Raw genomic sequence first — 97,956 nt, 5'->3', positions numbered from 1 at the left:
AAATGGCAAAAGAAAAGTTTGAACGTACGAAACCCCATGTAAACGTGGGTACAATCGGCCACGTTGACCACGGTAAAACTACCCTAACTGCAGCTATCACTACAGTTCTTTCTAAAACTTACGGCGGTTCTGCTCAGGCTTTCGATCAAATCGATAACGCGCCTGAAGAGAAAGCTCGTGGTATCACCATTTCTACTTCACACGTAGAATATGACACTCCTACTCGTCACTACGCACACGTAGACTGCCCAGGACACGCTGATTACGTTAAAAACATGATCACTGGTGCTGCTCAGATGGACGGTGGTATCCTAGTAGTAGCTGCGACTGATGGCCCTATGCCACAGACTCGTGAGCACATCCTACTTGGTCGTCAGGTTGGTATTCCTTACATCATCGTATTCATGAACAAGTGTGACATGGTTGATGATGAAGAGCTTCTAGAGCTAGTAGAAATGGAAGTTCGTGAACTTCTTAAGAATACGAATTCCCAGGTGATGACCTACCAGTTATCCAAGGTTCAGCTCTTAAAGCGCTTGAAGGCGACGCAGAGTGGGAAAAGAAAATCATCGAGCTTGGTGAAGCGCTTGATTCATACATCCCAGAGCCAGAGCGTGCAATCGACAAGCCGTTCATCCTTCCAATCGAAGACGTATTCTCAATCTCAGGCCGTGGTACTGTTGTAACTGGTCGTGTAGAGCAAGGTATCGTAAAAGTTGGTGAAGAAGTAGAAATCGTAGGTATCAAAGACACTACTAAGACTACTTGTACTGGTGTTGAGATGTTCCGTAAGCTTCTTGACGAAGGCCGTGCAGGTGAGAACGTTGGTGTTCTTCTACGTGGTACTAAGCGTGACGAAGTTGAACGTGGTCAAGTACTAGCTAAGCCTGGTTCAATCACTCCACACGTTAACTTCGAAGCAGAAGTATACGTACTGTCTAAAGATGAAGGTGGCCGTCATACTCCATTCTTCAAAGGCTACCGTCCACAGTTCTACTTCCGTACAACTGACGTAACTGGTGCTGTAGAGCTTCCAGAAGGCGTAGAAATGGTAATGCCTGGTGACAACCTTAAATTTAAAGTTGAGCTAATTGCTCCGATTGCGATGGAAGAAGGTCTTCGTTTCGCAATCCGTGAAGGTGGTCGTACAGTAGGTGCTGGTGTTGTATCTAAGATCCTAGACTAATCTAGACTTAGCAACACAAGCCAAAAAAAGCGCACTTAGGTGCGCTTTTTTTATGCCTTTTAGAAAGTACGTGAGTGTATGCCCTCTGAAACACGCCGTGAACCCATCCATGGGGGCTCCGACACCGCATCCATGCGGTGTAGGGTTTCAGAGGGCATACACTCACTCCCTCGTTAATCGGCATAACAAGAGCTTTGAAGAGGAGAGGAGTAACACGCCGTAAAGCCATCCATGGCGGCTTCGCAGCAGCGTCCCTGCTGCTGAGAGTTTTTGATGGGGCTTCACTCCCTCCTTGATCGGAATAGCAAAAGGTTTGAAGAGGAGGGGAGCTATACGCCGTAAACCCATCCCAGCTTTTATGTAAGAGCTTCGAGATCAACCCGCATTCTCCCCATTAACCGCTTTCCCCAAGCTGTTTGCCTATAAAATGCGAATGTCACTTGCCAATAATTTCTTATGGTGTTGTTATACTGTAACAATTAATGGCTATCATGCCCGGCTTTATTGTTTAACGAGATTTTCATGATTACACGACGCCAGTTTTTAGTAGGCTCTTTGGCATTTGGTGGTCTAGCGACCAGTGCTTTTGGTAAGAAAATGAACTTGGCGTCTATGCCAATTAGCGAAGGCTATGGGGCGCTTGTAGCTGACCCTCAAAAGCTCCTCGATTTACCTAAAGGCTTTAGCTATAAAGTTATCTCAAGTCTTGGTAATGCAATGTCAGACGGTATGCACGTACCTGATAGAGCGGATGGGATGGGTTGCCTGCCTATAGATGGTAGTAGCGACAAAGTGGCGCTAATACGCAATCATGAACTACACCCTAAACATTTAAGTGCTCAGCCTGAGTCTATTCAAGCGCATGCTAGCGACTTAGCTTATGACAGTTACGCTAATGGCATTGCTTTACCCGGCGGTACTACAACCATGGTGTATAACCTTAGCACTCAAAAGGTTGAAAAAGAGTTTATTAGCCTGGCTGGCACCGTAAGAAATTGTTCAGGCGGCATTACGCCTTGGGGCACGTGGCTAACGTGTGAAGAGTCGGTAGACCGTCCTCACGGCCCTAACGGCGATGTGGTAAACACAGATCACGGCTATATCTTTGAGGTGCCTGCCAATGCGAGCTCATTAATAGAAGCGAAGCCGCTTAAAGACATGGGGCGTTTTAACCACGAAGCGGCTTGTGTCGACCCCAAAACCGGTATTGTTTATCTAACCGAAGACAGAGTCGATAGCTTGCTTTATCGCTTTGTACCAAATGAATACGGTAACTTAGCTTCTGGCGGTCAGTTAGAAGCGTTGGTGGTAAAAGACAAGCCTCAGTTAGATACACGTAACTGGAGTGCCAATACTATGCATGTAGCCACATGGTTCGACGTTGAGTGGGTAGCATTAGATAACCCAGAAAGTCCTAATGATGATTTACGCGTGCAAGGGTACGAGAAAGGCGCTGCGCTATTTGTTCGCGGTGAAGGCATACACTGGGGCGAAGAAGAGCTTTATTTCTGCTGTACCAACGGTGGGCAAAAGCAGCTAGGTCAGGTGATGAAGGTTGTTCCATCTGCTGATGGGACGCAAGACAAGCTTCAGCTGTTTTTAGAAAGTGAAGACAAGAATCTGTACAACTTTGGCGATAATCTAACTGTGTGCCCGAACGGGCATTTATTAGTGTGCGAAGATCAATACACCGACATAGTGGATAACCATTTGCGCGGTGTTACGCCAAGCGGAGAAGTATACAACTTTGCTAAATTACATGCGCAAACAGAACTAGCAGGCGCGTGTTTCTCGCCTGATGGTAATACGCTTTTCGTCAATATTTACTCACCAACGAAAACGTTAGCAATTACCGGCCCCTGGCTTAAAGCCTAAGTTTTTTCGAATGATTTTATGCGGCAACGTTTTGACAAAAACGCCGCCGCATTTTTTCTCAAACACTTATCCTTACTATACTTGCTAGCCTTTAAAAGACAGATAATTTTCACTTTCCCACGGCAGTAGCAATCACTTTCCCACGGCAGTAGCAATCACTTTCCCACGGCAGTAGCAATCACTTTCCCACAGCAATAGCTATCACTCTCGTTCATAAAAAAATGCGATTAGCCACCATATTTACAATCGTTTTGCTTGATTAATTGAATCAAATTATCTCATTTTAATAGTTTTAACCAATTAATGATAATGCTCTCAACTTAACAAGGAGAGCGAAATGAACGCACTATTAAAAAAGCTAACAACGGCACATAGCCATCGTGTTTCCTCCGCCACGAATCAACCCATTCGAACGCAATGTAATTACGCTGATAACTATTACGGCGACTAGAAGTAAAAGCCCCTAAACCTCGTACCAACCTTCATGTAGGAGTACAGCTGTGAGAACCTCGATGAAATCAACTTTAACTAAATTCGTACTAGGCGGCGTTGCTGCCAGCATGCTTACTTTAGGCGTAAGCGCAGATACGCTAACTCGCCAAAATGGCGCACCTGTCGGTAATAACCAAAACTCGCAAACCGCAGGTCCATGGGGACCAGTATTACTACAAGACTCTCATCTTATTGAAAAACTAGCGGCATTCGACCGTGAGCGTATTCCAGAGCGCGTTGTTCACGCTCGTGGTGTTGGTATCCACGGCTACTATGAAAACTATGTCGACTTATCTGACGAAACAGTTGCCGCACCATTTCAAGGCGAAGGCAAAAAAACAGAAGTATTTGTTCGTTTTTCATCAGTAGTTCACGGACATTTGTCGCCAGAGACGTTGCGCGACCCACGTGGTTTTGCGGTGAAGTTTTACACCGAACAAGGAAACTGGGATCTAGTAGGTAACAACTTTCCGGTATTCTTTATTCGCGATGCAATTAAATTCCCTGATATGGTACACGCATTTAAACCATCACCAGTGACGAACAAGCAAGACGCGAAGCGTATTTTTGATTTCTTCTCGCACGTGCCAGAGTCAACGCATACGTTAACCATGCTTTTCTCTGATTACGGCACACCAGCAAGCTATTTAAATATGGACGGCTCAGGTGTTCACGCATTTAAATTTGTTGATGACGAAGGTAATTACAAGTACGTGAAGTTTACTTGGAAAGCGAACCAACCTATTAAGAACTTCTCTGCTGAAGAAGCAATGAAAGTTCAAGGTATGGACTTCCAGCCGCACACCACTGATGTGTATACCCGTATCGGTGAAAAAGGTGAAACAGCATCTTGGGATCTGTATCTTCAAGAGTTAGAGCCAGAACAGTTAGATGACTTCGAGTTTAACCCACTTGATACAACTAAAGTTTGGCCTGAATCTTTGGTTCCTGCTAAGAAAATTGGTCGTTTAGTGCTTAACCGTGTGCCAGACAACTTCTTTGAAGAAACTGAGCAAGCGGCATTTGCGCCAAGCAATTTAATTCCAGGTATTGAGCCATCAGAAGACAGAATGCTTCAAGGTCGTTTGTTCTCGTATGCTGACACGCAGCGCTATCGTTTAGGTGTGAACGCGTATCGTATTCCGATTAATGCGCCGAAAAATGCGGTTATCAATAATCACGAGCAACACGGTCAGCTTCGCACAACTAGCTCTAATCGCGATGTGAACTATCAGCCAAGCCGTCGCCTAGACCTAAACGAAGACCCAGCGTTTCGTTATTCAAGTAAGCCACTTGCCGGTATGACACAACAAATTCCGTTCTACAAAGAACAGAACTTTAAGCAAGCGGGTGAGTTTTTCAGAAACCTGACTAAAGAAGGTCAAGCGCACCTGATTAGTAACTTAGGCGGAGCGTTAGCATCGGTACCTGAAGAAGAGATTCGCGTAGTCATTAGTGCTTATATGTACAACGCAGATAAGAACTACGGTAAGGGCGTAGCCAAACTAGCTAAAGCGCCAATGTCGAAAGTTCGCCAAACTGCAAAAGACTTGATGGAGCAACAGGCAGCACGCGCTGCAAAAGCAAAGCAAGTTGCAGAAAGCCTAACGGCACTTATGCAATAAGCTAAGTAGCACTTGGGTTGGGAGTTACATCACAGTGTTGAGTAACTCCCATTTTTCTCAAACAATTTTTCTTTAACAATCTTTCTGCAACAGCTTTGCTGAAAACAGTTTTGTAGTAACCAAATTTAGATTTACCAGTAAGGGGGCACGATGTCTTTTTTAAAGCAAACACTTACGGCAGCACTGTTCGTTGTTGTCACCTTCACCAGTTTTTATACTAGTGCGGCAGCTGAAACAACCACTCAAGCTAATACTCAACAAAGTGCGACTAGGCCTAATATGGAGGCCTTAAAAGCACGCTATTTTGATGCAGCGCGAGAAGGTGATAGCGCCATGCTAGGTGCATTTTATCAGGCCGGTCTAGATGTTAATGTAGCCGACGAAAAAGGCTATACCGCCCTTATACTTGCGGCGTACCATGGGCACACCGACACCATAAATTTTCTAATCGGTGAAGCTAATGCCAACCCATGTCAAGAAGACAACCGCGGAAACACCGCACTCATGGGGGCCATATTTAAAGGTCACGTTAGTGTGGCTAAGCAACTGGTTTTTGCCGACTGCGACATAGACGAAGAAAACGCACAGGGGCAAACCGCGTTAATGTTTGCGAGCCTTTTTGACAGACAAGAAATTATCAATACGCTTATCGACAAAGGGGCAAACCCAGCTCACATGGATAAAGCAGGCAATTCGGTAGCGGATATCGCTCTTTCGCAAGGTAATTACGAACTAGCAAAAGTACTACGCGAGCAAAACGCTAATTAAAAACACGCCACATTAAAGAGCATCGAATACAACTAGGGGGAACTCCCTATTTGTATTCTATGCACTAAGTTCAATACTAAGCCCATAAAAATATAGAAGTGGGTTCACTATGAGATCGTTACTAGCTGCATTTTTACTTTTTTCTGCATCATCTTCTTTCGCCGGTGTAATCACCTATGATTTCACACGCCTAGTGTTAGGTGATGAATCGGAGCAAACCAGTTTGCTCGGGCAAATCACCTTTGATGAAAATGAAACCCAGTTCAATATGAACACATGGCTGTCGTTTTTCTTTCAGCTAGAGTTTGATGGCGTAACTTACGACATAATGGAAGAGGACATTGCTGAATTTGCGATATCTGACCTGGACGATGGCGTTTTTGGTGACGACAGCAGTGAAGGCTTTGAGTTTTTCATTGAGGATTCAAGTGTGCCTTACGAGTTTACTATTAGTTCAGGTTTAGCTGGGCTAGGGCAAACAGATACCTGTGTTTTTTTTGAAAATGGTGATCGCTGCGCGGGTGGTCTATTCCAGTTGGTTAAAACAGGTGGGGCTAACAAGGGTTCAACCCAAGTGAGTGAACCTGCTTCCTTTACCGCTGCTATGCTAATTCTGTTCGCTTTTATTTCGGTAAAAAAACGCAAACAGTAGTCTTTTTCCTTTCAAGTAAGCCCCTAATTAGGATTCCACGTTCGTTCCCTCCAACTTATCTGTGTTTCTCGATAGTTGGTGTTTGTAGCCCTCACTTAGTGAGGGCTTTTTTCTTTTTAAGATTCTGTTTTAAAGTGCTTTTATAAAAAAATCTGAATAGGGGGAACTCCCCATAGTTTTGCATCTTGGGTTGTTAAATACTCAAGGGGTACTCAAAGAGAGGTGTATTATGAAGTTCCTTAATAAAAAAACAGTATTATCAGTAGCAATTGCTTGTGCCCTACCAGCGAGCATGGTTAACGCAAAAACATTCGATAAAACACTGGCTGATGCGCTTGCTGCTTCGCCGCTAGAACTGCAACAAGTTATTGTTACATTTGAAGGTAAGGGACCTGCCACAACAGAGCAAGTGACGGCACTTGAATCGTTAGGAATTACCGGTGGTGTTAGCCTGCGTAACGTACCTATTGTTGGCGTGTTAGCCAATAAACAGCAAGTTGAAGCACTCTATCAACGCGATGACGTGGTTTCAGTTTGGAACAACGACCCACTAGAACTAGAAAACCATGAATCTACCCAAATTACAGGTGTTCAGGCATTACAAGCTGACCGTGACATTCGCATTAACGGCATGCCGGTATCAGGTAAAGGCATTGGTGTAGTGGTAAACGACTCGGGCGTTGACGGCACGCACGGTGATTTAGCATTTCCTGATCACGTCGTTCAAAACGTACTAGCGCAGGTGAACTTAAACAGCTATAGCGGCATTTTACCGATTACTTACCAAGAAAACGTATCTAATACCGATATTCTAGGCGGTCACGGAACGCACGTGGCAGGCACTGTAGGCGGCAACGGCGCTAAGAGCGGAGGTTTGCACGCCGGTGTAGCACCGGGGGCCGATATTATAGGTTATGGCTCGGGTGCCGCTTTATTTATATTAGATACTATTGGCGGCTTTGACTACGCGCTAACACACCAATTCGACTACAACATACGCGTAATCTCTAACTCGTTCGGTAACACGGGGGATGTAGGTACAGACTTTAACCCAGACGACCCAACCAACGTTATAACTAAAGCATTAGCTGACAGCGGTATTATCACAGTGTTTTCAGCGGGTAACTCAGGACCTGGTGAGTCGACAATTACCGGTAACTTTAAAAAAGCGCCTTGGGTAATTACTGTTGCTGCGGGTAACAAGCAGGGCGAGTTGGCTGATTTCAGTTCACGTGGTGTAGATGGAAAAGGCGGGCAAGCCGTGGTAGACGGCGAAGTATTCACGTGGGAAGACCGTCCTACCGTAACTGCGCCTGGTGTAGATGTTATCTCTGCACGCGCATCGCTGTCTAGCTTAGGCGGCTTAAGTGCTGCTGACGACGCTGAAATGATTGAACCACAACACTTGCCGTTTTATACCGTATCTAGCGGTACTTCAATGGCAGCGCCTCACATATCAGGTATTGTTGCACTGATGCTAGAAGCGAATCCAAACCTTCAATGGGAAGATGTTAAACGCATTCTTCAAGAAACGGCCACACCAATGGCAGGCATGGATGAGTGGGAAGTGGGCGCAGGTTACGTTAACGCTTATGCTGCGGTAACCGCTGTGCTTGAAGGCGAAGAAGTATTCGGCGATACAGTGAAGATGAATCGCGAGTTTAACGCCTTTGCGAATGTGGCGGAAGGTGACAGCTTTACGCTGCCCACAACTTATCTTCCCGTTGGTGAATCACCAGTAGAAGAGTTTGAGGTAACACCTGATGTATCTATGGTTGTTGCGAGCGCATCAATTGAAACGGCAACAGCCTTTGTACTAGAAGACCCAGCAGGAAATACCTACGGTTCTGGCATCGGCTTACCAGTTTTAGGTTCTTCTGTAGGTACAGCAGCGCCAGGTATGCCTGGTACATGGAAGTTATACAGCCGTGGTATTGGTAGCATTAGCGGTGTATCGGTTGACCCACTAGGTGTTACAAACGGTGTGGGCATTCCCGGTACTAACGATGTGAATATCCGCTTGTTAGTAACCTCAGGTTATACCGGAATTGATGATGCAGTAGGTCACCCAGCTAAACCATTCATTGAATATGTAGTAGCAAATGAACTAATGGATGCGAAGGAAAGCGGTTTTGCACCAGATGCACCATTAACGCGTGTAGAGCTTGCAGATACGCTAGCGCTTAGTGCTAACCTTCGTCAAACCAACGGTGGCAACACAGTTAACTTCACCGATGTGAGTGCAGAAAATGCTGCCGCGGTTAATTCAGCAACAGCGACAGGCGCGGTATTAGGTGATTTGGAGATGAATACGCAACCAGTAATGCAATTTAACGGTGACTTCTTCGGTGGCAACATGCAGGTAAGCAAGGAAGAAATGGCGTATTCAATGGTTCAAGCTTTAGGTCTTGAAGATGCCGCGAATAGCTTTGACTCTGAAAAGGTTATCGCTATCGTGCTCGGCGAAGCGGTGGAAGTTGAAGATACTGATGCGATTGCGCCTGAATATCGCGGCCATGTCCAACAAGCTTTAGCTGCAGGGTTAATGCAGGTTGAAGTTAAAGTAGAGCAAGGTTCATTTGACCTGCAACCTACACTTAAAGCCTTCTTTAACCCACAAGATGGTGTATCACGAGGCGAAGCCGCGTTTATCCTAACGCAATACGCAGAACTTTAATTTGTAATGTAAGAGGGGCTTTGCTCCATCTGAAACACGGCGTAAACCCATCCATGGGGCCTTCGCCACAGCATCCATGCTGTGGAGAGTTTCAGATGGAGCAAAGCCCCTCTTCTTTGTTGTTTCGTATAAGAGGTTCTTTTGAATAGAGTTTAGTGTAATGGAATTCGCTTTTGGAGAACCCACTGCAGCAAGTTTACAGCTGAGGGTCTTGGTCGCATCAACCAGCATTCGATGAATATGATAAGAGGGGAAAAGAGTTGAGTTCTTCGCTGAGAATAAATCCCAACTATTCTAACAAGCCGGCTTTTCCTGCCATTCTGATAAGTTCTGCAGAGCTGCTTAAATTAAGCTTTTTATAAATATTGCTGCGGTGGTTTTCTGCGGTTTTAAGGCTCATATCCAACAGTTCGGCAATCTTTTTACTGGTGTTGCCTGCAGCAACTAAGAAGAAGACTTCCCGCTCTCTACGCGTTAAAACACTTAGCGGAGATATGTGCTTTTGGCATTGCTCACTAGATACTTGGGTTAATTCGTCAGAGAAACAGGTTTTGTTGGCTGCTACTCTTTTTATTGCATCGACCAAAGTCTCACCAGATGACTCTTTTAAAATGTAGCCCTTTGCACCCGCGTCGCGCATGGCTTCTATATATTCCACTTCGTTGTGCATAGACAGCACCAGTATCTTTGCGTCACTGCGCTGAGATAGAATTTTATCGATGGCTACTAGTCCGCTCATGCGGGGCATAGAAATATCCATTAGAATAACGTCGGGGGAGAGTTTTAGCACCGCTGCAATAAGCTCAACACCGTCATCACATTCTCCTACCACGTCAATGTCTGGGTTTGCATTTAGCATTTGAGATACGCCTTGACGCATGAGTACATGATCATCGGCTAGCACTACTCGAATTGTCATACAGGTACCGTTACTGTTGTTCTTGTGCCTTGCCCTACAGCTGAATCTATTTCTAGCGTAGCGTTGAACGCTTCGGCTCTATCGCGAATACTTGAAAGACCAATACCAGGCTCTATTGTTCTACTATCAAACCCTACACCATTATCAAGAATATCTAAACGAATAACGTTATGGTGGTAAGAAACCGTCAGGGTAAGGTGTGTTGCTTCACTGTGTTTTATAGCATTCACCAATGTCTCTTGCGCAATTCTGAATAACAAGGTGCTTATGTCTTTCGAGAGGTCTGTGGGTAGATTTATGTTCGTGTTATAAGTCATATCTTCACCACTAAGCAGGTTCCGGCACAGCCAGTTTAGTGCGGGTTTAAGGCCAAGGTCATCTAAAATAGTGGGGCTCATAAGTCGCGATAGCTGCCTCACGTCATTTAGCGCCATTTCAGCGATACCGTGTAGGGCTTCTATTTCAGGCGATGAAGATGAAAGCGCCTGCAGTCGTCTGGTAAGCCCGGTAAGTAACTGCCCTATACCGTCGTGCAGCTCTCTAGAAAGTTTAGCTTTTTCCGACTCTTGCTGAGCCCATAAGCGCTTTGCAAGCTGTTGAAGTACTTCTTGGTCGGCATCTAGTCGTGCTTGAAGCGTGGTCTGTAGTGACTTAATACTCTCTATTTCTTTGGCTAAATCATTCAATATAGGCATTCCTGTAGTCACCAGCTTGTTTTTCAGCTAGTTGAGACAGCCACTGTGTTGTTAACTTATCAACGGTTTCTTCCTTGCCGGGAACAGCGCGATAGTAAAGATGGTTACGCCAGTATAAAGGATATAGCGCGAGCTTTTGCTTAAGCTTTTCAACTGATGCTTCATTACCAAACGACGCTTTTATATATAACCACTGTAAGTATTGCTGATAATAAGTAGGCTTTATCAGTGAATTAAGCTTTTCCATGGTGCTGCTAGTAGCGTCAAGAGAAAGGCGTTGCTGCATATCAAGCAAAATTTTTATTTCAGTAATAACAGGTACATTACTGTTGTTTAGAAGGGTTTTGTAGATGTGGTCACTTTCATCGTTAAGGTTACCTTGATGATGCTTTAACCCCAAGGTTAACCATTGATAAACGGCATACTGCTCGTGGCGTTCTGTGCTAATGGTGGACGATACGGACTCAATACGCTTCTCTAAGCACGACCAGTTTGCGGTAAGTAAGCATATTTCGCCTTCCCAGAGCAATACTTCTGTTTTTGCGCGGCTATCTTCAGATTCCTGAGCTAAGCGTTTTGCATTTGCTGCGTGCTGTGTGGCTTCCTGTAAATTTCCATTTGCAAAGTTTAAGTAGCTGAAAAGCAAGCTATTTATCATTTTTTCTTGGTTATGCTGAGTATCAAGCTTTTTATCGATAGTCGTTAAAAGCCGCGTAGCTAAATTCTTATCACCTTTTACTAAACTCAATTGCGCAAGATTTTGAAGGGTGCGAAGCAGGTGAGAGTCATCACTATTTCTTTCAAATAGCATTTTGGCCTGCTGCCAGTAAATCTCGGCAAGTGAGATGTCACCAATTAAAAAGTGCATATAGGCAACGTTACTCATACTTTGAGGCTGAAGCACTTTGTCATCATTCTGTACACGAATATCAAGCCCTCGTTTATAGTAATCTAGCGCTCTTGCAAACTGTCCTTGTTCTTCAAACATAAAGCCTAAGGTATCGTTTACGTGGGCTTCTTGAGCCAAGTCACCTAAATCGTGAAGTAACTTCACTGCTTCTTCTAACGACACCTCAGCAGTGGCGTAGTCGCCAGTAAGTGAGGTGGCAATAGCGTAGTTTGCTAAGGTTTTGGCTCGTTGAGAAGGTTGCGTTTTCGCATCTCTCAGTGCTAGCGCATCTTTAAAATACTGCGCTGCCGCTACATTGTCGGCTGTGCGAAGGTAAGCAATACCAAAAGCGTTAAGCGCTAAACTTTCACCAATGGTATCCTTGGCCTGTCGAAACGCCACAAGTGCACGAGTTAGCGAGTCACTGGTGGCTGTATCTATATCTCCGTTAATAATTTGCAAACGGGCTAACTCAAACCATAGCTGTCCGTTATTAGGTCGAAGCGCTAATGCAGCTTTATAGTCAGACATTGCTTTGGCATCTTCGCCCGCCCACTGATATATGTCTGCCCGCATTGACAGTAGTTCTGGTCGGTTTGGGAATTGGGAAACCAGTGCATCTATCGATTGTTGAGCCAGGGCTAAATCTTCATTGAGATCCGCTCTTAGAAGCTCGCTCTGTAGCCGCCAATATGGTGCTAAGTTTGAAATGCTGGTTAAGGTTTCCAGTGCCTGTCTCGCACCGTCATAGTCGCTGGCATTTATCTTATTGCGAGCTTGGGCTACCCAGCCACCTGGGTAATCGGGGGTTGTCGCGACAATGGCGTCGATGGCATCTACACTGTTAAGTGTTTCTCCTTTTTGCCACGCGCTATCTAACGCATCAAGGTAACGTAGATCAGGCAGAGGCTGTGGGGATTGAGTTTCAATAGCATCAAATAGTGACTGGATTAATTTTTTGGAAAACTCTCCTAAATCATCAGAAAGCGTGTTTGCATCCACATTGTACGACACTGTAAAAATAGGCGTATTAGCAGGCATGCTAAGTACGCTTGCGTGAAGCAAATAGGTACTACTGCTGGTAGGTGTCGCGTCTAGGAGCAATACGCTATTAGCCGCAAGTATCGCGGCCAAATCAGTGCGATCATTTTCACTTGTAAAGGGTGATAACACTAAATTGCTTACCAACGCTTGAGTCTGTTCTTTGTTATCTAGCACTATATTGGGGTGGGTAGACAAAGGGTAGCGAAGTAGGGTGTTAATGGTATCTAAAAGCGGGAACTGAGGGTCGTTCAATATCAAAAGCTGAATAGGGCTGCCTGTTGCTAATTTTAGTTGCCCTTTTTGGTACCAACCGTAAGAAAAAATACTCGCGCTCACAATTAATACCAGTAAGGCAACAACGGAAAAACCAACAAGGGTTTTGTTAGGCGCTGTAGCACTACTATTATCGTTTAAGGCACTGATACTAAGTGCTTGTTCCAACGAGAGTCTTTTTGCAGGTAAATGATGAGTTAATTGAGCAATACAGGCTTTTCGCTTTTTTAACCAAAAGTAATGAGAGAGACCAAACCCGTCTTTTTTAACACAGTTCAACACGTCTTCTAGCACTTTGCCTAGGCTATAAGTGTCAGAATGCTCACTTGCTTTTCCTGTTTGAATAACTTCTGGAGCTGTGTAGCGCTGATGCCCACTAGTTTGAGCGCCAGAAGCCGCGCTTTGCCCAATGCCAAAGTCGATAAGCTTAATATCTGCGTTGTGATCAATAAGGATATTGTCTGGTTTTACGTCGCCATGCTTAATGCCAACGCTTTTACATGCTAGTAAGGATTCGACGAGCTGTTGTTGCCACTTATCGAATTCTGCCTTGCTGATAGGTTCTTGAATGCGCGCATAAAGAGGCTCTCCCTCTATAAAAGCCATGGTAAAAAACGCATCATCTCCGTCAGAGAAAACATCATGTACCCGAATGATATTGGGGTGCTGAAGTTGTCTGGCAATATTGACTTCATTGCGGATGGTTTGCATTTTAACCGGATCGCAGGCACCACCCTCTATAACTTTAAGCGCCACTTTCACATCAAGTAGCTCGTCAATAGCACTATAAACACTAGCCTGAGCGCCCGAGCCCAACTGTTCTATAATGCGAAATCGGTTGGCCAAACGAGAATTTGGCGCAATAGATGACCCTAAAGCTAAGGCTTCAGTTTTAAGGGAATTGTTTTGCGACGAGAATACATCTGGCCTGTTCAAAGCCTTCTCCACACTTCACTAATTAATGCGATCACACAACCACGATACCAGTTATGTCACGCTTGCCTGTTTACCTATGGTGTAAAAGTGGCTCACAGACTTTAAAGTTATTGTTTTTATCCTAGCTTATAAGTGAAAGTTTATGCTCTATTGTGTGGAATAACAAACGCATGGAAATCATATTTGCTAAAGAGGTGGTAAATTCAATATCTGTTTGGGTGAAATAACGGCGCCCTAGAGTAGAATCAGCATATAAAACACCAACAGGCTTTTCGTCCAAACACACAGGCACGCAAATGGCTGCCTGAATACCGTGGTTAATTATACTATGCTGCTTATTAAGGGAATTGTCGCTAACAATATTGCCAATAGCACGAACCGCATTAGCTTGCATACATTGATTAATGATGGTGCGACTGCCTGTAAAGTCCTCTCCTTGCATCCAGTCTTCATAACCTACACCAAGTTGGTAGTTATTTATTTTATCAAATAAAATCAGCGAAGCACGTTCGCACCCCAGCGACTGTGTTAAACACTCTCTGGCAAGGTTAATAAGCGCAGTACTGTTGTTACAGTACTGTAGTTGGTTTTGATATTGTTTTAGCTGCTGTTTACGCCATTCACGCTGGCTATCAAGTTTAACTACATTATTGAATGCAACAGGCGTGAATTCACAAGGAATTGGACCAAGTTGCAAAACGTGAGGTTTGTCTAGCGTTAAATGTTTTACGGGAATGCCCGCGCTACTGAAGCACCCTGTGGAACTGGTGTCATTTAAATGCCAAACATGGTCATTGTCAGCAAGTTTGGTTGCGCGTAAAACGATATGCGAGCGTGAAATTTGAGGGTGGGAAATAACAACATCGGCACTATCGGCGCGACCGATTTGATATTCACGCCCCTCAAAAAGTAAGTGTTCACTTATGCTTCCGTTGCCTTCAGTAAAGGCAAATTGTAATGGCATAGCATCACCCTCATTATGTAACTGCCGCTGAGTTTTTATTGTTCTTGCAACCTACACCATACCCGGATAGGCACGAAGCCAAGTTGACCATTGACCCGTGAAGCTGTTTAAAAAACAGTGTGGGGTTTACGGCCAACAGAGCTATCTACAGCGTTCTTAAACTAAAACGTAGTGTTTGCAGTTGAGTAAGAAGTAAACCTTTCACATTAACTACGTCGCCACTTGAACGCCATACGTCGGCAATTTGGTTTCCAGATGCGTTATCGACAAGTGTGATAAGGCTATCAACCGCGGTTAATGCTGCATCGTCATCGTTTATCGCCAGCGCTGACTGAATGTCATTTATTCCGCTATCAATGGCAGCTTCTAGCAGTAGCGTAATTTTGTCGCGATTATCATTAACAGTCGTACTTAAAGAGGCAACTTTGTCATTAATAACAGTAGTTGAAGGGCGATTGTCGAGCAAAATAATAAAATCGGAAAATTGCCCTGTGCTACCGCGCGCGCGAATACTTCCCGAGGACATCAGTACTGTTATGTCTTCAAACTGTCCGCCGTCATGCGACGTAAACAAACGCCATGGAATAGTTGGGGTGTAGTGAATGGCTTTGGTGTAAAGCTCAACCGTCGCTAAACCTTCGAAGCCAAACCCAGCGTCTGTTCTCGGAGAAATAGAAACAAGAACAGGAAAACCCGAAACGGCGCTTGTTAAAACGGAAGGGAGGCGCTCTGTAATAGTTAAATCTGCTGGATCAAGTAGTTCGGCAGTAATATCAAAGTTGTTAGCGTTAAGTCCAATACTGTTTTCGAACTCAACGGTCAAATCAACTTCAATTAAGCTGGTAAGCGTTAGTTTCGCCTGAATCTTATTGTTATCGACAGTTAGGCTTGCAGGGGCAACAACTTGTGCTTGTGCGGTTGAAAGCAATAGTAATGCTGTGGTGGCAACAACAGTAGTAAGTTGTCTGAATTTCATCGCAGTAAACATCATAGGATGACCTCTTTCAGTGTTGGTTAAAACTTAACCTAAAATAGCGCCATTATCAATTAGTATAATGGCACCGTTTTTATTGGTTTGCGATTTTATTCGAAATACTGGGTGAAAAAGCGCGAAGCAAGCACCGCATAATGGGCTCTAGTTATTACCGTATCTGGCGTGAAGTTCGCAGTAATAGTTGGCGTAACGCTAAACGGACTTTGCTCTACACCAAATTCAGCGTTAATCAGTGATAATGTAAGCGCTAACTGTACATAACCCTTCATGTCAGCTGGAATACTGTCTTGGTCTTCTAGTACGATTTGTTCACCATTATAGTCAACAACGATGTCGGCGTTAGGGTCGAAGCTAAGCGCTGCTTCTTCAAGGCCCAACATTTGTACTAGTGAATAAGCAATGTCTAATTTGGTAACACTTGCAAATGGGTCTGCACTTCCGTCTACGCTTCTTAGCACAGGTGCTTGTACACGAAGCTTATCTTTAAGCGCACCCCCTTTAACCATTACCGACTCAACAAATGCTTTGTCAAAACCTGGCACCGAGCCAATGTTAGGGCGCTCATCATTTAGCAGGTCACGGTATTGTCTTACTGCACCACCCATTACCGCATAACGAGCAAAGTCTTTACGCTTAAGGCGAGCATTTGGTGAGAACCCACGGTTGTTAATGGCGTCCATTAAGCGCTCACTCACCGCAAATTCAATAGCATTTTGCTGAGGGTGGCCTTCAACATCATCCATCCCTTCAAAGCCACCGCTATTTTCAAACGATACAGTCACATTAAATGTTTCTGGTAAAGCAGGGCCGTTGGTTAAACCTAATGGATCGGCCTCAATACCAGATAGTGACGTCAAACCATATACATATACGCCCCACGTACCTGGCATTGCTGGAGCAGCAACACGCATGGTTGTTGTTAGTACCGGCGTAGTAAGGTTGCCCCGGTACTCAGTGCCATCAGGGGCAACCAGTACAAGCTTGGTCAAGTTCGCAAGAGTATCGACAGACGCTTTAATAAGCACTTCTTCTGTACCTACTTCAAACTCCATTACTTCAGGGGTACCTACTGGAGAATAAAAGACATCGAGGTATTCTACACGGTCGCTGGTGGTGACCAGCGCACTTGCCTTAAAGCTCTTGCTATCAAGGTTATTAACCGTAACTTTATGATCCATGTCTTCAAGTAGCGCAGCGGCTACCGCAGAGCGTGCATTAACATAACCTGCACCTACTTCCCAACGCTCATAACCAGGCATATTTGTAGCAGTTTCTTGAAGCAAACGTTTTATGGTTAGGTTATCAAGGTTCGGGTTTGCTTCTAACATTAACGCAATAATTCCTGAAACATGTGGCGTTGCCATAGAGGTACCAGAAATCATGGTGTAAAAAGGAATGTTTTGCGGCTCAATGGCATCAATATCTGCATCACCACCATTCGCTGCTACGTTAAGTACAGCGCGAGTAGAGATAATATCTACACCAGGGGCAACAATGGTTACGTCGTTAGTGTACGTCCAGTCTGTGCCGTCAGGCATTGTGAAATCGCCAGACTCGCCTTTGAGACCACGCGATGAGAAGTCTGCAAGTTTGCCGAACTTATCACCCGCACCTACAGAAATGCCCCATGGAATTTGCGCGTATGGGTTGTGTGAGTCTTCACCAGGGCCACTATTTCCGGCCGCGAAGACGCTGATCATTCCCATTGTGTGCGCTTTATAACTAGCAAGCGATACGGGGCCAAGTGGCTCATATTTTCCGCTAGAACCCCATGAATTACTGATGACTTTGATAGGATTGTCGAAGGTGTATTGCTTGCTAATGGCATAGTCAAAACCGCCTATGGTATCGAGAAGCAGTACCGCTGCACCCGAACCATAACCAATAATATCAGCATCTGGTGCTGCGCCGCGGTGCTTGCCGTCAGACATTACGCCAGTGCCTGCGATAGTACCTGTTACGTGGGTACCGTGACCTGAGTTTAAATCAGTATTAACTTGATTTGATATTATAGGTCCTGTTATGCCAACAATAGACAATGCGCCCGGGTTCAAAATTGCTTGCACATTATCAACCACGGTATCGCCAAAGAAATGGTCTTGGTGAGAAGCATCTATACCAGAATCAATGACTAAAACCGTTGAACCGTTACCTGTAAATTCCGCGTTGTTGCGCGATGCAAACGCTTCGCCCTGTAAATCGGCTACACCCGTGATTTCACGTGCATCAGCGTTATATAAGCTCATCTCACGGTTTGCAAATACTGAGCGTACCCCGTCAAATTGTGCAATAGCTTCAATTTGATCCTTGGTGGCTACTACACCAATAATTGGCAGGTTTTTAAACTGGATACCTTCTGTAATGCCTAAATTTAATAGCTGGGTAACTTGTGATTCAGCAAGCGGTGACATTTGCTCATACGTAACAACGGCCACTAGTGATTCTGTAGGCGATAGTGACAAAAGCTTATCGGTCATTTGAGAACCAATGTAAGCATCAGCTAGTGTGTGTCCCGACGGGCTTGCCAGCATTGCAGCCGCTAAGGTAGATAGGGCGAACTTCTTCATATTCTTCTCCAAATTCTAAAGGCTGCGGTTTGCTTTGGTATCGGGTTACGTCATCGCAGCAAGGTACGCCTTAATAGTGACTTTTTGAGAAGGGCCGGAACATAGGGGTTTCACCCTAATTATAAGTTTTTTTCAAATAGCAGAACGTTTAAAAATGCTACAAAGGTTTAATAATAAAACGCGCCTTAAACATCTATATTGATGACGTATGTTAATGTCTTTTCAGTATTTATTAGCTTTTTGTTATGTAGTTAATGTTCGCTTTTCTCCCCAGAGGAGTTTGTAATGAAATTCGATTCTATTAAATCTCGGCTAGTATTAATGACCCTTGTTTGCGTTGTAGGTATGGGCGTATTAGTGGTTAGCCAGCATTACTTCACCCAGCGCCTCATTGGGTTACACCAGCAGCGTGATATGTTGTTAAGGATGGGGCAAGATCTGCTACAAATGCGACGACACGAAAAGGACTTCCTTCTTCGGCTTGAAACCCACTACTACAACAAATTTCTTGAACAAAGCTATGAATTCAAGGGGCGCTTAACAACGCTTGTTCCCATGTTCAATGAGTATCAATTGCCCGTCGCTGATGTGGAAAGCTTGTCTTCATCAATGGAAGCTTATAGCGATACGTTTCGGCAAGTAGTTTCATTGCAAGAAAGGGTTGGTTTGACGCAAAGTAATGGCTTAAGAGTGCGTATATCTGAATTCGAAAATATGCTGAATAAAGGTCAACTAGCACAAAACCCGCAAGCAAATGCACTCCTAACCGATGTTCAATTGGCGACGAGAAACTTCCAGATAAGCCATGAGGGGGAATTTGCTAAGGAAATGAACGCGAAGAGTGAGCGTCTCATTGTAGAATACGGGAGTATGCCTTTACTAGAAGGGACCCTGGTCCAGTATAGAGAGGCACTTTTACAGCTTGTCGATGCTTACACAACCTATGGTCTAACCCACAACGAAGGACTACGTGGAGAGTTCAGGCAAAGCGCCCATAACGTTGAGGCTCAGCTGAAGGGCGTTGATGCTGCACTGCAGCCAATGATTGAACAACAAGAGGCGCAAGTGCGTATTTATAGTCTAAGTATTGCAGCGCTTACATCTATCGTGTTAATTCTGGTACTGATCAAGAGTTTTGCGACATTTCATCGTGCATTTGTTAACTTTCTTACTTTCTTTTATCGCTGCAAGCGCCAGTATCAAATTATTGATACCAGAAAGTTGGGGTTTGCAGAGTTAAAATCACTCGCAGAGCTAGCCAATGAAATGGTCGAATCAAAAAGAGATATTGAGACACGGCTAGCCAGTGTAGAAGCCGAGTTGGCCAGTAAGAAAGCCTCGTAGCCCCTAATCGGCTGGAAAAGGTGTTGTTAAGTGGTCAATTCATTATTGCGTTAACAATGTATAAGCCAAGGTAGAAGCAAATATGAAGTTTAACCGCTTAGGCAATAGCGATTTACAGGTGTCGGATGTTTGTTTGGGCACAATGACATGGGGTATTCAAAACACCCAGCAAGATGCAGATGAACAAATTGCATACGCCCTTGATAAAGGGGTGAACTTTTTAGATACCGCCGAAATGTATCCCGTCCCACCCAATGCAGATACGTACGGTGATACTGAGCGCATTATAGGTAATTGGATTTCGCGAAACGAAGCCAAGCGTTCAGACATTATTTTAATGACCAAAGTTGCCGGTAGTGGCTTGAAGTATATCCGCAACGCCGGACCCATTACGTCTGATGCTATTGCCAACGCACTTAATTATTCACTTGAGCGCCTGAAAACTGATTATATCGACGTTTATCAGCTACACTGGCCGAACAGAGTAACACCACATTTCGGAAAACATTGGCCAGATGGCGCTGACCCTACTAAAACTAACCGGGAAAAAGAATTGGATGGTATGCGCGATATCCTTACGGGGATAAAGCGTGCTTTAGACGAAGGGAAAATTAGGCACTGGGGCTTGTCAGACGATACTCCTTGGGGAATTCACGCTTTCCTGACCCTTTGTAAAGAGCTTGATATGCCGCTGCCAGTTTCTATTCAAAACGAATTCAGTTTACTTCACGCAAAAGACTGGCCTTATTTAATTGAAATGTGTGAGCTAGAAAATATTGCCTACTTACCGTGGTCACCACTTGCGACGGGCATGCTAAGCGGCAAGTATCAAGATGGCGCGCGACCGGAAGGCAGTAGGTGGACACTAGCGCAGCGAATGGGGTTATTTAGAGACAAAGCACCAGCACAGGCTGCTACGGCAGAGTATGTGAAGATAGCTGAGAAAGCTGGTATTACCCCGTCACAATTAGCGTTGGCGTGGTGTAAGCAAGTCCCTGGTGTTACTTCCACCATTATAGGGGCAACAACAATGTCTCAGCTAAAGGAAAACATTGAGGCGTTTGATATGTCGCTATCAAGCGATACGTTGGATGATATTCACGAAGTATTCAGAAGATACCCTCTTGGCTTCTAAAAATTAGTTTTTTACTGATGAAAAATGACGGGTATATCCCGTCATTTTTGTGTCACACGGTCGTAATAGTATGGTTTTTTTCGTATTAACTCGTACTGATTCAATGATTGACCCTCACATTATTTCTGCCGCTACCGTAGAGAAAAATAATAACTGGCAAAGATGGCTGCTTCTCGCATTGCTTGTTTACGTTATGTTGCTAGCCGTTAGTATGATTGGCGGTGGTTTCAAATATGCTGCTGGTGATCACGCTAGAGAGCTTTTCAATTTTGCATCAAACCCTATTATGGGGTTGATTATTGGCATGGTTTCGACTGCATTGATTCAGTCTTCAAGCACGGTTACCTCAATTATTGTTGGTATGGTTGCGGGTGGTTTGCCTATTACTATCGCGGTGCCCATGATGATGGGGGCGAATATCGGGACTAGTATTACCAATACCTTGGTCAGTTTAGGGCATGTTGCTAAAAAAGAAGAGTTTCAGCGCGCCTTTAACGCTGCCACCATCCATGATTTTTTTAACGTTCTTTCCGTCGTTATATTTCTTCCATTGGAGATGGCCTTTGGCATTTTAGAGTATCTAAGTGGCCAAATAGTAGCGCTTATTCATACCGGAGAAGCGCTCGGAGTGAGTGGGTTTAACCCGATAAAGGCTGCCACACAGCCAGTCACAAACTTAGTTTCTCAGTCGCTAGATTTTTTGCCTTCTGTTTATCCCGGCATTGCTAAAATTCTAATAGGTATTGCGCTTATCATGGTCTCTATTACTTATATGGGGAAAATCATGAAATCGCTTATGGTTGGGAAAGCGAAAGATCTTTTACAAAAGAGCATAGGGCAAGGGCCCATATCTGGAATCACATCAGGCGCTTTAATGACGGTATTGGTACAGTCATCATCAACGACCACTTCGCTAATGGTGCCCTTAGTGGGTGCTGGCGTATTAAAAGCCCGTGAAATTTACCCATTCACCCTTGGCGCTAATATTGGAACCTGCATTACCGCCCTTATTGCTGCGTTAGGCGTGGCTGGAGTGAACAGCGGTTTTGCTTTACAGATAGCACTCGTGCACCTTATCTACAATGTGCTCGGTGTCACGCTCATCTATGGAGTGCCCGTATTACGTAGCATTCCTATCAATTTGTCGTATCAGCTATCTGTACTTGCTGCAGAAAGAAAAATGTACGGCGCGGCGTATGTCGGCGGGTTGTTCTTTGTCGTGCCACTTGGCATTATTTTTACGACTATTTAGCTAATATCCAATGGCCTTATTGTGGTTTCATAAATTGAAGCAAAATAGATATTAAAGCGGATGTAATTTCGATGATATAAAAAATGGCGTTTCTGAATTCAGAAACGCCATTTTAGTTTTAATACCTTATGTACTTGTTAAAAAGCGTATTTAGCTGAAACCTGGAAACGGTTCATGTCGCCCTCAAGACCGGCTTCAATTTCCCGTTTTGCAAACGCGTATTCAGCGCCAACAGTTAGCGCTTTCGTTGGCGAGTAAAGGTAGTTAACACGGGTGCTGTAGGTGCTTTCAGTGGTATTCAAGCCGGTAAGCGATACATCGTTGTCTGCTTCAAAAGCCGAGAACATAATACTGCTGCGCGCTTTCTCGCTCCACTTGTGACGATACGCGATGCCGTAACCTGTTGAGTCGATGGCTTCAAGGTCACCGCTTTCAGTGAGAACCGCACCATTCACAGCGTTAAGTGCAGAGTATCTGCCCAATCCCTTACCTGTGTTAAAGGTGAAGCGAATGTCATCGCCATTTGATAAGTTGTATTTACCTGTTACCGACACGCCAAAACTGGTCTCATCGGCATCTATACCTGCAGCGTTGTCATAAGATAGCTGTCTAACTAGACCGGCTACCTTAACGTAACCCCAATCTTGCTTAGTGGTGTAGGCTGCAACTAAATCAGGAACACTGCTGTCATCACTTGTAACACGGCCGCCCCCACCAAACGGAGTAATCGTTGACTCTGGATTTTCCAGCGCAATCTGTAGACCGCCGTTTGTATATCTCACCATGACTTGGCGACCAAAGGTTATGCCGTCAGTTGTACCAATAAAATCAAGTGATTCTGGCAATGAACCTACGTCCATAAAGGTAGTCCATGTTTGACCCACCAACCAGTTTTTATAGGTTATATAAGCGTGGCGTACTCGGGGCGTATAGGAGTTACTGATACGCTCATCACCACCGCTAGTTACAACAAAATCCAGTTCGAATACGCCATTAATGGTATCGCCTTCAGCAGTAGGCGTTGAAGTAGCAAAGCGGAAACGGGATGTTCTGATATGTGCATCAAATTGTGGATCTTCGTCAACGCCACCAACAGGAGTTAGTGAAGGAATATAAAAATCGCGACCCACACTACCCGATGCAATAGTGCCATCTGAATAGTCGCTTACCATGGCGTCAACTTTAATATAGCCCGTGAATTTCACACTAGTGTCGCCGATTGTTGCTGCTTGTGCTGCGCCACCAGTTGCAGCCAGGCATAGCGCTACTGCGGTAGCGGTATTTTTTATTTTAGCTTTCATCGTGTCTGTTCCAAAAAAGTGGTTAAATAAATGTAAATTCAACGTTAACATCGTTGATTGTGTACTTATTATCGCAAATTTAAATAAGCCGATGGTCGCATAAGACTATAGTCGCAATACTTTTAGGCTAACTTTCTTATTAGAACCTTAGTTGTATGCTGCTAAGACCAAAGTCTCATTTTTCTTTGCGGGTGAATAGCTAGAGTGTTTCACCATACAACAAGAATTTTACATTATTGATAATGGAGGCAATCTTTATGACCGCCAGCAAAACTTATCCTGTGCCTGAAAGCATTCTTCAGTCTACTCATTTGACTGCATCACAGTATGACGAGATGTATAAGCAGTCAGTGGAGCAACCCGAAGTATTCTGGGCCGAACACGCGTCTATGCTTGAGTGGTACCAAAAGCCAACCAAAATTAAAAACACCGTATTTGGTGAAAATGATGTGTCTATCAAATGGTTCGAAGACGGTGAATTGAACGCCAGCTACAACTGTATTGACCGCCATCTGGCAAACAACGCCACAAAAGTTGCTTTTCATTGGGAAGGTGATTCACCAGAAGATAGCCAAGATGTGACATATCAACAAGTGCACTATGAAGTGTGTAAGTTAGCGAATGCACTTAAAGAGATGGGAGTCACGAAAGGTGATCGCGTCGCCATATACATGCCTATGGTACCTGAAGCTGCTTACGCCATGCTGGCTTGTGCACGTATCGGTGCGGTTCACTCGGTAATTTTTGGTGGTTTCTCTCCAAATGCTATTGCAGACCGTATTAATGACAGCAGTGCAAAGGTTGTTATTACTGCCGATGAAGGGCGCCGTGCAGGAAGAAGTATTCCGCTCAAAGCCAATGTAGACAAAGCACTCGCAAATGATGCCTGCCCGTCTATTACCCATGTTTTAGTGCATAAGCTTACAGGTGGCGACGTAGACTGGAACCAGAAGCACGATGTGTGGTGGCATGAGGCTGTGGATGGTATGTCAGCACAGTGTGAGCCTGAAGTAATGAACGCGGAAGACCCGTTATTTATACTGTATACATCGGGTTCTACAGGCACGCCAAAAGGTGTGGTTCACACCACAGGCGGTTATCTACTTTATTCTGCTATGACCTTTAAATACGCTTTCGATTATAAAGACGATGATGTTTATTGGTGTACTGCTGATGTGGGCTGGATCACAGGTCACAGTTATATGGTTTACGGCCCTATGGTAAATGCAGCATCTCAAGTATTCTTCGAGGGTGTACCCACATATCCAGACGTTAAACGCATTGCGCAGGTTGTAGAAAAATATAAAGTAAATAGCCTTTATACTGCGCCTACAGCTATCCGTGCGTTAATGGCGCACGGTGACGCGCCGGCTGAAGGATGCGATTTATCTTCGCTGCGCTTACTTGGAACAGTAGGTGAGCCCATTAATCCAGAAGCTTGGGAATGGTATCACCGTGTTATTGGTGAAGGTCGTTGCCCTATCATTGATACATGGTGGCAGACTGAAACGGGCGGCCATATGATTTTACCTTTACCTGGTGCTACAGAATTAAAGCCGGGCTCGGCAACTCGACCATTTTTCGGTATACAGCCAGCGCTATTTGACGCCGACGGTAATGAGCTTGAAGGTGCAGCAGAAGGTAACCTAGTTATTAAAGACAGCTGGCCAAGCCAGGCTCGAACGGTTTACGGTGATCACCAGCGATTTATCAATACCTATTTCAGTGCCTATAAAGGCGTATATTTTACGGGCGATGGCGCACGTTGTGACGAAGATGGATTTTACTGGATCACAGGTCGTGTAGATGACGTATTAAACGTATCAGGCCACCGCTTAGGAACTGCCGAAATTGAAAGTGCACTTGTGGCGCATCCTAAAGTGGCTGAAGCAGCCGTTGTTGGTTTCCCTCACGATATTAAGGGGCAGGGGATCTACGTTTATGTAACACCAAACGAAGGGGTTGAAGCAGACGACGCGCTTACTAAAGAGCTTAAGGCTTGGGTACGCCAAGAGTTAAGCCCGATTGCCACACCTGATATGATTCAATGGTCTAACGGACTACCCAAAACACGCTCAGGTAAAATTATGCGACGTATCTTGCGTAAAATTGCTGCCAATGAGCATGAGCAATTAGGTGACACATCTACATTGGCGGATCCGTCGGTTGTTGATACACTGATAGAGGAACGTCTAAATAAGTAGAACAAAGGATATAGACAATGATAACCCTTCTAATCGCTGATGATCATCCGCTGTATCGCGATGCACTAAGAGGCGCGTTGTCGTTGTCATTACCAGCTTTGACCCTAAAAGAGGCTGGCGACTTATCTACGACTGTCGATATTCTCAATAGTGAGGATATCGACCTACTGTTGCTTGATTTGCATATGCCGGGAAGCAATGATTTATTTGGCCTTCTGCATATTCGAAAACTCTTTCCTGAACTTCCCGTTGCCGTAGTTTCTGGTACGGAAGACTCAACCCTTATTTCAAAGATTATTACTGTTGGTGCGCTTGGTTTTATTCCTAAAACAGCCAGTGCTCAGGATATTGCCAACGCGGTAGAAGCTATTTTAGATGGCGACGTATGGTTACCTGAAAACTTAAGTGAAGATGTTGATGAGGTGGATGAAGCGTTCTCTGAACTTGCAGACAAGGTTGCGTCGCTGACGCCTTCGCAGTACAAAGTGCTTTGCTACATGCGTGACGGCCTATTGAACAAACAAATTGGCTATAATTTAGACATAGCCGAAGCAACGGTAAAAGCGCATGTAACGGCTATCTTCAAGAAGCTAGGTATAAATAACCGCACCCAAGCGGTGCTTATTGCTTCGCAGCTTGAGCTGGAGCCACCGGTTCAGTAGTGTCCAGCTGCAACATAGCTTTTGATGACGCAAACTCAGGTAAAAACTTTTCTAACGCTAAGCGACTTTGTTCACTAAGCAAAGGATTGTCGATTTCAATAACCGTTCGTCCTTCAGTAAGTGCCATAGCTTCTCTAAAGTTACCGTGATTTAACAATAGCTTTTGAAACTCACCCGTTTCGAAGAGTCTCAACAGACCTTCAGCGATCCGTCCTGCCAATGCTTGATTATCACTGCCCACAAAGAAGAAGATGGGGCTGGGGTAGGAAATAATGAGATGTTCGTCGATAGCTAACCCTTTTGACAAGGTTTTGTCTGCCAGCTCCTCTTGAATTTCCATTACGCTTCTAGGAAACATATCGGCGAACTCTTCAGAGACAATGCGAAATGAAGCCCGGTAAGTCGTTTCTAATACTGGGATGTCGTTTGCGCGAAAAATTTTTGTATCGGGCCAGTCATACCCTAAAACAGCGCGAAACTTTTGAAGGTCTGCAAGGCTTTCTATCTCTTTAAGTCGAACATCACCTTCTTTAACAAATAACGCGCGTTTGCCGAAGAGTCCAGCCATGATAGGAATTCGAATAGGAAGAAACTGACGCTCTCGCTCGGTTGACGTTACGCTCCATGTCACGTCTAACATATTGTGCTCTAAGCTTCGTAATTGGCGCTCTTGTGCTGTTTCTTGGTCGCTCACTATGAGTTCGAAGGTGCCGTACTGTGGCTCAGTGATACGTAAAGATTCAGTAAGCAGTGACTTTGCGTAAGAGTAAACGCTATCCCTTCCAGGATGAACGTTGGGTAACCGTAAAACCGTATGAGGTAAGTTGGTACTTACCTCAGTAGACGTGTGTTGTTGTCCGTAAACACCAATGTGTGTCAATAGACTCATCAATAGAACTATAATGCTCAGCGATATAGCTTTAACATCCATATTTTTAATTCATGTACTTGGCGGTTGCCTTGATACATGCCTTGCTAAAAATTGTCGAAGGTATAAAAGCTTTTTATACCAGCTAATTTGACTTACTAATCTTTTCCCGTAAGCAAATAATCGTGTTCGGGGTCTACAATAAATTGCCCACTCATCGCCTCTCTACCAAGTAGCATCAAGTAAGTCATTTCAGAGCGGTCTGTAAGAGTCAACTGTATATCCCACTGGTATCCGTCCATAACTATAGACGTAATTATAACGTAGCGCTTCTCACGAGTAGCCGTTGAGCTCTTTACGCGTTTTTTGCCTTCAACTCTTGCTTCTCTGCGAACCACTCGCTCAACATTATGAATATCTGGATGAATATCAAATTTTATCCAGAGTTCACCGTTGTGATCAAACTCTTCGATGTTGTCTACATGAAGTGACGACGTTGCCGCACCTGTATCAACGCGCACATTTAAGTCAGAAATGGCTAGTTTGGGCAAATCGCACAGTTCTACCGCTCCAACAATTTTTTTATTGTTCATCAGTCTTCTACCAATTTATAAAACAGGGTCCTGTTCTGGAGGCAATAAATTGTCTTGTAGCAATTCCACGTGTTCAGCTACAGTATCAGGCTCTGAGAAGTACGCAATGTGGTAAACGGCTTCACCTTCTTGTGTAAGCGGAATATTTTGTTTACCAATTACAACGCCTTCAGCAGGGCTTTCGAGGCTGTCTAAATAATTGCCAAATGGATCAGCAATAATAGCCAGTTTATCGCCCTTTTCAACATGGTCACCTAACTGAGCAAGGTGATTTACAAAGCCACTTTCAGGCGCGCGTACCCAACCACTTTGTCTAGCTATGAAACGTTCAATGCTATGACCCTTACTACGGCTTTTGTTGAGCATTCCCAAATGACGCATAGTATTAATAACACCTCTTACGCCTGCTCGAATAGAAAATTCGTCATAGCGCAATGCTTGACCTGCTTCGTAAAGCAGAATTTTAACGCCGCTTTCACTGGCCGATTCGCGCAATGAACCGTCGCGTAATTCTGCATTTAGTAGAACTGGAACGCCAAACGCTTTAGCCATTTCTAACACTTCAGGGTCGTCTAAGTCAGCGCGAATCTGAGGCAAATTACTACGGTGAATAGCACCGGTATGAAGGTCAATGCCTACGTCACACTTACTTACCACTTCTTTAAAAAATAAATTCGCTAGCCGACCGGCAAGCGAGCCTTTTTTACTGCCAGGAAAACTGCGGTTTAAATCGCGTCTGTCGGGTAAATAACGAGACTGGTTTAGTACGCCGTATACGTTAACCATAGGCACCGCAATCAAAGTGCCTCTGATACGCTCAATAGCTTTAGAGCGTATAAGGCGGCCTACAATTTCAATACCATTTAACTCATCGCCGTGAATAGCTGCGCTAACGAACATGATGGGGCCTGGCCGCTTTCCTCGTTTTACGTATACGGGAATGCTCATATTAGTAGCCGTATATAAGGGCGGCATCTCTAGCTCAATCTTCTTGGTTTCGCCAGGAGCAATATTTTCACCCCCAATTGTTAAAACATCATTTACCACTAACGTTTTCCTATATTTACGTTATTGCGTAGGTTAAAGGAGTTAGCCCTTTCCTCGAGTTTTTGTTTTGTGCGGCTCTGCGCTTTTTTCAATAAATTCTATAATCATGCTGGCGACGTCTTTGTTGGTTGCTTTCTCAATCCCCTCTAAGCCAGGAGAAGAGTTAACTTCCATGACTACAGGGCCATTATTCGAGCGAAGAATATCTACGCCGCAGCAGTTAAGCCCCATTGTTTTCGCAGCATCTACGGCAGTTTTGCGTTCCGCTGGGCTTAGGCGAACTAAACTTGCCTGACCGCCTCGGTGAAGGTTGGAGCGAAATTCACCTGGTGCAGCCTGACGCTTCATAGCAGCCACAACCTTTCCACCTACAACGAAGCAGCGTATGTCGGAACCCCCAGCCTCTTTGATAAACTCCTGTACTAAGATACTGGCATTAAGCCCCATAAACGCTTCAATAATCGACTCTGCGGCTTTTTGTGTATCTGCCAGCACCACGCCTATACCTTGCGTACCTTCGAGTAGTTTTATAACTACTGGCGCGCCACCAACAGTTTTAATCACATCGTCAATTTTATCAGGATGGTGGGCAAAGCCGGTTCTAGGCATACCTATGCCTTTACGCGATAAAAGCTGTAGCGAGCGCAATTTATCCCGCGAACGGCTAATCGCCACTGATTCGTTAAGGCTGTAAGTTCCCATCATTTCAAACTGGCGAACGACCGATGTGCCATAAAAGCTAACCGATGCGCCAATACGCGGGATCACTGCGTCGTAGTATGGAAGCTTTTTACCGTTGTAGCGAACCGACGGTCGCGCACTCGTGATATCCATGTAGCAGTGCATAGTGTCGATAACGTCGACCTCATGTCCGCGAGCCTGCCCAGCTTCCACTAAGCGTGAAGTAGAGTAAAGGCGAGGATTTCTAGAAAGAATTGCAATGCGCATTATAAAAAGGCCTGTAGTTTGTGAATGTTTTCTCGGTGAATCGACTTGTTATCTATCATGTTAGAACGTGACTATACCAATTGGTATTATTATTTAGACAAGTCATTTTTGCGCGCATACTAATGTAAGTATCCGGGGGTGTCTTACGAATAATTCTTGTTGTGTCGATTGCTTTTAATGCATGAACTTGTCTGTTATTCACGTTAGCATTAGAGCGCATTAGCTTTTTTCAAAGAAAACAGCGACAAAGGTCCATATGCTTAATAAAAACAGAAAGGAAAGCGTTAATGAATGAGTGGTGGCATGGGTTTTTGGCGTGGTTAACTCAGTACCAGTCAAATGTCGTGTTCAGCGGTTTGGTGTTGCTCATCTATTTGGCAATGTCTCGAAAGTTACTGCCGAAACTAGAAGCCAATATCGTAGAGTCAAAACTAAAGTCGTCCAGTGCTCTTAAAGGGCTTTTTGCGGCACGTGTTATTGTCGCAACGGTCTCGCTTTCACTGCTGTTACTCGCATGGGGCATCGATTTCTCGGGCTTACTGGTTCTTTCTACCTCAATTATTACGGTGACCGGGGTAGCGCTTTTCGCAAGTTGGTCGTTGATTAGTAACATCACCGCGTATTTTATTTTGCTAACAAACGTTGCCTACCGTAGAGGTAACTATGTACGCATTCTAGATGGTGATAACTATATTGAGGGTGTAATTGCTGACGTCGGGCCGTTTAGTACTCGTTTGCTCACCGCCGACCGCGAAACCTTGATGTACCCCAATAATCTAATTTTAACTCGGCCTGTATTGCTTAATCCTAAGGAAAAGTGGGGCGCAATGGGAAAGGTTGTCGCTAAGTCGAGCGTAGAAACGCCTGTGGTAAAGACCGAAGAATCTAAACCCCACGACGAATTACTTTAAGTACTCTTTATTTTGTAATTTAACCAGTATAAAAAAGGCGAAAAAGGTGGTGTCGGCTATACAAAAGCCACACATTAATTAAACGTTTTTCGCTTCTCTGATGTAGCGTGTCATGCTTTGAAGTAGGGCGCGTAACTTCGCTGGTTTTAGCGGCTTCGCCAAAAAGTTCACGCCTTGGGCTTTGCATTGCGTAACTAGGCTCTCATCTGGTGTGGCGGTTATAAGCGCCGCCGGCACAACAATGTTAAGTCGATGTCTTATTTCTTCAATCAGTGCGAGCCCATTTTTATCATTGTCATGGCTTAACTGGTAATCCATAAGTAAAATTTGAGGCTGAATAACGTCGCAGACTTTCAGGGCATCATCCCAGTTATTCGCTAAGAAAACATTCACTCCCCATTTTTGTAAAAGGGTTTGCATGGCATCTAAATTTTCCCTTTGGTCGTCAACGCAAAGCACATCCATTCCTGTAAATGTTGTACTTCGAGGCTTTGCCGGAATATTAGAGACTTGTTTAGGGGCAGCTTTAGCAAGCGAAAACGCAAAGCAACTTCCTTTTCCTATTTTTGACACAACACTTATGTCGCTGTCTAACTGCAGGCTTAAACGGCGTACAACGCCTAATCCTAAACCTAATCCATGCTCCTTACTGTCATTTGCACGGAAAAAATCTCCGAATATGCTGTCTTTTTTATCTGAAGAGATACCTATACCTGTGTCAATAACCTTAAAATAAACGGTTTCTTTAACAGGCTTTACAATAAAAAGAACGCGCCCTTTTTCGGTGTACTTCACTGCATTTGACAACAAGTTTTGGGTAATTCGATATAAATACGTTTTGTCAGCTTTAACCCAGCAAGGGCGAATAATAACTTTGAATCCAAGTCCTTTTTCACGTGCTCGCATAGCGATTTCGTCAACAAGTGGTGAGAGTAGAGCGCTAACATCGATAGATTCAATATCAGGTTTCATTTCCCCTTGATCTAAACGAGCAATGTCTAACAATGTGCCAATGAGTGTCTCACTAGATGTAACGCTATGACTGAGCTTATTGATAATAGTCAGTGCTTGTTCAGATAATTCTTGCTCCTCTAACGCACTCACATAGAGCTTGGCTGCATTCAGCGGTTGCAATACGTCGTGACTGGCCAGCGCTAGGAAGCGAGTTTTACTGGCGTTGGCATCTTCCGCTGCTTTTCTAGCCCTTATAAGCTCTTTTTCCGCCTCTGAACGCCGCTCTATTTCTAGGCGAAGTTCTGCGTTAATGGAGTGCACTTCTTCGGTACGCTTTTTAATACGGGCCTCAAGATCAATGTTCGACTCTTCAAGTGCTTGCTGAATTTCAACATGCCCAGTGATGTCGTTGAAGCTGGTTACGAAACCGCCCCCGGGTAGTGGATTGCCTACCATCTCAATGACTCGCCCGTCTTTACGTTGGCGAGTAAAGCGGTGAGGCATGCCTGAGCGCAGATGAGCCAAACGTTTTTCTACTTCAGCGTCGACATTGTGAGTGCCAAACTCTCCTTGAGATGCGTTGTACCGAATGAGCTTTTCAATGGGAGAGCCAACAGCAAGTAAGTTGTCAGGGTAGGGATAGAGGTTGGCGTAGCGTTTGTTCCAAGCAACTAAGTTTAAATGTTTATCTACCACGCTAATGCCTTGATCCATATTTTCAAGCGAGGTTAATAGCGCCGTCATATTAAACTGCATTGCTTGCGTGGTGTCGTCGAAAAAGTTAATGACCTCAGTGAAGTCCATTTTCTTGCCACGTAGCGCACTGTCTAAAAGCACTTTCGCACTAGAGGCGCCAATAACGCCTCCAAGGGCGCGTTCACAGAAAGATAAAAACGATTCATTCGGTGTGTCTGTGTGACTTAACTGGCAATTATTTAGTTGTTGATACTGCTCGAGAAGCTGTTCGCAACGTCCTGTGCCCATAAAGGTTGAAAGTAGTGTAATGAGGTCTGATACGGTGACATTAGTCGCTTGTGCTTTAACCGTATTGTTACTGGATATGGCGGGAGAAACAAACGCTTCTGCCTGCATTCTGTCGATAAGGCGCTGGGGAGCAAAATGTGAAAAGAGTATGTAAACAATACTGTTTGCTGCCAGGCTAATCATGGCTCCTTGGCTAATGAGCTCGTTCTGCTCCATTTGAGAAACTTGCTCGCTTACAATGGGAAGTACTAACCACAGTACCCAAATAACGAGCCCCACCATAAGTCCAGCATAAACGCCGTGTGCGTGAGCACGCTTCCAGTAAAGCCCGCCAACAATGGCAGGCATCAACTGAATAACCAGTGAAAAAGCGATAAGACCAATAGAGTGAAGAGAGCGACTGCTGGTCATTTGCTGGTGGTACAAAAAGGCCATTAACAAAATAAAGGCGATGACGATTCGTCGGATAAGGCGGATTTTTTCGACACGTCTTTTTTGTCATCGGTGTTGCCGGTAAAGGCTAAAATGCGTGGCAATATAACGTCGTTAGTAAGCATAGTGCTAAGCGTTAGTGTGGCCACAATGATCATAGCCGTTGCCGCAGATAAGCCGCCTACAAAGACAATGACCTGTAGAAGTGCCGATTCCGAAAACATGGCGAGTGACAGAACGTAAGAATCAGGCTCTATGCCCTGGCCCGCAAAAATAGCTTTTCCTGCTATCGCAATAACGGGAATAACCGAGGAAATAATGGTTAGGTAAAGCGGAAATAGCCAACGAGCTGTGCGTATGTGCCCTAAGCTTAAGTTATCGATAATGGCGACATGAAACTGACGAGGTAAGCAAACGATAGCTGCCGCAGCCATAATGGTTTGTGCAATGAAGCTAAACGAACTGAACTGGGCAAGCGCAATCTCGTTTGTAAAGCTCTCGAAGAAAGGACCGGACTGTGTACGCTTCCACGCGCTGTACCCAACAATGGCGACCAACACTAGAGCGAGTAATTTAATAGTCGACTCGAACGCTATGGCCAGCATCAGACCCCGCCTGTATTCCGTGACGTCAGTTTGGCGTGTACCAAAATAAATAGCAAAAGCAGCAATGAACCCCGTGGCTGCGATGATAATACCGTTGCTGTTTGGCTGCTGTGTTAATAGCTGAAAGGTCGCGCCAACGGCTTTCAACTGAAGTGCGATATAAGGAATGGTAGCGAGTAGCGCAATGAGTGTAACCACTAAGGCTACGGTTTGACGTTTACCATAGCGTGATGCAATAAAATCTGAAATGGTCGTAATATGTTGCTTTTTACTTACTAAGGTTAGCTTGTAAATAAATTTATAGCCCAGCACGTAAACCAAAATGGGCCCGAGCATAATTGGAAGATAAATCCATGTATCCCTACTGGCCTGGCCTACCATGCCAAAGAACGTCCAAGCAGTGCAATAAATAGCAAGGGCCAGCGAATAAATAGCTGGGTGAGAGGTCAGAGCTCTTGCGGTAGGCGAGTTTTTTTCTCCCCAACTTGCTAATGAAAACAGCAAAAAAAGGTACAAGACTGCAAGCGTTACCCAACCAAAAACCATAATCTTCCTTTAACTTAGTTTTAACAAGTGTGCTGATATTATAATCATTTCGACCATGGTCTACCTACGACCATGGTCTCATTTTGAATTTTACACCTCAGGTCTAGAGTAATAGGCGACCTCCTGGATGCTTGACTTATGCTGCTTTTACCTTGCCTGGGGCAAGATTTTTAAATGCAGCAATAACGTTAACAAAGCCGAGCGTTAGGGAATTGTAAAATCATAACAACTAGTTAACCTGACATGAGGGTGAAACAATGGCATTTAGAAACGAAGAGGACAAAAAAGCCTACTGGAGTGAGAACCTATCACTTCTTGCTAAGCTTTTAGTCGTTTGGTTTATCGTATCATTTGGTGCCGGCATATTGTTTGTCGATATCTTAAATGAAATTCAGTTCTTTGGCTTTAAATTAGGCTTCTGGTTTGCACAACAGGGCTCAATTTACGTATTTGTTGCATTGATCTTTGTCTATATGGCGAAGATGAGCGCCATGGATAAACGCTACGGCGTAGATGAGGAGTAAATCATGGACGTTCAAACTTTAACATTTATTATCGTTGGTGCTACGTTCGCGCTTTACATAGCCATTGCGATTTGGGCTCGTGCGGGGTCTACCAATGACTTTTACGTAGCGGGTGGTGGTGTGCCTCCTGTTATGAATGGTATGGCGACCGCGGCAGATTGGATGTCGGCAGCATCTTTCATATCAATGGCTGGCCTTATCTCGTTTATGGGTTACGACGGTGCGGTATACCTTATGGGCTGGACGGGTGGCTATGTTCTGCTTGCGCTTTGTTTAGCGCCTTACTTACGTAAGTTCGGTAAATTTACGGTACCTGACTTTATTGGTGATCGTTACTACTCACAAACTGCGCGTACGGTTGCCGTATTTTGTGCCATCTTTGTTTGCTTTACCTATGTTGCAGGTCAAATGCGTGGCGTAGGGGTAGTATTTAGTCGCTTCTTAGAAGTCGATATTGTGACAGGTGTTGTCATTGGCATGGTTATTGTGTTTTTCTACACGGTACTTGGCGGCATGAAAGGGATTACTTATACCCAGGTTGCACAGTTCTGTGTAATGATTTTTGCGTATATCGTACCTGCTGTGTTTATTTCAATTATGGTGACAGGCCATATTCTTCCTCAAACCGGGTTTGGCGCCACGTTGTCCGACGGTTCCGGAATACATATGCTGCAGAAACTCGACAACTTATCTGTCGAACTCGGGTTTAACGAATACACCTCAGGGACCAAGAGTACTATTGATGTATTCTTTATCACTTTTGCGTTGATGGTGGGTACTGCGGGCCTTCCACACGTAATTGTTCGCTTCTTTACTGTGCCTAAAGTTCATGATGCGCGTAAATCAGCAGGTTATGCCTTAGCATTTATCGCAATTCTTTATACTACAGCACCGTCGCTAGCAGCATTCGCTCGTGTGAATATGATTGAAACTATTAACGGTCCAGAGATGACGGGCACTAGTTATGCAGAAGCTCCGTCCTGGATTAAAAATTGGGAACAGACAGGGCTTATCGCATTTGAAGATAAAAATGGCGACGGCAAAATGTTCTATTCGGGTGATGAGCGCAACGAAATGAAAGTTGACCGCGACATCATGGTATTGGCTAACCCTGAAATTGCGAACTTACCTGCATGGGTTATAGCGCTTGTTGCGGCAGGTGGTGTGGCAGCCGCCCTTTCTACCTCAGCGGGCTTATTGTTAGTGATTTCCACCTCTGTATCCCACGACTTACTGAAACGAAACTTTATGCCAAATATTACGGATAAAGCCGAGCTAATGTACGCGCGACTTGCTGCTGGGGTAGCCATTGTCATAGCGGGTTACTTTGGTATTAATCCGCCTGGATTTGTGGCGCAGGTGGTCGCCTTTGCTTTCGGCTTAGCGGCGTCCAGCTTCTTCCCAGTAATAATTATGGGTATTTTCAGCAAGCGTATGAATGACAAAGGTGCTATCGCAGGGATGATCTCAGGTATAGCCTTCACGGCAGCCTACATTATTTACTTTAAGTTTGTAAATCCGGCTGCTAATACGCCTGACAATTGGTGGTTTGGCATCTCTCCTGAAGGTATTGGTACTTTGGGTATGATGGTGAACTTCATTGTGGCTTTCCTGGTGTTCAAGGCAACAGATGAAGCGCCTGAAGAAATTCAAGAGCTGGTTGAGAGCATTCGCTATCCTAAGGGAGCGGGCGAAGCATCAGCGCACTAAGTTAGTATTGCCTTAATATAGGCTTTAGCAAAATAAAACCAATCTACTGGCGAAAGTGAGTAGGTTGGTTTTTTCTTTTTGTGAACTGGACAATTTCTATGACTGCAATGGCTAAACAAGTTGAAGACTTTCTTGATACATCTGCGCCTTTTGATTCGCTAGATAGCGAGCAGAAGCTTAAGCTAGTAAAACATACTGAACTAGTATATTTAACAGCGGATAATGTGAAGGAACTGCAAAAAGGTAAAGCGTCACTTTTCCTTATCCAAAGCGGGCAGTTTTCTGTGAAAGACTCAGATGCGCCCTTGCGCCATTTAAGTGAAGGTGACTATTTCGGTTACGCAAATATTATAGAAAAGCGAAATTTTCCACTAAGTATAACGGTAGATAGTCCAGGGCTGGTTTACTGTTTTGATGCGTTAGCAGTAGAGCCTTTACTAGAAATATCTACAATACGGCATTTTTTTGATGGCCTTAGCAATAACGCACTGCAAAGCCATGCTATTGCAGATAGTAATTCAATGTGGCTTTACAAAGGGCTTTTAGATGCTATCGAAAAAGGACCAGTTTCCGTCGATGCTCAAACCCCAATTACGGATGCAGCTCAGTTAATGACATCGCAAAAAGTCTCTTCTTTGCTAGTAACTGAACAAGAAAAGCTAATTGGTATTATTACTGATCGGGATTTAAGGTCGAGAGTGGTGGCTGCCTCTTTAGACACTCATCTTCCTGTTAGCCAGATAATGACAGCTAATCCGGCTCAAATTATGGGCAACAGGACCTTGTTTGACGCTTTAGCGCTAATGACGGAAAAAAACATTCATCACTTACCTGTTATTGATCATCAAACCTTGGTGCCTCTTGGTATGGTAACCGCCAGCGATATCATTCGTCATCAGCGAGGAAACGTACTTTTTATCATTGGCGAGTTAAGTAAAGCCGAGAACTTATATGAGCTAACCCGCTTGTCGTGGCAACTGCCTCATTATTTTTCAGCCCATGCAAAAAAAGCGGGTGATTACGACATTGCTGGGAAAATATTGTCACAAGCAACAGACATTATGACCAGAAAGCTGATTGGCTTTTTCCAACAGGCTAATGGTAAAGCACCCATGATGTTTGCGTGGTTAGTGTATGGTTCACAAGCCAGAGAAGACCAAACTATGGGCTCCGATCAAGACAATGGGCTATTACTAGCCAAACAACCTAACGAAGCGCAAGCAAAGTATTTCTCTGATATGGCAGATTACGTTTGTAATGGATTAGCAAAATGCGGCATTAAGCTATGCGATGGCAATATTATGGCAAGTAACTCAAAGCTTAGACTGTCACTCGATGAGGCGCTCGAAGAAGCAAAACAGTGGGTAAAAGCGCCCACTAAAGATGCAATTATGCACTTTAACATCTTTCTGGATGTGCGATGTGCTGCAGGTGATGTAGGTTTGTTTAAGCAGCTTCAAAAACAACGCGCTCCTTTGATGCAACAAAACATGTTTCTAGCAGCGCTAACCAGAAACAGTAATGAAATATCGGTGCCGCTTTCCATGTTTCAGAAGTTTGTTTATGAGAAGGGCAGAAAAGAAAAAGACGTTATTGATCTCAAAGTCCGTGCTGTCGCTTTAATTAACAATATAGCCAGAATTTACGCACTAGCCGATGGCGTTACCTTACCTAATACGCTCGCACGTCTAGATGCATTGTCTAGTCGCTCACAGCTGTCAAAGCGCGATGCAGCTAACCTTCGTGATATCTGGCTGTTCCTTAATAGATTACGATGGCGTCATCAGCTTGAAAACAAAGTTACCGACAATCGCGTGTCAGTATCCAGTCTATCTTCAATTGAAAAACACCAGCTTAAAGCGGCATTTAAAGCTATAGAGAGAACTAATCAAGCTATGATTATGAAGTTCTCAGGCGGTGTAAGTTAACCAGTATGATTAGAAGGTGGATAAAGGCATGCTTTCAGGCGTTTACTAGTAAATCTAAGCTGAAACAGCGCCTTCGAGAGCACGACGTTTACAGTACATCGTTTGCTGCGGTCGATTTAGAGCTTACATCATTAAACCCATTAACAACGCAAATTACCTCTGTTGGTTACGTGAGTGGAAAAGGTGGCCGTATTGATTTGTCCTCTAGCGGTTATCATGTGATCAACACGACCGCAGATTTGGGCCAAAGCCCTGTCATTCACGGATTAACTCTTGATATTTTAAAAAATGGTGAAAATCTAGCGGAGACGCTTTGCGTTCTTGCACCGTTACTTAAGCGACACATACTTATTTTTCACAACGCGAAATTAGACTTAGTGGCGCTCAATAGTGCCTTTAAATGTTGTAATGTGCCGCCTGTTGAAGTGGTTTATATTGATACGTTGAAGCTTGCGCTTTATCAATTAAATAAGCAGCACCAAGTTTTACCAAGTAATAGCGCAACACTAAGCGTGTGTCGTCAACGTTTAGACCTGCCAGCTTTTATCGAACACAACGCGTTGGATGATGCTTTAGCTACACTACAGCTTTTCTACGCTCAGTTGACGGAGTTAGGTATAACAAAAGATGATGCACTGGATTGTTTACTTCATACGGGAGCCGTAGGTCGCTTCAAACTGGGCTCTACCTAGGAGCTATTGCATATTGGTTGTTAAGTGCTAGCTGAATACTTTGGGTTTTCTCCCGCTGAGGGGAGAAGGAAGTTCTTCAGTTTGTACTGTCGTAGGTATTACCACTTGATTTCGCCCGGACGTTTTGGCTGCATATAAATTTTTATCTGCTTCTAACATAACATATTCGATAGTTTTATCGTCTTCTGCATACTTAACTGATAACCCTGCGCTTAATGTTATGCGTTCAAACTCTGATGCAGCATGAGGAATGTTTAAGTCATACACTGTCTTCAGCAATCGTTTAGTTACTGACTCGGCGCCTCCTACATCAGTATTAGGCAAAATAACCAAAAACTCCTCACCACCAATTCTTACTAATTTATCCATTGGACGAAGGAGGGCATCATTTATTGATTTACTCACTTTCCATAGGCAACTATCACCATCTAAATGACCGTACATATCATTAAATAGTTTAAAGTGATCAACATCAAAAATTACCAGTGAAAGCGGGGTAACGTTGCGTAGCCCATCTTTGACTAATCGAGGTAAATAGTCATCTAAGTAATGGCGATTGTAGGCTCCGGTTAATTTATCGACGTAAATGAGCTTTTCGAGTAAGTCATTTCTCAGTTTATGATTTACATGTGACTTTACACGGTTGCGCAAGGTACACGCATTTACAGGTTTAACCACAAAGTCAACACAACCCGACTCCCAGCATTTAGACTCTTCGTCATCACTAGACGAAGAGGTTACAAAGATAATAGGAATATGGGCGCACGAGGGCCTCTTTCTTAATAATGCCGTCGTTTGATGCCCATCTAAGTCAGGCATAGACAGATCCATAAGGATTAGGTCGGGAGTACGAGACTTACAGTAGTCGATTGCCTCTTTGCCAGAGCTCACCGATTTACACGTTACGGTGTCTTCAAGTAACGTTTCCAAAACAAGTCTGCTCGTGGCTTGGTCGTCGACAATCAGCACTAAACAGTCTGCTAAAGTACGATCGTCAACCTGTTCTATATACACAAAAACTCCGAAACGGATTGTGGTTTAAAGGTTAAGAGTAGGTCTAAATGCGCAAAATGTGGATTAACCAATAGTTTAATATTTAGGTACTCGGCTTAACTTTAATGTTATGTGCGTTCAGTGTAGTAAGCTTGGTTGGTAAGATAACTCTGTATTCATCACAATTCTTCCTTTATGCATCAATGAGTTTCAAGTGAAATTCACCATCCTTCAACACGCCCTAAGTAACACCCCCCCGAAAGCCATTGAATTGAAAATTATTACATCGCGGCCTAACAATTCGATGAGTAACTTTGTGTAATGCCAATAAAGAAGCGGTTTCTAATGAGAGGGCGGGAGTGACAGAACGGGTAAGTAAGTCGAGGTTTTACTATATTTTTGCGATAAAAGTGCGTCAATATAGGTTGTAAATAAAATGTAAAATATAGGTTAAGGTGCTATAATTTTAAACTATCGAGTAACTAAAAAGGTGCCTGATATGAATACTCGACTCGTTTTACTTTTTCTATTTTATAGTATGATTACTGCGTGTCAGTCTACTGACGATAAACGCGTAGAGTCAAAGCCCTCGCTATTAAATGACAGTCTATTCTCTTCCCACCATTTGTTTCCCGTTGAGTCTGTTGATGAGATTTTTCTTTTAGGTGAAGACGCTCAGCTTTTTGCCGAAAAGGCAGTTTATGACAAGAGTATTTCGCAGAAAAATGTTAAAGGATTGGTAAAAGCCATTTTTGATCACTCTGATTACGGCATGCTGTATCGAAATAACGCAAATACCACAGCAGACACAACATTTAACAACCGAGCCGCAAACTGTTTATCTCTCTCAATTATGACCTATGCACTGGCTGAACATGTAGGTTTAAACGCGACTTTCTACGAAGTAGATATTCCGGAGTATTGGACGCGAAGAGAGGGATATAGCTTACTGAATGGGCATATAAATATGCGAGTCTCAATGCCTAACGATAGTCAGGTCACATCAGTTGGAGGTTTATGGGCAGATGTAGACTTTGACCCTCAGATGCTACGTAATTACTTTCCAAGAAAGCCAGTGTCAAAGAACAAAATAGTGTCTATGTATTATAATAACAAAGGCGCTGACGCACTCGTCGCTAATAGCTACACAAGGGCTTACAGCTACTTCCGAGCAGCTGCAACTTTGTCTCCAGATTTGCAGCAAAGCTGGGTAAATTTAGGCGTTCTATACAGGATGGTAGACGCTTATGAGCAGGCTGAAATGACCTACAAGCACGCACTATCGCTTGATGATGAAAATCTCACCGCATGGGAAAATTTATCCATTCTTTATACCCATCAAGATAGAGATGAAGAAGCAATGCAGATTACGCAAAAGGTTGAAGCAAAGCGTAAAAGTAATCCCTTCTATCACTATATATTAGGAGAGCAAGCTTTCGAAGCTGGCGATATTGCGGCTGCAATAACGCATTATAGAAAAGGATTAAAGCTTGATAACGTTCGGCACGAGATTTTGTTCGGCATGGCCAAAGCTTATCACGAGTTAGGCGATGTTAGTGAAGCGCAACGGTACCTGGAACGGGCAGTAAGGCATTCGCCGAACGAGCAAGATAAACAGCGCTATTCTTCTAAACTAGCTACTTTGGCAAGCAACTAAAAAAAAAGCCGCAGACTAGCTGCGGCAAAAGAATAACACTACAAAAGGAACTTAATTTATATAACGCCCAGCTCACGAAGGCGCTCTTGCAGGTATGACCCTGCGGTATGACGTTCTGAAAGAACAACATCTGGTCTAGGGTGTAAGAATAATGGCAATGAAATACGAGATTTCGTCATATCAGTGCCGTCTGGGTTCACAACCCTATGAGTAGTTGATGGGAAATATCCGCCTGATGCTTCTTGAAGCATATCGCCAATATTTACAATCAAGTTCCCGAAATCACAAGGAACGTCAATCCAACTACCGTCTTTAGCTTGTACTTGTAATCCAGGCTCATTGGCTGCCGGTAGGATAGTAATCAAGTTAATATCTTCATGAGCAGCAGCGCGAATTGCGTCTACTTCTTCATCACCTTTTAGTGGTGGGTAGTGCAGTATACGTAGCAAGGTCTGATCAGAATCTTTGATCATATTGCCTAGCGGTTGACTGTACTTATCACTCACTTCAGAAGGAGAATGCTTTTCTATCCAACCCAATAGCTCTTTCGCTAGTGTGTTTGCTTCCCCATAATACTGAGAAATCTGCGGGTGTAGAGCCTCTGGGCACTGACCCCACGGATAGAAGTGGTAATATTCTTTAATATCTTTTTTCGTAAAGCCTTTAGCTACCTCAGATACGCTCTGAGGGAAAAATCCGTCTTGTTTACCCTTGTTGTACAGGTAGTCGTTTTTCTCTTCGCTATCGAAGAAGCCCTGCCAATTGTCGTAAATACCTTGAACTAATGACTGTTGGATAGGGTGATTCTTTAAAACACCGAACCCTGTCTCACGAAGTGACTTCACGAATTCTTCTTGAGCGTTTTCCGCTTGGTAATCAACAGCAACTAATTGCATAACTTTATCCCGTATATTTTGACTGCGGCATTATAAAGGTAGACGGACTACAGAAAAAAGTCGCAGAGATTGACATAAATCAACCTCGCGAGGAATTTGCGCGTAATTTACAGAAACCTGACCAGATAGTCTAGTTTTTATTGACCATTTGGTCTAATTTAATGATGTTTAACCTAAAGAGAGGAAAAAACCCGCTAGTGCGGCACTCATCAAATTAGATAGTGTAGCTGCGATAACTGCTTTTAATCCTAATCGCGCAATTTCATTTCTGCGTGTTGGTGCCATTACACCAATTCCACCCATCAAGATTGCGATAGAAGAGAAGTTTGCAAAACCACAAAGAGCAAAGGTGATAATGGCCTGAGACGCTTCAGATAGCTGTGCTTGGTTTTCTAGAAAATTGAGGTACGCAACGAATTCGTTCACTACCATTTTCTGACCAATAAAGCTGCCTGCAAGTTGTGCTTCCTCCCATGGTACGCCGATTGCCCATGCGAGAGGTTGGAGCACATAACCCAGGATCCCTTCAAACGTTACGTTTTCATAGCCAAATAGTCCTGCACTCCAACCTATAAGGCCGTTGACCATGGCTATTAGTGCTATGAAAGCGAGTAGCATTGCGCCCACATTTAGCGCAAGCTGCATACCTGACGATGCGCCACTGGCGGCAGCGTCAAATACATTAGCGTAAGCGGTATCTTCCGCTTCCACGTTTTTAGATTCTATGCTCGCTGTGTTTGTCTCTGGCAAAATTATCTTTGCCATAAGCAAGCCCCCAGGAGCAGCCATAAAGCTGGCGGCAAGTAGATACTTTAACTCTACTCCCATACCCGCATATCCGGCCATTACAGAGCCGGCAATAGAGGCCAATCCACCCACCATAACCGCAAATAGCTCAGATGTAGTCATATTAGGAATGAAAGGGCGAACGACTAAAGGAGCTTCTGTCTGACCGACAAAAATGTTAGCGGCCGAAGACATTGATTCCGATTTGCTTGTTCCTAATAACTTTTGTAGAGCGCCACCTATGACTTTTATAACGATATTCATCACTTTTAAATGATAAAGGACTGCAATCAAGGAGGAGAAAAACACGATAACGGGAAGTACATTAAACGCAAATATGAAGGCTATAGATTTGTCGCCAATAGGACCAAATAAAAAGTTAATTCCATCTTGGCTGTAAGCAATAATGTTGGCAACAAATTCTGTTGAAGCTAACAGGACTTCTTTTCCAGGTTCAGAGTACAGGACAAATGCGCCAACGGATGCTTGAATAGCAAATGCGCCACCCACGGTGCGCAAATTTATACTGCGTTTCGCTGATGATAACGCGAAAGCAATACCCAGAAGGACTGCAATGCCCAGTAAACTTACCATAGTAATGTTCCCTTAAAGAAGCGCTTGCTGAATGTGTGATTTGATCACATCTAATGCAATTTGGTTTTTGCCACCTTGCGTCACTACTACGTCGGCAGTGAAGCGGCTAGGTTCGATAAATTGATGATACATAGGCTTAACAGTTTCTTCGTACTGTTTTGCTACCGATTCTATACTACGACCACGTTCTTTAAGGTCGCGCATCATTCGTCGCATCAAACAAATATCAAGAGGGGTATCGATAAAGATTTTCACGTCGTATAAAGGTAATAAATCTGTACGCGCCAACAACATAATACCTTCAAGAATGATCACTGGTGCGGGGTTAAGGCGCTCAGTTTCGGGTAAACGAGTGTGCGTTTTATAGCAATAGTGCGGATAGTCGATAGGCTGACCATCGCGCAATGCTTGTAAGTGCGCTTTCAATAACTCGTGTTCGAATGCATTCGGATGATCGTAGTTGTTCTTCTCACGCTGTTCCATAGGAAGGTGATCTTGAGCGCGATAGTAGTGATCTTCGCGCAGCACTTGAACAGGGCGACCTTGAGCACTGAAGCCGTTAAACAAATTTTTTGTAAAAAGAGACTTTCCAGAGCCAGAAGCTCCAGAAATGGCAATAATAAGTGGCGATTGCATAGTACTATAAAGCTGATTTTGTTGGTGCAAAGATACGCGTTTAGGCCTCGCGAATCAATGTTATATTCACAAGTTATCGGTTTTTGGATCGGTCTTTGCTTGATCTTTATTGTAATTTCAAGGCATTGCGAGGAGTTTCTCAAACTGGCAAAAAATACAAAAAAGTTCTCCAAGTGGTCAGTTTTAGGTTAGTTGCCTATGATTTCGATGTCCTCACCTTTTATTAATGGCAATGCGTAAGAGTGTTGCTTTGAGCGCGAACCTTCACCCTGAGCACGAGGTGGGTAATAGTTCTCTTTTTCTTCGTTGTAAGACGAAAACACTTCATCAAGTGCCGCTCTGATCTCACTTAACGTTTTGTCTAAATTTGCATTAAAGTCTGGGCGTTTACGTTTGGTATGCCCAAGTTCGATGAGTCGACCAAAGCTTTTGTTGGCTAAAATTAGCAATTCAGGCGGCACATCCTTGTGAGGGGGAAGTGGATTATCAGGATATTCAATGCAATATTTAACTAAGGCAGTGTAAAAACACAACGGCTTGTTTTGAAGCGTAACCATTTTGTCATCAACGCCGTTAGAGATAGTCTTGTTCTCTAAGTTAATAATTAATTTGGGCGTTGGGGGCATAACTTCTTCAATCGCTTTGCGGTTTTTTCTTGTCTTATTAGAAATGAAAAATAATGGTGAAACGAAAAGGGAGGCTAAAAAAGCACTCCAACTGAAGGTTAAAGCGCTTGAAGCTGTTTTGCTGCGCAAATCGACAATAAATTCTTGTTCAGCGTTAATGAAGGTAACCGGAATTGTATTGGGATATAAGGCAAAGTCGTCTGACTCGGTTTTTATTCCCTGAATGCTCGATACTCGAACCGGATAGTCACTTTGTCTAAGGGTTCCATTCAATCTTCTTAAATAACGATAAATAGCAATTTGATCGACAGGCGTATTAAGTGTTTTATTGCCAACGTCTAAAAATGCACTATCTAAGCTGATTCTTTGCTGGACGTTATCAAGTGCTTGGTGCACAGAAGACTGATAAGAAAAATATTGAGCTGTTAAAGCTACACATTGCATTACCAGTAACAATGCCAAAGCGTTCAAGGCAATAATGTGCTTTGGTTTAAAATGAATTTTATTATTACCCATTAGTTACACCCTTCTTCCAGTGTAATAGTTTTGTAATAGGGCCTTGGGTGAGACATAGCTATTTCATGAACAACTGATTGCATGGCGCAAAACAGATCGGTATTTTGGGTTTGCATCTTCAAATACCATTGCATACCGCTTACGCTTTCTTGAAGGGGCGTGGCGTAGTTTCTCGAAAATTTGTCATTATCTTCTTCTGCCCAATACGATGAAATAATATCAACATCACCAGCAAGTAGAGCGCGTCTCAGCTCTTGGTGAGAACTGTAATAAACGATATCTACATTATTATCGCTCAAACCTAAGTTTTGCATAACGGTTTTAGGGAGAATGTTACCGGAGCGGCTGCTTGGGTAATCTAGTAGACCAATGCGTCTTCCTAGAAGGTACTCTTTGGAGAGTTCTGGCCTTTCTCGTAAAGCAATAAAAAATGCCGAATAATCAGGATGCGACGCTATTTTAGTTAGACCGTAAATCTGGTCGGCACCAAAGGCATCTACAACATTACTTTTCACCAACGCTAAGTCGACAACGCCATAGTTTACATATCGGAATGTATCGTAATCGCTCTGACCGATGGTTATTTTTACCTCACCATACTGGCGCTTTATTATTGGGTCACTACATAACTTTTCTTTTGCCATTTCAGCAATTCTGCCGTCTGTTACATAAACTGAGAAAACGTCGGAATTTCCCACCAGTTCTGTTTTGCAGTTTAAATATTGACCAGTTTGAGGGGCAATGTCAGTATAGGAATGAGAATTTAGAGAATAGTTCATCAAGCCGCAAGCTACGGCAGCTAAGATGAAAATTAACCATTTTCCGGAAGCAACAATTCTGAAATTCGTCAAGAAAACGACCAAATGAATTAACGATTTATATAGTGATTTCATCAGTTAAGGTTATTTATTGCAATAGGTAAATTTATTTTAAGGTGTTATGTTGTTGATTTATAGGTAATTATTATAGGTAAACCTGATTTTTATTAAACGCTGTTTATTAGTCGTATATGTGTCAAGAATAGGTCAAGCTATCGTCAAGAATTGAGAATAATAATAATAAGTAAATTAACTTGACCACTTGGTCAAGAAAAAAGTTACAAACTCAAGAGCCTCGGGCGATTGCTGTTAAATAAAAATGTAAAGTTGTAATAAAACTGACACGAACCTTTACGACAATTCGTCAGGTTCTGATTAAGTCACCGGTTATATGTGGTATTTTTGCATTACACTAAACCGAGTAAAAAAGAATTTTAAACAAAAAGGGAAACACACACATGAGCTCATCAGCTAAATTCAGTCGCATTGCGGCTGCGGTTGCGCTGTCAATCGGTTTGTCTACCACTGCAATGGCGCAAGAAACGTCATCTGCAATGGAAGGCCGCATCCTTACCCCTACAGGTGCACCTGCTGCGGGAACATCTGTTACTGTTATTCATGAACCTACTGGCACTGCACGTGAAGTAGTAGTAGGTGAAAATGGCGCTTTCAACCTTCGCGGCCTTCGCGTTGGCGGTCCTTATAGAATCGTTATCGATTCTGATGAGTACCAAGACACCACTATCGATAGCGTATTCCTAGAACTAGGTAACCCATTCGGCGTTAACCTTACTCTAGAAGACGCTAGCGACATCGAAGTTATTTCTGTTAGCGGTAGCGCATTAACAGCTACAGCGTTTGGTGCAACTGGTCCGCAAACAGTATTTAACTTGGAAGCGCTTGAAAATACGCCTGCTATTAACCGTAGCATCGGTGATATCGTGCGTGTTGACCCTCGTGTTTTCGTTGACGAAAGCTTCAACGATGCTATCAGCTGTGGTGGTGCAAGCCCGCGCAACAACAGCTTGACCCTAGATGGTATTCGCATGAATGACAACTTCGGTCTAAACAGTAATGGCTTCCCGACCGAGCGTATGCCTTTCTCTTACGACGCAATCCAACAGGTAGCGGTTGAGCTTGCTCCTTTCGACGTTGAATACGGCGGCTTTACTGCCTGTAACATCAATGCCGTAACTAAATCAGGTTCGAACGAAGTACACGGCGGTGTTTTCTACGATTTCACATCTGATTCATACCGTGGTGATGAAGTTGATAGTGAAAAACGTGACAACGGTAACTACACTGAGAAGCGTTACGGTTTTAACGTTGGTCTTCCACTAATTAAAGATAGCCTTTTCCTTTTTGCTTCATACGAAAAGCTTGAAGGTGTTCAGCTTTATGATTATAACGCGCTAGGTAGTCGTGTTACTCAAGATGATATCGATCAAGTAACTGAGATTGCACAACGCGTATACGGTTATGATGCTGGCGGCACGCCTGGTTCAGCGCCGGTTGAAGATGAAAAAATCCTTATTAAATTAGACTGGAACATTAATGCTGACCACCGTGCGTCACTAATGTACAACTGGAACGATGGTTTCAGTGTAAGTCAGTCTGACACCGGTTCTACCAACTTGTCTCTTAGCAACCACTTCTATGAGCGTGGTGCTGAATTAACTAACGTTGTTGGTTCATTATTTTCAAACTGGTCTGACGATTTCTCGACAGAGCTTCGTATCGGTCACACTGACTTAGATAACCGTCAGCAGTCACTTGATGCAGCGTCTGGTTTTGCAGAAGCGCAAATTTCTACTGAAGATGGTGGCCGTATTTACATTGGTCCAGATGACTCTCGTCAATCAAACCAACTAAACTACGAAGTATTTAACTTCAAATTAGCGGGTACTTACTTCTACGGTGACCACCAAATCACAGCTGGTGTTGAGTACGAAGAAACCGACGTATTTAACTTGTTTATGCAGCACACTGTAGGTGAATACCGTTTCGACAGCATTGCTGATTTTGAAGCTGGCCTAGTTGACCGTATTTATTACAACAACTCAGCCGGTACTAACAACCCAGCTGATGCAGGTGCATCATTCGCTTACGACGTAACGACTTTCTATATCCAAGACGAGTTCTATCTAACTGATGACCTGAAAATTATGGCTGGTCTTCGTTACGATACTTATAGCTCTGACGACACGCCTCGTTTGAACGAAAACTTCACTGAGCGTTATGGCTTCGCTAACACGGCTAACGTAGATGGCATCGACCTTCTTCAGCCGCGTTTCGGTTTCACATACACAGTAAATGAAGATCTAGAATTGCGTGGTGGTTTAGGCCTTTACTCAGGTGGTAACCCGAACGTTTGGATTTCAAACGCCTACTCTAACGATGGTGTAACTAACATCGGTGTTCGTGAAAGTGTAATTGATGGCTGGACTTCAGGTTCTTCGTCAATTTTTGATGTACCGCTTACTGGCGAAGGTCGTCCAATTTTCGATATTCCTCAAGCTATGTTTGATGAAGTTGCCAATACCAGCATCACTGATGGTGACGGTAATACTAACGCGACTGCTCCTGATTTCGAAATTCCGTCAGAGTGGAAGTATGCGTTGGGCTTTACTTACATCGCTCCAGGTGATTACCTAGTTAACGCCGACATGATTTACACAGATCGTCAAGATTCTGCGATTGTTCGCGATGCTTTACTTGTCGATTCAGGTCAGAACCGTTTCGACGGCCGCACAATTTATACTGCGCTTGATTCAAGTCGTTGGACTGGTTCAGACTTCATTCTTGATAACGTAGATAGCGGTGACGGTAGTTCACTAGTGTTGTCTGTTGGCGTAAGTAAAGAGTGGGATAACGGCTTTGACATGGCTGCGTCGTATGCATATGTTGATGCAGAAGATGCTAACCCAATGACAAGCTCTGTAGCTTTCTCTAACTACACAAACTTTGCAACTAGTGATCCGAATAACCCATCTACAGCAACGTCTGACTACGCTGTTGGCAACCGCTTTAACTTCTCACTAGGTTACACCGCTGAGTTCTTCGACGGTTATTCGACGCGTTTCAACCTATTCGCGACGGCTAACGAAGGTAAGCCTTACTCATACGTTTATAGCAACAACGATGCGTTTGGATGGGATGCCGCTGACGCTCGTCAACTTATCTACATTCCAGAGCTAAACGATGCGAACGTAGTGTTTGTTGACCAACTTAACGGTGACGGAGAAGTACTTCAATCAGCAGAAGAAGCTGAAAGACTGTTTAACCGTTGGGTAGACAACAATGGCTTCGAGCGTGGTGAAATTCTAGAGCGTAACAGCGAAAGCGCTGACTGGTGGTTTAAGGCTGACTTACGTATTTCTCAAGAATTACCAGGTTTCTATGAAGGCCATAGTGCTAACGCGTTCTTCATCATTGAGAATGTAACTAACCTAATCAATGACCAATGGGGTGTTTTCCGTCAGGGAACATTCGGTGGCGACGAAGTGTTAGCTGCAGATATCAACGATGCTGGTCAATACGAGTACAGCGCGTTCTCAACGCCTGAACAAAGCGTATCTCGCAGTCCTTCTCTTTGGGAAATACGCGTAGGTGTTAACTACCGCTTCTAAGAAGTAGTAAACGCTAACTACAAGTTGTAGTGTTAGGTGCCACTTTCCTTAACAGGAAGTGGCACTTTTTTATGCCTGTGATTTATCTCTCACACTTGCCACTAATCGATCCTTCCCTTTATTTATGATCTAAGTCCCTCCACAACACGAATTAAATGACGAGAAAACTTTTAGATGCTCGCAAGGAGGGCTTATGACAAAACGTATGCTTATGGTAATGACGTCTCACGAAATTATGGGTGATACGGGTAAAAAAACTGGCATGTGGTTAGAAGAGTTCGCAGCGCCATATTACGCATTTAAAGACCAAGGCTATACGATTACGCTGGCATCGCCAATGGGGGGCCAAGTACCTATTGACCCTAATAGTCTTGCTGATGATGCCATGACAGACGACGCTATGCGTTATACAAAAGATGAACTGGCACGCAGTGCAATTGCGTCGACTATACCGCTTGAAGATGTGCGAGCAGATGAGTTCGACGCCGTGTTTTACCCCGGTGGTCATGGACCTTTGTGGGACTTGTCAGATAACGCCCATTCAATCAAATTAATTGAAGATACAATTGCAGCGAATAAACCTGTCGGCGCAGTATGTCATGCCCCAATAGTGCTTAAGGATGTTAAAACTCCTGATGGCAAATACCTAGTTGATGGCAAGCAAGTAACGGGTTTTTCAAACAGCGAAGAAGCGGCGATGGAGCTTACTGATGTTGTTCCCTATCTGGTAGAAGATGAGCTAGTTAAAAAGGGTGGTAAATACGAAAGTGCGGATGATTTCGCTGTAAAAGTCTTTACTGACGGTCTACTAGTAACAGGCCAAAATCCACCGTCATCGCGCCCCGCAGCAGATGCACTAATAAAGCTTCTATCTTAGGAAAGTCTTAGTTTATAACCTAGTTGGAAACCGCATCTTGTATGCGGTTTCTTGTTTTTTAATTGTCAGCTTTTAGTTGTCCTAGCTAAACATTTTCAAATAAATCTTCAACGCGTTGTCTTAATTCTTCAATTCTTGTCACGTCAGCAGGGGCAATAAAAATAGTATCATCACCAGCAATCGTCCCTAATACACCATCTTTTTTACTCAATGAATCAAGTAGGCGAGCAATAAGTTGTGCTGCTCCTGGGCTGGTTCTAATAATAACCATGACATTGTTGTGAACTATATCAAGTACCAACTGTTTAAGCGGACTTTTGGCGGTAGGCATACCTAATTCAGGAGGCAAGCAGTAAACCATGTCTCCTCTGGCATTTCGGGTTCGTACCGCGCCAAACTTACTTAGCATTCTAGAGATTTTGGACTGGCTGATGTTGTCAAAACCTTGTGCTTTTAAAGCATCAACAATCTCGCCTTGCGAACCATAACTTTCCGCTTTAAGAATTTCTTTAAAAGCTTTGATGAGTTGCTCTTGTTTTGCGTTTGCCATTAGCGCTCTTTTCTTTTTAAAAGGTTATCGTTAGGAATTATATTTAGTATGCGCATATTGTGCCGTACAGGTAGACTTTGCGCAATTTCTTTGCATAATCATTCATGATAATGAATATCGAGACAAAATTGCCATAAATAACGTTAATAAGACGATCCGGTGATTGAGTTTTCCCCCGCGTTGCATTAGTGTGACGTTCCGTTTAAATACGTGAAGTAATCCCATAGGAGAAATGGTATGAAAGTAGCCGTGTTAGGTGCTGCCGGTGGTATTGGTCAGGCGCTGTCTTTGTTGTTGAAAACACAATTGCCAGCAGGTTCAGATTTAGCGCTTTACGATGTCGCGCCAGTTGTTCCTGGTGTTGCCGTTGATTTGAGCCACATCCCAACTGCAGTAAAAGTAACCGGTCACGGTAAAGATGACCTTGCTGATGCACTTACTGGAGCAGACGTAGTTCTTATTCCAGCGGGTATGCCTCGTAAGCCAGGTATGGATCGTTCTGATCTGTTCAACATCAACGCCGGCATTGTTAAAAACCTCGTTGAAGGTGTAGCTGATAACTGCCCAAACGCGTGTGTTGGTATCATCACTAACCCTGTAAACACTACCGTTGCTATTGCTGCTGAAACGCTAAAAGCAAAAGGCGTTTACGACAAGAACAAGCTATTCGGTGTAACTACGCTAGATGTAATCCGTGCAGAAACTTTTGTTGCTGAACTTAAAGATCTAGACGTATCTTCAGTGCACGTACCGGTAATCGGTGGTCACTCTGGTACAACTATCCTTCCTCTTCTTTCACAAGTTGAGGGTGTTGAGTTCACAGACGAAGAAGTGTCTAGTCTAACGACTCGTATCCAGAATGCGGGTACTGAAGTTGTTGAAGCAAAAGCCGGCGGTGGCTCTGCAACCCTTTCAATGGGTCAAGCAGCAGCACGTTTCTGTCTGTCTCTTGTTGCAGCAATGCAAGGCGAGAACGTTGTTGAGTACACTTACGTACAAACTGACGACAGCGACGACGCAGCATTCTTTGCACACCCAGTACGCCTTGGCGCAAACGGTGTTGAAGAAATCTTGCCATACGGCGAGCTAAGCGCATTTGAAGAAAAAGCGAAAAACGACATGCTTGAAGGCCTACGTGGAGACATCAAGCTAGGCGTTGACTTCGTAAACGGCTAATAGTGCTTAAAGCGGATGCATTAGCATCCGCTAGAAAAGGCTGGATACGTAAGGCCTACACAGACACGCCGAGCTTCCATCCATGGAGGCTTGGCTGCAGAATCCCTGCTGCAGACAGTCTGTTACGACCTTACGTATCCAGCCTTTTTTGTTGCGTGCTCGTAGGCCTCGCCACTGCACATTTAGAATAGGAGAGCCATGTAAAGCGAAGCTTATTTAGAGCATTACCCAGCAGCTTTTCATTAATTTACTATCTAAGAAAATTACTGTGCTTGGGCTGGCTCTATGCGGTACAGCTTTATTGCGCCCATGGCTGCTGGCTAGCTCTTATGAATTGCGTAGGTGTAGCCAGAAATCATGTTGTCTGCTTGCACAAACAGGATAATGTTTGATGCAAAAGTTGTGTGTGACGCTTCAATTTCAATCACTTTGCCATCAATACTTATATTGTTAGCAGAAAAGCTTGATTGCACTTCATTGAAGGTTTTAGAACCCTTTCTATAAACCCGTAATGAACCTTGCTCGTCTTCATTTAACTGTAGTAATGCTAATTCTGGTCTGTCTAAATACTGCATTACGCCAATCCAAGTGCCGAAAGGGTGTTCGGTCGTATTTTGTTCAGCATTAGCAATTAGCTGCCCACGTTTTTCAAGGAACTTTCTAGGCGTCGATTTTGCTTCTTGTTTTATCAACTGATACGTACGAGACATATAACTCTCTTTACCTTTAAAACTCGACTCAAGTACTTTTAAATCGGTATCTAGATAAGGAGATAACGTAATCGTGCGCGTAACATCGCTCTCAATTATTGTTTTGATAGTACATCTATTTTCTATACAAACAATGTCGTCATTAGTGAAAGGTGTGCGACGCGCTTTCTTTAAACCACCTAGAATGGCTACTTCAAAAAACTGTGCTCGCCACTTTCATTTATTTGAAGCAATCGAAACGTAAGGCCATCTTCACTTATGCCTTCCCATAATCCAGTAGGTAGTTCCAATGTACTGGCGATGGAGTGGCTATTGAGCGAGAACAGCGCAACAAAGAATAATAGTAGGGATATACGCATTTTTAATCCTTTAAAATATGAGAAAAGCCGCGTGGCCGATAATATGCGTATTTAGCTAATTCTCCAATATCTTTATATCGCCGCCCTACATTCGGGCGTGCGCCAGCTTGCTAGGCCGCACGAAACGGGCTTTCATGTCCTCATAAAGCTAGCTATTTAGCTGTTGTTACCTATTTCAGTAGCGATACCTGCGATGGTTACCACCAATACGCACTTAAGGTAGTCGCTGTAAGCACTGGTCTTTTATGGGCAAGTGCTCGTGTTGCAAACTAATGCTTTCTATTATGGAAAAGCGTAAAACTTTGACTATGCTTGAATCACGCTTTTTTGATGTCGAAGGTGATGTCGCAGCGTAACTCCATAGGTTAATCCTATAACTTAACTAATATGTGAGTTGTATAACGCAAACGAACAGGCAAAGAGGATGTAATATGAGCAATGCAAAGTTAGGTGATGTGAATGATTCGGCAAAAAAATGTCCGGTCATGCATGGTGGTTTAACAGCCACGGGTACAACAGTAATGGACTGGTGGCCTGAAGCCCTAAACTTAGACATTCTTCATCAGCACGATACGAAGACAAACCCAATGGGAGAAGACTTTGATTACCGTGAAGAGGTTAAAAAACTAGACTTTCAAGCCCTCAAAAAAGATTTGACTGATTTAATGACAGATTCTCAGCCATGGTGGCCAGCAGATTGGGGACACTATGGTGGCCTCATGATCCGTATGTCATGGCATGCTGCAGGCTCCTACCGAATTGCTGACGGCCGCGGTGGCGCCTCAACAGGCAACCAACGTTTTGCACCGCTTAACTCCTGGCCTGATAACGTTAACTTAGATAAAGCTCGCCGCCTGCTTTGGCCAATTAAAAAGAAGTATGGCAACAAGTTAAGCTGGGCTGATTTGTTTGTTCTTGCCGGAACCATTGCGTATGACAGCATGGGTCTTAAAACCTATGGGTTTGCCTTTGGCAGGGGAGATATTTGGCACCCTGAGAAAGATGTCTATTGGGGAGCAGAAAAAGAATGGTTAGCGCCTAGTGATGAACGCTATGACGATGTTGATAGCCCTGAAACTATGGAAAACCCTTTGGCTGCTGTGCAAATGGGCCTTATTTACGTAAACCCTGAAGGTGTTAACGGTAAGCCAGACCCACTTAAAACGGCAGCTCATGTCCGTGAAACCTTTGCGCGTATGGCAATGAACGACGAAGAAACCGTTGCATTAGCAGCCGGTGGTCACACGGTGGGTAAATGTCACGGTAACGGCAGTGCAGAAGCGCTAGGACCAGACCCCGAAGCCGCTGGTATTGAAGAAGCTGGCCTTGGCTGGATGAACCATGAAAGCCGCAGTATTGGTCGCGATACCGTATCTAGTGGCATTGAGGGCGCGTGGACAACGAACCCTACGCAATGGGATAACGGATATTTCCACTTATTGCTTAATTACGATTGGGAACTGAAAAAGTCTCCAGCGGGTGCTGAGCAGTGGGAGCCAATTAATATCAAAGAAGAAGACAAGCCTGTTGATGTTGAAGACCCATCGAAACGCTATAACCCAATTATGACCGACGCCGATATGGCGATGAAGTTGGACCCAGAATACAGAAAAATTTCTGAAAAATTCTATAACGACCATGAATATTTCAGCGAAGTATTCGCCCGCGCATGGTTTAAGCTTACTCACCGCGACCTAGGACCAAAAGTTCGTTACATAGGGCCTGATGTACCAGAAGAAACGTTAATTTGGCAGGATCCAGTTCCAGAAGGCAGCACGTCATATGACGTTGAAGCGTTGAAGAGTAAAATTGCAGAGTCAGGGCTATCTGTTGGCGATATGGTGGCAACGGCGTGGGATAGCGCACGTACTTTCAGAGGATCGGATTTACGTGGCGGCGCTAATGGAGCACGTATTCGCTTAGCCCCACAAAAAGATTGGGAAGGCAATGAGCCTGAGCGACTATATAAGGTGCTAGAGGTCCTTGCTCCACTTGCTGATGCGGCGGGCGCAAGCCTTGCTGACACTATCGTCTTAGCAGGTAACGTGGGCATAGAAAAAGGTATTGAAGCGGCAGGGTTCAACGTGCCTGTTCCTTTCTCACCAGGACGCGGCGATGCCACTGACGACATGACCGATGCTGAATCGTTTGACCCGCTAGAGCCAATTGCAGACGGCTACAGAAACTATCTTCAAAAAGACTTTGTTGTTAAACCTGAAGAGCTGATGCTAGATAAAACCCAGTTACTTGGGCTAACGGCGAAGGAAATGACGGTACTAGTAGGCGGCATGCGTATGCTTGGCACTAACTATGGCGGAAGTAAGCACGGTGTATTCACCGATAACGTGGGCGCTCTGAGCACGGATTTCTTCGTAAATCTTACCGACATGAAATACACGTGGAAGCCGACAGGGAAAAACAGCTACGCTATTGTCGACAGGGCATCAGGTGACGAAGTGTTTACCGCTACACGCTTTGACTTAGTGTTCGGTTCAAATTCAGTATTGCGAGCGTATGCTGAGTTATACGCGCAAGATGATAGCAAAGAGAAGTTTGTTAAAGACTTTGTTGCAGCGTGGACGAAGGTGATGAACGCAGATCGCTTCGACCTTACTTGTTAGTACTTATCTTGATGTAAGTAAAAACATCTAAGCAATAAAAAGCCCGCTTCATAATGATGAAGCGGGCTTTTTTGTGATTGTCAGCTAAGCGAAGCTTTTGTAGAACAAGTAATGCGGTTATGCATTGTGATACAGAAGCCTCGCTTGTCAAGTTGTTATCCTGTGTTGCGCATTCCGATAGCGATACCGGCGATAGTTACCATCATAGCGCGCTCTAAGCTGGTGTTTTGTGCATCGTCACCGGCTTTACGGATACGATCTAGAAGTTCAATTTGCAGGTAATGAAGCGGTTGAAGATACGCTGCACGGATCTCCATCGACTCTTTACCTTGCGGGTCGTTCTTCATAATGTCGTCATCACCTGTGATAGCCAACAGTGACGAGATGCTTTCTTTAAGCTCGCTACGCAGGGCTTCACCAAAGTGTTTAAGCTCTTTAGGTACTAAACGCTCATCATAAGCTTCACTAATGCGTGGGTCCGCTTTGTGGAACACCATGTCTAGCATGGAAAGACGCGAACGATAGAACGGCCATTCGCTGAACATTTCGTTAACCACTTTCTCGTTCTCAGGGGTCTTCACGCTATCAATAGCACGCATAACGCCAAGCCAGCTTGGCAGTACCAAACGAGTTTGCGCCCAAGCGAAAATCCATGGGATAGCACGCAAGCTCTCAATACCGCCTTGTGGCTTACGCTTGGCAGGACGGCTGCCTAACGGTAGTTTACCTAACTCTTGCTCTGGTGTAGCCACGCGGAAGTAAGGTACAAACTCTTCATCGTGACGTACAGTTGCACGGTAGTTATCACGACCTTGCGCTGCCATTGCAGTAATAAGCTCACGCCACTCTTCTTTTGGTGCCGGAGGTGGGAACAACATGGCTTCAATAATAGCGCTGGCGTAAATACCTAGGCTGCGTTTAGCCAGTTTAGGCATACCGAACTTATAGCGAATAGTTTCGCCTTGTTCTGTCACGCGGAAACCACCATCTAGTGAGCCAGGAGGCTGTGAGTAAATAGCAGCATGTGCTGGCAATCCACCACGACCAATTGTACCGCCACGTCCGTGGAATAGGGTTAGGCTTACGTCAAATTCTTCTGCAATGGCAACCAAAGCTTCTTGCGATTGATACTGTGCCCAACCCGCAGCCAATGCGCCTGCATCTTTTGCTGAGTCAGAGTAACCAATCATGACAAACTGACGGCCTTTCACATAACCGCGATACCAGTCGATAGACAGGAGTTTGCGCATTACATCTGGTGAGTTGTTCAAATCGTCAAGCGTTTCAAATAGTGGTGCTACCGGCATTGGCCAGTCTACACCGCTTTCTTGAAGAAGCAGCTGGACCGCCATAACATCCGATGGCTCACTCGCCATAGAGATAATGTAAATACCAAAGCCATGCTTGCTGTGTTTCGCAATTACTTTACAGGTATCAAGCACTTCTTTTACGTCATCAGATGCATCCCATTGTGCTGGGAATAGCGGACGTTTTGAACCAAGCTCGCGCAATAAGAATGCTTGTTTGTCGGCTTCGCTCCACTGTGCGTAGTCGCCTAAACCTAGGTAGCGAGTGAGTTCGCTAAATACGTCGGCGTGGCGCTCTGAATCTTGGCGCACGTCAAGGCGTAGCAGGTGAATACCAAATACGCGAGCACGGCGGATGGTATCTAGTAGAAGGCCATTTGCCACTACTTGCATACCGCAGTCTAGTAAAGACTGATAGCAAAGCATTAAAGGCTCGATAAGCTCATCGTCGCTTTCTATCCAGTTAGACGTGTCTGGGTTTTTACCCGCTAAATAGTCGGCAATGCCGTCGCGAGTAGCAATAAATTTGTTTACTAACGGACGAAGTAGTGCGCGGTAGGGTTCGTTTGCATCGCCTACTTTTTCACGTAATTCTTCGTTGCAATCGTACATTGAAAGTTCTACTTGCAAACGATCAAGGTCGATAGCGAAAAGCTTAGCCGCGCGTTTTCTTGCCAGCAGCAATACTTGCTTGGTTACTTTTGAAGTAACAAATGGGTTACCGTCTCTGTCACCGCCCATCCAAGAGCTAAATTGTACTGGTGATGAGTCTAGCGGTAGCGATACATCGTAGTCTTCGTTCAAGCGACCATCAAGTTCGCGCATGAAGTCAGGTACCGCTTCCCACAATGAGTTTTCGATAACGGAAAAACCCCATCGCGCTTCATCAACAGGCGTTGGGCGAACTGAACGAATTTCTTCAGTGTGCCAAGCTTGAGCAATAAGGTCAGCAATGCGGGTTTCAATCTTCTTACGCTCAACATCGCTTAACGATTCTTGATGTACAGCCTGAAGACAGTCTGCTAGCTCTTTATGTTTGTGAATAAGTGTGCGACGCGTAACTTCAGTAGGGTGCGCAGTCAGTACAAGATCGATGTTTAGTTTTGCAACGGCGTCTTGTACTTTGTCAGCAGTAAGTTCTGCTTTATCTAGGTGTTTAAACAGAGCATCAATCGATGCATCGACATTCATTGCCGCGTTGTATTCTTGCTCGGCAATATTACCCAAGTTTAAGAATTGTGCGAAGGCACGACCAACAGTAAGCAAATCGCTGTCAGACATTGTTTTGAAAGTTTCTTTCAGTTCTTCGCTGCACGCAGCGTCTCCCTGATAAGAAGCTCGGCCGCCTTTTCGAATCGTTTCAATACGGTCCAGCCACTCTTGACCCAATTGATTTTTGATTGTTTCACCAAGGGTTTTGCCAAGGTATCGAACGGTATCTTTCAGTTCAGCATCGTAGTGTGTTTGCATGCTATCCTCCTAAATATATGGGCCTAACCATACTGTGTCCTTTGCGACTTGTCTAACCACTTTCGGTTATAATTTACAACATTTTGATACTTTTTCACCCTAGTTAACATTGCTCAAAGCAAGATATTTTGTGGTGTGATACACTCCTGCACCGGAAAATGCAGAAACATTCTCGCGCTATGCGTTTTGTTTGAAATTTGTACTGCATTTGTAATTTAATTTCAGGAGTTCTTGTGACTGATACATTCAATACAGTAGAAACCCAAGCAAGTTACGGCATTGGTTTTCAAATGGGTCAACAATTACAATCAAATCCGTTCGACGGACTAGCGATTGATGCTGTTGTAGCTGGCCTAAAAGACGCCTTCGCAGGTCAAGCACCTCAGGTTGATAACGACACACTACGTGATGCGTTTGGCGAAATTCACAAGCGTATGCAAGCAGTTAAAGAAGAAGCGAGCAAAGCGGTTATTGAAGAAGGCACAAAATACCTTGAAGAAAACGCGAAGCGTGATGAAGTAACCGTAACTGAATCTGGTCTTCAATACGAAGTTGTTACTGAAGGTGACGGTGAGACGCCTAATGCGTCTAGCACAGTACGTGTTCACTACCACGGCACGCTTATTGATGGAACAACGTTTGATAGCTCTTACGAGCGTGGTCAGCCAGCTGAGTTCCCAGTAGGTGGCGTAATCAAAGGTTGGACTGAAGCGCTTCAACTTATGAAAGCAGGTTCAAAGTATCGTCTATACGTACCACACGACCTAGCTTACGGTGAGCAGGGTGCGGGTGCAGCTATTGCCCCTTACAGCACGCTTATCTTTGACGTAGAACTTCTTGACGTTCTAGGTTAAAGACATCTTTACAGGGGGGTCTTCTGGCGCTCCTGTAAATTTTAACATTCTTCAACGATTCATCTTTTATTCCCTTTTATCTTCTAGTCTAACCCTTTCACTTTTTAATTCATGGTTTGTAGGCGAATAACGCACTAGCAATCCAAGTGAGTTTGCGTGATGCTTTTTCAAATCTAAATATGTGATGCTACTATGTTTTGTTGGTGAGAATGCGTGTATGCGATATGCTGACAAAAGCGTATTATACCAATCCGCATAGATAATTACCTACTCAGCAATTATCTATGCGAATTGGTATGAAAGCTCAGTAGGACTCCATCTGCTCCGAGTTGTTATCAGTGGCTTCGGTATTACAATAGCCCCACGCTCAAATAAGGAAAATTATTATGGTTATCAAGCCTAAAGTGAGAGGCTTCATTTGTACAAACGCGCACCCTGTTGGCTGTGCAACATCGGTTGAAGAACAAATTGCTTATGTAGAAGCAAAAGGCGACCTAGGTGAAGGCCCTAAAAATGTACTGGTTATTGGCAGCTCTACAGGCTATGGATTAGCGTCACGCATTACTTCTGCGTTTGGCTATGGTGCAAAAACACTAGGTGTGTGCTTTGAAAAAGCACCGACGGAACGCAAAACAGGAACCGCTGGTTGGTACAACACGGCAGCATTCCACGAAAAAGCCAGAGCGAAAGGCCTCTTTGCAGATACTATCAACGGCGATGCCTTTTCTGATGAGATAAAAAACGAAGCTATTGAAAAGATCAAAGCCGAAATGGGCAAGGTTGACTTGGTTATTTATAGTCTTGCGTCTCCTCGCAGAACCGACCCAGAAACTGGAGTGACTTACAAGTCAACGCTTAAGCCAGTAGGCGAGGCATACACAACAAAAACTTACGATACAGATAAAGATAAAGTGCATGAAGTGGCGCTCGAGCCTGCCAATGACGATGAGATCCTCAATACCATTAAAGTGATGGGTGGCGAAGATTGGGAACGTTGGATGGACTTCCTACGCGATGCTGATGTGCTATCAGAAGGCTGTAAAACCACTGCCTATACCTACATTGGTAAAGAGCTTACATGGCCTATCTACGGTCAAGCAACTATCGGCAAAGCAAAAGAAGACTTAGACCGCGCTGCAGCTGCTATTATTGGTAAAAACAGTGACTTGCTTGTACAAGCAAACGTGAGTTCGTTAAAAGCGCTAGTTACCCAGGCCAGTTCAGCTATTCCAGTCATGCCGCTTTATATTTCACTTATTTACAAAGTAATGAAAGAAGAAGGTACTCACGAAGGCTGTATTGAACAAATTCATGGCTTATTCACACAGTGTCTGTTTGGAAATACGCCTACGTTAGATGAAGCAAATCGCTATCGCATGGACGGCAAAGAAACCAACGATGCTACCCAAGCGAAAATTAAGGCGCTATGGGATCAAGTGACACAAGAGAACTTTCATGACTTAAGTGACTACAAAGGTTACCACCATGAGTTCCTCAAGCTGTTCGGTTTTGACATTAAAAATGTGGATTACGACAGTGAAGTTGACCCATTGGTTAAGTGGTAAAACCTAAACTTACCATTAATTAACTTAATGCAATTTGTGCAAAAGCCGTCTGATTTGACGGCTTTTTTGTACCTAAATACAGTTTGATATAGGGCGTGGTTGCGCAAAATGTAAATGAATAAGACCAAAGGTTTACATTAAATTGTAGAAAAATTTGCCTTTATCTTGAAATAGCGTGGCACAAACGTATGGGTTAATGCTAAAATCCCGAAATTAAGTAGAGGTCTTTTCTGCCTCTACCAAAACAGCAGTGGCGATTGCAGCTACACAACAACAATAATAAGTGTAAATTTCTGCTGGTGGTCTATAAAGAAAGGGCGAACAAAGCGTCCGCTAAAGGAATTATGCGTTACGGCTTCATAACAGGCTGACCGTAGCAATTGCAGCAAGTTCCATCAATCAACAAAAAAGGTGTCTAACACCTGTTAATAGTGCGTTTTTGCATGCTGACAGGCAGGTTTTCTGCGGTCATGCAAAAGGGTATTTCTATTAGAGTAGTGCAATTACATATGATAAAAATCAAGAAAGGTCTCGACCTCCCAATTGAGGGAGCGCCAAAGCAGGAGATTGCTGATGCATCTGCTGCAACGCGCGTTGCCATTCTGGGAGAAGAATATGTGGGTATGCGCCCTACCATGCACGTCCAAGTTGGCGATGTAGTGAAGAAAGGTCAGGTTCTTTTTGAAGACAAAAAGAACCCCGGCGTTAAATTCACTGCTCCAGCTGCGGGTGAAGTGGTAGAGGTTAACCGTGGTGCAAAACGTGTTCTTCAGTCTGTAGTTATCAAAATGAACGGCAGCGATGCTGTGTCATTTGATAAAGTTGCAGCTGACCAGATCGCGAGCGCAACACGTGAGCAGCTTCAGTCAATCCTTGTAGAGTCAGGCATGTGGACAGCGTTACGCACACGTCCATTTAGCAAATCGCCTCAGCTAGACTCTGTACCAAACTCAATTTTCGTTACAGCAATGGATACTAATCCACTTGCAGCAGATCCTGCTGTAATTATTGCTGAGCGCCAAGACGATTTCGTAAATGGTCTTAAAGCGCTAACGCAATTGAGTGGTGGCAAAACTTACGTTTGTAAAGCAGCAGGTGCTTCTGTTGCTACTGGCGATGCGGCAGTTGATGTTGAAGAGTTTGGCGGTCCTCACCCTGCGGGCCTACCGGGTACTCATATCCACTTCCTTGATTCAGCCGGCATGAACAAAACGGTTTGGCACATCAACTACCAAGACGTAATGGCTATTGGTGCATTGCTAACTACAGGTGAATTAGATAACCGTCGTGTCATCTCACTTGCAGGTCCTGCTGCAACAAACCCACGCCTAGTGCGCACTGTAATTGGCGCAGACGTAACCGAGCTAACTGCGAACGAGCAAGTAGACGGTGAAGTACGTGTTGTTTCTGGTTCTGTACTTAACGGTACCACTGCCATGGGCGTACACGGTTTCTTAGGTCGTTTCCACACCCAAGTTTCACTATTAAAAGAAGGTCACGAAAAGAAATTGTTCGGTTGGATCCTACCTGGTTCAAACCAACACTCAGTGACACGCGCTTACTTAGGTCACCTAAGTGGTAGCAAGAAATTTGATATGACAACAACTACCAATGGTTCAGAACGTTCTATGGTTCCAATTGGTAATTACGAACGCGTTATGCCCCTAGATATCATTCCTACGCTTCTGCTTAGGGACCTGATTTCTGGTGATACTGACGGTGCTCAGACGTTGGGTTGCTTAGAGTTGGACGAAGAAGATTTGGCATTGTGTACTTATGTATGCCCTGGCAAATACAACTACGCTCCTATCTTACGCGACTGTTTGACCACGATAGAGAAAGAGGGTTAAGTCATGGGTTTAAAAGCGTATTTAGAAAAAATTGAGCCGGATTTTGAGCCGGGTGGTAAGCATGAAAAATGGTACGCGCTTTACGAAGCTGCAGCGACCATCTTTTATACGCCAGGTAAAGTAAACAAAGCTAACACGCACGTGCGCGACAGCATTGACCTTAAGCGCATCATGATCATGGTATGGATGGCAACATTCCCAGCTATGTTCTTCGGTATGTACAACATTGGTTTCCAAGCGCAAGAAGCTATTGCAGCTGGCGCGGGAACGCTACCTGACACATGGCAGGCGGGTCTTTTCACTGCATTAGGTGGTGATCTGACAAATGCTGGCATTCTAGGTCTATTTTTCTACGGTGCATGTTTCTGGTTACCTATATATGCAGTAACTTTTGCTGTTGGTGGTTTCTGGGAAGTGCTTTTCGCTTCTGTGCGTAAGCACGAAGTTAACGAAGGTTTCTTCGTTACATCTGTGCTGTTTGCACTAACACTTCCAGCCACTATCCCTCTATGGCAAGTAGCACTAGGTATTACCTTTGGTGTTGTTATTGCTAAAGAAGTATTCGGTGGTACAGGTCGTAACTTCCTTAACCCAGCACTGTCTGGTCGTGCTTTCCTTTACTTTGCATACCCTGCACAAATCTCAGGTGACCAAGTATGGGTAGCAGCAGATGGTTATTCTGGTGCAACGTCTCTTAGCCAAGCAGCTTGGGGCAACCTAGACTACGCTGATATGACTAAGTGGATGGATAGCTTCATCGGTACTATCGCGGGTTCTGCCGGTGAGGTGTCTACACTAGCTATTATTCTTGGTGGCTTGTTCATCATGTACATGCGTATAGCAAGCTGGCGTATTGTTGCTGGTGTAGCGATTGGTGTGGCCTTCTTCGCAACCTTGCTAAACCTAATTGGTAGCGATACTAACCCTATGTTTGCAATGCCTGCACATTGGCACTTTGTTGTTGGTGGTCTTGCTTTTGGTATGTTCTTTATGGCGACAGACCCGGTTTCTGCGTCGTTTACAAACCAAGGTAAGTGGGCATACGGTATCTTCATTGGTTTCATGACGGTACTAATCCGCGTCCTAAACCCAGCCTTCCCAGAAGGTGTAATGCTAGCAATTCTTTTTGCTAACTTGTGGGCGCCACTGTTCGACTATTTCGTCGCACAAAGCAACATCAAGCGGAGGGTAGCACGTGTCGGCTAAGAAAGAATCTTTAGGCAAAACTATCGGTGTAGTAGTAGCCGTATGTTTAGTTTGTTCAATTGTTGTTTCTGGCGCGGCTGTTGGCCTTCGCTCTCTACAGCAGACAAACGCGGCTCTTGATAAAAAGAGCAACATTCTTAACGCTGCAGGCCTTTACGAAATGGGCATGAGCAATAACGTTATTGAAAGCACGTACAGCGAGCGAGTAGAGCAGCGTTACGTAAATCTTGAAGAAGGCACGTTTGTTGAAGCGCCTGCTCCAGATTATGATATGTATAAAGCTGCTAAGCAGACTGAGTACAGCACAAAGGTAACTAACAGCAATGTCGGTTTCCAACGTCGTCCTAACGTGGCGAGTGTTTACTTAGTGCGTGACGACGCAGGTGATGTATCTCGTATCATCCTTCCTGTTCACGGTAGCGGTCTATGGGATCTTATGTACGGATTCTTAGCGATAGATGCAGACGGCCAAACGGTTCGTGAGCTTATTTACTATCAGCAAAAAGAAACGCCAGGACTAGGTGGTGAAGTGCAAAACCCTGCGTGGCAGGACAAATGGGACGGCAAAGAGCTTTACGAGAATGGCGAAGTTGCTATTCGCGTAGTGAAAAATGCTAACCCTAGCAATCCTCACACTATCGATGCGCTTTCAGGTGCAACCCTAACAAGTAACGGTGTTGAAAACACAATTCGTTACTGGGTAGGCGAGCAAGGCTTCGGCCAGTTCCTGAAGAACCAAGCATGGCGTTCATAAGGGAAGTCTCATGGCAGATACTAAAGAAATGAAAAAGGCCCTCTTTGGGCCAATCCTGGACAACAACCCGATCGCCCTACAGGTATTGGGTATCTGTTCAGCACTGGCAATTACCACTAAGCTGGAAACAGCATTGGTAATGTCGCTAGCGCTTACAAGCGTTGTAGCGTTCTCAAACTTGTTTATTTCACTTATTCGTAACCAGATTCCATCTAGCGTGCGAATTATTATCCAGATGACCATTATTGCGTCATTGGTAATCGTTGTTGACCAAATCCTAAAAGCGTATTCGTATGAAATATCGAAGCAGCTGTCGGTATTCGTTGGTCTTATTATTACCAACTGTATCGAATGGGTCGTGCTGAAGCCTACGCCATGAAGAGCCCACCTCTGATGAGCTTCCTTGATGGTATTGGTAACGGCTTGGGTTACTCTTTCATCCTAATTGTTATTGGTACAATTAAAGAGCTATTTGGTTTCGGTACTATTTTAGGTTTCGAAATCCTTCCACTGGTTCAAAACGGTGGCTGGTATCAAGGTAATGGTCTGTTAATTCTACCATTCAGCTCATTCTTCTTAATCGGCGGTATGATTTGGGTTATCCGTACCATCCGTCCTGAGCAAGTAGAGCCTAAGGAGTAAGTCATGGAACATTATTTGTCGTTATTTGTTCGCTCAATTTTTGTTGAGAACATGGCGTTATCACTTTTCTTAGGTATGTGTACCTTCCTTGCGGTATCTAAGAAAGTTAAAACTGCTATGGGTCTTGGTGTAGCGGTAATCGTGGTACTAGGTATCTCGGTTCCGGTTAACCAAATTATTTATGTAAACATTCTTGCTCCAGGCGCACTAGCATGGGCAGGTTTCCCAGAAGCTGACTTAAGCTTCCTTAACTTCCTAACCTTTATCGGTGTTATTGCGGCATTGGTACAGATCCTAGAGATGAGCTTAGATAAGTTCTTCCCAGCGCTTTATAACGCACTAGGTATCTTCCTTCCGCTAATTACCGTTAACTGTGCAATCTTCGGTGGTGTAGCATTTGCGGTTCAGCGCGAATACAACTTTACTGAGAGTATTGTATACGGTGTAGGTAGTGGTATGGGCTGGGCAATTGCAATTGTGTTGCTTGCGGCAGTACGTGAAAAGCTTAAGTATGCTGATATGCCTGATGGTGTTCGTGGTCTTGGTTCTGTATTTATGATCGCGGGTCTAATGGCACTAGGCTTCCAGTCATTCACTGGTATTCAGCTGTAAGAAAGCTCGGGAGCATATAAATGAATAATGTAGAAATTTATCTAGGCGTAGGCATGTTCATTGCCATCGTTCTAGCGCTGGTATTTATTATCATGTTTGCCAAGTCTAAATTGGTACCAAGCGGTGATGTTACTATCACTATCAACGGTGACCCAGACAAAGCAATCAAAACAGAGCCAGGTGGTAAGCTACTTGGTGCTCTAGCTGACGCTGGATACTTCGTATCTTCTGCGTGTGGTGGCGGTGGCTCATGTGGCCAGTGTCGCGTAGATGTGCATTCAGGTGGTGGTGAAATTCTACCAACTGAGCTAGACCACATCACTAAAGGCGAAGCACGCGAAGGCTGCCGTCTTTCATGTCAGGTTGCTATCAAGCAAGACATGGAAATCGAGCTAGAAGAGTCTGTATTTGGAGTTAAGAAGTGGGATTGTGAGGTTATCTCTAACGATAACAAAGCAACCTTCATCAAAGAGCTTAAGCTTAGAATTCCTAATGGCGAAAGCGTACCTTTCCGTGCGGGTGGCTATATTCAGATTGAAGCGCCAGCTCACCACGTTAAGTACAAAGAGTTCGAGATTCCTGAAGAATACCGCGGTGACTGGGAGCGTTTTGGCTTTTTCGACATCGAGTCTAAAGTAGACGAAGAGACAATTCGTGCTTACTCAATGGCGAACTACCCAGAAGAAGAAGGCATTATTATGTTGAACGTGCGTATCGCTACGCCGCCACCTAATAACCTAAGCCTGCCTGCTGGTAAAATGTCATCGTACATTTGGAGCCTAAAAGAAGGCGATAAAGCGACTATCTCTGGTCCGTTCGGTGAATTCTTCGCGAAAGAAACTGAGAATGAAATGGTATTCGTAGGTGGTGGTGCGGGTATGGCCCCAATGCGTTCACACATCTTCGATCAGCTTCGTCGCTTAAAGTCTAAGCGTAAGATGAGCTTCTGGTACGGTGCACGTTCACTTCGTGAAATGTTCTACACAGAAGACTTCGACGAGCTAGCAGCTGAGAATGATAACTTTGAGTGGCACGTAGCGCTTTCAGATCCTCAACCAGAGGACAACTGGGAAGGTTACACAGGGTTTATTCACCAAGTACTTCTAGAGAATTACTTGAAAGATCACCCTGCACCAGAAGACTGTGAGTTCTACATGTGTGGACCACCTATGATGAACGCGGCCGTAATCAACATGCTTAAAGATATGGGTGTTGAGGACGAAAACATCATGCTAGATGACTTTGGTGGTTAATCTACTAAGCAGACAAGCATTTCAAAAAGGGGCGTAAGCCCCTTTTTTGTTTAAGCTTAACGCAATAACGTACATAAAGGCTTTACGGCTTTGTACATGTTAGTAAGGACAACAATGTGATTCGTTTTGGTATTCGAATTTTTCTCGCTTTTTTTGCTATAGGTATACTTGTACTTGCTAGCTGTAGTGACGAAAAAACGCCTGTAGTTCACCTTCAAGGGCAGACAATGGGTACAACCTACAATGTAAAATACCTTGTAGCTGAAGCGGCGATAGAAGGCTTACAGGCTGAGATAGATGCTCGCCTTGTTGACGTTAATAAGATGATGTCGACCTACGACCCTACTTCTGAACTTTCACGCTTTAACCAATATCGTTACACCGATAATTTCTCCGTATCACCAGATACCTTAACCGTGGTAAACGAGGCATTGCGATTGGCCAACCTTAGTGGCGGCGTACTTGATGTTACTGTTGGTCCATTGGTTAACTTGTGGGGGTTTGGCCCAACGAAGCGCCCTGAAAAAGTGCCAAGCCAAGCCGATATTGACGATATTCGCGAATATGTGGGCTATAAGAAGCTATCAACCACACCTACAGGTTTAAAGAAAAGTCACCCCATGCTGTACGTCGACTTATCGACCATTGCCAAAGGCTTTGGTGTTGATGAAGTTGCTGAGATCCTTGAAAAGCACGGTATAGAAAACTACCTTGTGGAAATAGGCGGTGAAATGCGTGTGAAAGGAGAGCGAGGCGACGGTAGTGAATGGCTTATTGCTATTGAAAAGCCGGTTACCACCGAACGCGCTGTTCAGAAAGTCGTCTCAATAGGCGAAAACGCGGTTGCTACATCAGGTGACTACCGTAACTATTACGAAGAAGGTGGCGTACGTTACTCGCACCTAATCGACCCGACTACGGGTAAACCTATTTCGCATAACTTGGTGTCAGTCACCGTCGTTCACCCTTCATCTATGACATCGGATGGTTTGGCTACGGCGTTCAACGTAATGGGGTGGAATCAAGCAATAGCGGTTGCCGAGCAAGAACAACTTGCTGTATTCCTCATTCGTCGCACAGAAGATGGATTTGAAGAGTATGCGTCGCCAGAATTTGATAAACTGGTCACAGTTCATAATTAGGGGGTAGCTATGTCTACATTCATTCTTGCTTTTGGTTTCTTTCTAACAATGGTGCTGGCTATGGCCGTTGGTTACCTATTTCAGAAAAAATCAATCTCTGGAAGCTGTGGTGGCTTAGGTGCACTAGGTATTGAAAAAGCCTGTGATTGTCCAGAACCGTGTGATCGTAAAAAGTCACGTATGGAAAAAGAAGAAGCCCGCCAGAAAAAGTTAAACGAGTGGAAGCAAAACCAAATTTTGTAATGCTTAATCTCTCGTTGGCTTAAGTTATAAAAGCGCTGTTTGATGCTAATCAACAGCGCTTTTTTTGTTTAAATCATGTCTTAAAATATTAGATATATGCCACATATCGCTGTCGCCATAATATTTAAGCGAGTTTCCTGTATGAACTATTACTATTTGTAAATCAGGTATGACGTAAATATTCTGACCTAAATTTCCTGAAGCAAAAAACTGCTTAGTGCCATCACAATTAACATGTCCCCACCAATGTAAGCTGTAATATGTTCTCTCGCAATTTTCGCTATTGAACCAATTTGGATATTGTATCTGCGAAGAAGCTAAAGTTTCTGAAGTGCTTAGTTTTATCCATGACGCCGAAATCAATCGTTTTCCGTTCAAAACACCATTATTGAGGTACAAAAGACCGAATTGTGCATAATCTATTGCTCTTGCTACCAGTCTACTTGGTACATATTCGAAACCAGACTCATCATTGTCTACTGAAAAAAGTGCATCGTATTCCATTGAAGTGTGCCATAGCTTTTCTTTTAAATATTTAGATACCGTTAGGCCTGTTGCCTCTTCGATGATCAACCCGAGAAAACTCGTGTTGTAGTTGTTATATTTGAACAACTCACCAGGTGCCGATTCGATCTCTATTTCGTTAAGCAACCTATTTCTTAAGTCATCATGATAGTAGCCTACGGCTTCGTCATGCCAAGGAGAATGAATACCAATAATGGGAATTATATCGGTGTTGTATTTCAAGCCAGATTTCATCTCCAAAAGATGACGAATTGTAATGAGATGAAACCGCTTATCTCTATTTCCTAATTGAGGTAGGTATCGAGAGGTATAAAGCTAAACTAACAACGAGTAAGCAAAGAAAGGGAATTGGGAATATAGCCAATTTTTTCATAAACAATCCGTGTCATGTGTTATTAAGTATAACTACAATAGAAATTTATATTTTACTTGTAAACATATCATTAAGTTGTGCAGAGTTTAGCGAATGAACGTTTTCTGTGTCTTTGGTCCGCTCTCATTACTCAGTCTAAGCCTCAATAGCTTTAGCTGTTAAGCGTCGTGTTGATTACAAAAAGACCTTGCAGTAAGTGTAAATTACTATTGAGTAAGTGTAATTTATCCTCACAAGTATTATACTGTATTTTTGTACAGTTTTACTTTTACAGCTAAAGAATAAAGGCGGACAATGCGAAAAATTATCCACGTTGACATGGATTGTTTTTACGCCGCAGTTGAGATGCGCGACAACCCAGCTTTGCGCAATATTCCAGTTGCCATTGGCGGCAGTGCCGACCGTCGCGGTGTTATCTCTACCTGTAATTATCCTGCCCGTAAATTTGGTGTGCGTTCAGCCATGGCTACCGCGTATGCATTAAAACTTTGCCCAAATCTGATTTTAGTGAAAGGGCGCATGGAGGTGTACGCTGCTGAGTCGCATAAAATACGTAAGATTTTTGCAGATTATACCGACCTTATTGAACCCCTATCATTAGATGAAGCCTATCTGGACGTTACTAACAGTGAGTTTTGCGGTGGCAGCGCTACTTTAATCGCTGAAGAAATACGTGCTCGTATTGAAAGCGAACTTGGTCTTACCGCTTCAGCAGGTGTCGCGCCTTGCAAATTCGTGGCAAAAGTAGCCAGCGATGAAAACAAACCTGACGGCATCTGCGTGATCACGCCCGATAAACTTGAAGAGTTTGTACGTGAAATGCCGCTAAAGAAAATTCCAGGCGTGGGCAAAGTTACCATGCAAAAGCTTCAGCGCATGGGGCTTAATACGTGTAACGATGTTCGCCAGTATCCTTTCGAACGCATTCAAAAAGAACTGGGTAAGTTCGGTAGTGTACTGTGGGAAAGGGCTCATGGCATTGATGAGCGAGAGTTGTCAGTATCTCGAGAGCGCAAGTCTATAGGCGTAGAGCGTACGCTAAGCGAAGATATTCATACTATCGAGCAATGTATCGACTTTTTGCCCCATTTGTTTGAAAAGCTTCAGGAACGAATGGAGAACCATAAGAAGCGGACGGGCAAGCCTGTGCGTATTCGCACCCAAGGCGTAAAGCTTAAGTTTAACGACTTTCAGCTAACCACTGTTGAGCATCGCTGTGCCACGCTAGATGAAGCTTATTTTCGTACATTAATGCAGGAAGCTTTTGAGCGAGCAACAGGGCGTGGCATCCGTCTTGTCGGCGTGCATATAGGCCTCGCCGCCGACCAATCAACACAACAGCTGCTTTTGCCTTTTGAGCCGATTTAATTAACACTAGTGCCCTATTCTCTAACGTAACACTTATCTTAAAGGTCACTATGGACTCAAGACAACTTAAAACACCTGGTCGTTACAAGCATTATAAAGGCAATTTATACGATGTTTACGAAGTCGCCACCCACTCAGAAGACGAAAGCAAGCTAGTGGTATATCGGCCGTGTTATGGCGAAAAGGCGTTATGGGTTCGCCCTCTGGATATGTTTTTAGAGTCAGTGGAAAAAGACGGAGAGACACTCCCTCGCTTTGCTTATGTGGGAGATATCCCTAATGACGAAAAAATGATCTAATTGTGAAATTAGGTCATAGTGTAAGAGGTCTTATTTAAACAGACTTCTTACAAGGAAATAATAATGAAAACTGCCCCTCGTTTTAGCGCACATATTATGGCTGCGCTCATTGCTGCTAGCCCTTTGTTTTATTCAACGATTAACACCGCAAATGCGCAAGACAGATTTGCCGATGTCGAAGTTAAAGCTACAGCGATTAAAGGCTCAGTGCACATGCTTACAGGTGCAGGTGGGAACATTGGTGTATCTGCTGGGGAAGATGGTGTTCTTATCATCGACGATCAATTTGCGCCACTGGCGGAAAAGATAGCGGCGCAGCTTGGTGAACTAGGCAGCGACAAGCCTAAATATGTAATAAACACGCATTATCACGGCGACCACACAGGCTCTAATGCATTTTTTCACAGTCACAAAGGCGCGACCATTTTGGCCCATGAAAATGTACGTGTTCGCCTAGCAAATGATGAGAAGATAAAGCCGGAAGCCCTGCCAACCATTACCTATGAAGATGGAATAAAAATTCACTTTAATGGTGAAACCCTACATGTAATGCATTTAGCGGTAGGTCACACCGACGGCGATAGCGTAGTGTGGTTCGAGCAACCTAACGTAATGCACACGGGCGACTTGTTCTTTAATGGTCGTTTTCCCTACATTGACCAAGGTGCAGGTGGCAATGTAGAAGGCTATATGGAATCGGTAGAGCATTTGCTAGCGAAAATAGATGACAAGACCATAATCATTCCCGGTCATGGCGATATCAGCAATAAGCAAGAATACACCGCGTTTTTAGCTATGATCAGCGAAACTTTCAACTACGTGAAAGTACTTAAGCAAGACGGTAAAACTCTTGATGAGGTTAAAGCGATGGGCTTAGATGAAAAGTGGGCCGACTGGAGTTGGAATTTCATCAATGAAGAGAAGTGGATAACGACGCTCTACAAAGATGCGTAGAAGCTGAATTTATTTAGCAATAAGCCATGCGGCTCGAAACTTCCTATGAATCGAAGAGCCGCTGTCTAACTGCTTCCATCTCTAATGCTGTTTTGTCTACATTTCCTGTTTCCATGAAGTCTACGAGAATGTCACTGAGCGGCTCGTAGTAATCCCTACTCGTAGAGCGGTCGAAAAACTGTACTACCCCTTCGGCGTTTTTTAAATTTGTTTTACCATCTTGAACAAATCTCACTTCACTTATTTGAGCATTCGGGTGTGCGGGTAGAAAATTGAGCCTCTTATTTAGTAGGGCTTGTACATCATCTTGAACTACGTATCGTAAAAATACTTTAGCAAGTGATTTTTGTCTGCTGCTTGCGCGAAGAATGAGAAAATCGGTTGGGGCAACTTCAGATTGACTGACGTTTTTATCTACAGAAGGAAAAGGGATAAATTTGAGCTTTTCAGAAACGGCCTCAGGAATTTGGCTTATCATGAAATTACCGGAAAGAACCATTCCCGCTCTATCGCGATACAGTAATGGGAGAACTTGCTTTTGGGTGTACTCATCGGCACTTTCTAGAAAACATTGGCTATCAATCATTTCTCTCAACAATTGAAGTACCGCTAACATTTTCTCATCAGTAAATTTTATTTTTCCTTCCATTAGCTGATTGTGAAAAGAAAGCCCGTTTACTTTGAGATTTAAATGGTCAAGCAGTGTTAAAACAGGCCACTTTTCTTCTAATCCTAAACCAATAGGAACAATTTGATTTCGAGACAGTGTTCTGCACGCGCTAAGCAAATCGCTAATACTTTCAAGACGATTGATATTAAATTCTTGTAGGACGTTTTGGTTGGCAAAAAATCCCCAAAAACCCACTGACAAAGGAACGCCGAACTGTTCCCCTTTATGGGTGATCAATTCTTTCATTTCGTTCGGATATTTTTGTAACTCTGGTTCTGTCCAAAGAGACGTTAAAGGTTCTATCAACCCTCTCTCAGCTACCTTTTTTAACTCGAAAGGCCACAACCATACCATGAGATCTAGGTTAGGATTATCGCTTAACCACAACCCGGTCATTTGCTTGTAGCCAGTGTCATCTGAAGATGAGTAAACAATATCTATACCGGGGCACTGTGCTGAGAAGTTTACTGCGATTTCTTCGAAGGCATTTCGTTGTTCAACACTGAAAATAAGTAGTGATATATTCAGCGTGCCCTTCGCCTCTTCACAATCCACAGCTGAAACAGGGGAGATAAAGAGAAAATAAAAGAAGGAAGGTAAAAAGAAAAAGTTAAGCGACTTCGACTTATTCTTACCCCACATATCAATAACCCATGTATACAATGTCTTAATCTTGCTGAATCGACCTATCCAAAGTGTAGTACATAAGAAGGTAGCTGCTAGCTAAAAAACGCTATAGTTAGACTAGACCCTCTAACTAGTATGTTATTCAGGCTGTTTAAACGTTTGTATGTAAAGCTGCTCTACTTTGTCTCGCGCCCACTGGGTCTTTCTAAGAAATTTTAGCGACGACTTAATTGAAGGGTCGTTATTAAAGCAGTTCACCTTTATGCGATAGTACAATCCGTCCCACCCGTATCGTTCTTGAAGTTGTGTCACGATTTTCTCTAGCGTTAAGCCATGTAGGGGATTATTGGGTTGCTCTTTCATATAGTGGCGCTACTCTGTCTTAATTCTAGCTGTTAGTTTATCACGAACTTAAAAAGTTATGGGGTCAGAGTAATTATTCTGACCCCATAAGCTTTTAAAGCCACACTAAACTCTGCTCTTTGCTGTTTGGCTCACTGTTTGAGGTTCTGAGTCAGACGCAGTTAAATCTACATTAGCGGTGTATGCTTGCTTTGGCTTTCTTGGCGTCTTATATAGCGGCCAAATCAGTTGCTCTTTCCAGTTGGCGTAAAACATCCCTTCAATGCCGTATTGTGTAGGGTACTGCCTGGTGATCTTAGCAGTACCAAATAATACATCCCAAAAGAACAAGAGATTCCCATAATTACCTTTGTAGTTAGTCACCCCATCATTTGCTTTTAATCCATGATGAGCGCTGTGTGTAGAGGGTGTTGAAATGGTGCGCTCGATAATCCAGGCAAGTGGATGTAATAAAGGTGTGTTGTAAAGTACTTTATCCCATTTCCATTCTGCGTGCGCGCCTGTAATAACGGTCAGCTTAACCACCAAATAAAAGGCATATGTCCAACCTAACCCTAAGTAAATAAGCGCACCGGAAAACCACAGGGAAGGCATAAACAGGTAATAGAAAAAGTTATTTCTATAAATAATACGAACACTCATGTACTTAGCGTTGTGGTGAGCTCTGTGCAAGTTGTAAAGAAAACGTGTGGAGTGTGACAACCTGTGCCACCAATATTGCATCATGTCGTCAAAAACCAAAAGCAGCGCTATGTGCACAAGAATAGGGGAATCTGCAAGTACTCCCTGATACTGAGGAAATGCCAATGCCATTATTGCAGCAGAACAAAATAGAACCAGAGGTTGGGTTATTATAAATAACAGTAACGTACCTATAAGTTCTACCTTTCCATCATCGCTCACTTCTGTCGTTTTCTTGAATAGCCTACCGCTCTTCGCTTCCAGTAAAGCAAACGTGATAAATACCGTTAGTATTGCCCATTGATAATTCATCGTCATCACCCCCAAAGTAAGATTGTTGAGTGTGAATTTACATTGCATTAACATAAGAGAATATATACTTATATAGATTTGAAAGACATGTCTTACATTCATGGCATACAGCAAACCGTTATGCCCGACGATCACATTGAGATTTGCTTGTCTTTTGGAACGTTGAGAAGCTATGCGGCTACCTCGACGATCCACGATAGGGGAAGCAAAAACAAAGGACTGTCTATAGTGGTATCGGGGGAGGTAAAGATTGGTAATTACGGTCTGGACGGCAATTATCAAATTACCACCATACTGCGACGTGGAGATACGTTCGGAGAATTTACCCTGTATGCTTCGCTTGCCAGAACCCACCATGCACAAGCGCTAACTCAATGTAAGATATTGCAGATCTCTGAAGCTGCTTTTCGTTCTCTGACAAAGCAACATACAGTGATTTCTGAATTCATCACCCGGTCACTGGCAATAAAACTTCATACAGCATTGGAGAGGCTGGACGATATTCAACGATTGCCTACTCATGTACAGCTAGCCAAGCTTATTTATCAGTCACATCTCACATCCAAGCGTGCCTTTATTTCATTGCGACAAAGCGATTACGCTGAAAGATTAGGGGTTACTGTACTTACTGCGCATAAAGCGCTAACCAAGTTGTATGAATTGCAGTTAATTGAAAAGGGTTATGGTGGTGTGGCTATAATTAGTATTGAGCGTTTAGAAAGTTTTTTAAAAGAAAGTTCATCATTATTGCCTCTGTGAGAAACAGTTAATGCCAATTAATAACGCAAACGGCTAAATTCTTAATTTTTTAAGCCATCAATACCAATTTAAAAAACGCTACTCAGGCTTTAGCCCATCTAAAATAATATGCTGAATGTTACTAAGCGTACTATCGAAGAAGACGGGATCGCTTAAATCTTTACCTGTGACCGCTTTAATCTGAACGCTGAAATCTGCGTAGTGCTGCGTAATAGCCCAAATGCTAAAAATTAAGTGTATGGGATCGACAGGTTTTAATTTGCTGGCTTCAATCCACGCATTAATCACGGCGCTTTTTGCATCCAGCAAGGCTTTCAGTGGCGTTTCTAATTCCTTTATTAAAAGCGGTGCACCTTGTACCACTTCCATACAAAAAAGCTTTGATTCGGCTGGGTTGTCTCTCGACATTTCAAGTTTTACTTTTATGTATTCACTTAATGTGGCTATGGGTTCTTGTTCTGCAGAAAAGCTTTGCAGTGGCGTCAGCCACACATCTAATAGGTGAGTGATAACCGATAGGTAAAGGCCGTCTTTACTTTTAAAGTAATACAGTAAGTTACTCTTTGAGACATTCGCTAATTCCGATACCTGCTCTACCGTAGTACCGCTTACGCCGTTTTTTGCAAATAGTGATAGCGCTGCATCCATAATACGGGTGCGTTTTTCTAAAAGTGCTTTTTCTCGCCGCTTTTGGGTTGTAGGGCTAAAAGCTCTTGCTGTTTTTGTACTTAGTTGGTCTTCAGATTTACTCACTACTCAATTCTTCTTAACCGGATTTCTGCAATCTGGCGCATAGTTTACGCGCAGTTTTCTAACCAATAAACCCATTTGCACAAATATGCACCAATTAAGTTCAGTTGCACTGGACTGGATGTTCCAAATTGAACCAATGGGTCTAATTTCAAATTGTGTATTCTGTAAGTTTTTGAAAATTAACAAATAAATAAATTGGCCTGCTTTATGCTGTTCACTATGTATACCGCCACTTCAATGTTTTGAATTCGGCAACCTTAAAAAAAGCGGGGTAAACCGCTTAAAACGCAGACAAGCAGAGGGAACAACATGGATATAGGTGTATTTATTCCGATTGGTAACAACGGCTGGTTAATTTCTAAAAATTCGCCTCAGTTCAAACCATCGTTCGATCTCAACAAAGAGATTGTAATGAAGGCAGAAAAGTACGATATGGACTTTGCGCTCTCTATGATCAAGTTGCGCGGTTTTGGCGGTGAAACAGAATTTTGGGATTACAACTTAGAGTCGTTTACCTTGATGGCTGGTCTTGCCGCTGTTACCTCAAAAATACAGCTGTATGCCACAGCCGCAACGTTAGTCTTGCCACCAGCGATCATGGCGCGTATGGCAAGTACTATCGATTCTATTTCCAACGGTCGTTTTGGGGTCAACTTGGTTACTGGCTGGCAACGCCCTGAATATTCGCAAATGGGCATGTGGCCGGGCGATGAATTTTTCGGCAACCGCTACGAATATTTAGATGAGTACATCAAAGTAGTAAAAGAGCTGTGGGAAACAGGGAAAAGTGATTTTAAAGGCGAGCATTTCCAAATGGATGACTGCCGCATGCTACCTAAACCACAGCGTAAAATACCGCTTATTTGTGCTGGGCAAAGTGCCGCGGGCATGGATTTCTCGGCCCGTCACGCCGACTATAACTTCTGTTTTGGCAAAGGTGTGAATACACCTACCGCATTTGCTCCTACCGCTGCGCGCTTGACCGAAGCGGCTGAAAAGCACGGTCGCAGCGTAGGCTCTGCGGTACTTATCATGGTCATTGCTGATGAAACCGACGAAGCAGCTATGGCTAAATGGGAAAGTTATAAAGACGGTAAAGATCAGTCAGCGTTAGATTGGATGGCAACGCAGGGCGCGGCCGACAAAAAGTCAGGTAAAGACACCAACATTCGCGATATGACCAATCCAACCTCAGCAGTAAACCTGAATATGGGTACGCTAGTAGGCTCTTACGAGTCAGTCGCTTCAATGCTTGATGAAATCGCGACGGTTCCAGGCTGTGAAGGGGTATTGCTGACCTTTGATGACTTCCTTAAAGGTATGGATGATTTCGGCACTAAAATTCAGCCGTTAATGAAATCACGTCAGCATCTACTTGAAACATCGGGAGCAGCATAATGTCTGCCGGTGAAGTATTTGAAGTGTCAGGGTGCTTTCAAGCGCGTCAATCAGGACAGCCAGTGCTGCCTGCCAAACCTGAGCCCTTAACCTTAAACCCTGCTGAAACCGCCGTGATAGTTGTGGATTTGCAAAACGCGTATGCCAGTAAAAACGGTTACTTAGACAAAGCGGGTTTTGACGTATCTACCACCGCGCCTGTTATTGAGAATACCGTTAAGGTACTGGAAACTGCACGCGCTGCAGGCATGCCGGTGGTGTTTTTACAAAATGGATGGGATGCCGACTACAAAGAGGCGGGAGGACCTGGATCACCAAACTGGTATAAGTCTAACGCCCTTAAAACCATGCGCAAACAGCCCGAGTTGAAGGGGAGTTTGCTTGCCAAAGGCACTTGGGACTACGCGCTTGTAGACGCACTAAAGCCTCAAGCCGGCGATATCGTTATCCCTAAAACCCGCTATAGCGGTTTTTATAACACCAATTTAGACAGCATGCTGCGGGCCCGCGGCATACGCAACATAGTGTTTACCGGCATTGCCACCAATGTGTGTGTGGAATCTACGCTGCGCGACGGCTTCCATCTGGAATATTTTGGGGTGGTGCTCGCTGACGCCGCTTATCAAGCTGGTCCGCCAGAGATTCATGAAGCGTCTCTTTTTAATATTCAGACGTTTTTCGGTTGGGTGTCTACAACGGCGCAATTTTGTGAAGTGTTTAAGTCTTCTTAGTTTTAAAAGCCCAAACGTGAGTTCGCAGTAAGTAGCGCGAAGCGGCTTTTCAAAAATGAGAAAGAAAGCTTAAAAAACGAGAAACCGATAATCGAAATACAAGGGCAACAAGTAGCGCTGCCTTTATAAAAAATTAGCTAAAGCAGTACTAAAAGCACTGTGTAAATAGCGCAAAGAATGAGGAATGTAATTATGCCAAAGAAAGCCATTATTCCAGCGGGTACATCAACGCCAATCGCCCCTTTTGTTCCGGGCTCTATGGCTGACAATATTTTATACGTGTCAGGCACTTTGCCGTTTGATGAAAACAATGACGTAGTCCACGTGGGCGATGCCGAAGCGCAGACTCGCCATGTTTTAGAGACCATTAAAAGCGTTATTGAAGAGGCGGGTGGCACTATGGATGACGTCACTTTCAACGCAATTTTTATTACCGATTGGGACGACTACGCCGCGGTAAACAAGGTGTACGCCGAATACTTCCCAGGCGAAAAGCCTGCTCGCTACTGCATTAAAGTTGGGTTGGTAAAGCCTGAAGCCTTAATTGAAATTGCCTCTACAGCACACATTGGGTAAGCGGTTATGTTTGGACTTCCCATTAATTGTGCTCATTGGTTTTATGTAGGTGAGCTATATGCCTTCTGATACGCAGGCAAGCTACGCCCACACGAGCGGCGAAATGCACGTCAAAATGCACGGCGAAATGTGCGGTAAAACACATTACGAAATACACGGTCTTACGTCGCCCGACGCGCCAACGGTTGTGTTTAGTTCAGGGCTAGGCGGGGCAGCAAAGTTTTGGCACCCCCAACTGGCTGACTTTACCCAAAACTACAGAGTAATCACTTACGACCAGCTTGGAACTAACAAAAGTGTGGGTGACTTGCCATCGAACTACAGTATTTCGGATATGGCAAATGAACTCGCTGCACTGCTAAAAAAACTGGAAGTGCAGCAATGCCATTTTGTTGGCCATGCACTAGGTGGGCTGGTGGGCTTAGAACTCGGGTTAACTCAGCCCAGCCTTGTGCAAAGCCTAGTGCTAGTAAATGCATGGAGTAGCCCCAATCCGCACACCCTGCGTTGCTTTGATATACGCAAAGCCTTACTGGCTGCGGATAGAAAAGACATGTATCTACAGTTGCAGGCGCTGCTGCTGTTTCCACCTGATTGGATAGCTGCTAATGCACAGCACTTAGACGATGAAGAGGCACATTTACTCAATCATTTTCCCGATGTAGATAACTTACTAGCTCGTATCGGTGCTCTTAGCGCGTTTGATATCGATGACAAACTAGCGTCTATCTCTACACCAACGTTAGCGCTGGCAAATAAAGACGACACCCTGGTTCCGTGGCAGCGCTCAAAAATATTAGCTGATGCCATGCTTAATGCAGAGCTATCGGTAATGGAATATGGCGGTCATGCATCAAGCATTACGGTGCCTGAGGAATTTAATAAGTTGGTATTGGAATACTTAGCGCGCATAGCTTAAACGCTCGCTACAAAGCGCTTAAGACGAAGCACTCAAACCAATACCTGGGCGGCTACAACATTGCCAAACAATTTATAAACTGGAAAGAACTTGAAATGACGGTATCAGAGAAAACTGAATATGAAACAAAAGTCCCCATTAGCGAAAGTGGCCTAGCCCAGCTATTTAGTGGTGCGCACACGCACACTACATGGCAGGATAAAACGATAGATGAAGCGGTGCTAAAGCAGCTTTATGACTTGGTGAAAGTAGGCTCGACATCAGCAAATTGCAGCCCGGCGAGATTTGTTTTTATAACCTCAGATGAAGGGCGAGAAAAACTTAAGCCTTGTCTTTCAAGCGGTAACGTAGAGCAAACCATGACTGCACCTTGTACGGTTATCGTGGCTTACGATGAAGAATTCTATGAAGAATTACCTACGCTATTTCCTTATGCGGATGCTAAGAGCTGGTTCACCTCAAGCCCCGAAGCTGCATTTGAAACCGCTATGCGAAACAGTTCAATGCAGGGGGCTTATCTAATTAGTGCCGCGCGCGCATTAGGTCTTGATGCCGGTGCCATGTCTGGCTTTAACCCCAAATTACTCAACGAGACATTCTTTTCTGATAGCACGTGGAAGGTGAACTTCTTACTTAACATTGGCTATGGCGATGGAAAGAAAGTGCACAAACGTTTGCCTCGCTTAAGCTTCGAGCAAGCTTGTCAAATATTGTAACGCCAACACAAAGGATATTTGTATGACTATTACAGCAATAAAAAACGCAGTAACAGAAGTGCTTCCCCCGGTTACGCCTGAGCAATACCGACAGGGCATGTCTAGCTTAGCGGCAGCGGTGAATGTCGTTACAACAACTGGCCCAGAAGGGCGCGCTGGCTTTACAGCGACGGCAGTGTGTAGCGTAAGCGACAGCCCAGCCACCTTGCTGGTGTGTTTAAACCGCAGCGCTTCTGTGCATCAGGTATTTAAGAACAGCACGCATTTAGTTATCAACACGCTAACCTCGCAGCACCAGTCAATTTCAAACACTTTTGGTGGTAAAGCGCCTATGAGTGAACGCTTTGAAATTGGTGAGTGGGGCGAGTCAGCCACTGGCTGCCCTCAACTACTCGATGCCGCAGTCAGTTTTGATTGCATTATCACAGATGTAAAAAGTGTTGCTACACACGATGTGCTTTTTTGCCAAGTAGTAGACATTAAACAAGACCAAGAAGCCGACGCACTTTTATATTACCAGCGCGGATATCACAGCGCGTGCAAAGACGCATAACTGAAGGATTAGATACCCAATGAAAGTAGTAGGCCATTTTATAAACGGTGAAACCTGTACGCCCAAAGGGCGGATGCAAGATGTTTATAACCCGGCAACGGGGGAAGCAGAGAAGCTGGTTTTGCTGGCATCGAAAGCTACGGTAAACGAAGCCATTGTTAACGCACAACAAGCTTTTCCACAATGGCGAAATACGCCGGTAAGTAAGCGTGCTCGCGTTATGTTTAAGTTCAAAAGCTTACTTGAAGAGCATGCGGATGAAATTATTGCGTTAATTGGCGCCGAGCACGGAAAAATAAGCCACGACGCGGCGGGCGAACTACAGCGAGGTATCGAGAACGTAGAATTTGCCTGTGGCGCGCCGCAGTTGCTTAAAGGTGAACACAGTAAAAATGTGGGGCCAAGTATAGATTCATGGAGCGAGTTTCAGCCCCTTGGTGTGGTGGCAGGAATCACGCCATTTAACTTTCCGGCTATGGTGCCGCTTTGGATGTTTCCGCTCGCCATTGTATGCGGAAATACATTTGTACTTAAGCCTTCAGAACGAGACCCAAGCTGCGCCATTTTCTTAGCAAAGTTACTGAAAGAAGCAGGGTTACCCGACGGTGTCTTCAATGTGATCAATGGTGATAAAGAAGCAGTTGATCAAATACTTGATGACGAGCGCATTAAAGCGGTGAGTTTTGTAGGTTCAACGCCCATTGCCGAATATATCTATTCAAAGGCCAATGCAAACGGCAAGCGATGCCAAGCCTTAGGCGGGGCGAAAAATCACGCCATTGTTATGCCTGATGCGGACGTTGATAACGCGGTTAATCAGCTTTTAGGCGCAGCCTTTGGCTCATCGGGGGAGCGCTGTATGGCGTTGTCTGTGGTGGTTGCCGTGGGCGACAAGATAGCTGATGAGATTGTAGATAAAATGCAATCGGCGATGAAAGACTTAAAAGTAGGGGCATTTAACGATGCATCTAATGATTTTGGCCCCCTGATCACGCAGCAGCATAAAGAGAAAGTAGAAGGCTTCATAACAAGTGCAGCTGAGCAAGGCGCTAACGTAGTTGTAGACGGGCGAGGCCCCACAGTCGAGGGCTACGAAACCGGCTTTTTCTTAGGTGCCACACTTATTGATAAAGTTACGCCGGAAATGACCAGTTACAAGGCCGAAATTTTTGGCCCGGTATTACAGGTAATGCGCGTTGAAAGTATGCAGCAAGCCATGCAGCTTATTGACGAGCATGAGTACGGCAACGGCACCTGCATTTTCACCCGTGACGGTGAAGCTGCCCGTTATTTCTCCGACAATATTCAGGTGGGCATGGTGGGCATTAACGTTCCCTTGCCTGTACCTGTTTCTTATCACAGCTTTGGTGGTTGGAAGCGCTCACTGTTTGGCGACCTTCACGCATACGGTCCGGACGGCGTGCGTTTTTATACTAAGCGCAAAACCATCACACAACGTTGGCCCTCAAGTGGTGTTAGAGAAGGAGTCAGCTTTTCATTTCCTAGTTAACTAACCGCTGTGATAAACAATTACACGCTGCCAGTTTATTGATGCCTTTAGCTAAAACGGCAAATGTTCACTGGCGGTAGGTATAAAAAGCTACGCCATTAATTATAACAATTTAAACCCGCAAACCTTTGGCAGTTCCTCTCCAGTCCTGCCTTAGGTTTGCACCCCCAGTGGCAATCGATAAGCAGTTCACGTCGACAGTTACTCTTATAAAAATATCGGGACAACACCGCCGCAAGGCTTGTTAAAAAGAACTATAAACGAGAGTAAAACATGCATACGTTAAACACACACAAGCGTCTGCTGGCGTTAACCGTTGGGATGGCGTTAAGTGCGCCAGCGGCCTTTGCTGCAGAGAATGTTTGGGAAAGTATTGAAGTTACCGCGCAAAAGCGTAACGAGAATATAAGCGATGTGGGTATCGCTATCACCGCCTTTTCAGGCGAGCAACTTGAAGCACTAGGTCTTGAAAGCAGTACCGAGCTTATCGCGTTTACACCAGGTGTGTCGTTAGCCGGTGATATTGGTGGGCAGCGCGCTATTTTTAATATTCGAGGCGTGGTGCAAAACGACTACGCTGATTTGGCAGAAGCGCCGGTGGCGGTCTATGTGGACGGTGGCTACTTAGCCAGTACCCAAGCGCAAACCTTTGGATTATTTGATGTAGCCCGTATAGAAATTTTAAAAGGTCCACAGGGAACCTTATTTGGCAGAAACGCTACAGGCGGACTGGTAAATACCATTACCGCAAAACCCACCGCCGACACAGAGGGCTATGCAGAGTTTACCGCAGCCAGTTTCGAACAATATCGTTTTGAAGGGGCCATATCAGGGGAAATAGCAGACGGCGTTTATGGTCGCTTTTCTGGGTTTACCAACCAGCAAGGTGAAATACTCGAAAATATTTACGAAGACGGCGCTGCGCCCGATACGCGCTTGGGTTCAGTAGGTGGTGGGGAAGACGGCTATAACGACGACACTAAAGCGTTTCGTGCTCAGCTGATGTTTGATATTGGTGAGGAGGGGACCTTACTTTTAAGCGGTAATTGGTCTGATACTACCAAAAGCGAAGGCCCGTATCAGGTGGTGAATACCACAGAAGTAAAAGATGCCGCAGGCAATGTAATAGATGTGATTTTCGCAGCCGACGACCCGCTTGGCTGTGACACTATTCAGGCTGGCGTGTGCGTAGATGGTAATTTTAATGGCGACCCTTTCCGGCCAGTGCAAGGTGGTGACTTCAATGGTAACTTCGACCCCGACGGTTCAGGTAATAAAGTTAATAAAGACTTTGCTTTTGATGATCAAAACAAAATCAAGTCAAAAGGCTTAGCGGCAACGTTAGACTATGCCTTCGAAAGCTTCGATTTCTTTGCCATGTCAGATTATAAAGAGTTCAAGCGTACTGTTGGTCTTGATTCTGACCAAACGGCATCCCCTGAACTTATCTTCCAGTCTAACAGCACCATTGAGCAGTTTAGCCAAGAGTTTCGTTTTTCAGGCGAAACTGCAGACTTAAAGTGGGTTGGGGGGCTTTATTACCTTTCTATCGACACCGATTACAGTCAAGGTTTGGCAGGGCCGTCTACAGCCTTTTATTTGGGCGGTGAAGAAAACAATACCTTGGTGGCCCTTGAAACCGAGTCTTACTCTGTATTCGGGCAAGTAGACTACAGCTTAACCGATGACTTAGTGCTAGTAGGCGGGCTTCGATACACCCGAGAGAATAAAGACTTCATCGGTAATGTGTATCAAAACGAGAATACCGATGACCGAGTAATTGAGATTGACACCAGTACGTCTTCGTTAGAAATGCTAGTGCAAAGTAACGATCAAAATTTATGGTCTGCTAAGCTTCAGTTGGAATACAGTGTCGGCAATAGTTTGTACTACGCTGGGATTAACCAAGGCGTAAAAGCGGGAAGTTTTAATGCTCCGCTGTCTGGCGGCTTTAGTTTATATGAGCCTGAAGAGTTGACCTCTTACGAGGCAGGCTTAAAGCACAGCTTCATGCAGGGAAGTGGCGTGTTTAATGCCAATGTCTTCTACTATGACTATAACGATTACCAGTCGTTTTCATGGGTAAACAATGCAGGTGTAGTGACGAATGAAGAAGCCTCGTTTAGTGGTGTGGAATTAGAAGTGTTCTTAACGCCCACTGATAGCTTAGATGTAATGGTGAACTTCTCGTATACCGACGCTGTGGTTGAGGACTTAGAAGTGGCTTCAGGTTACTTTGCAGATACCACGCCGCCCTTTACTCCTGAATATCAAGCGTCAGCCATGCTCAGGTACAACTGGGATGCGTTCGAAGGAAATATGGCTGCACAGCTATCAGCAAACTATCAATCTGAAACTTTCCACAATGCGCGTAATTTTACCGCTCATGAAATTGATAGTTATGCTACGACCGATGCACGCTTAACTTGGGTAGATGGGCAAGACAAATGGAGCCTAGCCGCTTACGTAGATAATCTGTTTGATTCTGACCACGAACTAATAGGTTTTGACGTGTCAGGTTTTTACGGCACCAGCCAAATTTCCTATGCCAAGCCTAGGACTTATGGCGTGACAATAAGACGAAGTTTTTAGTTCGGTAAGTTAGGCGTGGCAGGCGCTTGACTTAAACCCTAAATTTTACTCGAAAACGGCCTTACTCAAAAACGCGGAATATATAGCTAACCTAGATACTGAAATTTAAAAATTGGTATCTAGGTGTCGCGTTATCGGTAAGTGCAAAGCGGCAGCATTTTTGCTTCCGCTCTTATAAACGATTTAGTGTTAAATAGTGGGTTTTCGCTAATTGAAAACAATGCTGCATTTTTTCAAAAAATGGCACCAGAAGAACCTGCAAAATATTCAGTATTTTGTGAACAGTAACGCTTCGTAAAGCCCTGTTTTTTTATCATAAATAAGACAAGCTCGTGCAGCACCAAAACAACAAGGAAATAGAGCGTGGATAACACCAACAATCAACCCATGACAAAACCTTCCCATTACGATGGCGATTTATGGAACCAAGATTTGGCGCCCACCAGTGAGGCAACAAGAACCTGGAGATGGAAGGACTATGCGGCATTATGGGTGGCTATGGTGGTATGTGTACCCACTTATTTGCTATCTGCTGGGCTAGTATCTGAAGGCATGAATTGGTATCAGGCAGTGATTACCGTGCTGTTGGGTAACGTTATCGTGCTGCTGCCAATGATGTTAATTGGTCACGCCGGGGCTAAATACGGTTTACCTTTTCCTGTATTGCTACGCAGTGCTTTTGGTACCAAAGGCGCGAAGATTCCTGCTCTGGCTCGCGGTCTTGTAGCCTGCGGGTGGTTTGGTATAAACACATGGGTTGGTGGCAGCGCGATATACGTTATTTTAAATGGCGTCAGCGGCGACGCTTTTGTGGGGCAGGCGCTGCCATTTTTAGGTATAGATATTACCCAAACTCTGTGCTTCTTTGCTTTTTGGGCAATGCACTTAGTTTTTATTAAGCACGGTACTGAATCTATTCGCTGGCTTGAAACTTTTGCTGCACCATTTTTGATCTTAATGGGCTTAGCGCTTCTTGCTTGGGCATACATTAATGCCGGTGGATTTGGCGCTATGTTATCTACGCCATCTCAATTTGTCGAAGGGGGCGCTAAAGAAGGCCAGTTTTGGTCTGCTTTTTTCGCAGGTCTTACATCTATGGTGGGCTTTTGGGCAACCATGGCATTAAATATTCCCGATTTCACTCGCTTCGCTAAATCACAAAAAGATCAAATGTTAGGCCAAGCTATTGGCTTGCCATTACCTATGGCGTTGTTTGCTTTCATAGGTGTAGCGGTTACCTCAGCAACGGTAACCATTTACGGTGAAGCCATTTGGGACCCAGTGGCGCTTGCCGGGCGTATGGGTGGCATGGGCGTGGTCTTTGCTCTCGCGGCATTAGCACTCGCTACTTTAACTACAAATTTAGCCGCTAATATGGTCGCCCCAGCGTATGGCTTTTCGAACATGGCGCCTTCAAAAATTAGCTTCAAAATGGGGGGATATATCACCGCGGGAATTGGTGTTGCTATTTTCCCTTGGAAGCTACTTGAAACCGCGGGAGGCTATTTATTTACGTGGCTTACGGGATATTCTGCGCTGCTTGGCCCTATTGCTGGCATTTTAATTGCCGACTATTTCATTTTAAGAAAATCGACGTTAAACATTGATGCGCTGTTTCAACACTCAGGTGAATACGGTGTGAATAACGGTTGGAACATGGCTGGCGTGACAGCGCTTATCATTGGTATCTTGCCTAACATTCCTGGATTTATGCACGCCGCAGGGTTTGTGGACAGCGTACCCGCCATTTTCGATACGCTTTACGCCTATGCGTGGTTCGTGGGGCTAATTATCGCCAGTATCGTTTACCTAACGCTGTCCAACAGAGTACCAGCTACCATGCAGGCAAAAAGCGCCTCTTAAAAATGGGTGCAGAAAACTTTTCTGCGAAGTAAACTAATGGGGTCAGAGTACTTTTCTACGAAATGTACTCTGACCCCAAAGCTTTTCTTACAGGGTTATTTTCGCTTCATGTTTTCAAAAAGTGAAGGCTCCCATGGCCGCATCGCCATAAGCAGCCCCACATGTTGGCGCTCTTCTATTGGTAAGTCGTTATCTTCGCTACTAAGTTTAGCTGCTTCTTGCCTAAGCTGCTCAAGACGACGTTGAATAATAGAAACCGAGGTTTGTGAATAGCGCCCTCGTAAGTAAAAGCGAAACATCCATGGTTCGTTTTTCTTTGGGTCCATGAACTTCACCATGACTTCTCTTTCCATGAACTTTTCCAGCGGCCCGCCAGGGATCCACCTAAAGTCTTGGGCAATAAGCAGCTTATAATGGTTGTTCGGCAACAGTTCTATTAGCTTAAGCCTATCAAGGGTTGTCATTAGCTTAATGCCTTCTACTTCATCAATATCATAATGTTCGATGAGTTCTGAAAAGCGCCAACCGTCTCTTACGCATACCGCGGCAAGCAATAACTTTGGGTTAGCAAGCAACTCCATTTCTTGCTGTTCAGACAGCTGTGAAATCTTTTCCTGCTGTCTTTGTGAAAGACTAAATAAATCGCTTAAAGACAAATGTAAGCATTCGCAAACCTGCTCTAACTTATCAAGGCTGAACGCCTGCAACGAAAAGTTACGCTTCACGCTTGCTTCGCTTACATTGAGCATTTCTGCAAGCTGCTTATATGTAAGTCGTTTTTCCCGTAAGCATTGCTTTAAGGTGTCGTACACAAGGCTAATTTGGCTCATGGTATTAATTTTTTATACTGGTGGTGTAAATTAATACTACATTAATCATTTTGGTTTACGAAATTTATTCTTGGCTCTAGTGTAGAAAGTGTTCAGACACATCTTGTCTTAACAAACTAGGAGCAAGTGATATGAAAAATACACGTTCAACATTGATGTTAACTGCACTATTAAGTAGTGCGCTTCTTACCCATTCTGCAATGGCAGATGATTCTTTTGACCATAGCGGCAAAGCCAGTAAACACAGCGCGTTAGCCGCATCTGAAGGTTTAGCAACAACAGCTTCGGTAGCGAGTGCGGTGGTGGCAGTACCTGTGGTATTGACCGGGAGCGTGGTTGTTGCCGGAAGCGCGGTGGTAGAAAGTACCGTGAATGAAAGTGCTCGCAACCTTCATCGAGCCAGTCATCAATCTTCAGCGGCGCACAACCAGCCTTTGGTGATAACCGAAACTATTATTACTGCCGACCCAGCCCCGAACCAAGTGGTTACTACTAAAACGAAAGTGATCACTACGACAACTAACACTAAGCGGTAGGTTAGACATGCGAGCCTACATAACTTCAATCGGGTTAGTCATTGTATTATTAATGTCTGGTATCCATGACGTGTACGCGGGAAGCCAGCAGCATGGTAAGCCCACCTTTACGCCAGAAGCGATTGCGACATTTTCAAAAGATGTAGAAAAGTATGCGGCAAGTGAAGGGGCCCGGGCGTTTATCATTGCAAGACGTGGCAGACCTATTGAAGATATGCCGAAAGGCATTCGCTTTACCCATACCGCCGTTGCTATTTACTCAACGATTCAGTTAAGCGATGGCAATATGGTAAAAGGCTATGCCATACACAATTTATATCAAGATGCTGAAGAGCAAGGCAGAAGTCATTTGATTACCGACTATCCTGTAGATTTCTTCTGGGGGGCGTACGCCCTTGAGGCAGGAATAATTATTCCTTCAGTAGAAGTACAGCAAGCGTTAGTGAATCTATATCGCGATGACAAAGCTAAACTGCTTCACAATGCTCGATATTCAGTGGTGGCAAACCCATTTAATAGTGAACGCCAAAACTGCACGGAATACACCCTTGATGTATTAAATGCGGCAATTTACTCAACCACTGATATTGCGCAGCTGAAGGTAAATGCGAAAGCCCATTTTTCGCCGCAAAAAGTAAATATGAGCCGCGCTAAACTTGGCTTAGCGAGTATGTTCAGCGATGGCGTAACCCTGTCAGATCACGGTCGCAAGGTAGAAACTACCACTTTCGGTAGCCTTGCCCGCTATATGCAGAAGTACGATTTATCAAACAAGGCCGTTACGTTTACCCGCACGGGTCAAATAGAGAATATTTAGGAGTTTTACTATGCAAAATATTAATAAACCCACTAAAGCGTTTCGAATCGCGTCACTAGCAGCATTAATTGTAGGCGTAGGTGCGTATTTCATAGGCTTGTACAACGCGCCTATGGCCCTTAACGAAAAAGGTTATTACTTCACTATTATGCTATTTGGCCTTTTTTCAGTGGTAAGCTTGCAAAAAACGGTACGAGATAAAATGGAAGGTGTACCTACAACCAAGGCATATTTTTTAGCTTCAGCGGTCGCTACTGGGTCAGCCATAGTACTGTTAGTTATTGGATTGCTAAACGCCGAACTTTTACTAAGTGAAAAAGGCTTTTTCGGAATGGCATTTACCTTAAGCTTATTTGCTGCCATTACGGTGCAAAAGAACGTTCGTGATGGCCAAACTCAAAGCGAGCCAATTAGCGTTGAACCCCAATTAGAAACTAACGTTTCACAACCTGAAACAACCACTAAAGTAAAAGCCGCATAAAAGTAACGGGGTCAGAGTACATTTCGCCAAAGTCGGACGACTCCTACCAGCAAATTAATGTACTCTGACCCCATTTTTTCGTATTGTGTATCAAATGTTTAGCTTCTTAGCTGCTTTTTATCTTCAACGCATCAGGGATGAAATATGCGTAAACCCGTCAAATACAGAATTGCTTTTTTAATAGTTGCTGCGGTTTGTTTTTATGTAGGCACATGGTTTTTGCCGAGTACCTTGCCAGACATTGCGCTTACCTTTAGCAATATCATATCAGAGCCAAGCTGGCGCAATACAGCGTTGGTCTCCTTAGTTTATTTCATTGCGCTGCCGTTGTTGTATTACTTCTGGGTAATCCGTATTGGCGAACAGGCCCTTTGGAAAGTGCTGCTAATATTTTCCCTAAGTAGTTTGATAGCTCGCTATAACTACCCAGAACAGCTTTCGCACTATTTTGCGTTTATTAGCTACCTAAAATACCCCATCATTGTTGTATTGATGGTTATCGAAGTCGTGCTATTAGTCACTATCGTAAAAGCACTTTGGGGCGCACGTAAACTAAGTGGCGACCCGCGTATTCATATGCTTGAAAAATATGAAAAAGATGAAGCACCGAAAAAAGGTAGCAAAGAGGCTAAGCAGCTTGAGCTTGCTTTAATGTTGGCCCATGAACCAGCAAGTTGGTATTACGCCATACCTAGCTTCAGTAAAAAACATGTGAAAAGCGCAGTGCACCTCAAGTTACTTTCTGGTAAGTGGTGGCATTTACTGGGCGTACTCATTGTTTTAAGTGTCACAACCTATGCATCATATGTATTGCTATCGGAATTTAGTGAAACTATTGCCATGGTGGTGGCTACTTTGGTGTTCTATCTAGTGATCATGTTTGTCGCAAACTACCGCGTGAGCAAAAACTACAGTCTTTTTGTTTGGCAGGACAAGGTTGTAGTGAATAACTCGTGGTGGGGAATGGTTGTAATTCCAAAAGCGAATATAGAAAGCATGGAAGTTGGCGAGTGGAGTAGAAGTTTAACCAAAGAGGATTTTCACTTTGGAAGGGGCGTCGCTAACGTCAAGCTTATCTTCAATAAACCCCAACCATATTATTCTGGTATGGCTTTATTAAATGAAAATATATCAACGTTATATTTAAGCGTTGATAGCCCTTCGTTGCTACACAGGGAACTTGAAGTCATCGATTAGCCTTTCACTTTGCAAAACAAGGTCAAAGCCATTATCACCGTCAGCGAAACGTAACTAACGGTGGTAATGGCAAAAAGTTTATTATTTAACGTCGATCAAAACTTGTAAGTAGCAGAAACCCCTACATTCCTCGGGTCCGCAATAGCAGCATAGCCTGCTGGGTTAAGGGCACTGACTGGTTCTTGGGTCACAATGGCGGTTTCGTCAAAAAGGTTGTCCACAAACGCAGTTATAGACCAATTGTCGGTGTTATAACCTGCGGTTAAACGCACCAAGGTATAGTCTCCTGCCACTCTTTCCTCAGTATTAGAGAAATCGCCAAAGTATTCGCCAATGTAACGAACCGAGCCGCCTATATTAAATGTGTCGTTTAACCAATATTTTGCCCCTACATTTGCGTTAAAAGAGGGGGCAGAATTCAATTCGTTTCCATCCACATCAGGGTAATCCTCACCCGCATCGGTAATTTCACTGTTAAGCAAGCCAATACCTGCATTAAGCTGAAGGTCGTCGGTGAGGTTTGTATGCAGCTCTGCTTCTAGGCCATAAGTTCTTACCTCTGGCATATTTGTTATAAAGCGCGTGGAGCTTAATGCTTGAAAGCCCGAATAGTCGTTATAGAAAAGGTTAGCACTAATGAATGTATTATTAGTTAACGAAGTACACGAGCTTAACTCGTAGGTGTAAACTTCTTCTTCATCGTAGTAATAGTACTCTTGAGCAGTAAAATTAAGCGCGCCACCCGCTGCGTTATAACCTTTGCGCGCACTCAAACCTAACGTAGTGCTTTCATCTACATCGTAGGTTAGCGCTAGTTTAGGAAGGAAGATGTTAGTATCTTCAATGTATACATCATCAATAGGGTCATAAACGAAGTGCCTATCTTGACTTTCTCTTTCTAGACGCCCACCCGCTGTAAGCGTAAGCTTATCTGACAAGGTAAAGTTGGCTTCGGTATATAATGCGATGGATTCACTATTGTCGTCACCATAGTAGGGAAATGCGCCCGTGCTTAAAATATCTTGCTCACGCTCAAAATAATAGAAACCGACGAAACCTGTGGTTTCACCTTCATTAAATGCGAAGTTTAGCTTTGCATCTACCGTGGTGTTAGTTTCATCGAATACCAGGGTTTGTTCGTTTTCATCTGATGCTTCGTAACTGTCAAAGCCCCACTGATAATCCATATATGCCAAGATAAGGTCGAATGAGAAATTATCATTAATTGCATATTCAGTAAGTAGGGAGGTGGTGGAGATTTCCGTTTCAATATCTCTAAAGAAAACGCGATTTCGCTCGTCTAAGTTTTCAAGCTCATAATAAATACGCCCCGTGTCACCTTCTTCGTTGTTGTAGGTGTGCGTGAGCATAAATGAAAGATCGTCGCTAGGCTGCCATTTAAGCTTCGCGCGCACGCGGCGGGTTTCAATTTCGTCTATGTCGTAGTCTGGTGGGTTAGTTTCAAAACCTTCACCGTTGGTAATGGTGTCTGCATTAAGTGTTTGTACACTTAGGCGGAAGGCAAGTTCGTCTTCAATGATGGGGCCTGAAATCACTCCAGCGGTATCGATGTACTGATCTTTATTTCGATAGCCTACACGCGCCGCACCTTCCCAATCAAAAGACGGATCATTGGTTTTAATAAACACCGATCCTGCGATACTGTTTCGACCATTACTTGTAGATTGCGGGCCTCTGTACACTTCTACTTGCTGTAAGTCCCACATGCCGCTATCGCCGCTTAAGTCAGCGACAAAAGGTTGGGCAACCCCATCAATTAAGGTGGATACACGCCCTTTTGCACCACCAGCAATTGAATTAAAGCCACCAGCGCCACCGTTGCCTGACACACCGCGAATGTCGGGTAGGGCCCCTGATAGTGTAACTACGTTGGCGATTTCTGACAGGGCATCAGATACAGACTTATATTGCGTATTGTTTATTTCATCTGCGGTAAGTACAGATATGGATGATGTCGAATCTTTTAACGTGCGATTAGCTTTTTCACCTAGTACGATGATTTTTTCAATTTCTTCAACACTCCCGTCAGGGACTTGTGCAGTTTGAGCACTGGCAGTAAAGCAGACCGTTGATATTGCCACTGTTATCAAAGATAACGATGATGGAAACGCGTTTCTCATAAAAGTAGTTCCTTGTTATTTCTCAAAGTAGTACGGCCGCTTTTAATGAGGCTCTTTTTATTGCTTAAGTGATAAAAATCTGGCGGTTGTCAACGGTCAACACCCGTCAGAGGTTAGATTTACGTTATTGCCAGACTCCGTCTTGGGGCACCAGCGTGCGCTTCACGACCAGACGTTTTGCAGTCAAAATAAACAGTGCAATTAGCAAGATAGCGATTGCTATAAAAGCGATATTAATGGTGCTAGATACGCTGGTATTCCAATAAAAACAGGTCACTAAAATAAGGCTAAGTGCTATGACGGTAAGTGCATAAAGGCTGTGAATGGCTGCTTTAATGGGGGTAACTAAAAAGCTGTATGCTATTGCTGCGAGAAACCCGCCGTAATAGCCAAGCTGCTGATAGAACTGAATGTTGCTTTGTGTTGCCGATGCAAGCTTCGCCGCCAGAAGAGATAAACCAATACCAATCAAGGTTCCAGTGCAAACGCCCACAGTTAGGCGTGATAAAATTCTTACCGAGCGTTTCTGTGTGGCAGGAGCATTAGCTGTCGAGCGTTTTCTTCAACCTTCTATCCAAATGATATTGCCGGTTAAAAATAGCAGTGAACCGCTTAAGCCCAATGCAAAATAAACCCAGTGAATTGTGCTGCCGCCAAAACCCCCAAAGTGCAGCGTGAAAAAGCTATTCACAATTTTACCCGCTACGCCTGAAACTGAAGGCAGCATTGCTGTATACCCAGCTGAAGCTGTGTATGGGTCTGTCACCCAGAACGCATAATAAGGGCCGCGAATGATCTTTCCTTCAAGTTCGCCGCCTATGATCAATCGGGAGCGTGGCGTACCCAAACCCGAAAAACGCAGTTCAGCCATACTGAAGTCAGGCTCAGTTTCTGAGATTTTCTGTCGTAATGTTTCTATAGAAAGAAGGTTTTTGTTATCTCTATCCACGTTAATTGCAGCGGGACGATTGAACATGGGCTTGTCTTGATAAACGAGGCTTTGCATAGAGCCATAAAGAATATCGTGATAAGCAAATACTACGGTTGTTACCGCTATAATGATGTGAAAAGGAAGCGCTGAAATACCTAATATATTGTGAAAATCTACCCAGAAACGTTTTGCTTTCTTTGCTTTTCGCAGGGCAAATAAGTCTTTTACCCATGTAGGTAGAAAGATAACAAGGCCAGACACAATGGCAACAAAGTAGAGTATACATACAATACCCATTACCCAGATACCAACCGCATCATGGTCGTCCCCCCCGGGGATCCCTGCGGTTCTGTGTAAATGATCAAGAAAATCACCGATATCTGAAAGAAATGCTTGCTGACTGATAAGTTCTCCGTCCTCATCTAATGAGGCATGCCAATAGACTGCGTTATGGCTATTTTCATCCCTCACTACCCATTGCACTGGTGCATGAACTGTCATTGCCGTAGGCAAATACACCGTCATTTCTTTACCTGCTTCCGGATGCGCAGTAAGTACTTGTTGTATTAAGTCGTCGTACTGGCTTTCTGCAATCGCAGGCATGGTGTTTTCACTGTGAAGCGCCCAGGTGTTCAGCGGCCCTTTAAACATGGTAAAAGCACTAGTTGCAAAGCAGATGAACAATAAAAGCCCCGATAAAATGCCAGTCCAAATATGAATGTTTTGGTAGTTCTTAAAGTTTTCTAGTTTCATGGGTTAGATCAAGGCCTGTATTGCTAGGTACTCTGCAAAGGTTAAAAGCGCTATTGCGGTGAAAATGCGAAGTGGACGCTTAGAAAAGTAAATAAGCGCTATCAGCGTGAGCCAGATGGGAACTATCCACCACATAAGATGCTGTGTTTTGACGTCTAAAGGCGTGTTATCAAAAATTGCAAAGGTAATAAGTGCGCTGGTAAATAAACCTAGTGGAAGCCCCAATACAAGTGCTCCAATACTTTTTAACCACCATAGGGGAGGACTTGCGTGACTGCCCTGGGCGCGGGATAACGTAGATTTATTACCCCGTGGTGCGGTCAAAGGCTTCTCCCACCGGGTGATAAGAGGAACAAGGCTTAAACCTAGCATGCTAAATGTGAAAGTTGTAAAAATTGCTGCGGCGACTGAAAACGTCTGGCTAAAACAAAACGTTGCGACAGTACAAAGACTAATACATCCAATAATGGCTGTTTTGAATGAAAAAGGGCGTGCTTTAAACCATTGCTGATTTGGGTTCCCAGCATACAAGACTGTACACGCTAACACGCAGAGGACTAAACCAATTGCAAATACAGTCGTCAACGTAAGCTCTCCTTTAGCTTTTATTTAGTTTGCGGCAAGCAGCCTTAAAAATCGCGAATAGCATATTCAACTAAAGTATATATGTAAATAGAAATAGTTGTTATTTGCATTTGTTTTATTTAAAGGGGCTTTTAGAGCCTCTTTAATTAAGAAATGCTGACTGCTCCTAATTGAGAATTGAACTAGAGCCGGCCCTTTATTATGCTGAATACAAATATTGTTAAAGGTTGTAAGTTAACGTGTGTGAACTCTTAGGCATGAGTGCCAATACCCCAACAGATTTGTGTTTTAGTTTTACTGGATTAACGCGTCGAGGTGGTGAAACTGGGCCGCATAAAGACGGCTGGGGCGTTGCTTTTTATGAAGGGAAAGGCGTGCGAATGTTTCACGACCCTGAGCCTTGCGCCACGTCACCTATCGCCGACTTCGTTTCTAAACTTCCTATCAAAAGTAAAAACGCCATCTGCCACATACGTCAAGCTAACGTAGGTAACATCAACTTGGCCAATACACATCCCTTCACACGAGAGTTATGGGGGCGCTATTGGGTGTTCGCGCACAACGGACAGCTTCCCAACTTTTCACGTCGCGCAGGTATTTATGAGGCGGTAGGGGATACAGACAGCGAAGAGCTTTTCTGCGACATCATGAACAATGTTAGACAGAATTTACCCCGCGACGCCATGCCTGAACAGTTAGCGGAAACACTGGTGGTACTGGCAAAAGAGTATGCTCAGCAAGGCGTGTTCAATTGCTTGCTAAGTAACGGTGACTGGTTGTTTACATTCTGTAGTACAAAGTTAGCCAGCATTACCCGCAGAGCGCCTTTTGGCCCAGCTTGTTTAAGTGATGTTGAAGTAGAGATTGATTTCGCAGCTGAGACCACGCCAAAGGATGTAGTAAGTATTATTGCTACCGAACCGCTAACCAACGATGAACAGTGGGATATTTACGAGCGAGGCGAATGGAAGCTATGGCAAGAGGGGGAGGTCATTGCCTCCGGTAAAGTGGATGTACCCGAACACAAAAAAGAAGCCGAGATGGTAGCGCCCGACCCTTCACTTCACGACTAATTAGGAATTGTGGGGTCAGAGTAACTTTACCGGCTCCGCTCTTAAAAAGCTCTGCGTTTAGTCGTTAAGCCATCCCAATAATGTACTCTGACCCCGATATTTATCCCAATACTTGGGAGATGGTTTGTTTTACTGCTTGGTAGCGGGCTGGTAGAGCGCTGTGGGGTGTTTGAACAATGTATAAGGGCTCTGTTACCTCGTTTTTCGCTTTGTAAACAGTAAGCTTGTCGGCAAATGACACAAAGTCTAGCGTGCTAGTGGGCAGCACGGTGTAACCCAACCCTTCGCTTACCGGCAGCAGAATTTGCGAAAGCTGGTTGATGTAGCCGGCTTGGGGCAGCTTATTTGGGTTGACGTTAGTTAATTCAGGCTCTCCACTATCGTTAAAATAGCGCTGTAAGTAGTGCACGGCATCAGGGTGATTAATAAGCCCTAAGTGGGTGATGACATCTTTCAATGTACTAGCATCAACCGTTTTACTCTTTGCTCTTCCTGATGCGCTTATTATTTTTGTACCCGTACCCGTACCCGT

Annotated in this window: 77 protein-coding genes and 5 pseudogenes; 49 read left to right on the top strand and 33 right to left on the bottom strand. The window is 44.2% G+C overall.

Annotated features, from left to right (window positions below; translation table 11 throughout):
- Positions 1-2: 2 nt before the first annotated feature.
- The 6 genes and pseudogenes from tuf to KL866_RS18905 all read left to right on the top strand — a co-directional run bounded on the left by tuf (position 3) and on the right by KL866_RS18905 (position 9,275).
- A pseudogene (gene tuf, locus KL866_RS18930) lies at positions 3-1,186 on the top strand (elongation factor Tu).
- Positions 1,187-1,708: 522 nt separating this feature from the next.
- Positions 1,709-3,061 (top strand): alkaline phosphatase PhoX, encoded by a 1,353-nt coding sequence (locus KL866_RS18925; RefSeq protein ID WP_214996486.1) that lies wholly within the window; start codon positions 1,709-1,711, stop codon positions 3,059-3,061.
- 500 nt (positions 3,062-3,561) lie between these two features.
- On the top strand, positions 3,562-5,178 hold the full coding sequence (locus KL866_RS18920) for a catalase (RefSeq protein WP_409173996.1): 1,617 nt from the start codon (positions 3,562-3,564) through the stop codon (positions 5,176-5,178).
- Positions 5,179-5,328: 150 nt separating this feature from the next.
- Positions 5,329-5,946, top strand: coding sequence for an ankyrin repeat domain-containing protein (locus tag KL866_RS18915; protein ID WP_214996482.1), 618 nt, complete (start codon positions 5,329-5,331; stop codon positions 5,944-5,946).
- Positions 5,947-6,055: 109 nt separating this feature from the next.
- Positions 6,056-6,598, top strand: a complete 543-nt coding sequence (locus tag KL866_RS18910) for a hypothetical protein (protein ID WP_214996480.1) — start codon at positions 6,056-6,058, stop codon at positions 6,596-6,598.
- A 229-nt stretch (positions 6,599-6,827) separates the two neighbouring features.
- On the top strand, positions 6,828-9,275 hold the full coding sequence (locus KL866_RS18905) for a S8 family serine peptidase (protein ID WP_214996477.1): 2,448 nt from the start codon (positions 6,828-6,830) through the stop codon (positions 9,273-9,275).
- Between the two features lie 289 nt (positions 9,276-9,564).
- Here the strand turns inward: KL866_RS18905 and KL866_RS18900 are convergent, their stop codons facing one another.
- The 6 genes from KL866_RS18900 to KL866_RS18875 form a co-directional block, all read right to left on the bottom strand.
- Positions 9,565-10,194: a response regulator transcription factor gene (locus KL866_RS18900; RefSeq protein WP_214996475.1), complete on the bottom strand. Its 630-nt coding sequence runs from the start codon at positions 10,192-10,194 to the stop codon at positions 9,565-9,567.
- Complete coding sequence (locus KL866_RS18895; protein ID WP_251140170.1) at positions 10,191-10,889, bottom strand: sensor histidine kinase; 699 nt, start codon at positions 10,887-10,889, stop codon at positions 10,191-10,193. The genes KL866_RS18900 and KL866_RS18895 overlap by 4 nt, the downstream gene beginning before the upstream one ends.
- The gene (locus tag KL866_RS18890; protein ID WP_214996472.1) at positions 10,873-14,031 is read right to left on the bottom strand and encodes a serine/threonine-protein kinase; all 3,159 of its coding nucleotides are present in this window, start codon (positions 14,029-14,031) and stop codon (positions 10,873-10,875) included. Before KL866_RS18890 ends, KL866_RS18895 begins: the two co-directional genes overlap by 17 nt.
- A gap of 121 nt (positions 14,032-14,152) precedes the next feature.
- A complete protein-coding gene (locus KL866_RS18885; RefSeq protein WP_214996470.1) occupies positions 14,153-14,995 on the bottom strand; it encodes a GAF domain-containing protein in 843 nt (280 codons plus the stop codon).
- Between the two features lie 145 nt (positions 14,996-15,140).
- Positions 15,141-15,986, bottom strand: a complete 846-nt coding sequence (locus KL866_RS18880) for a DUF6689 family protein (protein WP_214996469.1) — start codon at positions 15,984-15,986, stop codon at positions 15,141-15,143.
- A 92-nt stretch (positions 15,987-16,078) separates the two neighbouring features.
- Positions 16,079-18,556: a S8 family serine peptidase gene (locus KL866_RS18875; protein WP_214996468.1), complete on the bottom strand. Its 2,478-nt coding sequence runs from the start codon at positions 18,554-18,556 to the stop codon at positions 16,079-16,081.
- A 285-nt stretch (positions 18,557-18,841) separates the two neighbouring features.
- On the opposite strand from KL866_RS18875, the gene KL866_RS18870 reads away from it, so the two are divergent.
- From KL866_RS18870 to KL866_RS18860, 3 genes are all read left to right on the top strand, one after another.
- Complete coding sequence (locus KL866_RS18870) at positions 18,842-19,900, top strand: chemotaxis protein (protein ID WP_214996467.1); 1,059 nt, start codon at positions 18,842-18,844, stop codon at positions 19,898-19,900.
- Between the two features lie 82 nt (positions 19,901-19,982).
- Positions 19,983-21,035 (top strand): aldo/keto reductase, encoded by a 1,053-nt coding sequence (locus KL866_RS18865; RefSeq protein ID WP_214996465.1) that lies wholly within the window; start codon positions 19,983-19,985, stop codon positions 21,033-21,035.
- Between the two features lie 103 nt (positions 21,036-21,138).
- On the top strand, positions 21,139-22,287 hold the full coding sequence (locus KL866_RS18860) for a Na/Pi symporter (RefSeq protein ID WP_025257677.1): 1,149 nt from the start codon (positions 21,139-21,141) through the stop codon (positions 22,285-22,287).
- A 137-nt stretch (positions 22,288-22,424) separates the two neighbouring features.
- On the opposite strand, the gene KL866_RS18855 is transcribed toward KL866_RS18860, so the two are convergent.
- Complete coding sequence (locus KL866_RS18855; RefSeq protein WP_025257678.1) at positions 22,425-23,588, bottom strand: DcaP family trimeric outer membrane transporter; 1,164 nt, start codon at positions 23,586-23,588, stop codon at positions 22,425-22,427.
- A 257-nt stretch (positions 23,589-23,845) separates the two neighbouring features.
- Here KL866_RS18855 and acs point away from each other — a divergent pair, with 257 nt between their 5' ends.
- Positions 23,846-25,792, top strand: a complete 1,947-nt coding sequence (acs, locus tag KL866_RS18850) for an acetate--CoA ligase (RefSeq protein ID WP_025257679.1) — start codon at positions 23,846-23,848, stop codon at positions 25,790-25,792.
- A 17-nt stretch (positions 25,793-25,809) separates the two neighbouring features.
- Positions 25,810-26,454, top strand: coding sequence for a response regulator transcription factor (locus tag KL866_RS18845; protein ID WP_025257680.1), 645 nt, complete (start codon positions 25,810-25,812; stop codon positions 26,452-26,454).
- On the opposite strand, the gene KL866_RS18840 is transcribed toward KL866_RS18845, so the two are convergent.
- The 4 genes from KL866_RS18840 to rimK all read right to left on the bottom strand — a co-directional run bounded on the left by KL866_RS18840 (position 26,414) and on the right by rimK (position 29,910).
- Entirely contained in the window at positions 26,414-27,343 is a 930-nt protein-coding gene (locus KL866_RS18840) for an amino acid ABC transporter substrate-binding protein (protein WP_251140169.1), read from the bottom strand. The two genes, KL866_RS18845 and KL866_RS18840, sit on opposite strands and share 41 nt — an antisense overlap.
- Before the next feature lie 137 nt (positions 27,344-27,480).
- Positions 27,481-27,915 (bottom strand): RimK/LysX family protein, encoded by a 435-nt coding sequence (locus KL866_RS18835; RefSeq protein WP_025257682.1) that lies wholly within the window; start codon positions 27,913-27,915, stop codon positions 27,481-27,483.
- 15 nt (positions 27,916-27,930) lie between these two features.
- Positions 27,931-28,962: a succinylglutamate desuccinylase/aspartoacylase family protein gene (locus KL866_RS18830; RefSeq protein WP_025257683.1), complete on the bottom strand. Its 1,032-nt coding sequence runs from the start codon at positions 28,960-28,962 to the stop codon at positions 27,931-27,933.
- Positions 28,963-29,004: 42 nt separating this feature from the next.
- A complete protein-coding gene (gene rimK / locus KL866_RS18825; protein WP_025257684.1) occupies positions 29,005-29,910 on the bottom strand; it encodes a 30S ribosomal protein S6--L-glutamate ligase in 906 nt (301 codons plus the stop codon).
- 287 nt (positions 29,911-30,197) lie between these two features.
- On the opposite strand from rimK, the gene KL866_RS18820 reads away from it, so the two are divergent.
- The gene (locus tag KL866_RS18820) at positions 30,198-30,821 is read left to right on the top strand and encodes a mechanosensitive ion channel family protein (RefSeq protein WP_214996461.1); all 624 of its coding nucleotides are present in this window, start codon (positions 30,198-30,200) and stop codon (positions 30,819-30,821) included.
- A 78-nt stretch (positions 30,822-30,899) separates the two neighbouring features.
- Here the strand turns inward: KL866_RS18820 and KL866_RS18815 are convergent.
- Positions 30,900-34,342: pseudogene (locus tag KL866_RS18815) on the bottom strand (PAS-domain containing protein).
- Positions 34,343-34,599: 257 nt separating this feature from the next.
- Here KL866_RS18815 and KL866_RS18810 point away from each other — a divergent pair.
- The 4 genes from KL866_RS18810 (at position 34,600) to KL866_RS18795 (ending at position 39,196) form a co-directional block, all read left to right on the top strand.
- Positions 34,600-34,866 carry a DUF4212 domain-containing protein gene (locus KL866_RS18810; protein ID WP_025257687.1) on the top strand — a complete coding sequence of 89 codons (267 nt, stop codon included), beginning with the start codon at positions 34,600-34,602 and terminating at the stop codon, positions 34,864-34,866.
- A gap of 3 nt (positions 34,867-34,869) precedes the next feature.
- On the top strand, positions 34,870-36,576 hold the full coding sequence (locus KL866_RS18805; protein ID WP_025257688.1) for a sodium:solute symporter family protein: 1,707 nt from the start codon (positions 34,870-34,872) through the stop codon (positions 36,574-36,576).
- Between the two features lie 98 nt (positions 36,577-36,674).
- A complete protein-coding gene (locus KL866_RS18800; protein WP_025257689.1) occupies positions 36,675-38,504 on the top strand; it encodes a putative nucleotidyltransferase substrate binding domain-containing protein in 1,830 nt (609 codons plus the stop codon).
- Between the two features lie 5 nt (positions 38,505-38,509).
- Complete coding sequence (locus KL866_RS18795) at positions 38,510-39,196, top strand: 3'-5' exonuclease (protein ID WP_214996459.1); 687 nt, start codon at positions 38,510-38,512, stop codon at positions 39,194-39,196.
- Positions 39,197-39,223: 27 nt separating this feature from the next.
- Here the strand turns inward: KL866_RS18795 and KL866_RS18790 are convergent, their stop codons facing one another.
- On the bottom strand, positions 39,224-40,210 hold the full coding sequence (locus KL866_RS18790) for a diguanylate cyclase (RefSeq protein ID WP_025257691.1): 987 nt from the start codon (positions 40,208-40,210) through the stop codon (positions 39,224-39,226).
- A gap of 478 nt (positions 40,211-40,688) precedes the next feature.
- Between KL866_RS18790 and KL866_RS18785 the strand changes: the two genes are divergently transcribed.
- On the top strand, positions 40,689-41,846 hold the full coding sequence (locus tag KL866_RS18785; RefSeq protein ID WP_025253946.1) for a tetratricopeptide repeat protein: 1,158 nt from the start codon (positions 40,689-40,691) through the stop codon (positions 41,844-41,846).
- 56 nt (positions 41,847-41,902) lie between these two features.
- Here the strand turns inward: KL866_RS18785 and KL866_RS18780 are convergent, their stop codons facing one another.
- The 5 genes from KL866_RS18780 to KL866_RS18760 all read right to left on the bottom strand — a co-directional run bounded on the left by KL866_RS18780 (position 41,903) and on the right by KL866_RS18760 (position 46,793).
- Complete coding sequence (locus KL866_RS18780; RefSeq protein WP_025253947.1) at positions 41,903-42,742, bottom strand: isopenicillin N synthase family oxygenase; 840 nt, start codon at positions 42,740-42,742, stop codon at positions 41,903-41,905.
- A gap of 168 nt (positions 42,743-42,910) precedes the next feature.
- Positions 42,911-44,122, bottom strand: coding sequence for a NupC/NupG family nucleoside CNT transporter (locus tag KL866_RS18775; RefSeq protein ID WP_025253948.1), 1,212 nt, complete (start codon positions 44,120-44,122; stop codon positions 42,911-42,913).
- Between the two features lie 12 nt (positions 44,123-44,134).
- Entirely contained in the window at positions 44,135-44,758 is a 624-nt protein-coding gene (udk, locus tag KL866_RS18770) for a uridine kinase (protein WP_014950808.1), read from the bottom strand.
- Positions 44,759-44,946: 188 nt separating this feature from the next.
- Complete coding sequence (locus tag KL866_RS18765) at positions 44,947-45,900, bottom strand: hypothetical protein (RefSeq protein WP_214996457.1); 954 nt, start codon at positions 45,898-45,900, stop codon at positions 44,947-44,949.
- Positions 45,900-46,793, bottom strand: coding sequence for a hypothetical protein (locus KL866_RS18760; RefSeq protein ID WP_025253950.1), 894 nt, complete (start codon positions 46,791-46,793; stop codon positions 45,900-45,902). The genes KL866_RS18765 and KL866_RS18760 overlap by 1 nt, the downstream gene beginning before the upstream one ends.
- A gap of 383 nt (positions 46,794-47,176) precedes the next feature.
- Between KL866_RS18760 and KL866_RS18755 the strand changes: the two genes are divergently transcribed.
- Together KL866_RS18755 and KL866_RS18750 are read left to right on the top strand one after the other, a co-directional pair.
- Positions 47,177-50,347, top strand: a complete 3,171-nt coding sequence (locus KL866_RS18755) for a carboxypeptidase regulatory-like domain-containing protein (protein ID WP_025253951.1) — start codon at positions 47,177-47,179, stop codon at positions 50,345-50,347.
- 193 nt (positions 50,348-50,540) lie between these two features.
- Positions 50,541-51,224, top strand: coding sequence for a type 1 glutamine amidotransferase domain-containing protein (locus KL866_RS18750; protein ID WP_214996455.1), 684 nt, complete (start codon positions 50,541-50,543; stop codon positions 51,222-51,224).
- An 85-nt stretch (positions 51,225-51,309) separates the two neighbouring features.
- Here KL866_RS18750 and argR read toward each other — a convergent pair whose 3' ends face one another.
- A complete protein-coding gene (gene argR / locus KL866_RS18745) occupies positions 51,310-51,774 on the bottom strand; it encodes a transcriptional regulator ArgR (RefSeq protein ID WP_025253953.1) in 465 nt (154 codons plus the stop codon).
- Between the two features lie 237 nt (positions 51,775-52,011).
- Between argR and mdh the strand changes: the two genes are divergently transcribed.
- Entirely contained in the window at positions 52,012-52,950 is a 939-nt protein-coding gene (gene mdh / locus KL866_RS18740) for a malate dehydrogenase (RefSeq protein WP_025253954.1), read from the top strand.
- A 320-nt stretch (positions 52,951-53,270) separates the two neighbouring features.
- Here mdh and KL866_RS18735 read toward each other — a convergent pair whose 3' ends face one another.
- Both KL866_RS18735 and KL866_RS18730 read right to left on the bottom strand, forming a co-directional pair.
- The gene (locus KL866_RS18735) at positions 53,271-53,660 is read right to left on the bottom strand and encodes a hypothetical protein (RefSeq protein ID WP_214996453.1); all 390 of its coding nucleotides are present in this window, start codon (positions 53,658-53,660) and stop codon (positions 53,271-53,273) included.
- 188 nt (positions 53,661-53,848) lie between these two features.
- A complete protein-coding gene (locus KL866_RS18730) occupies positions 53,849-54,019 on the bottom strand; it encodes a hypothetical protein (protein WP_155852380.1) in 171 nt (56 codons plus the stop codon).
- Positions 54,020-54,450: 431 nt separating this feature from the next.
- On the opposite strand from KL866_RS18730, the gene katG reads away from it, so the two are divergent.
- Positions 54,451-56,640, top strand: coding sequence for a catalase/peroxidase HPI (gene katG, locus KL866_RS18725; RefSeq protein ID WP_214996451.1), 2,190 nt, complete (start codon positions 54,451-54,453; stop codon positions 56,638-56,640).
- A 155-nt stretch (positions 56,641-56,795) separates the two neighbouring features.
- On the opposite strand, the gene ppc is transcribed toward katG, so the two are convergent.
- Positions 56,796-59,417 carry a phosphoenolpyruvate carboxylase gene (gene ppc / locus KL866_RS18720; RefSeq protein WP_214996448.1) on the bottom strand — a complete coding sequence of 874 codons (2,622 nt, stop codon included), beginning with the start codon at positions 59,415-59,417 and terminating at the stop codon, positions 56,796-56,798.
- Positions 59,418-59,650: 233 nt separating this feature from the next.
- On the opposite strand from ppc, the gene KL866_RS18715 reads away from it, so the two are divergent.
- The 10 genes and pseudogenes from KL866_RS18715 (at position 59,651) to nqrM (ending at position 69,538) form a co-directional block, all read left to right on the top strand.
- Positions 59,651-60,271, top strand: a complete 621-nt coding sequence (locus tag KL866_RS18715) for an FKBP-type peptidyl-prolyl cis-trans isomerase (RefSeq protein ID WP_025253958.1) — start codon at positions 59,651-59,653, stop codon at positions 60,269-60,271.
- A 386-nt stretch (positions 60,272-60,657) separates the two neighbouring features.
- Positions 60,658-61,836, top strand: coding sequence for an enoyl-ACP reductase FabV (gene fabV / locus KL866_RS18710; RefSeq protein WP_214996446.1), 1,179 nt, complete (start codon positions 60,658-60,660; stop codon positions 61,834-61,836).
- Positions 61,837-62,345: 509 nt separating this feature from the next.
- Positions 62,346-63,686 (top strand): Na(+)-translocating NADH-quinone reductase subunit A, encoded by a 1,341-nt coding sequence (locus KL866_RS18705; protein WP_025253960.1) that lies wholly within the window; start codon positions 62,346-62,348, stop codon positions 63,684-63,686.
- Between the two features lie 3 nt (positions 63,687-63,689).
- Positions 63,690-64,892 (top strand): NADH:ubiquinone reductase (Na(+)-transporting) subunit B, encoded by a 1,203-nt coding sequence (locus KL866_RS18700; protein WP_025253961.1) that lies wholly within the window; start codon positions 63,690-63,692, stop codon positions 64,890-64,892.
- Entirely contained in the window at positions 64,882-65,646 is a 765-nt protein-coding gene (locus tag KL866_RS18695) for a Na(+)-translocating NADH-quinone reductase subunit C (protein ID WP_214996444.1), read from the top strand. The genes KL866_RS18700 and KL866_RS18695 overlap by 11 nt, the downstream gene beginning before the upstream one ends.
- Positions 65,647-65,656: 10 nt before the next feature.
- Positions 65,657-66,288 (top strand): annotated as a pseudogene (locus KL866_RS18690) (NADH:ubiquinone reductase (Na(+)-transporting) subunit D).
- Positions 66,289-66,291: 3 nt separating this feature from the next.
- Positions 66,292-66,900 (top strand): NADH:ubiquinone reductase (Na(+)-transporting) subunit E, encoded by a 609-nt coding sequence (gene nqrE / locus KL866_RS18685; RefSeq protein WP_025253963.1) that lies wholly within the window; start codon positions 66,292-66,294, stop codon positions 66,898-66,900.
- A 20-nt stretch (positions 66,901-66,920) separates the two neighbouring features.
- On the top strand, positions 66,921-68,153 hold the full coding sequence (gene nqrF / locus KL866_RS18680; RefSeq protein WP_025253964.1) for an NADH:ubiquinone reductase (Na(+)-transporting) subunit F: 1,233 nt from the start codon (positions 66,921-66,923) through the stop codon (positions 68,151-68,153).
- 116 nt (positions 68,154-68,269) lie between these two features.
- Positions 68,270-69,295 carry an FAD:protein FMN transferase gene (locus KL866_RS18675; RefSeq protein WP_025253965.1) on the top strand — a complete coding sequence of 342 codons (1,026 nt, stop codon included), beginning with the start codon at positions 68,270-68,272 and terminating at the stop codon, positions 69,293-69,295.
- 9 nt (positions 69,296-69,304) lie between these two features.
- The gene (gene nqrM / locus KL866_RS18670; RefSeq protein ID WP_014950791.1) at positions 69,305-69,538 is read left to right on the top strand and encodes a (Na+)-NQR maturation NqrM; all 234 of its coding nucleotides are present in this window, start codon (positions 69,305-69,307) and stop codon (positions 69,536-69,538) included.
- A gap of 45 nt (positions 69,539-69,583) precedes the next feature.
- Here nqrM and KL866_RS18665 read toward each other — a convergent pair.
- Positions 69,584-70,357 (bottom strand): annotated as a pseudogene (locus tag KL866_RS18665) (serine hydrolase domain-containing protein); the annotation flags it as partial.
- Between the two features lie 373 nt (positions 70,358-70,730).
- Between KL866_RS18665 and dinB the strand changes: the two are divergent.
- The 3 genes from dinB (at position 70,731) to KL866_RS18650 (ending at position 73,057) form a co-directional block, all read left to right on the top strand.
- Entirely contained in the window at positions 70,731-71,804 is a 1,074-nt protein-coding gene (gene dinB, locus KL866_RS18660; RefSeq protein ID WP_214996443.1) for a DNA polymerase IV, read from the top strand.
- Between the two features lie 50 nt (positions 71,805-71,854).
- Complete coding sequence (locus KL866_RS18655) at positions 71,855-72,103, top strand: DUF1653 domain-containing protein (protein ID WP_118492054.1); 249 nt, start codon at positions 71,855-71,857, stop codon at positions 72,101-72,103.
- Positions 72,104-72,166: 63 nt separating this feature from the next.
- The gene (locus KL866_RS18650) at positions 72,167-73,057 is read left to right on the top strand and encodes an MBL fold metallo-hydrolase (protein ID WP_214996436.1); all 891 of its coding nucleotides are present in this window, start codon (positions 72,167-72,169) and stop codon (positions 73,055-73,057) included.
- A 43-nt stretch (positions 73,058-73,100) separates the two neighbouring features.
- Here the strand turns inward: KL866_RS18650 and KL866_RS18645 are convergent, their stop codons facing one another.
- The 3 genes from KL866_RS18645 to KL866_RS18635 form a co-directional block, all read right to left on the bottom strand.
- Positions 73,101-74,390 carry an ABC transporter substrate-binding protein gene (locus tag KL866_RS18645; protein WP_214996434.1) on the bottom strand — a complete coding sequence of 430 codons (1,290 nt, stop codon included), beginning with the start codon at positions 74,388-74,390 and terminating at the stop codon, positions 73,101-73,103.
- 102 nt (positions 74,391-74,492) lie between these two features.
- On the bottom strand, positions 74,493-74,717 hold the full coding sequence (locus KL866_RS18640) for a VF530 family DNA-binding protein (protein ID WP_025253971.1): 225 nt from the start codon (positions 74,715-74,717) through the stop codon (positions 74,493-74,495).
- Positions 74,718-74,822: 105 nt separating this feature from the next.
- Positions 74,823-75,710 carry a sterol desaturase family protein gene (locus KL866_RS18635; protein ID WP_025253972.1) on the bottom strand — a complete coding sequence of 296 codons (888 nt, stop codon included), beginning with the start codon at positions 75,708-75,710 and terminating at the stop codon, positions 74,823-74,825.
- A gap of 87 nt (positions 75,711-75,797) precedes the next feature.
- On the opposite strand from KL866_RS18635, the gene KL866_RS18630 reads away from it, so the two are divergent.
- Positions 75,798-76,469, top strand: a complete 672-nt coding sequence (locus KL866_RS18630) for a Crp/Fnr family transcriptional regulator (RefSeq protein WP_214996432.1) — start codon at positions 75,798-75,800, stop codon at positions 76,467-76,469.
- 78 nt (positions 76,470-76,547) lie between these two features.
- Here KL866_RS18630 and rutR read toward each other — a convergent pair whose 3' ends face one another.
- On the bottom strand, positions 76,548-77,222 hold the full coding sequence (gene rutR, locus KL866_RS18625; protein ID WP_214996431.1) for an HTH-type transcriptional regulator RutR: 675 nt from the start codon (positions 77,220-77,222) through the stop codon (positions 76,548-76,550).
- Positions 77,223-77,531: 309 nt separating this feature from the next.
- On the opposite strand from rutR, the gene rutA reads away from it, so the two are divergent.
- The 9 genes from rutA to KL866_RS18580 all read left to right on the top strand — a co-directional run bounded on the left by rutA (position 77,532) and on the right by KL866_RS18580 (position 88,080).
- Complete coding sequence (gene rutA / locus KL866_RS18620) at positions 77,532-78,620, top strand: pyrimidine utilization protein A (RefSeq protein WP_118492062.1); 1,089 nt, start codon at positions 77,532-77,534, stop codon at positions 78,618-78,620.
- Positions 78,620-79,351, top strand: a complete 732-nt coding sequence (rutB, locus tag KL866_RS18615) for a pyrimidine utilization protein B (RefSeq protein WP_025253976.1) — start codon at positions 78,620-78,622, stop codon at positions 79,349-79,351. The genes rutA and rutB overlap by 1 nt, the downstream gene beginning before the upstream one ends.
- A 192-nt stretch (positions 79,352-79,543) precedes the next feature.
- Positions 79,544-79,927 (top strand): pyrimidine utilization protein C, encoded by a 384-nt coding sequence (rutC, locus tag KL866_RS18610; RefSeq protein ID WP_025253977.1) that lies wholly within the window; start codon positions 79,544-79,546, stop codon positions 79,925-79,927.
- Positions 79,928-79,985: 58 nt separating this feature from the next.
- The gene (gene rutD, locus KL866_RS18605) at positions 79,986-80,846 is read left to right on the top strand and encodes a pyrimidine utilization protein D (protein WP_214996429.1); all 861 of its coding nucleotides are present in this window, start codon (positions 79,986-79,988) and stop codon (positions 80,844-80,846) included.
- Between the two features lie 95 nt (positions 80,847-80,941).
- The gene (locus tag KL866_RS18600; protein ID WP_214996427.1) at positions 80,942-81,562 is read left to right on the top strand and encodes a malonic semialdehyde reductase; all 621 of its coding nucleotides are present in this window, start codon (positions 80,942-80,944) and stop codon (positions 81,560-81,562) included.
- Positions 81,563-81,584: 22 nt separating this feature from the next.
- Positions 81,585-82,115, top strand: a complete 531-nt coding sequence (locus KL866_RS18595) for a flavin reductase (protein WP_025253980.1) — start codon at positions 81,585-81,587, stop codon at positions 82,113-82,115.
- Positions 82,116-82,134: 19 nt separating this feature from the next.
- On the top strand, positions 82,135-83,625 hold the full coding sequence (locus KL866_RS18590; protein ID WP_025253981.1) for a CoA-acylating methylmalonate-semialdehyde dehydrogenase: 1,491 nt from the start codon (positions 82,135-82,137) through the stop codon (positions 83,623-83,625).
- Between the two features lie 273 nt (positions 83,626-83,898).
- The gene (locus tag KL866_RS18585) at positions 83,899-86,217 is read left to right on the top strand and encodes a TonB-dependent receptor (protein WP_214996425.1); all 2,319 of its coding nucleotides are present in this window, start codon (positions 83,899-83,901) and stop codon (positions 86,215-86,217) included.
- A gap of 363 nt (positions 86,218-86,580) precedes the next feature.
- Positions 86,581-88,080, top strand: coding sequence for an NCS1 family nucleobase:cation symporter-1 (locus KL866_RS18580; protein ID WP_214996423.1), 1,500 nt, complete (start codon positions 86,581-86,583; stop codon positions 88,078-88,080).
- 95 nt (positions 88,081-88,175) lie between these two features.
- Here the strand turns inward: KL866_RS18580 and KL866_RS18575 are convergent, their stop codons facing one another.
- Positions 88,176-88,910: a helix-turn-helix domain-containing protein gene (locus tag KL866_RS18575; protein ID WP_025253984.1), complete on the bottom strand. Its 735-nt coding sequence runs from the start codon at positions 88,908-88,910 to the stop codon at positions 88,176-88,178.
- 131 nt (positions 88,911-89,041) lie between these two features.
- Between KL866_RS18575 and KL866_RS18570 the strand changes: the two genes are divergently transcribed.
- The 4 genes from KL866_RS18570 to KL866_RS18555 all read left to right on the top strand — a co-directional run bounded on the left by KL866_RS18570 (position 89,042) and on the right by KL866_RS18555 (position 91,941).
- Positions 89,042-89,446, top strand: coding sequence for a hypothetical protein (locus tag KL866_RS18570; protein WP_025253985.1), 405 nt, complete (start codon positions 89,042-89,044; stop codon positions 89,444-89,446).
- Between the two features lie 52 nt (positions 89,447-89,498).
- Positions 89,499-90,263 (top strand): DUF2145 domain-containing protein, encoded by a 765-nt coding sequence (locus tag KL866_RS18565; protein ID WP_409049181.1) that lies wholly within the window; start codon positions 89,499-89,501, stop codon positions 90,261-90,263.
- A gap of 10 nt (positions 90,264-90,273) precedes the next feature.
- Positions 90,274-90,744, top strand: coding sequence for an inner membrane protein YiaA (gene yiaA / locus KL866_RS18560; RefSeq protein ID WP_214996421.1), 471 nt, complete (start codon positions 90,274-90,276; stop codon positions 90,742-90,744).
- 144 nt (positions 90,745-90,888) lie between these two features.
- Positions 90,889-91,941, top strand: a complete 1,053-nt coding sequence (locus tag KL866_RS18555) for a hypothetical protein (protein WP_214996419.1) — start codon at positions 90,889-90,891, stop codon at positions 91,939-91,941.
- A 95-nt stretch (positions 91,942-92,036) separates the two neighbouring features.
- Here KL866_RS18555 and KL866_RS18550 read toward each other — a convergent pair whose 3' ends face one another.
- The 4 genes from KL866_RS18550 to KL866_RS18535 all read right to left on the bottom strand — a co-directional run bounded on the left by KL866_RS18550 (position 92,037) and on the right by KL866_RS18535 (position 96,351).
- Positions 92,037-94,082, bottom strand: coding sequence for a TonB-dependent receptor (locus KL866_RS18550; RefSeq protein WP_214996417.1), 2,046 nt, complete (start codon positions 94,080-94,082; stop codon positions 92,037-92,039).
- A 124-nt stretch (positions 94,083-94,206) separates the two neighbouring features.
- A complete protein-coding gene (locus KL866_RS18545; protein WP_214996415.1) occupies positions 94,207-94,575 on the bottom strand; it encodes a hypothetical protein in 369 nt (122 codons plus the stop codon).
- Between the two features lie 69 nt (positions 94,576-94,644).
- Positions 94,645-95,766 carry a PepSY domain-containing protein gene (locus KL866_RS18540; protein WP_214996413.1) on the bottom strand — a complete coding sequence of 374 codons (1,122 nt, stop codon included), beginning with the start codon at positions 95,764-95,766 and terminating at the stop codon, positions 94,645-94,647.
- A gap of 3 nt (positions 95,767-95,769) precedes the next feature.
- Positions 95,770-96,351 carry a hypothetical protein gene (locus tag KL866_RS18535; RefSeq protein WP_034325159.1) on the bottom strand — a complete coding sequence of 194 codons (582 nt, stop codon included), beginning with the start codon at positions 96,349-96,351 and terminating at the stop codon, positions 95,770-95,772.
- A 239-nt stretch (positions 96,352-96,590) separates the two neighbouring features.
- Between KL866_RS18535 and KL866_RS18530 the strand changes: the two genes are divergently transcribed.
- On the top strand, positions 96,591-97,424 hold the full coding sequence (locus KL866_RS18530) for a class II glutamine amidotransferase (protein ID WP_025253992.1): 834 nt from the start codon (positions 96,591-96,593) through the stop codon (positions 97,422-97,424).
- A 100-nt stretch (positions 97,425-97,524) separates the two neighbouring features.
- Here the strand turns inward: KL866_RS18530 and KL866_RS18525 are convergent.
- Positions 97,525-97,956 (bottom strand): annotated as a pseudogene (locus tag KL866_RS18525) (LysR family transcriptional regulator); the annotation flags it as partial.

This window comes from Alteromonas sp. ALT199, assembly GCF_018619335.1.
Lineage (GTDB): Bacteria > Pseudomonadota > Gammaproteobacteria > Enterobacterales > Alteromonadaceae > Alteromonas.
The sequence above is the reverse complement of the archived record's forward strand: the minus strand, read 5'-3'. Positions and strand labels throughout refer to the sequence as shown.

Coding starts and splice junctions, on each gene's coding strand:
- KL866_RS18895 (WP_251140170.1), bottom strand. CDS start 10,889: ATGCCTATATTGAATGATTTAGCCAAAGAAATAGAGAGTATTAAGTCA.
- KL866_RS18730 (WP_155852380.1), bottom strand. CDS start 54,019: ATGCGTATATCCCTACTATTATTCTTTGTTGCGCTGTTCTCGCTCAAT.
- udk (WP_014950808.1), bottom strand. CDS start 44,758: ATGCAATCGCCACTTATTATTGCCATTTCTGGAGCTTCTGGCTCTGGA.
- KL866_RS18540 (WP_214996413.1), bottom strand. CDS start 95,766: ATGAAACTAGAAAACTTTAAGAACTACCAAAACATTCATATTTGGACT.
- KL866_RS18835 (WP_025257682.1), bottom strand. CDS start 27,915: ATGAACAATAAAAAAATTGTTGGAGCGGTAGAACTGTGCGATTTGCCC.
- argR (WP_025253953.1), bottom strand. CDS start 51,774: ATGGCAAACGCAAAACAAGAGCAACTCATCAAAGCTTTTAAAGAAATT.
- dinB (WP_214996443.1), top strand. CDS start 70,731: ATGCGAAAAATTATCCACGTTGACATGGATTGTTTTTACGCCGCAGTT.
- KL866_RS18885 (WP_214996470.1), bottom strand. CDS start 14,995: ATGCCATTACAATTTGCCTTTACTGAAGGCAACGGAAGCATAAGTGAA.
- KL866_RS18880 (WP_214996469.1), bottom strand. CDS start 15,986: ATGATGTTTACTGCGATGAAATTCAGACAACTTACTACTGTTGTTGCC.
- fabV (WP_214996446.1), top strand. CDS start 60,658: ATGGTTATCAAGCCTAAAGTGAGAGGCTTCATTTGTACAAACGCGCAC.
- nqrF (WP_025253964.1), top strand. CDS start 66,921: ATGAATAATGTAGAAATTTATCTAGGCGTAGGCATGTTCATTGCCATC.
- KL866_RS18775 (WP_025253948.1), bottom strand. CDS start 44,122: ATGGTAAGTTTACTGGGCATTGCAGTCCTTCTGGGTATTGCTTTCGCG.
- KL866_RS18700 (WP_025253961.1), top strand. CDS start 63,690: ATGGGTTTAAAAGCGTATTTAGAAAAAATTGAGCCGGATTTTGAGCCG.
- KL866_RS18795 (WP_214996459.1), top strand. CDS start 38,510: ATGATTAGAAGGTGGATAAAGGCATGCTTTCAGGCGTTTACTAGTAAA.
- KL866_RS18760 (WP_025253950.1), bottom strand. CDS start 46,793: ATGAAATCACTATATAAATCGTTAATTCATTTGGTCGTTTTCTTGACG.
- KL866_RS18800 (WP_025257689.1), top strand. CDS start 36,675: ATGACTGCAATGGCTAAACAAGTTGAAGACTTTCTTGATACATCTGCG.
- KL866_RS18595 (WP_025253980.1), top strand. CDS start 81,585: ATGACTATTACAGCAATAAAAAACGCAGTAACAGAAGTGCTTCCCCCG.
- KL866_RS18765 (WP_214996457.1), bottom strand. CDS start 45,900: ATGGGTAATAATAAAATTCATTTTAAACCAAAGCACATTATTGCCTTG.
- KL866_RS18845 (WP_025257680.1), top strand. CDS start 25,810: ATGATAACCCTTCTAATCGCTGATGATCATCCGCTGTATCGCGATGCA.
- KL866_RS18840 (WP_251140169.1), bottom strand. CDS start 27,343: ATGAGTCTATTGACACACATTGGTGTTTACGGACAACAACACACGTCT.
- nqrM (WP_014950791.1), top strand. CDS start 69,305: ATGTCTACATTCATTCTTGCTTTTGGTTTCTTTCTAACAATGGTGCTG.
- KL866_RS18550 (WP_214996417.1), bottom strand. CDS start 94,082: ATGAGAAACGCGTTTCCATCATCGTTATCTTTGATAACAGTGGCAATA.
- KL866_RS18820 (WP_214996461.1), top strand. CDS start 30,198: ATGAATGAGTGGTGGCATGGGTTTTTGGCGTGGTTAACTCAGTACCAG.
- KL866_RS18565 (WP_409049181.1), top strand. CDS start 89,499: ATGTCTGGTATCCATGACGTGTACGCGGGAAGCCAGCAGCATGGTAAG.
- KL866_RS18810 (WP_025257687.1), top strand. CDS start 34,600: ATGGCATTTAGAAACGAAGAGGACAAAAAAGCCTACTGGAGTGAGAAC.
- KL866_RS18655 (WP_118492054.1), top strand. CDS start 71,855: ATGGACTCAAGACAACTTAAAACACCTGGTCGTTACAAGCATTATAAA.
- KL866_RS18555 (WP_214996419.1), top strand. CDS start 90,889: ATGCGTAAACCCGTCAAATACAGAATTGCTTTTTTAATAGTTGCTGCG.
- KL866_RS18735 (WP_214996453.1), bottom strand. CDS start 53,660: ATGTCTCGTACGTATCAGTTGATAAAACAAGAAGCAAAATCGACGCCT.
- KL866_RS18925 (WP_214996486.1), top strand. CDS start 1,709: ATGATTACACGACGCCAGTTTTTAGTAGGCTCTTTGGCATTTGGTGGT.
- KL866_RS18785 (WP_025253946.1), top strand. CDS start 40,689: ATGAATACTCGACTCGTTTTACTTTTTCTATTTTATAGTATGATTACT.
- rutD (WP_214996429.1), top strand. CDS start 79,986: ATGCCTTCTGATACGCAGGCAAGCTACGCCCACACGAGCGGCGAAATG.
- KL866_RS18780 (WP_025253947.1), bottom strand. CDS start 42,742: ATGCAATTAGTTGCTGTTGATTACCAAGCGGAAAACGCTCAAGAAGAA.
- ppc (WP_214996448.1), bottom strand. CDS start 59,417: ATGCAAACACACTACGATGCTGAACTGAAAGATACCGTTCGATACCTT.
- KL866_RS18570 (WP_025253985.1), top strand. CDS start 89,042: ATGAAAAATACACGTTCAACATTGATGTTAACTGCACTATTAAGTAGT.
- mdh (WP_025253954.1), top strand. CDS start 52,012: ATGAAAGTAGCCGTGTTAGGTGCTGCCGGTGGTATTGGTCAGGCGCTG.
- KL866_RS18590 (WP_025253981.1), top strand. CDS start 82,135: ATGAAAGTAGTAGGCCATTTTATAAACGGTGAAACCTGTACGCCCAAA.
- KL866_RS18855 (WP_025257678.1), bottom strand. CDS start 23,588: ATGAAAGCTAAAATAAAAAATACCGCTACCGCAGTAGCGCTATGCCTG.
- rutA (WP_118492062.1), top strand. CDS start 77,532: ATGGATATAGGTGTATTTATTCCGATTGGTAACAACGGCTGGTTAATT.
- nqrE (WP_025253963.1), top strand. CDS start 66,292: ATGGAACATTATTTGTCGTTATTTGTTCGCTCAATTTTTGTTGAGAAC.
- KL866_RS18635 (WP_025253972.1), bottom strand. CDS start 75,710: ATGAATTATCAATGGGCAATACTAACGGTATTTATCACGTTTGCTTTA.
- KL866_RS18860 (WP_025257677.1), top strand. CDS start 21,139: ATGATTGACCCTCACATTATTTCTGCCGCTACCGTAGAGAAAAATAAT.
- KL866_RS18630 (WP_214996432.1), top strand. CDS start 75,798: ATGTCTTACATTCATGGCATACAGCAAACCGTTATGCCCGACGATCAC.
- KL866_RS18915 (WP_214996482.1), top strand. CDS start 5,329: ATGTCTTTTTTAAAGCAAACACTTACGGCAGCACTGTTCGTTGTTGTC.
- KL866_RS18910 (WP_214996480.1), top strand. CDS start 6,056: ATGAGATCGTTACTAGCTGCATTTTTACTTTTTTCTGCATCATCTTCT.
- KL866_RS18705 (WP_025253960.1), top strand. CDS start 62,346: ATGATAAAAATCAAGAAAGGTCTCGACCTCCCAATTGAGGGAGCGCCA.
- KL866_RS18870 (WP_214996467.1), top strand. CDS start 18,842: ATGAAATTCGATTCTATTAAATCTCGGCTAGTATTAATGACCCTTGTT.
- KL866_RS18650 (WP_214996436.1), top strand. CDS start 72,167: ATGAAAACTGCCCCTCGTTTTAGCGCACATATTATGGCTGCGCTCATT.
- rutB (WP_025253976.1), top strand. CDS start 78,620: ATGTCTGCCGGTGAAGTATTTGAAGTGTCAGGGTGCTTTCAAGCGCGT.
- KL866_RS18750 (WP_214996455.1), top strand. CDS start 50,541: ATGACAAAACGTATGCTTATGGTAATGACGTCTCACGAAATTATGGGT.
- KL866_RS18805 (WP_025257688.1), top strand. CDS start 34,870: ATGGACGTTCAAACTTTAACATTTATTATCGTTGGTGCTACGTTCGCG.
- KL866_RS18875 (WP_214996468.1), bottom strand. CDS start 18,556: ATGAAGAAGTTCGCCCTATCTACCTTAGCGGCTGCAATGCTGGCAAGC.
- KL866_RS18905 (WP_214996477.1), top strand. CDS start 6,828: ATGAAGTTCCTTAATAAAAAAACAGTATTATCAGTAGCAATTGCTTGT.
- KL866_RS18865 (WP_214996465.1), top strand. CDS start 19,983: ATGAAGTTTAACCGCTTAGGCAATAGCGATTTACAGGTGTCGGATGTT.
- KL866_RS18900 (WP_214996475.1), bottom strand. CDS start 10,194: ATGACAATTCGAGTAGTGCTAGCCGATGATCATGTACTCATGCGTCAA.
- KL866_RS18585 (WP_214996425.1), top strand. CDS start 83,899: ATGCATACGTTAAACACACACAAGCGTCTGCTGGCGTTAACCGTTGGG.
- KL866_RS18600 (WP_214996427.1), top strand. CDS start 80,942: ATGACGGTATCAGAGAAAACTGAATATGAAACAAAAGTCCCCATTAGC.
- acs (WP_025257679.1), top strand. CDS start 23,846: ATGACCGCCAGCAAAACTTATCCTGTGCCTGAAAGCATTCTTCAGTCT.
- KL866_RS18755 (WP_025253951.1), top strand. CDS start 47,177: ATGAGCTCATCAGCTAAATTCAGTCGCATTGCGGCTGCGGTTGCGCTG.
- KL866_RS18575 (WP_025253984.1), bottom strand. CDS start 88,910: ATGAGCCAAATTAGCCTTGTGTACGACACCTTAAAGCAATGCTTACGG.
- rutC (WP_025253977.1), top strand. CDS start 79,544: ATGCCAAAGAAAGCCATTATTCCAGCGGGTACATCAACGCCAATCGCC.
- rimK (WP_025257684.1), bottom strand. CDS start 29,910: ATGCGCATTGCAATTCTTTCTAGAAATCCTCGCCTTTACTCTACTTCA.
- katG (WP_214996451.1), top strand. CDS start 54,451: ATGAGCAATGCAAAGTTAGGTGATGTGAATGATTCGGCAAAAAAATGT.
- KL866_RS18640 (WP_025253971.1), bottom strand. CDS start 74,717: ATGAAAGAGCAACCCAATAATCCCCTACATGGCTTAACGCTAGAGAAA.
- yiaA (WP_214996421.1), top strand. CDS start 90,274: ATGCAAAATATTAATAAACCCACTAAAGCGTTTCGAATCGCGTCACTA.